Origin of the sequence: Bradyrhizobium nivariense, from assembly GCF_029846695.2 — a bacterium.
Lineage (GTDB): Bacteria > Pseudomonadota > Alphaproteobacteria > Rhizobiales > Xanthobacteraceae > Bradyrhizobium.
On record NZ_JARWCR020000034.1, the window covers coordinates 1 to 90930 of the forward strand.

Annotated in this window: 75 protein-coding genes and 2 pseudogenes; 52 read left to right on the forward strand and 25 right to left on the reverse strand. The window is 64.1% G+C overall.

All coding sequences use genetic code 11. The features are described 5' to 3' along the window. Positions 1-122: 122 nt before the first annotated feature. Complete coding sequence (locus tag QCM77_RS25270) at positions 123-2417, reverse strand: phage tail tape measure protein (RefSeq protein WP_279685337.1); 2295 nt, start codon at positions 2415-2417, stop codon at positions 123-125. A gap of 38 nt (positions 2418-2455) precedes the next feature. Beyond that, positions 2456-2791: a hypothetical protein gene (locus QCM77_RS25275; RefSeq protein WP_279685338.1), complete on the reverse strand. Its 336-nt coding sequence runs from the start codon at positions 2789-2791 to the stop codon at positions 2456-2458. Positions 2792-3099: 308 nt separating this feature from the next. On the opposite strand from QCM77_RS25275, the gene QCM77_RS25280 reads away from it, so the two are divergent. The 11 genes and pseudogenes from QCM77_RS25280 (at position 3100) to QCM77_RS25330 (ending at position 12260) form a co-directional block, all read left to right on the forward strand. After that, entirely contained in the window at positions 3100-3312 is a 213-nt protein-coding gene (locus QCM77_RS25280) for a hypothetical protein (RefSeq protein WP_279665857.1), read from the forward strand. Positions 3313-3396: 84 nt separating this feature from the next. Beyond that, positions 3397-5601 (forward strand): VapE domain-containing protein, encoded by a 2205-nt coding sequence (locus QCM77_RS25285; protein ID WP_279685339.1) that lies wholly within the window; start codon positions 3397-3399, stop codon positions 5599-5601. Positions 5602-6250: 649 nt separating this feature from the next. Next, positions 6251-7015, forward strand: coding sequence for a hypothetical protein (locus tag QCM77_RS25290; protein WP_279685340.1), 765 nt, complete (start codon positions 6251-6253; stop codon positions 7013-7015). Between the two features lie 231 nt (positions 7016-7246). Then, complete coding sequence (locus QCM77_RS25295) at positions 7247-7672, forward strand: hypothetical protein (protein ID WP_279685341.1); 426 nt, start codon at positions 7247-7249, stop codon at positions 7670-7672. Then, entirely contained in the window at positions 7672-8001 is a 330-nt protein-coding gene (locus tag QCM77_RS25300; protein ID WP_279685342.1) for a hypothetical protein, read from the forward strand. The genes QCM77_RS25295 and QCM77_RS25300 overlap by 1 nt, the downstream gene beginning before the upstream one ends. Next, complete coding sequence (locus QCM77_RS25305; RefSeq protein WP_279685343.1) at positions 7998-8459, forward strand: hypothetical protein; 462 nt, start codon at positions 7998-8000, stop codon at positions 8457-8459. The genes QCM77_RS25300 and QCM77_RS25305 overlap by 4 nt, the downstream gene beginning before the upstream one ends. 13 nt (positions 8460-8472) lie before the next feature. Further along, on the forward strand, positions 8473-8634 hold the full coding sequence (locus QCM77_RS25310; protein WP_279665850.1) for a hypothetical protein: 162 nt from the start codon (positions 8473-8475) through the stop codon (positions 8632-8634). 116 nt (positions 8635-8750) lie between these two features. Beyond that, positions 8751-9152, forward strand: coding sequence for a hypothetical protein (locus QCM77_RS25315; RefSeq protein ID WP_279665849.1), 402 nt, complete (start codon positions 8751-8753; stop codon positions 9150-9152). A gap of 85 nt (positions 9153-9237) precedes the next feature. Continuing rightward, positions 9238-9546 (forward strand): annotated as a pseudogene (locus tag QCM77_RS25320) (MFS transporter); the annotation flags it as partial. Between the two features lie 220 nt (positions 9547-9766). After that, entirely contained in the window at positions 9767-10204 is a 438-nt protein-coding gene (locus QCM77_RS25325) for a DoxX family protein (RefSeq protein WP_279665847.1), read from the forward strand. 361 nt (positions 10205-10565) lie between these two features. Next, the gene (locus tag QCM77_RS25330) at positions 10566-12260 is read left to right on the forward strand and encodes a methyl-accepting chemotaxis protein (protein ID WP_279665845.1); all 1695 of its coding nucleotides are present in this window, start codon (positions 10566-10568) and stop codon (positions 12258-12260) included. A 133-nt stretch (positions 12261-12393) separates the two neighbouring features. Here QCM77_RS25330 and QCM77_RS25335 read toward each other — a convergent pair whose 3' ends face one another. Next, entirely contained in the window at positions 12394-16194 is a 3801-nt protein-coding gene (locus QCM77_RS25335; RefSeq protein ID WP_279667879.1) for a YhdP family protein, read from the reverse strand. Between the two features lie 204 nt (positions 16195-16398). On the opposite strand from QCM77_RS25335, the gene QCM77_RS25340 reads away from it, so the two are divergent. Next, positions 16399-17091 carry a peroxiredoxin gene (locus QCM77_RS25340; protein ID WP_279667877.1) on the forward strand — a complete coding sequence of 231 codons (693 nt, stop codon included), beginning with the start codon at positions 16399-16401 and terminating at the stop codon, positions 17089-17091. A 110-nt stretch (positions 17092-17201) separates the two neighbouring features. Then, on the forward strand, positions 17202-18560 hold the full coding sequence (locus QCM77_RS25345) for a M23 family metallopeptidase (RefSeq protein ID WP_279667876.1): 1359 nt from the start codon (positions 17202-17204) through the stop codon (positions 18558-18560). Positions 18561-18593: 33 nt separating this feature from the next. Here the strand turns inward: QCM77_RS25345 and QCM77_RS25350 are convergent, their stop codons facing one another. Both QCM77_RS25350 and QCM77_RS25355 read right to left on the reverse strand, forming a co-directional pair. Then, positions 18594-19796 carry a DUF5666 domain-containing protein gene (locus QCM77_RS25350; RefSeq protein ID WP_279685344.1) on the reverse strand — a complete coding sequence of 401 codons (1203 nt, stop codon included), beginning with the start codon at positions 19794-19796 and terminating at the stop codon, positions 18594-18596. Then, complete coding sequence (locus QCM77_RS25355; protein WP_279667874.1) at positions 19793-20695, reverse strand: DUF6502 family protein; 903 nt, start codon at positions 20693-20695, stop codon at positions 19793-19795. The genes QCM77_RS25350 and QCM77_RS25355 overlap by 4 nt, the downstream gene beginning before the upstream one ends. 125 nt (positions 20696-20820) lie before the next feature. Here QCM77_RS25355 and QCM77_RS25360 point away from each other — a divergent pair, with 125 nt between their 5' ends. Genes QCM77_RS25360 through QCM77_RS25380 form a run of 5 tightly spaced genes read left to right on the forward strand, consistent with a single transcriptional unit; the run spans position 20821 to position 26348 of the window. Then, positions 20821-20985, forward strand: coding sequence for a hypothetical protein (locus QCM77_RS25360; RefSeq protein WP_279667873.1), 165 nt, complete (start codon positions 20821-20823; stop codon positions 20983-20985). A gap of 8 nt (positions 20986-20993) precedes the next feature. Next, positions 20994-22922: a glycosyltransferase gene (locus QCM77_RS25365; RefSeq protein WP_279667872.1), complete on the forward strand. Its 1929-nt coding sequence runs from the start codon at positions 20994-20996 to the stop codon at positions 22920-22922. A gap of 3 nt (positions 22923-22925) precedes the next feature. Next, entirely contained in the window at positions 22926-23666 is a 741-nt protein-coding gene (locus tag QCM77_RS25370; RefSeq protein ID WP_279667871.1) for an ABC transporter ATP-binding protein, read from the forward strand. Beyond that, positions 23663-25057, forward strand: coding sequence for a glycosyltransferase family 4 protein (locus QCM77_RS25375; protein ID WP_279667870.1), 1395 nt, complete (start codon positions 23663-23665; stop codon positions 25055-25057). Before QCM77_RS25370 ends, QCM77_RS25375 begins: the two co-directional genes overlap by 4 nt. Positions 25058-25112: 55 nt before the next feature. Next, complete coding sequence (locus QCM77_RS25380) at positions 25113-26348, forward strand: O-antigen ligase family protein (RefSeq protein ID WP_279667869.1); 1236 nt, start codon at positions 25113-25115, stop codon at positions 26346-26348. Here QCM77_RS25380 and QCM77_RS25385 read toward each other — a convergent pair. From QCM77_RS25385 to QCM77_RS25410, 6 genes and pseudogenes are all read right to left on the reverse strand, one after another. After that, positions 26349-27595: pseudogene (locus QCM77_RS25385) on the reverse strand (ABC transporter substrate-binding protein). A 109-nt stretch (positions 27596-27704) separates the two neighbouring features. After that, positions 27705-28616, reverse strand: coding sequence for a DMT family transporter (locus tag QCM77_RS25390; RefSeq protein WP_279685345.1), 912 nt, complete (start codon positions 28614-28616; stop codon positions 27705-27707). A 129-nt stretch (positions 28617-28745) separates the two neighbouring features. Beyond that, on the reverse strand, positions 28746-29627 hold the full coding sequence (locus QCM77_RS25395) for an NAD(P)-dependent oxidoreductase (protein WP_279667866.1): 882 nt from the start codon (positions 29625-29627) through the stop codon (positions 28746-28748). Beyond that, a protein-coding gene (gene prfB / locus QCM77_RS25400; protein WP_279667865.1) for a peptide chain release factor 2 occupies positions 29627-30758 on the reverse strand; the annotation gives its coding sequence in 2 pieces (ribosomal slippage) (positions 29627-30688 and positions 30690-30758; 1131 coding nt in all). Before prfB ends, QCM77_RS25395 begins: the two co-directional genes overlap by 1 nt. Positions 30759-30956: 198 nt before the next feature. Further along, positions 30957-33458 (reverse strand): penicillin-binding protein 1A, encoded by a 2502-nt coding sequence (locus QCM77_RS25405; RefSeq protein ID WP_279667864.1) that lies wholly within the window; start codon positions 33456-33458, stop codon positions 30957-30959. Positions 33459-33701: 243 nt separating this feature from the next. Continuing rightward, positions 33702-34997, reverse strand: coding sequence for an N-acetylmuramoyl-L-alanine amidase (locus tag QCM77_RS25410; RefSeq protein ID WP_279667863.1), 1296 nt, complete (start codon positions 34995-34997; stop codon positions 33702-33704). Between the two features lie 704 nt (positions 34998-35701). On the opposite strand from QCM77_RS25410, the gene QCM77_RS25415 reads away from it, so the two are divergent. After that, complete coding sequence (locus tag QCM77_RS25415; RefSeq protein WP_279685346.1) at positions 35702-38788, forward strand: Rne/Rng family ribonuclease; 3087 nt, start codon at positions 35702-35704, stop codon at positions 38786-38788. A gap of 67 nt (positions 38789-38855) precedes the next feature. Here QCM77_RS25415 and QCM77_RS25420 read toward each other — a convergent pair whose 3' ends face one another. Next, positions 38856-39539 (reverse strand): helix-turn-helix domain-containing protein, encoded by a 684-nt coding sequence (locus QCM77_RS25420; protein ID WP_279667861.1) that lies wholly within the window; start codon positions 39537-39539, stop codon positions 38856-38858. Positions 39540-39748: 209 nt separating this feature from the next. Between QCM77_RS25420 and QCM77_RS25425 the strand changes: the two genes are divergently transcribed. Genes QCM77_RS25425 through QCM77_RS25440 form a run of 4 tightly spaced genes read left to right on the forward strand, consistent with a single transcriptional unit; the run spans position 39749 to position 44106 of the window. After that, positions 39749-41245, forward strand: coding sequence for an amidase (locus QCM77_RS25425; RefSeq protein WP_279685347.1), 1497 nt, complete (start codon positions 39749-39751; stop codon positions 41243-41245). Positions 41246-41290: 45 nt separating this feature from the next. Then, positions 41291-42514, forward strand: coding sequence for an MFS transporter (locus tag QCM77_RS25430; protein WP_279685348.1), 1224 nt, complete (start codon positions 41291-41293; stop codon positions 42512-42514). Between the two features lie 17 nt (positions 42515-42531). Next, positions 42532-43764: an NAD(P)/FAD-dependent oxidoreductase gene (locus tag QCM77_RS25435; RefSeq protein ID WP_279685349.1), complete on the forward strand. Its 1233-nt coding sequence runs from the start codon at positions 42532-42534 to the stop codon at positions 43762-43764. 6 nt (positions 43765-43770) lie between these two features. Further along, a complete protein-coding gene (locus QCM77_RS25440; RefSeq protein ID WP_279685350.1) occupies positions 43771-44106 on the forward strand; it encodes a hypothetical protein in 336 nt (111 codons plus the stop codon). 282 nt (positions 44107-44388) lie between these two features. Here QCM77_RS25440 and QCM77_RS25445 read toward each other — a convergent pair whose 3' ends face one another. Further along, positions 44389-44673: a tetratricopeptide repeat protein gene (locus QCM77_RS25445; RefSeq protein WP_279685352.1), complete on the reverse strand. Its 285-nt coding sequence runs from the start codon at positions 44671-44673 to the stop codon at positions 44389-44391. A 49-nt stretch (positions 44674-44722) separates the two neighbouring features. Then, positions 44723-45559, reverse strand: a complete 837-nt coding sequence (locus QCM77_RS25450) for a helix-turn-helix transcriptional regulator (RefSeq protein WP_279667856.1) — start codon at positions 45557-45559, stop codon at positions 44723-44725. A gap of 91 nt (positions 45560-45650) precedes the next feature. Between QCM77_RS25450 and QCM77_RS25455 the strand changes: the two genes are divergently transcribed. After that, complete coding sequence (locus QCM77_RS25455; RefSeq protein WP_279685353.1) at positions 45651-46529, forward strand: SDR family oxidoreductase; 879 nt, start codon at positions 45651-45653, stop codon at positions 46527-46529. Positions 46530-46557: 28 nt separating this feature from the next. Here QCM77_RS25455 and QCM77_RS25460 read toward each other — a convergent pair whose 3' ends face one another. The 3 genes from QCM77_RS25460 to QCM77_RS25470 all read right to left on the reverse strand — a co-directional run bounded on the left by QCM77_RS25460 (position 46558) and on the right by QCM77_RS25470 (position 49809). Next, positions 46558-47892 carry a dicarboxylate/amino acid:cation symporter gene (locus QCM77_RS25460; RefSeq protein ID WP_279685355.1) on the reverse strand — a complete coding sequence of 445 codons (1335 nt, stop codon included), beginning with the start codon at positions 47890-47892 and terminating at the stop codon, positions 46558-46560. 84 nt (positions 47893-47976) lie between these two features. Further along, positions 47977-48531, reverse strand: coding sequence for a biotin transporter BioY (locus QCM77_RS25465; RefSeq protein ID WP_279685387.1), 555 nt, complete (start codon positions 48529-48531; stop codon positions 47977-47979). 90 nt (positions 48532-48621) lie between these two features. Continuing rightward, positions 48622-49809 carry a pyridoxal phosphate-dependent aminotransferase gene (locus tag QCM77_RS25470; protein ID WP_279685356.1) on the reverse strand — a complete coding sequence of 396 codons (1188 nt, stop codon included), beginning with the start codon at positions 49807-49809 and terminating at the stop codon, positions 48622-48624. 221 nt (positions 49810-50030) lie between these two features. Here QCM77_RS25470 and QCM77_RS25475 point away from each other — a divergent pair, with 221 nt between their 5' ends. The 10 genes from QCM77_RS25475 (at position 50031) to aat (ending at position 59913) form a co-directional block, all read left to right on the forward strand. Then, positions 50031-51434: a M48 family metalloprotease gene (locus tag QCM77_RS25475; RefSeq protein WP_279685358.1), complete on the forward strand. Its 1404-nt coding sequence runs from the start codon at positions 50031-50033 to the stop codon at positions 51432-51434. Positions 51435-51548: 114 nt separating this feature from the next. After that, positions 51549-52316: a DsbA family protein gene (locus tag QCM77_RS25480; RefSeq protein WP_279685359.1), complete on the forward strand. Its 768-nt coding sequence runs from the start codon at positions 51549-51551 to the stop codon at positions 52314-52316. A 211-nt stretch (positions 52317-52527) separates the two neighbouring features. Beyond that, entirely contained in the window at positions 52528-53334 is an 807-nt protein-coding gene (locus tag QCM77_RS25485; RefSeq protein WP_279685361.1) for a DUF1236 domain-containing protein, read from the forward strand. 257 nt (positions 53335-53591) lie between these two features. After that, positions 53592-54059: a type II 3-dehydroquinate dehydratase gene (aroQ, locus tag QCM77_RS25490; RefSeq protein WP_018646964.1), complete on the forward strand. Its 468-nt coding sequence runs from the start codon at positions 53592-53594 to the stop codon at positions 54057-54059. 37 nt (positions 54060-54096) lie between these two features. Further along, entirely contained in the window at positions 54097-54588 is a 492-nt protein-coding gene (gene accB, locus QCM77_RS25495; RefSeq protein ID WP_279685363.1) for an acetyl-CoA carboxylase biotin carboxyl carrier protein, read from the forward strand. 59 nt (positions 54589-54647) lie between these two features. Then, positions 54648-56006, forward strand: coding sequence for an acetyl-CoA carboxylase biotin carboxylase subunit (gene accC / locus QCM77_RS25500; RefSeq protein ID WP_279685364.1), 1359 nt, complete (start codon positions 54648-54650; stop codon positions 56004-56006). Positions 56007-56127: 121 nt separating this feature from the next. Beyond that, positions 56128-57645 carry a sensor histidine kinase gene (locus tag QCM77_RS25505; RefSeq protein ID WP_279685366.1) on the forward strand — a complete coding sequence of 506 codons (1518 nt, stop codon included), beginning with the start codon at positions 56128-56130 and terminating at the stop codon, positions 57643-57645. Continuing rightward, a complete protein-coding gene (locus QCM77_RS25510; RefSeq protein ID WP_279668511.1) occupies positions 57642-58082 on the forward strand; it encodes a response regulator in 441 nt (146 codons plus the stop codon). The genes QCM77_RS25505 and QCM77_RS25510 overlap by 4 nt, the downstream gene beginning before the upstream one ends. Then, the gene (locus QCM77_RS25515) at positions 58079-59182 is read left to right on the forward strand and encodes a sensor histidine kinase (protein ID WP_279668510.1); all 1104 of its coding nucleotides are present in this window, start codon (positions 58079-58081) and stop codon (positions 59180-59182) included. The genes QCM77_RS25510 and QCM77_RS25515 overlap by 4 nt, the downstream gene beginning before the upstream one ends. Positions 59183-59232: 50 nt before the next feature. Then, positions 59233-59913, forward strand: a complete 681-nt coding sequence (aat, locus tag QCM77_RS25520; protein ID WP_279668509.1) for a leucyl/phenylalanyl-tRNA--protein transferase — start codon at positions 59233-59235, stop codon at positions 59911-59913. Between the two features lie 137 nt (positions 59914-60050). Here aat and QCM77_RS25525 read toward each other — a convergent pair whose 3' ends face one another. Continuing rightward, positions 60051-61103: a DUF2155 domain-containing protein gene (locus QCM77_RS25525; protein ID WP_279668508.1), complete on the reverse strand. Its 1053-nt coding sequence runs from the start codon at positions 61101-61103 to the stop codon at positions 60051-60053. A gap of 237 nt (positions 61104-61340) precedes the next feature. Between QCM77_RS25525 and lipP1 the strand changes: the two genes are divergently transcribed. The 4 genes from lipP1 (at position 61341) to QCM77_RS25545 (ending at position 64072) form a co-directional block, all read left to right on the forward strand. After that, positions 61341-62288 (forward strand): LipP1 family hormone-sensitive lipase, encoded by a 948-nt coding sequence (gene lipP1 / locus QCM77_RS25530; RefSeq protein WP_279685367.1) that lies wholly within the window; start codon positions 61341-61343, stop codon positions 62286-62288. Between the two features lie 14 nt (positions 62289-62302). After that, the gene (locus tag QCM77_RS25535) at positions 62303-63322 is read left to right on the forward strand and encodes a bile acid:sodium symporter family protein (RefSeq protein ID WP_279668506.1); all 1020 of its coding nucleotides are present in this window, start codon (positions 62303-62305) and stop codon (positions 63320-63322) included. A 26-nt stretch (positions 63323-63348) separates the two neighbouring features. After that, the gene (locus tag QCM77_RS25540) at positions 63349-63480 is read left to right on the forward strand and encodes a hypothetical protein (protein WP_279685368.1); all 132 of its coding nucleotides are present in this window, start codon (positions 63349-63351) and stop codon (positions 63478-63480) included. Between the two features lie 328 nt (positions 63481-63808). After that, positions 63809-64072: a tail fiber domain-containing protein gene (locus tag QCM77_RS25545; protein ID WP_347882393.1), complete on the forward strand. Its 264-nt coding sequence runs from the start codon at positions 63809-63811 to the stop codon at positions 64070-64072. A gap of 26 nt (positions 64073-64098) precedes the next feature. Here the strand turns inward: QCM77_RS25545 and QCM77_RS25550 are convergent, their stop codons facing one another. Further along, positions 64099-65037, reverse strand: a complete 939-nt coding sequence (locus tag QCM77_RS25550) for a GlxA family transcriptional regulator (RefSeq protein WP_279668505.1) — start codon at positions 65035-65037, stop codon at positions 64099-64101. Positions 65038-65132: 95 nt separating this feature from the next. Between QCM77_RS25550 and QCM77_RS25555 the strand changes: the two genes are divergently transcribed. Then, a complete protein-coding gene (locus QCM77_RS25555) occupies positions 65133-65819 on the forward strand; it encodes a DJ-1/PfpI family protein (protein WP_279668504.1) in 687 nt (228 codons plus the stop codon). A 342-nt stretch (positions 65820-66161) separates the two neighbouring features. Here the strand turns inward: QCM77_RS25555 and QCM77_RS25560 are convergent, their stop codons facing one another. After that, positions 66162-66569, reverse strand: coding sequence for an NADH:ubiquinone oxidoreductase subunit NDUFA12 (locus tag QCM77_RS25560; protein WP_279668503.1), 408 nt, complete (start codon positions 66567-66569; stop codon positions 66162-66164). A 242-nt stretch (positions 66570-66811) separates the two neighbouring features. On the opposite strand from QCM77_RS25560, the gene QCM77_RS25565 reads away from it, so the two are divergent. Beyond that, on the forward strand, positions 66812-67441 hold the full coding sequence (locus QCM77_RS25565) for a BA14K family protein (protein ID WP_279668502.1): 630 nt from the start codon (positions 66812-66814) through the stop codon (positions 67439-67441). A gap of 39 nt (positions 67442-67480) precedes the next feature. Here QCM77_RS25565 and QCM77_RS25570 read toward each other — a convergent pair whose 3' ends face one another. Continuing rightward, positions 67481-67729 carry a hypothetical protein gene (locus QCM77_RS25570; RefSeq protein ID WP_279668501.1) on the reverse strand — a complete coding sequence of 83 codons (249 nt, stop codon included), beginning with the start codon at positions 67727-67729 and terminating at the stop codon, positions 67481-67483. Positions 67730-68257: 528 nt separating this feature from the next. Here QCM77_RS25570 and QCM77_RS25575 point away from each other — a divergent pair. Continuing rightward, a complete protein-coding gene (locus tag QCM77_RS25575; protein ID WP_279668500.1) occupies positions 68258-68674 on the forward strand; it encodes a response regulator in 417 nt (138 codons plus the stop codon). Beyond that, positions 68671-70926: a CHASE3 domain-containing protein gene (locus tag QCM77_RS25580; protein ID WP_279668499.1), complete on the forward strand. Its 2256-nt coding sequence runs from the start codon at positions 68671-68673 to the stop codon at positions 70924-70926. Before QCM77_RS25575 ends, QCM77_RS25580 begins: the two co-directional genes overlap by 4 nt. 59 nt (positions 70927-70985) lie before the next feature. Here the strand turns inward: QCM77_RS25580 and QCM77_RS25585 are convergent, their stop codons facing one another. Next, on the reverse strand, positions 70986-71882 hold the full coding sequence (locus tag QCM77_RS25585; protein ID WP_279668498.1) for a DMT family transporter: 897 nt from the start codon (positions 71880-71882) through the stop codon (positions 70986-70988). A gap of 765 nt (positions 71883-72647) precedes the next feature. Between QCM77_RS25585 and QCM77_RS25590 the strand changes: the two genes are divergently transcribed. Beyond that, a complete protein-coding gene (locus tag QCM77_RS25590; protein ID WP_279685369.1) occupies positions 72648-76412 on the forward strand; it encodes a vitamin B12-dependent ribonucleotide reductase in 3765 nt (1254 codons plus the stop codon). Between the two features lie 211 nt (positions 76413-76623). On the opposite strand, the gene QCM77_RS25595 is transcribed toward QCM77_RS25590, so the two are convergent. Then, positions 76624-77046, reverse strand: coding sequence for an antitoxin Xre/MbcA/ParS toxin-binding domain-containing protein (locus QCM77_RS25595; protein ID WP_279685370.1), 423 nt, complete (start codon positions 77044-77046; stop codon positions 76624-76626). A gap of 9 nt (positions 77047-77055) precedes the next feature. Further along, the gene (locus QCM77_RS25600) at positions 77056-77265 is read right to left on the reverse strand and encodes a hypothetical protein (protein ID WP_279685371.1); all 210 of its coding nucleotides are present in this window, start codon (positions 77263-77265) and stop codon (positions 77056-77058) included. A 122-nt stretch (positions 77266-77387) separates the two neighbouring features. Here QCM77_RS25600 and QCM77_RS25605 point away from each other — a divergent pair, with 122 nt between their 5' ends. From QCM77_RS25605 to qatD, 9 genes are all read left to right on the forward strand, one after another. Next, positions 77388-78353, forward strand: a complete 966-nt coding sequence (locus QCM77_RS25605) for a nucleotidyltransferase family protein (protein WP_279685372.1) — start codon at positions 77388-77390, stop codon at positions 78351-78353. Positions 78354-78537: 184 nt separating this feature from the next. Next, a complete protein-coding gene (locus tag QCM77_RS25610; protein WP_279685373.1) occupies positions 78538-79593 on the forward strand; it encodes a hypothetical protein in 1056 nt (351 codons plus the stop codon). 7 nt (positions 79594-79600) lie between these two features. Continuing rightward, positions 79601-81859 carry a TnsB C-terminal domain-containing protein gene (locus tag QCM77_RS25615; protein WP_279685375.1) on the forward strand — a complete coding sequence of 753 codons (2259 nt, stop codon included), beginning with the start codon at positions 79601-79603 and terminating at the stop codon, positions 81857-81859. Then, entirely contained in the window at positions 81856-82926 is a 1071-nt protein-coding gene (locus QCM77_RS25620; protein ID WP_279685376.1) for a TniB family NTP-binding protein, read from the forward strand. Before QCM77_RS25615 ends, QCM77_RS25620 begins: the two co-directional genes overlap by 4 nt. After that, the gene (locus tag QCM77_RS25625) at positions 82923-84773 is read left to right on the forward strand and encodes a TniQ family protein (RefSeq protein WP_279685378.1); all 1851 of its coding nucleotides are present in this window, start codon (positions 82923-82925) and stop codon (positions 84771-84773) included. The genes QCM77_RS25620 and QCM77_RS25625 overlap by 4 nt, the downstream gene beginning before the upstream one ends. A gap of 166 nt (positions 84774-84939) precedes the next feature. Next, positions 84940-86922, forward strand: a complete 1983-nt coding sequence (qatA, locus tag QCM77_RS25630; RefSeq protein ID WP_279685380.1) for a Qat anti-phage system ATPase QatA — start codon at positions 84940-84942, stop codon at positions 86920-86922. After that, entirely contained in the window at positions 86894-87901 is a 1008-nt protein-coding gene (qatB, locus tag QCM77_RS25635) for a Qat anti-phage system-associated protein QatB (protein WP_511337212.1), read from the forward strand. The genes qatA and qatB overlap by 29 nt, the downstream gene beginning before the upstream one ends. After that, the gene (qatC, locus tag QCM77_RS25640; RefSeq protein ID WP_279685382.1) at positions 87901-89304 is read left to right on the forward strand and encodes a Qat anti-phage system QueC-like protein QatC; all 1404 of its coding nucleotides are present in this window, start codon (positions 87901-87903) and stop codon (positions 89302-89304) included. The genes qatB and qatC overlap by 1 nt, the downstream gene beginning before the upstream one ends. Next, positions 89301-90038: a Qat anti-phage system TatD family nuclease QatD gene (gene qatD / locus QCM77_RS25645; RefSeq protein ID WP_279685383.1), complete on the forward strand. Its 738-nt coding sequence runs from the start codon at positions 89301-89303 to the stop codon at positions 90036-90038. Before qatC ends, qatD begins: the two co-directional genes overlap by 4 nt. A 66-nt stretch (positions 90039-90104) precedes the next feature. On the opposite strand, the gene QCM77_RS25650 is transcribed toward qatD, so the two are convergent. Continuing rightward, entirely contained in the window at positions 90105-90809 is a 705-nt protein-coding gene (locus QCM77_RS25650) for a protein NO VEIN domain-containing protein (protein ID WP_279685385.1), read from the reverse strand. Between the last annotated feature and the right edge of the window lie 121 nt (positions 90810-90930).

Consider the following 90930-nt stretch of genomic DNA (forward strand, 5'->3'; position numbering starts at 1 on the left):
CACCCCGCGCCGGGGTAACCCGGCGCCAAGCCGAACACGACATCCAACCTCCAGCGCTCCGCCCCGACAGCGACCGAACAAAGACAAGAAAACTCTCGACTTCATAGTTTTTCAGCAGACTGCTAGACCCTAACGTTGCGCTTGCGGAGGTTCTGGATTGTCTTACCGACGTTGGAAGCGAATTCGGCACGGTCCCGCGCCTGTGCCTTCCGTAGCTCCGCAATCGCTTGCGGATCAGCCCCCGGGGCAATATCGCCGTATGTAGGGGCGTAGGTGATTTGCATGCTGTTGTCGTTGCCCGCCTGTTGACCACCGTACATTTGGACGCCTAGCGCGCCCGATGGCCCGCGCTTCAACGGCAAAATGCCTTCCGGTCCGGCTTCGCCCATCAATCCTGCACCCGTCGCAAACCTAAACATCGTCGGTTGCGATATGATTTGGCCGGAATAGGCGCTTAGGGTAGGCGAGTTATAGACACCGCCTGCCGCGTTCTTTGTCAACGACGGCAGCCCGAACAAGCTTCCGAAGCCACCAAAGCCTCCGAATATACTCTGTAAGCCCTGCGCGATCGGAGCGAGGATCAACATTTTGATGATCATCTCTTGAATGGCCTTGAGGATCACCACACCGGCATTTTTGAAACCGGCCGAAAGCGACGTTACACCGTTCATGACATCTTGGATTGGCGAAACAAGACTGTTCAGCGCGCCACTAACGGACGTGTCGAGTAGCTTTGCGAAGTTCGATCCGTCCAATTCGATTTGCTTCAACGATTGGAATTTCGCGCCCGCAATTGCCGCAGCATCGGACGTTTGTTTCAACTGGTTCGCAAGCGCCTGTTGACCGGCTGCCATCTGCTCAACGTTGTTCTTATCGATCAGCCCTTTGTCGATCCACGATTGCAACGTGTCCGCAGCGGCTTTGCGCGCGGCGTTCGCGTCATAGACGCCAGCGGTTGCCTGTTGCTGCACGCGGCTCATTTCGGCCATAGCGCGCGTGTTTTTCAGGATCGCGGCGGCCATGTCTCTGCTAACACCGACGCCTTGCAAGCCCGCTGCGGTCAATTCAAGTTGTTTCTGCTTCACCTGCTGTTCAACTGTCGCCATATCGCCAAGGATTGAAATACGCTGCTGCGCTTGCTGATTTTCAACGAGCGCTTTTGTTGGATCGGGCGGCGTGCCAGTAGCGGCGGTCGCAACACTGGTAATCTGCTTACCTCTGTTGACCAAGCCCGCCGATAGGTCTGCAACATTGCTCGGCTGAGCGAAAGATCCAAAGCGCGCGTCAACCGCTCCTTTTCTAGCTCCACCAGCGACCGTAAATTCATTATTGATTTGCCGAAAAGTAGCAGCGACTGACAGCAGTTTATCCACCCAGTCAAGGCCCGTAAGAGTGATCGATTTCAGGTAATTGCTAACGTTGGTCGTTGCATTGTGCCATCGATCGTCGAAGTCGCGCGCTTTCTGGATCAGGTTTTTCTCAGCCGCATCGTTGAACCCGATCGTATTCGCGCTCGCGGCTTTGATGGTTTCGCTGCCTTGGCTCATGAGACGAACCCAAGCTTGCGTTATGGGAAGACTCGCCGCTTCAAGAATGTTTCGCTTTTGGACGCCGCTTGCCGCCTGCGATACAAGATCAGCGACGTTCGCTAGGTAGCCGTCGAAGTCCTTTGCGCTCTTCCCGGCAGCGATCATCATGGTATTGAGGGTGCCGGTGTTGTGCTGCGCTTCGTCAACTGATTTGCTGAACGATTGCATTCCAGCGGCGAATTCATCAGCGTCAATTCCCTTGCCGCTCGCGAGTTGCTGCAAAGTATGAAGTTTGCTCAGCGGGACATCGATTGATTTCGAGAGATCATCCAATGCAAGCGCGCTTTTGATTGCGTTGGCTGCGAGCACGCCGAAACCAACGGCAATTGCGGCAGTGCCACTGACAACGGCTCCGGTCCCGCCGACTAGCCCGCGCAATGATCCCAACGCGTCGCCAAATGCCTTGGTCAATCCACCGGGGCCGGATGCAGCGTATGAAAGATGGTTCAGTTGCGTGGTCAAAACCTGCGACGGAGGTACGCCCATTGCAAGCTGTTCAACCATCGATCGGATTGAATGCTGTGCGGCCATTGCCTGCGTCGATAGTCCAGCATGGCTTTTCGAAAGATTGTCGTTCGCTGCTGCTGCCGATTTTGTCGCGTTGGTCGTTGCTGTCGTCGCACCGGCTACGGCCTGCATCACCTTGGTCGTTCCACCGGCTGCCGTTGTCGCGCCGGTTGCGGCCTTGTTGACCTTGTTGAGCGCGGCCGAAACGCTTTCAGCGGCGCTTTCGGCAGCCTTGGAAGCCGGGACAAGCTTTTGTAGGTCCGTAGTCGCCGCAGCGAGCTCGGACGTATCAACACCGAAGCCGATTTGAGCCAAGTCCATTTGACGCTTCTCCTAGGTGCTGCGCGACGACGCTGCGATCAGCCAAGCGTGAACGATGCGATCTGCGTGTTCGACGCTGTGACAATCTGAGCGGGCCAGTCTTGCTTTAAGCTGGGCGCGAACTCGGCGTGTTGCAGAAGCCGCACAAGATCATCAACCGCGTTCTTATCGCGCAGGAAAGACAGCACGGAAACCGGCGCGCTATTGGGGAGCGGACCGGGGGCATAGGGGACCGGTATGGGAGCGTTGACATTCCGATTTTCCATCGTGCGGTCGAGCGCGGCGAGGTTTATGTAGGCAGTCTTTAGCGCATCAACTGCGCTGGCGTAGGCTGCACCGGCCCGCTGGGTGGTCAGTTGCGACAGTGTGCTCATTTGATGGCTCTCCTATGTGCTGCGCAGTGCGGCGAAGCGCTCAGAGGATCATAACACGGACGGCTTGCGGATTGGCGGATATGCTCCAACCGCAAGCCCGCACGCTCTATAATCCACGGGTATTTGTGCAATCTTTGGCTAAAACAGGATCAGCCATAACCGTCAATCGAACAGCGTTGTGGAAAATTTTCGTCCGATCCATGCACAACCATGCGTAACCATGCAGCGCTCATTTTCGCCGCCTTGTGAGATGGGCGCGAAGCAGTGAACGTTGCTGATCGAAATTCGTAACAGCAACGGAGGCACACATGGCGACCCTCGAATATCACCGGCAATGGCGTGACCGCCGACGCGCAGAGCGCCAAGCTCACAAACAGACCGCCCTGGCTGCCATAGACGCGATGCTAGAGCGGGCCAGTGTAGCGGGGCCAGACGTTTTCAAGGGCGTGCTTGAACAGGCTCATATTGCCCGCGAAGCCCTTGAAGCGGCCCTCGCCGCTCGCGCTACGGCCGCGCAGTAGCGACCGAACGAAAAAGGCGGCCCGGGTCGCAACCGGGCCGCCTGTAATCACTCAATGCGCCTTCCGACCAAGAAAGAACGCTTCATGTCCCTACACCTGATCGCCTCGACTTTCAAGCAGTGCCTGTCTCTCAGTGCGTTCGACAGCGGGCCATTTCCTCAAATCTCTTTCACCTATTTTGAACGCAACGACAATCCGCAAGGCACGCGGCATCAAAATGACTGGCCCGCTCTTTGCGCTTGGATTGAGCAGAGCGCTTGGATCACGACAACCAAAGACGAATTGCCGATGATCAAGCTCGCGACGTTCGCGAGAGACTATCGCAGCAATGCCACCATTGAAACGATTTCCGGCATTGAATGCGATTACGATGCAGAGGTGATGCAGCCGCAAGAAGCTGTATTCCGGTTGACTGCGGCAAATATCATCGCGTTCGTTTACACCAGCCCGTCACACACAGCGGAAAAACCGAGATGGCGCATAATCGCGCCAGTATCGCGACCACGCAGCGTTTCGGAGCGACATGCTATAGTCGGACGGATCAACGGCATTCTAGGCGGTGTTCTCGCCGACGAAAGCTTTACCGATAGCCAATCCTATTATGTCGGGCAGCTGATCAACGGCCATCCTATTCAATGCTTTCGCGTGAACGGAAGCCGCTATATCGATACGGTTGAAAGCGTGATCATCGCGCCAGCGAAAACGAATGCTACGTTCGGGCGCAAACCCCTTGGTACAGATCGCGCCCCCGATTTCCAAATAGCAACGATCGCCTTAAACAGCCTTGATATAAATTGTGATCGCAATGAATGGCGCGACATCAGTTTCGCTTTTCGCCACGCTGTAACCGGCCTAGTTCATGAGAATGCCGCCCGCCTCGCTTGGGACGTTTGGAATGCAGGCTTCTCCAAACCGAACGAACCCGGCGCAAATGATAAGCAATGGCGATCCGCTGATAACGGGACAAATTTCGGTTGGTCCTACCTTCGACATCAAGCAATCAAAAGCGGCAACCTTACTCACGATCAGCGCGCTCGCATGACGCTAGGTGATCCATCATCATTGCTCACCTCGCCAACCACGCCGGAAACGTCGCAACTCTCAATCTTTGATCAGGCGTACAATGGACCGCTAGCGCTATCAGCAATTTCGACCGCGCTAGCTACGTCTATCAGGGAACATCTACCTATCGCCTTCGATACTTTCAAACAACGCATGGTCAAGCGTAACGCTATGCCATGGGACAACGAACCGACGAAAACATATCCGGCGCTTTGGAGCGATGTTGACGATCCCTATTTGCAAAGCTGGTTCCATCATCTTGCGCTTAAACCAACAATGGAAGCCGTGCGGAACGCTTCGACCATTGCAGCCCATCGCAACAAATTTAATCCGGTGACAGATTATCTGAACTCGCTGCAATGGGACGGCGTGTCGCGCATCAACAATCTGTTTCTGACATACTTCAATGCAACGAACGATACCTTCGCGCGCATCGTCGGATCAAAATTTCTGATCAGCATGGTTGCCCGCGCTTACAATCCCGGTTGCAAGGTGGATACCGTTATCGTTCTAGAAGGCGAACAGGGTAAGCAGAAATCGACCGCACTAAACATTCTAGCGGGCGATGAATATTTTAGCGATGGATTGCCGGACATTCATCACAAGGACGCCGCTGATCATTTGCAAGGTTTGTGGTTAGTCGAGATCGGCGAAATGGCCGCCGTCAAACGCTCCGACATCGCTGACGTAAACAGGTTCCTCACAACGCGCATCGATAAATTCCGCCCTTCGTATGGACGGCACACCATCGCCAGTCCGCGAACTAGCGTCTTTGCCGCAACGACCAACGCAGATGTTTATCTCAAAGACCCTACAGGCGCGCGGCGGTTTTGGCCTATCGCCGTTAGCAACACCATCGACTTAGACGGCCTGCAACGTGATCGTGATCAATTGTTCGCCGAAGCGGTCACGCGATATCGACAAGGTGAACAATATTGGCTGAACGAAGCCGAATACGAAATCGCCAAGCGCGAGACTTCCGAACGTCAGGAAAGGCATCCGTGGCACAACACCGTGATCGCGTATCTTGACTATAAAAATCTTGTATATGTGGAGGATATTCTTTCCAACCTGAAAATCACAACCGACAAGCAAACGAAAAGCAGTCAAATGGAGGTCGCTGCGATCATTCGCTCTACTAAACAATTCGAGAGAGGCGAAGATCAAAACCGCAAACGATGTTGGAAGCGAATTGGGGCTGTGCCGATACCGATGCCCAATCAATAACGATAGCAAAGCCCGGTGAACAGCCGGGCTTTTGCTGCGCGGTTCGGACGGCGCTTCGGTCGCCGATTTATAATCCCGAATAGTGATTTATGGCTTTATGTAATTTCCGTTTCCACCACCTCACCACTCCACCACCTGTTTCTATAGAGGCCTAGAGCAGTAGAGGAAAATACATAATTACATATTTTACGATGCCCCTCTCCTACTCTCTTTATCATTAGGTGGTGGAGGTGGTGGAGGTGGTGGAAAGGCTGCAAGCAAAAGGGCGTTGCGATTCACCACCTATACCACCACCGTCCAAAGGCGGTGTTGAGCACAAATGCCCGTCCGATCGTCGCAGCTGTGCTCCCCTTAGCCACGCAGTGAATCATTTCAGTACGATAGCGATAATCCACGCGATCAATATGCCAACTTACGTTGCGATCATTGTTGCGATGGTCAAGCGATGATTTTGCGCAATTACATGCCGTCTATTTCGCGATTACTTTACTGATCAATAATGCGAGTTGTCTCTGTGTATATCCAAAGCATTGTGATGATTATCGCTCTATATTCCACTCCCGTAATACTCTATGGGTCTGATGGCCGGGCGCGTTTGACCTTCCAGACCGACCCGTCAAACCGGGGTCAAACCAGAGGATTTATCGAAATGACAATTCGTTTTTCCAGCACGCAGGTTCCCAATCGTGGAACCAATTTCATGTTTGGCGTTGGCGATCGCTCAACCGGCGCGTTCATTCCGGGCGTCGGCGGTGCCCTGGACGCGCCCATGACCGCGCTTGGCGGAACGCTGGCGTTGTTCGGAGCGGTTGCTGCTCGCAACGGCACTGAGTACGCGATCGATAAAATCCCCGCGTACAACCGGCTCGCGGTGGTGTCCACAGGGCTCGCCAATGCCGCCCGCGATGTTCGCGTTGCCGCGCTTCATGAAATGCAGACCATTGCATCAGCGTGGGCCAATCTGACGGCAGTCGATCCGACGTCTATCGCGACGATGAACATTCGTGCGCACGCCTTGGCACTTCTGGGCGCTGCCCCGGACGTCGGCAACAAGGTGCGCCTGTTGCAGGGCTTCGGCGAGGAACAACTTGCCGGTGTTATCGAGAGTGGCGGGCTGGACGGACTGCCGCCTGAAATTGTTGAGCAGGCCAAGGCGCGCTACAGCGTGCTCCGCGCCGTGAGAATTTCCGGGATACAGGGTGATTTTCCGAAGCGCCCTTCCGTCGATGACGTTCTGGCGAACGGTCCAGATGTCGATGCTGCCGAGAATGCGGCACGGGCCAAGATCGATGAGATCAAGGTCCGATCGAAAGTCGCGGAAGCAGTCGCGCGGGTGTTGAACGAAACTATCACCGTCGTCGAGTTGACTTGCGATTTGCAGCGTCAGGACGCCTACGTTCTCGTTATGGGATGATGCACGTGCGCGGGCCGAACATCGAAAAGCGTGTAATTTTGCGGAGTGGCGCCACCGCGATCAACTCGGCTGAAATTATGCGTTCGTTCGGTATTTCAAAAGCACGTCTGCATCATTGGAGATGTGCTTTTGAGTTTCCTCGCCCGATCACGCCACGCGGATCAGTACCGCGTTCCGCAGTTGGAGCGTGGTGCGCGCGCTGGGCAATTACGGTAACTTGGACTTAGAACTATGACCACACCGCCTAACAACGTCACGCCCATAGACGGCCACATTTCTAACGGCGCTCGCGACGGCAAAGGACGTTGGCTGCGCGGCCCCGGCAGGCCGCTAGGTAGCAAGAACCGCATTTCGTCAGAACTGGCAAAGCAAATTCGAGCGCTAGGACCGCGCGCGGTTGAAGCGCTCGCAAGTGCGATCGATGAAAAACAATCTTGGGCAATTCAGCTTGTAATCAAGCTGGTGGTACCGGGACGCCTTATCGAAATGCACGGCAGCGAACCGGCCGATATCCGCGACGCGTTCGAAACTGGCGAAATATCCGCCGACGAAATGAAACAGATTTCATCGGGGTTGGAAAGGCTTGCATCGATCGAGTCCATCGACGACTTGCGTGCACGCTTAACCGAACTCGAAACGATGCTAGCGCAACGCTGATGGGAATTACCGATCGCGACCGCAAAAGACTTGCAGCGCTGATTTTGCTGATACGTCCGGCGCGCGTGGAAGCGCTGTTACCGGCCGACCGCGAAGCATACGACCGCTATGCCGAACGCATGTCAGATTGGATCAAAGCATGCGAGGCACGGAATGACATGGACGAGATCGAACCGGCCGCACGTCCATACGCGAAGATGATCGATGGTTATGGGCCGCAGTTGCCGTCTGCAATCACAATCGCACTGTTTGGCAAATTGCCGAGAATTTTGACAACGATGAGCGACGTTGAGGCAACACAAATCTGGTTTGATGAGGTACAGCAATGATTACGATTTATGTTGAACAAGCCGATTTGACTTTCGAAGTTGAGGACGGATTTGTTCTCGGCATCGCGAAAGGTCGCCGTCCAACACCCGACATCGAATGCGAGTTTATTGACGCGACGTTGGAGCGCCTGCACGTCACGCGAGCGCCAAAGACGCTGCATCTCGATTGGCTTGCGCTGACCGATTTGGCCGCATGGCTCTACCGCAAGTATCCGAACGCGACAGAAAAGGGATACATGAACCGGCTGCTTGATCTCTTTCCCGGCTCAATGAACGTCAACGACGTGATGCGCGCATTGATGCGATGCATCAGCGATAACGAACATCTGGCACATGGCGAGGACGCACATTTTTGCGGGCATATTCGCCGCACGCACAAGCTTGAATTTGAAGAAATCCGCGCAGCGTGGTTTGCGCAGATACGGCAATCCGGACGGCCGTCCAACAACGTCCAATAAAGGACAACACCCCATGGCAGCAAAAATGACCAACGAACAGCACCGCGAAGCTGGAAAGTCGCACCTCAAGTATTTCCGTGAAGTGTTGAGGCGCGACGGTGACGACGCGAAGCTAGAGCTTCACGCGAACCATATTCGGAGCTTGCTCGCGTTCGCATCTCCCGACAAACGCTAAACTGACTGCAAGCACCGGTCGTTTGTCGCTATCCTGCCGGTGCCCGCAACCTCGGAACGTGCTGTCGGATGTACACAGCACGTTCCGGGGATTTCTATTTCTGAAAGAACATCGCAATGACCGGACGTAACGAAGGAACGCTTGCATTCTTCAACCGCGTTCAAGAGCGGTGCGCAGAAATCGCATCGCTACCACCATCACGGCAGGACGCAGCGATTTCGAAGCTTTGCAAGGAAACCGGTCTAACCCCGATAACCATCGCACCGATCGTTGAGCGCTACGCCCATCAACGCGTTCCGGACTACCCATTGTTGGCGAAGCAATTCTGTGAACGAATGGGACGCGAAAAGGTCCGCACCATGCTGGCAACCAACCACGGAATGCGCGACCTAAAGCACAACGTCCAAACCACGCTTGCCGACGAACGATTAAGCCTCACAGGACCGCGCGTTTCGCTGTTCATTCACGCAATCAAATCTGAATTTCAAACCGCGTCACCGCCCGAATTGATCGTATAGGGGGCCCCGACCGCGCGGCTTTTTTTGGCAGATAGGATAGCAGTTAGGTCTTAGAAATCGCGAATTTCTCCGTGTTTTGTAAGCTATGTGGCTGATGCAGTACACTCCCAACGTCCTCGTGCTCACCAGTTTCGTCGTCTGCTTCGGCAGCATGATGGGCTCGCGTGGACCGCTGATCACGGCGACCGCGATGAAGATCTTTGGAGGCAAGCGCGTCGGCACCATCTACGGCACCATCTCGATCGGCAGCGGCCTCGGCTCGGCGTTCGGCTCCTGGAGCGGCGGCCTGATCCATGACGCGACCCATGGCTACAACGCGCTGCTTGCCTTCGCACTTGCGAGCGTGGTGCTCGGGATGATCCCGTTCCTGGTCGTGCCCGCCTTGCGGCGGTAGGTGTCTCAGAGGTAACCTGCGGGCATTCGCGTCACCGGGAAATTACGGATGGGCACGACGCGAACACGTGCAAAAATGCGCATCGCGCGCGGCTGAAAGCCGAGCGTGCGGTGTTTTGTCCGACATGACGAAAATGTCAGCGCAGAATTTAGCCGGGGTGACTTGCGAGGCGGAACCGAATGCGGTCCAAGTCGCAGCATTGGATGGAGGGCACAAACCAATGAACTTTCCCTATCTCGTTCGCTTTCAACCGGTTCTCTTGAGCCTGTTTCGCTTCATCACTGGCCTCTTGCTGTTCCAGTACGGCGTCGCCAAGCTGTTCAAGTTTCCGGTGCTGCCCTACTTCGCCGACATCCCGCCGCTGATCTACGTGGCGGGTACGCTCGAGCTGGTGCTCGGCGCGACCCTGATGCTCGGCCTGTTTACCCGGCTCTCGGCTTTCATCCTGGCGGGTGAAATGGCGTTCGCCTACTTCATGGGCCACATGCTCAAGACCGGCACACCGGTGTTCCTGCCGCTGCTCAATGGCGGCACCGCGGCGATCCTGTTCTGTTTCGCCTGCCTCTACCTCTCGGCAGCGGGCGGCGGCTCGGTCAGCGTCGATGCGGTGATGGGCAAGGACAGCGACGCTGCCGGCGGAGCCTACGCGCGGCGCTGACGCGCTCGTCGTTACCTCGCAAGTAAGGCGGCACCGGCGGATTTGCCGGTGCCGGCTCAGCGCGCCCCCAGCACGTTCCAGATGAGAACGAGGGCCGCCACAAGCAGTACAGACATGACGATGCGATGAACGAATCGGTTCATTGCTGCTTCGGCCAGATTCGGTCGCGACCAAAGTCCGACACCATTTTTCTCTGGGTCCTGACGCGCCATGCGCCGAAGAAGCGCATTAGGGCCTGCATGTTTGCGCATGCGGCTGCGGACGCCCCGTGCGCGGCAGCTCGTCGGACGCGTCCATTCATGATTGGTAAGAACTTCATGCTACCGACGCGAGTAATAATAACCGTTCCGTCGAGGCCGTGATGAAGCTGCTGAGTCATCTGAAGATCCGCACCAAGCTCGCCAGCATGGTGTGTCTTTCTGCACTCACGGTCACGGCCATCATCGGGGTGTCGTCCGTGCTCAGCAAGAGCCGCATGATGCAGGACCGCGTCCAGCAGATGCGGACGGCGGTCGATATGCTCTACAACCTCGCCCAATCACTTGAAGAGGAGGTCGGCGCCGGTAAACTGACGCAGGCCGAAGCGAAGGTCCAGTTCCATCTGCGCGGCCGCCGTATGAGCTTCAATGGCGGACAAGGCTATCCGGTGGTCTATAACGCCGATACCTCGATCCTGGTCAACGGTGCGAACCAGCAGCTCGAAGGCAAGATCACGGGCGCGAAGGACTCCAACGGTGTCCTCATCGCAGATGCGATCATAAGTGCCGGCAACCAGACTGCTCAGGGCGGCGTAACCTCATATCTCTATCCCCGCCCCGGCCAGACCGAGCCGGTCCGCAAGACCGTTTTCGCGCGCAAATTCGCACCCTGGAACGCGACGATCAGCTACGGCCTCTATGTCGACGACATCGACGCCGACGTGCGCGCGCTGACGTTGGAACTGGGCGCGATCGGCATCGGCCTGATGCTGCTGATGGCCGCGCTGTCCTGGCTGATTGCCCGCGACGTGCTCGGCGCGCTGGACCGACAGAAGAACCGCATGCAGGAGATTTCCGAAGGCGCCATCGACACGCCGGTCGAGGAGACAGGTCGCGGCGACGAGATCGGCCGCATGGCCGAGACCCTCGAAGTGCTCAGGCAGACCGCGCTGACGGCGCGTAACCTGGAGGCCGAGCAGGTCGCCGCCAAGACACGTAGCGAGCAGGAGAAGCGGGACGCCCTGATCGCGCTCGCCGATCGCTTCGATGCCTCGGTCGGTCAGCTCGTCGGCCTGATGGCCTCGGGCTCCGGCGAGCTAGAGGTCACCGCCAAGTCGATGTCATCCACGGCTGAGGGAACCAACCGCCGCGCCGCCGTCGTCGGCTCGGCCGCCACCGAAGCCAGCCAGCGCGTCCAGACCGTCGCGGCCGCCGCCGAGGAGCTCTCCTCCTCCATCACCGAGATCAGCCGTCAGGTCGCACAATCCGCCGAGGTCACCGGCCGCGCCGTGGACAGCGCACGCCGCACCGACACCATCGTGCGCGCGCTCTCCGACGGCGCCCAGCAGATCGAGCATGTCGCCGAGCTGATCTCCAGCATTGCCGCGCAGACCAATCTGCTCGCGCTCAACGCCACTATCGAGGCCGCGCGTGCCGGCGAAGCTGGCCGCGGCTTTGCGGTCGTCGCTTCCGAGGTAAAGTCGCTGGCCAGCCAGACCGCGGAAGCCACCCGCGAGATCGGCGACAAGATTGCCCAGATCCAGGGCGCGACTAAGGAAGCGGTGGACGCGATCGGCGGCATCACCGCCACCATCGAGGAAGTCAGCCGGATCGCCACCTCGATCGGGGCTGCGATCGAGGAGCAAGGCGCCGCCACCGCCGAGATCGCCCGCAGCGTCTCGCAGACCGCGGAAGCGACCCAGGAAGTCACCACCAATATCGGCGGCGTCAGCACGGCAGCGAACGAGACCGGCAATGCCGCAGGCATGGTGCTTGCCGCGGCCTCGAACCTCTCCAAGCAGGCCGAGCAGCTCTCCGGCGAGGTCGGGACGTTCCTGGCCGGCGTGCGCGCGGCATAGGCTGCGCTAGATCATCTGAAGGGGATCGTCATGCCCGGGCTTGTCCCGGGCATCCACGTTCTTGGCGCTGTGTCGTGAGGCGTGGATGGCCGGGACAAGCCCGGCCATGACGCCGGAGACAGCCGCCGCGTCGCTACCGCCGCGCGAGGCTGCAGCCGTTCGAGAGCTGGCGTGTCGATGCGGTCGAGCCGTCGTTTGACTGCGAGGGGAATTCTTCGAACGGCGAGTTCTGCTTGCCGGTGTTGAACTCCATGATCTTCCGTGTCACGCCGGGAAATATCGCCGAGATCGGATTGACGCGCATCACCGGCGCGGCCGGCGTGCCGACGACCTCATAGGTCACGCCGATCAGTCCTTCTTTATCGCCACCACCAAGGAACAACCCGAGGACCGGAATCTGTCCGAACATGTTGTTCAACCCATACATCGGCACGAAGGTGCCGCTCATGCACACCTGATTGCCGGGAAAGTCGATCGAGCCCTCGATGGTGGCCCCGATCATCGGACCCTTGACCACGCCGTCGCGGATCGTGAGCGCGCCGTTCTGCCGCGTGAACTCCGCGCGCAACGCCGTGAAGGCCACGCCGCTCTGTGCACCGTTAGGAGCGCCCGCCGCGACGCGATCGAGTTGATCCATTCCCTTGACCGCGAAGTCGCGCACATTGATCAGGCCTTCCCTTGTCGTCGGCTCTGACGTCGGCGGCTCCATTGCCACCACCATCTGGCCGCCGAAGACCTTGTTGGTGGTGTCTGTGAAGCGAAGGAAGTTGCCGGCATCGCTGGTCTGGAGATAGATCACCTCGCGGTTGCCCTGGGCGCGGCCGCCGCGCAGGTCGGCGGCCACAGGCGTGTCTTTTCCGATCCTGCCGCTCAGCGTGAAGGCTTTGACTGCACCGCCGCGGCGCGACATCTTGGCCTCGACACTGCGCATCGCCTCGCCGTTGAAACCCATGACGGCGCCGAGCTTCACGTCGATGTCGAAATCGACGTTCTTCATCTTGCTCTTGGCATCGTCCTTGGAATTGCCGGAGATCGCCGACTTCAGGAAGCCGCGGCCGTCGAATACGTCGCCGCGCATCGTGCCCTTGACCACGCCGTCCTGGCTGCGCTCCACCTTCAGCGATGCCTTGTCGCCGTCGGACGGCGCGTAGGTCGGGAAGTTCGCGTTCATGAGGTCGCCGTTGGCATCGACCTCGAGCGTCCCCTTGATCGAGGCGCCGCCGCCTTCGATGACGATGTCCTCCAGACGCGTCGATTGCGCCGTCGGCACCACCTTGAAGGTGGCCTTGCCCGCTTTGCCCGGCAGCTTGACCCAGCCAGGCAGGATGTTGTCGAGCTTGACCGAGGTCAGGTCGGCCTCGATGCCGAGCTTCGTCGTCTGGTCGGGCCCCCCGGCGATCTTGCCCGACAGCTTGATCGGCAGCGATCCGCTGACCGCGGGGCTCAGATCGAATCCGAGGCGCGCGCGGCTCGCATCGTCCAGCGTGGTCTGCAATTTGACGTCCGCATCGCCCTCGGCCGGCTTGCGGTAGTCGAGCGAGGCCGCCTGCCCGTTGATCTTGACGTCGCCCTTGACCTGATAGCCTTGGTTGCTCGCGACGATCTTGAGGTTGTTGGCCTCCAGCTTCTGGTTCATCACCAGCTTGTCGGCTGCAAAACCGTTGAGATCGGCGGTGACGGTGTAGGTGGTGTCGGCCTTGGTCAGCTCGCCCTTGACCGGCAGGCCCAGCTGGATGTTCGCCGAGAACGTCCCTTTGCTGGTGTTGGGATCGATGACGGTCGACGACAGATCGCTCAGGCGATCATTGGAAAGCATCTCGGCGGCCGCAGGCACCGGTCCATCGGCCCGGAACCTGGTCCGCGACGGCGACGGCTTGGGCGCCATATCGGGCACCTCGAACACGAAGTCGGAAATCGTGACCTTGCGGCCCGCTGGCGTATCGGCAATGCCCTGCCCGATATTCACGGTCGCGGTGCGCCCGGTCACGCGCGCCTTCAAATCGGCATCGTGCACCACCGGCATGCCATCGACGGGTCGAACCGCGACACCGCTTGCCACGATATTGACCGACAGGCCGTCGTCGGGAATGGGTGGGCCCTTGCGCGGAAGATTTTTGGTCGGCGAATTGATGCCGATCTCGATGCGCTGGAGCGTGCCGCGCTCGATCCGCTCGATCACCCATTCGCGCAGCTCGGGAACGACAAGCGTCGGCCACATCCGCTTGAGCGCGGAGGCCGACATCGGCGTTCCCGCAAAACCCAATGTCAGCCGCGGCTCGCCCGAATAGTCGATGGCCCCGGTGCCGGCGACACCGATCTCTCCGTTGGAGATATCGGCCTGCGTCAACAGCAGCCTCTTGTGGTCGGTGTCGAAGCGGAAGCCGATCGCAATACGGTTGAAGACCAGCGGCGGCTCGTTGTCGATGCCGCCGAGCAGGATCGAGCCGCCGCTGAAACCGAGCTGCCAGTCATTGACGGTGCCGTTGGGCGGCTCGACATGAGCCAGAAGCGTCAGGCGGTTCGCGCCCGAGAGGATCTTGAACGGCGCGACCAGCACCCGCCGATTGGCGTCCCACTCGACGTTGATCTCGGCCGAGTCGATCGCCATCGGATAGTCGGGCGTATCGGTGTCGATGATGTTGCCCGCGCCAACCACAATCTTGCCGCGGAAGAAGGTCGGCACGCCGTCGCGGCCGAGTTCGCCCTTGAGCTCGCCTGTCAACGGCAGGTCGGCGGTGTAGGTGAGGTCTTTCACCCGCAGCGCCAGCAGGATGTTGGCGGTCGAGACCTTGTCGGCGCGGATGTCGATCGAGCGCACGCCGTTCTCGGCGGGGCCGATCGTGGCACGCAGCGACCACGGACGCGCCCCTTCCTCGCCGAGGCTGAGCGCGACGCCGCCACGACTCGGCCGGCGCAGGCTGAGCGTGATGTTCTCAAACGTCCATTTGCTGCCGCGCTGCTGATCGTCGACGATCAGATTGCCGTTCTTCAGACCGATCTCGTTGAGGTTCTGGCCGTCGAGGCCGGTCATGCTCAGACTGTCGAGCCAGTCGAGGCCCTGAAGAATGCCACTCGGGGCCGTGGCCTGGGGGGCGGCGGCTTGGGCTGCGTCCGGGCTCGCAGGCACTGTTGCGAATGGCGGCGGTGGACCACCGTTGCGCGGGAATGTCGGCGGCAGACCCGCATCCTTCTTGGAGGCGACGCCGGTCGCGAGCGGCTTTGCGGTGTCGCCGGCCGACACCGTGACGGTGCCGTCAGGTGCGATCCGGATCGCGAGCTCGGCATCGACGAGGTTGAGGCTTTCCGCGCGCAGATGCCCCATCAGCAGCCCCGCACCCGACAGTTTCACCTCAGCCTTCGGCGCGGTGGCGACAATGACGTGATCGTGGTCGCGCACGACGATGTCACGGATGCGCACGGCGATGCGGATCCGCCCGGCCCGCTCGATCTGGGTGCCGCCGACTTCAACCGTGTTGCCGTGGCCGATATTGTCCTCGATCGCCGCGGCCAGCCACGGCGTCGCGAGGTCGAGATTGATGGGACCGGCGCCGAGCCGCCACCACAGCGCGCCGAAACAGCCGACGAAGATGACGGCCAGGGCACCGACGACCGCGGCCACGCGCTTCAGCCAGCGACCGCCGCCCAGCCAGCGGCGCACCGGCCCAAACCCGTCACCGAAGCGATGGAAGCCTGAATTGGAACGCGACAACAGCCGGCGCGCCCGATGGCCCGCCGCCGCTTCCTGATCCGGATCCCAATCGGTGTCGTCCCATTGCTGCGGCTCTGGTTGGCCGCCGCGCCGATCCAAATCCCGATTGCCGTCCTGGGGCGACGTATTCCTTGCCATTGCCTCTCGATACAGGCGCCCGTCGTGGGATTGAGCGCCGCCGGGACCGCAGCCGTCGACAGGAAGCGAAGCTCCCTGCGCCGGCATTGCCGCCATACCTCGAATATTCCTGCTGTTCGTCATTTCGCCCCGGGAGCGCGTTCAACGAGCAGTGGGGTGGTGCGTGGAATTCCTTGTAACCCTACTCCGGCGTCGTCAGACTCGCCCAGCCAAGGGCACGATTCCGGCACACCGGACGAGGGCTGCAATACCGCTTTGGTTGACCCGCCGAAAGCGACGAAAGGAAGGCGTATGTCCCAGAAATCCCGAAAGAAATCGTCCAAAACGCCCTCCGGCAGTCCGACGGCTAAAAAGACGCCCTTGAAAACGCGGGCTGCGACTCAAACAAAGTCCGCGAAAACACAGCGGACACCGGCGAGCAAATCAACCGGAACCATAGCAAAGACAGCATCGCATAAGGCCGCATCGAAACGGTTAAATTCTTCCAAATCGGCCTCCGCGCCCGGAACGGGGGTGAAGGCGACCTTGGCCGAGGGCCAGAAGGCTCCCGCCTTCCGCCTGCCTCGCGACGGTGGCGGTGTCGTCGCGCTGTCGGACTATGCCGGCCAGAAGCTCGTCCTGTTCTTCTATCCCCGCGCCGACACGCCGGGCTGCACCAGGGAGGCCATCGACTTTACCCGGCTGACCGGGGCCTTCGCCACGGCTGGCACGGCCGTGCTCGGTATCTCCGCCGATCCGTTAAAGGCTCAGGAGAAGTTCCGCGACAAGCACAGTCTCGGCGTCCCCCTGATCTCGGACGAGACACACGAGATGCTGGAGGCCTACGGGGCCTGGGGCGAAAAATCCATGTACGGCAAGAACTTCCTGGGAGTTCTTCGCACCACGATACTGCTTGGCGCCGACGGCGAGGTCGCCAAGGTCTGGCGCAATGTCCGGGTCGACGGCCACGCCGACGAGGTGCTGGAAGCGGCAAGAAACCTTTAACCAATCCTTTAATTTCGAGCGGTTCCGTTTCCGGAAAATTAACCATGACCGGCCCAGATTGCTGCGGCAATTAGGCCGTACGGACTCATCCGACCGGCGCGGGAGTGCCGATGTCGAAAAGTTCTGCCCAATACTCGCAGTTCCCCCAACATCACCCTCACGACCACGGACGGGCCTTTCATCGCCGTGCTGCCGCGGCGGCAACCGCGATTCCCCTTCCGGACACCGACGACGCCTACACCATCGTGCATCACGGCAAGCAGGTTCGCCTGGGGCCTGTGGTGTTCTGGATCGTGGTCGGCACCGTCGTGTTGCTCGGGCTCTGGTCGGCCGCAACCGCGACCTATTTCGCCTTCCGCGACGACGTCCTCACCCGGCTGATCGCCCGGCAGGCCGAGATGCAATACGCCTATGAGGACCGCATCACCGAGCTGCGCGCCAAGGTCGACCGCACCACCAGCCGGCAGCTGCTCGATCAGGAGCAGTTCGACCAGAAGCTCGACCAGATCATGAAGCGCCAGACGGCGCTGGAGTCCCGGGCAACGGCGCTCGGGGCCATGCCAGACGTGACCGGATCGCTTCCCCGTTCCACCCCGCAGCGTGGCGACGCGAGCCAGACGACGCAGGGCACGCCAAAGCCCTCGCCGATCAGCGACACCGTGATCTTCGTGGCGCCGCCGGATCGCGAAGCGCGGCTCGAGTCGCGCGCGCCGACCCTCGCAGCTCCGCCGGTCAATCAATTCGCCAAGAACCAGGGGTTCGACAACGTCGTCGTTCGGCTCACGACCTCGCTTGATCAGGTCGAGCGTCGCCAGATGGCGGCGCTCAGCGCCGTCGAGGAAGGCATGGATTCACGCATGCGCCGGATGCGCGGCGTCGTCAGCGATCTTGGCCTGAACCTCGCAAATCTCGAAGCCGCCGTGCCGCGCACTGCGATGGGCGGGCCTTTTGTACCCGTTAAACTCACTGCCAGTTCAGGGCCGTTCGAGAAGCAGCTCTATCGCATCAACCTCACCCGCGCCGACATGGATCGGCTCAACCGCACGCTCGCACTCGTGCCCTATCGCAAGCCCGTCATCGGCGAGGTCGAGTTCACCTCCGGCTTCGGCGTGCGCAGCGATCCGTTCCTCGGCCGACCCGCGATGCATACCGGGCTCGACTTCCGCGCCGCGACCGGCGATCCCGTTCGCGTCACCGCCAACGGCAAGGTGGTCTCGGCCGGCTGGTCCGGCGGCTACGGCCGCATGATCGAGGTCGACCACGGCAATGGCCTTGCGACCCGCTACGGCCATCTCTCCGAGATCAACGTCAGGGTCGGCGAGATCGTGAAGATCGGCCAGGTCGTCGGTCTCGTCGGATCGACCGGCCGTTCCACCGGTCCGCATCTGCACTACGAAACCCGTATCGACGGCGAGGCGGTCGATCCGCAAAAGTTTCTGCGCGCCGGCGTGCGGCTCAGCGCGGGCTAAGCCTGCGCTTCGCTCTTTCGGCACATGCAGCACTTAGCGCCGGCCGCCGCCCATCCCGCCTCCGGGACCTCCGAGGCCACCACCCCCCATTCCACCACCGGGCCCCATCGGCCCGCCGGGCGAGCCAGGGCCGCCGGGCGAGCCAAGACCGCCGGGACCTGACGGGCCGCTTGGTCCTGTCGGCGCGGAGCCGGGATTTGCACCGGGGCTTGATCCAGGCGCGCCGGCCGGGCCCGGCTGGCTGCCGCTCGGAGTAGTGCTACCGCGGTTCGGGTGCAGGATCGAACCGCCGGGCGAACGGTTGGGATTGCCGCCGCCGGGCGGAGGTGCTCCCGCCCCTTGGCCCATCGCCTGAGCCGAATCCACCTGGAAGCCGCGCGAGCGATCGAACACGCCGTTGACCACCATGCGGGCTTCGCCGGCTGCCGGTCCAAAGCGCGAGCCGTCACGGGCCACGAAGCCGGAGCCAAGCCGGAGGTTCGCACCTGCTCGCTGCACATAGGCCTCGATCGAAAGGCGGCTTGCGCCGACGAGATCCGAGAAATCGTCGATCCGCGTGCGCGCGGCCCGCATCACGCCCTGGCTCGCGCTGCCCTCGATCTGGACGCGCTGGCCGATCAGCAGCGGATCGACGCCGTTCAGCTTCAGCCCGCCAATTCGCAGACCGTCGCGCCCGCGCTCGACCAGACCGGTGACCCGCTCGCGCGCCTCGCGCCGCGGCTCGACCAGGCTTGCAACGATCACGCCGTCGGTCCTGCGCAGGCCGTAGACGGCCACCTGCGTGCCCGCACGAAGCTTGCTCTCCTTGTCGGTCGCGACGATCTTCTGGCCGAGCACCGTCAATTCGTTGCCCTTTACGGCTTCGATCGGACCGGAGACCTCGCTCGCAATCGTGATGTTGCGCGTGACGAGTGTACCGTCGGCCTGACGGATGGCGACCACGCGCGCGAGCTGGCCGATGCGCAGGCCCTTGGTGCTGGCCGCCTCGCCGTCGATCCGGACCGGGACGTCGCTGGCATAGGCGATACGCTCGCCGTTGACGTAGATGCTGCCAAAACGCTGGATCACGCCGACGATGCCGGTGCCACCGATGCCGTGGTCATCACCACGAGTGATGCCGGTACCGCCAATGCCCTGATCGGTGCCACGCTTGACCTGCGCGCGTGCCATCGCCGTCCCGGCAAGCCAAAATCCCACCAGCAGCAGACGGCGGGAGACGAGCGGCGGCCGGCTCATGAAGAACCACCCTGCTCGCCGCCATCCTTACCGGTTTCCTTGCCGGTTTCCTTGCCGTCGCCCTCCTCATCGACATCCTCGGAATAGATGTAGATGCCGAAATTCCAGCGGGCGTCGCCGCCCTTGTCCTTGGCGAGCGCGCGGTTGGCCTCGCGGTTGGCGGTCTTCAGCGCGTCCATCGCGAGCTCGCGCGATCGCGCCTCGAGGCGCCGCGCCAGCTTCGGCGAGATGTTGTTGTAGTGCACCGCGCGTTCGAGGAAGCGCGGCGCTGTGCCTGAGACGTTTTGCGCGGCCGCTGCGATATGGTCGTGCAGATTGCGGCCGAGATAGTGCCATTTGCTGTCGTCCTCGCCGCTCGGGACAAAGGCCGCCTCGACCAGCTCGATCTCGTCAGATTCGTTGATGGTGACGAGCTTGCGGTCGATCCATTCGTCGAGCACCGCGCGCGGGCGCACGTCCTTGGTGACGGAGGCGACGAGCTGCTCGAACGACGGCGCATCGCCCTCCGCCGTGCGCGGCAGCGCCAGCGGCTCGCCCTTCGCATCGGTGAACTCCGGCGCGGCAACCCAGCGCGCGATCACCGCGCTGGTCAGCGACACCGCGGCCGGCGTCTCGTGCACCGGCGCGCCGGCGCCCCGCAGCCGCGCCACCTCCTTGCGGTGGATGCCGGTAAGCAGGCTGACGCGACTGTCGGTCTGCTCTTTCCCCTCCAGCGCGAAATCGTGCTCTGCGACGTTGACGAAGAGCTCGCGAAGCAATTGCGCCAATGCCGGAAAGGTCATGCCGCTGCGGATGCAGAGCCGCACGAGCGGGCGCAGCAGCCGCGCCAGCGGCGCGTGCAGCTTCGCGGCGGCGTTCGGCTGGGGCGACGCTGCTTTGGACCCGGACTTGGCATTCATGTCTGAACTGTAACGGCGCCTCGCGTGGGACACAATCCCACTTTTGCCGTTTGACAATTGACGTGGTAAATTTTCCCACATATACGGAACCCCACTGAGGGCGCGACGGAAAGGGACTCACACCCATGGCTGACTGCTTGGTCCGCAATTCCAGTTCACTGCGTGCTGCGCCGATTCTCGCGCACGGTCACGGCATCACGATCGAGCCGATACTGCCGGCGCTTCTGCGCGGCGTGATCTTCATCTCGGTGCTGGCTGCGCCGTTCGTCGCAGCACTTCTCGCAGGGTGAGCGCCGTCATGCATCACACCAGCCACTCCCCGCGCCGCCCGTCGGTGCTGCACATCTTCAAGATCTACTATCCCGACCTGTTCGGCGGCACGCTCACGGTGATCCGCGACATCTGCGCCAGCCTCAAGGACGCCTTTGCCTCCGCCGTGCTGGTCTGCTCCCAATCAGCCGAACCGCGCGACATCGTCGTCAACGACGTGCAGGTGGAGCGCGTCCGCTCGTTCGGCAATTTGCTGTCGCTTCCCGCCGCGCCCACCTATCCGTGGCGGCTGTGGCGCAAGATCGCCCAGCACGATCTGCTCGCGCTCCACGCTCCCTTCCCGCTCGCCGACCTCGTCTTCGCCTTCGGATTTGGTCGCACCCGGCCGCTGGTGGTGCACTGGCACGCCGACATCGTCAGCCATGCCGGCCTGCGCTGGTTCATCGAGCCCTTGATGCGGCGAACGCTGCGCCGCGCCAAGGCGATCATCGTCTCGGACCACGTGCTGGTCGACAACACGCCGTTGCTGCGCGAATTCGAGGACAAGTGCCACGTCGTGCCGTTCGGCATCGACACCACGGGCTATGACTGGCCGAAGATCGAGCCGCACCACATCAATGATCGCGGCCGGCTGGTGCTCGCCTGCGGCCGGCTCGTGCCCTACAAGGGTTTCGACGTGCTGATCCGGGCTGCGCCTGCGCACAATTTCGAGGTCTGGATCATCGGCGAAGGCACTGAGCGGCCGCGGCTCGAGCAACTGATCCAGGAGCTCGGCCTCGGCGAGCGCGTCCGCCTGCTCGGCTCGGTCAACGATTGCGAGCGCATCAAGCTGATGTGCCTCTCCGACGTCTTCGTGATGCCGTCGGTCACCAATGCCGAGACCTTCGGCCTGGTCCAGCTCGAGGCCATGGCCGCCGGCCGCCCGGTCGTCAACACGGCGCTCGACACCGCGGTGCCGCGCGTCGCCCGCCACGGCATGGAGGCGATCACCGTGCCGCCCGGCGACGCCGAGAAGCTGGGCGAGGCCATCGACACCCTGATCCGCGATCCCGAGCGCCGCCGCCGCATGGGACTCTCGGCGCGGACCCGCGCCCTCAGTCGCTATTCGACCACTTCCTTCAGGGAAGGCATGGAGACCGTCTATCGCGCCGCCGTCACCGCGTCCTGCAAGGAACAGGCACGTGCCGCCGAGCCGCAGCAGGCGGCCGGCTGGCTGGACACTGTCCGGATCGCGGCGACGCTGGCCTGGTCCGATATGCGCCACCGTTACGTGCGCTCGCTGCTCGGACCGTTCTGGATGTCGCTCCAGATGGCGATCGTGGTCGCGGTACTGGGCTCGGTGATCGGGCAGATGACGAACGCCGACGTGCTGTCACGCCTGCCCATGCTGGCGCTGTCGATGACGGCCTGGACCTTCCTCAACAGCGTGGTGCTCGATGCCACGACGGCGCTCCAGAACTCCGCGAGCCTGATCCGCGACCGGGCGCTGCCGCCGGTGATCTTTCTCCTGCAATGCACGTTCCGGCAGGGGCTGTTCGCGCTGCATAACGCCTGCGTGCCGCTGCTGTTGTGGCTCATCCTGTCGCCCCGCGACCTCTCTCACGCGCTGGCGGCGCTGCCCGGCCTTCTGCTGTTCGTGACCTGCACCTTCGCCCTGAGCCTTGTCCTCGGCGCGCTGGCGACGCGCTATCGCGACCTCAAGCCGATCATCGAATCCACGCTGATGCTGGCGTTTCTCGCCTCGCCGGTGATCTGGTCGTCGGAGATGATCAACCACCGCTCGACGGTGATGCGGCTCAATCCACTGACGCATCTGTTCGCGGTGTGGCGCGAGCCGCTTGCGGGGGGCCATATCGATCCCGCCAGCATCGTCTACGTCCTCATCACGTTGGCGCTGCTGATCTTTGCGAGCGTGCTGACGCTGGTCCACCTGCGCAAAGCCGCCTTCTGGATCTGACGCATGGTCTCGATCAGCTTACGCAATGTCTGTCTCGACTACCCGCTCTACGGCGCATACGACTATTCGCTGAAGCGGCGGCTGATCGGTCATCTGATCCGCGAGCCGGGTGAGATGCGGATCATCCGCGCCGTCGACAACTTCACGATCGAGGCCGAGGCCGGCGCCCGCATCGGCCTTGCCGGGCCCAACGGCTCCGGCAAATCGACGCTTCTGCGCCTCATCGCCGGCGTCTATCCGCCGAGCAGCGGCAGCGTCGCGATCCAAGGTAACGTCGTGCCCCTGCTCGGCCTCAACGCCGGCGTCAACCTGGACTTCGTGGCGGAGGACAACATCGCGCTGCTGCTGCGCATCAGCGGCCGCAAGCCGAGCCGCAGCGTTATCGACGATATCTGGGCCTTCACCGAGCTCGAGACGCGCATGCAGCGGCTGCCGCTGCGGATGTTCTCGTCAGGCATGCTGATGCGGGTGCTGTTTGCGACCGCCACCGCTTTTCCGGCGGACATCCTTCTGCTGGACGAATGGCTCAGCGTCGTCGACGAGCACTTTGCGGAGAAGGCCGAGGTGCGGCTGCTGAACCTCGTGTCGCAGGCAGCGATCGTGATCATCGCCTCGCACGACCAGCCGCTGCTGCGCCGCACCTGCACCAGCATCATCAACCTCGATCACGGCCGCATCGCCTCGACTGTCACCGTCGATCCGCCGGCCACACATTCATTCGAGCTCCGCGGGAAACGCGCATGAAGCAGAATATCCTCGTCGTATCCGAAGCGCTGGGCGAGCCCAACCACAAGCGCGGCATCTTCCACTTCACGCGCGAATTGATGCGCTCGCTCGCGGCCGAAGGCCACGATCTGACGCTGCTGGTGGAGACCAATCGGCGCTTCCGCAAGCTGCGCCGGCGCGAGCGGCGCACAAAACTGTTTCCGTCAGAGGCGCGCAACATCGAATTGCTCGCTTTGTACCGCTTCCTCGACGAGATCAACATGGGCGAGCCGCTGGCGCGCAATGGCTTGCGGCGCACGCTCGACTGGCTCCACCACAAGGCCACCATGTCGGTCTCGTGGGACTATGTCCTCTGCTTCCTGCGCGCAATCGGGCTGCGTGGGCTGAATGCGCGGCTGATCGAGAACAAGACCGCGGCGCTGGAATACGTCCCGCCGGACCTGCGCCATCTGGAGCTGTTCCGCGACTTCCAGCTCGAGCCCGGCTTCTACAGCTACCAGGATTCCTCGGCCTTCTTCCTGCTGCCGCCGCCGCAGGTTGACGCGCGCGACTACGACGTCATCGTCGTGGATACCCCGACCCGGGTGGCGATCAGGCGCAAGCCGGATGCCAAGGTGATCTGCGTGGTCCACGATTTATTGCCGCTCACCGACCTCAAGCTCAGCGACGTCGCGACGCGGCTGTTCCTGTCGCGGCTGCTCACCAGCCTGCGTCAGGCCGACGAGCTCGCCTTCGTTTCAAACTATAGCATGACGCGGTTCAGGGAACTGCTGCCGCAATTTGCGCACCTGCCGGCGCGGGTCGTGTATCCCCGCACCCGGTTCGACGCCCCGGATGTCCTGCACCTCCCAGTCCCGTCGGGGCGTCCGGGGCGGCCGAGCTTCGTCGTCATCGTCTCGAACGAACCGCGCAAGAACGTCGCCACCGTCGTCCGCGCTTTCCGCAATGTGCCCCAGGCCGATCTCGTGGTGATCGGCCATGCCGGCGAGATCAGCCGGATGCGCAATCTGCCGCAAAACGTCCGCTTCGCCGGCTATGTCGACGAGCACGAAAAGACGGCCCTGATCGCGGAGGCGCACGGGCTGATCATGCCGAGCTTCGCCGAAGGCTTTGGCGTGCCAATCATCGAGGCGCTGGCCGCGAACACGCCGGTGTTGTGCTCCGACATCGCCGTGTTCCGCGAGGTCGCGCGCGACCTCGCCGACTATTTCGACCCGTTCTCGACCGAGGCGATCGCGGCCTCCGTCACCCGCGTGCTGACGCGCCAGGAGGAGTGCCGCGGCAGGATCCGCGCCCGGCGGCACGAGCTCGCCGAGCGCTTCGGCTACGAGACCCAGGCCCGCGATTTCCTCGGGCATCATGTGCTCGCGGAAAGCCTCGCCGCCGAGCAACTCGCGTCATACGGATGACCGCCGAATCCGCGATGTGGTCCGGTCCTGCCGATCAGCAAGGCGGGAGCGGCCGATGGCAGACTTGGCGCAACTGACTTGGCGCAACTCGGCCACGCTGATGCTGGCGGCCGATCTGCTCGCAGCCCTCATCGCGGTGGCGCTGCCCTGGTCGACCACTGCGCCTTCGATCTTCGTCGGGCTCTGGCTGCTGATGGTGACGCCGACCATCGACTGGCGCGACTATGCGCGCAGTCTCACGCGGCAGGCGCTTGCCCTGCCCTTCGCAATCCTGCTGCTCGCGCTTCTGGGCATGCTGTGGTCGGACGGCGCGTGGGCGGACCGGTTGCATGCGATCAAGCCGGTCGCAAAGCTCGTGCTCATTCCGCCGCTGCTCTACCATTTCAGCCGATCGGAGCGCGGCCTCTGGGTGTGCCTCGCCTTTGTCGCCTCCTGCGCACTGCTTGCAGCGTTCTCCTGGATCGTGCTGCTCGATCCCGCCTGGAAAATCACCGCGACGGCATCGGCCGGCGTTCCCGTCAAGAATTACGTCGACCAGAGCCAGGAATTCACACTCTGCGCCTTTGCGCTTGCGCTGCCCGCGCTGGCTTTCTGGCGCGGCGGGAGCGTGCTGGCGACGGCCGCCTGCCTTGCGCTGATCCTGCTGTTCGTCACCAACATGGTGTTCGTCGCCTCGGCCCGCACCGCGCTGCTCTGCATCGCGGTGCTGCTCGGCCTGTTTGCCTGGAAACATCTGGGCCGGCGCGCGGCGCTGCTCCTGCTTGCGGGCGCGGTCGCCGCAAGCGCGCTGGCCTGGACGACCTCGTCCTATCTGCGCCAGCGCATTACCGACATCGCCGTCGAATACCGCCACGGCCACGAGGACATCAGCCGCGCCTCGACCGCGCAACGGCTGACCTATTGGCGCAAGGCGATCCATGGCATTGCCGAGGCGCCTTTGATCGGTCACGGTACCGGCTCGATCAAGCGGCAGTTCGAACGCGCTGCCACGAACGAAAGCAGCCTTGATGCGGAGGTCGTCAGCAACCCGCATAACCAGCCCCTCAATGTCGCCATGCAGTGGGGCCTCTTGGGCATCGCCCTGCTCTACGCCATGTGGATCGCGCATCTTCGCCTGTTCCTGAGCGAAGGCCTTGCTGCCTGGATCGGCCTCGCGGTCGTCGTGCAAAACATCGCGAGCTCGCTATTGAACTCGCATCTGTTCGACTTCCACGAGGGCTGGATGTATGTGCTCGGCGTCGGCGTCGCCGGCGGCATGGTCCTGAAGGCGAAACCCGTCAGCCAGCCCTGACTACTGGCTGCGTTCGTGGCCGACCTCACCGGTGATGACGTCGCCGAACAGCTCCCAGGCTTGCCCGTTGAAGCGCATCAGTTGCATCTGCTCGATCGGGAAATAATCGTCGGCCGAGGTGTTCACCAGGATGCCGGGCAGCATCAGGTCGGTGTGAAAATCCTTCAGGCTGGTAGCCTGCCTCATGACGTTGTCACGGGTGAGATTGTCGCCGCACTGCTTCAGCACCTGCGCCATCGCCTCAGCCTGGACGTAGCCGTAGATGTTGTTGGAATTAGCCTTGTCGCCATCAGGATAATATTTGTCCATGAATTCACGCCACTTCACCACCGCCGAGTCCTTGTCCCAGGTCGGATCGGTCGGGTCCTTCAGATAGACGGTCGAGATGATGTCCTTGGAATAGTCGAGCCCGGCGGGCTTGAGCACCGAGGCGACCGAGGTCGCGGTGTTGGCCAGGAAGAATTTCGGTTTCCAGCCGAGTTCGCCGACCTTCCGGATCGCCTGCGCCGAACCTTTCGGCGCGGCCCATGAGAAGAAGATGTCGGCGCCGGAATCATGCAGGGCGACAATCTGCGAGTCGATCGAGGGATCGCTGACCTCGTAGGACTTGTCGGCGATGATCATGCCGGCCTTGTCGCCAAGCCGTCCTTCAGGCCCTTGAACTGGTCCTTGCCCGCATCGTCGTTCTGCCAGAACACCGCAATCTTGCTGCTGGGGAAGTGGTCGCGGATGTATTTTGCGTAGATCCGCCCCTCGCTCTGATAGTTCGGCTGGAAACCCATCGTCCACGGAAAGTTCTTCGGGTCGCCGAATTTGGTGCCGCCGGAGGCGACGAAGAGCTGCGGCACCTTCTTGGCGTTCATGTACTTCATGATCGCCGAATTCGAGGGCGTACCGAGCGGCTGGAAGATCAGCAAGACCTCGTCGCTCTCGACCAGCTTGCGCGCCTGCTCGATCGCCTTCGGCGGAGAATAGGCGTCGTCATAGCTGATGAAGTCGATCTTGCGGCCGTTGATGCCGCCCTGGTCGTTGATCATCTTGAAGAAGGCGGCCTCGGTCTTGCCGATCACGCCATAGGACGATGCCGGCCCGCTATAGGGCATGATGTTGCCGATCTTGATGTCGGTGTCGGTAGCTCCGGGATCGTATTTCTTCTGCGCCAAGGTCTGCGCCATGCCCGGTGTTGTGGCCAACACTGCGGCAGCAAGCATGGCGAGGGCAGCAAGGTTGTTGCGACGACCCGGCATCGTTCTCTCCCCTGTGTTTTATAGTCTTGTTTTGCGAGGAGTGTCGCAAGGCGGCGTGCCGCTGGCAAGCGCCGCGATTTTCCGCGACGTGAAACGGCGGATGCGGAACCTACACGGCGCGCCGCAACTGATTCAGAATGCGCCCGTCGATCACCAGCAACGCGCTGCCGATGACGATCGCGCCCGCGATCTCGCGCACGGAGATCGGCTCACCCAGCACCAGCCATCCCAGAAAAATAGCGGTGACGGGAATGAGCAGCGTCACCAGCATGACATTGGTTGCGCCCGAGCGCCGCAGGATCTGGAAGAAGACGATATAGGCCAGCGCTGTCGAGAGTCCGGCAAGGCCAAGCGCCGCGAGCCAAATCGTCAGGCCCGGCATCGGGAGACGCCACGGCTGCTCCACCGCGCCGGCGACGAGCGCCATCATCACCGTCGAAGCCATAAGTTGAAAAGTGGCGGTGCCAAGCGGCGGCGAGTCCTTCAACAGCCGCCGCGCCGCCAGCGCCGCAAAGCCATAGCTGAAGGCGCCGCCGAGGCAGAGCAGGATGCCGAGTCCCTGCCCCGTCCGCGTCTCGACGCCCCATCCCCTCAGGATCACTACGCCGAGAAGCCCCAGCGCGACCCCGACCACGCGGCGCATCTGCAGGGCCTCTTCGCCTGCCGCCGCCATCACGATCACCGTAAAGAGGGGCGTGGTGGCATTCAGGATCGACGCCAGGCTGCTCGAAATGAAAGTCTGGCCGACCACAATCAGCGAGAACGGGATGACATTGTTGAGGAGCCCAATCGCGACGAACGGCTTCCAGCCCGTCATACCCTTGGGAAAACCAATGCCCTGCATCCGGAGCAGCGGCAGCAGAATGACCGAGCCAAGTGCAACGCGCAAAAACACCAGCGTCAGCGGCGGCAATTCCCGCAACGCCGCACCGTTGAAGAAAAACGAGCCGCCCCAGAGGACCGAGAGCACAGCGAGCAGCGACCAGTCTCGCGCGTCGATCCGGTTGTCGTTCGGGGGCATGGCGTCTCATGTCGGTAGGCGAGACAGCCGCCTAGGACAACACGGCGAACAGCGCCACCCGATTTCCGATGAAGCACCGGTTTACAAAACCGATGCTCGAACGAGGCTGCCCCATGTCGATGTGATCCGCTAGGACGGCTTCTTCGGCCGCGACACCAACTCGATCATCTTGCCTTCATCGTCGTCAGGCATCGCGGCCTTGGCCTGCGCGTAGGATTCGACCGCGGCGCGCGAGACCAGCGGCTTGTCGGCCAGCAGGCTCTCTGCGAGCTTCACGGCGTAGGCGGCATCCTTGTGCCGCAGCGCCGCCGTGAACGTCGCGCCGGAAAAATCGCGGGCGACCATGCGCTTGGAGTGGCGCTGCACTTGCGGGCTCGCTGCCACGCCTGACAGAATCGATTCCAGCACCAGATTCATGTCGAGGCCGGCCTGCTCGGCGATCGCGAGGCCCTCGGCGAGACCGGCGATCTGGATCGCGCCCATCAGATTGTTGATGAGCTTGTAGACGGTGCCGGAGCCCACAGCGCCGAAATGGCGGATGGTCGAGCCGATCGGTTCGAGATAGGGCCGCGCGCGTTCGAGATCGGCCGCATCGGCGCCAACCAAAAGCGTCAGCTTTCCGCTCGCTGCTGCATCCGGCAATCCCGTCACGGGACAGTCGATATAGATCAGCCCGCGCGTGTTGAGCTCGCGGCCCATCTCGCGGGCGTGGTCATAGGAGACGGTGGAGCATTCGATCGCGATGGTGCCGGCCTTGGCCGTCTTGGCCGCACCCTCGGGTCCGAGCCAGACCGCGCGCGAGGCTTCGTCGTCGGCGACCATGGTCACGACGGCGTCGGCGTCGATCGCAGCATCCTCCGGCGAGGTCGCCCAGAGCGCGCCGCGCGCGATCAGATCTTTCGCTTTTGTTTTGCTGCGATTCCACAGCATCACCGTAAAACCGGCATCGAGATAACGGCCGGCCATGCCATGGCCCATCCGCCCGAGCCCGATGAAGGCGATACGGGGCATCAGTCGACGTCCTCGATGTCAGCGCCGGTGGTGCCAAACGCACGCTGCGCCAAGGTCGCGGCCATGAAGTCGTCGAGATCGCCGCCGAGCACGCCGGAGGTGTCGGAGGTCTGCACACCCGTGCGCAGATCCTTCACCATCTGGTAGGGCTGCAGCACATAGGAGCGGATCTGGTGGCCCCAGCCGATATCGGTCTTGGCGGCCTGGTCGGCGGCGGCTTTCTCTTCCCGCCTCTTCAGCTCGATCTGGTAGAGCCGTGCGCGCAGCATGTCCCAGGCCTGCGCCTTGTTCTTGTGCTGGGAGCGGCCGGCCTGGCAGACCACTGCAACGCCGGTCGGGATATGCGTCAGCCGTACCGCGGATTCGGTCTTGTTGACGTGCTGGCCGCCAGCACCACCGGAGCGCATAGTGTCGACGCGGACGTCGGATTCCTTGATGTCGATCTTGATACTGTCGTCAATGACGGGGAACACGGCAACCGACGAGAACGAGGTGTGCCGCCGCGCGTTGGAATCGAATGGCGAGATCCGCACCAGGCGATGCACGCCCGCCTCGGTCTTCAGCCAGCCATAGGCATTGTGGCCGGAGACCTGAATGGTCGCGGACTTGATGCCGGCCTCTTCGCCCTCGGACTCTTCCAGCATCTCGACCTTGAAGCCGCGGGTTTCGGCCCAGCGCGAGTACATGCGCAACAGCATCTGCGCCCAGTCCTGGCTCTCGGTGCCGCCGGCGCCGGCATGCACTTCGAGATAGGAATCGAAACCATCGGCCTCGCCCGACAGCAGCGCCTCGAGCTCGCGCCGCGCGACTTCCTTCTTGAGATTCTTCAGTGCAGCTTCGGCTTCCTTGACGACGCCCTCATCGCCCTCGGCTTCGCCGAGCTCGATCATGCCGATATCGTCTTCGAGCTCCTGCTCGACCTTGCCGATGCCGGAGAGCGAATCCTCAAGCGAGGTTCGCTCCTGCATCAGTTTCTGGGCTTTCTGGGGATCGTTCCAGAGGTTGGGATCTTCAGCGAGCTTGTTCAGCTCAGCGAGGCGCGCCGTCGATTTCTCGACGTCAAAGATGCCTCCTCAGCAGCCCGACTGACTGCTTGATCTCTTCTACCAACCGTTCGATTTCGGCGCGCATGTGGTTCTCTGGTCTCGCGGAATTGGTCCCGCGTGCATGACGCATGGTCCGGGAAAGTGTGGAGCGTTTCCCGATCAGATCATGCGCAAAACAAAAATCTAAAGCGCGAAGATTCATCATCGCGCTTGATGGGGATGTAGCGGCGGCGGCTGCAAAGCGCAACCGCCGCCGCGAAGAACGTCTGTCTTGTCCTAGGCCTTAGTACAGCCCGCCGGTGCCCGGCCGCATGAAGAAGCCGGAATCCGGTTGCTGCTGCTGTGACGCCGGCATGCGGCCGTCGGCATCGGCCACGCCGATGACCGAGTAGTTATCCGGCGGCGCCGTGCCCGGCTTGAAGGCTTCGAGGATGGTTCCGCCGGTCTCGCCCGGGCCGGCGCGCATGCCGGTCTTGGAGACGACGCGCACCAGCTTGATGCCGGCCGGCACCTTGAACGGAACCGCGGGCTTGTCGGCGAGCGCGAGCTTGAGGAAATCGCGCGCGATGGGAGCTGCCAGATGACCGCCGGTCGCGGCGTTGCCTTTGCCGAGCGCGCGCGGCTTGTCGTAGCCCATATAGATGGCGACGGCGACGTCGGGCGAGAAGCCGACGAACCAGGCGTCCTTGGCCTCGTTGGTGGTGCCGGTCTTGCCGGCGATCGGCTTGCCGACCTCCTTGACCACGGTCGCGGTACCGGCCTGGACCACGCCTTCCATCAGCTCGGTGATCTGATAGGCGGTCATGGAATCCAGCACCTGCTCGCGGCGGTCGATCAGCTGCGGCTCGTTCTGGTTCTTCCAACCGCCCGGCGCGTCGCAGCCACGGCATTCGCGCTGGTCGTGCTTGAAGATGGCGTGGCCGTAGCGATCCTGGATACGGTCGATCAGGGTCGGCTTCACCCGGCGGCCGCCATTGGCGAGCATCGAATAGGCCGTGACCATGCGCATCGCCGTGGTCTCGCCGGCGCCGAGCGCGTAGGACAGATAGTTCGGCAGCTCGTCATAGACGCCGAAGCGGCGGGCATATTCGCCGATCAGGGGCATGCCGATGTCCTGCGCGAGGCGCACCGTCACCGTGTTGAGCGACTGCCGCAGCGCGTTGCGCAGCGTCACTGGCCCCTGGAACTTGCCCGAGGAGAAGTTTTCAGGCCGCCACACGCCCGCGCCCTGGCCCTGGTCGATTTCAATCGGCGCGTCGAGCACGACAGTCGAGGGCGTATAGCCGTTGTCGAGCGCGGCCGAATAGACGATCGGCTTGAACGACGAACCGGGCTGCCGATAGGCCTGCGTGGCGCGGTTGAACTGGCTCTGGTCGAACGAGAAGCCGCCGACCATCGCCAGCACGCGGCCGGTCCAGGGATCCATCACCACCATCGCGCCGGACACTTCGGGGATCTGGCGCAGCCGGTACTGGCCCTCGACGACGGTGCCGTCCTTGTAGAGCGGATCGGCATAGATCACATCGCCGGGCTGCAGCACCTGCGACACACCCGTAGCAGCCCTACCCTTCGCAGGCCCCGAGGCCGCCCTTGCCCATTTGATGCCGTCGAGCGTGATGAGGCCGGTCTCGCGCTGCTTGCTCACGGCGCCGCCGAGCTCGCGGCTCGGCTGGAAGCCGATGCGCGCGGACTGGTCGCTGGTCTCCAGCACCACCGCCATGCGCCATGGCGAGATGTCGGAGAGCGACTTGATCTCGGCGAGCTTCACGCCCCAGTCGCCCGAAATATCGAGCTTGCTCATGGCGCCGCGATAGCCCTGCTGCTCGTCATAGTTCACGAGGCCGGAGACCATGGTCTTGCGCGCCATGACCTGGATCTTGGGATCGAGTGTGGTGCGGACAGAGAGGCCGCCCTCGTAAAGCTTCTTCTCGCCGTAGCGCTCGAAGATGTCGCGGCGCACCTCCTCGGCGAAATATTCGCCGGCGAAGGTGTGGGCGCCGTTGGAACGGTTGGTGACGGCCAGCGGCTCCTTGCGCGCCTTGTCGGCGTCGGCCTGCTTGATCCAGCCGTTCTCCAGCAGACGGTCGATCACGTAGTTGCGGCGCTCGACGGCGCGGTCGCGGTTGCGGACCGGATGCAGCGTCGCAGGCATCTTCGGCAGCGCCGCGAGATAGGACGCTTCCGCCACCGTCAGCTCGTTCACCGACTTGTCGAAATAAACCAGCGACGCGGCCGCGATGCCGTAGGCGCCGAGGCCCAGATAGATTTCATTCAGATACAGCTCGAGGATCTTGTCCTTCGAGTAGGTCTTCTCGATGCGCATCGCCAGCAAGGCTTCCTTGATCTTGCGGGCGAAGGAGACCTCGTTGGTCAGAAGAAAGTTCTTGGCGACCTGCTGGGTGATCGTGGAAGCGCCCTGCGGACGGCGGTTGGAGCCGTAGTTCTGGATGTAGACCACGCCGGCGCGCGCCATGCCGGTGTAGTCGATGCCGCCGTGCTCGTAGAAATTCTTGTCCTCGGCCGCGAGGAAGGCGTTGATCACGAGTTTCGGCACCGCCTGGATCGGCAGGTAAAGCCGCCGCTCCTTGGCGTATTCGCCGAGCAGCGAGCCGTCGACCGCGTGCACGCGGGTCATCACCGGCGGCTCGTAATCCTGAAGCTGAGAGTAGTCCGGCAAGTCCTTGGAGAAATGCCAGATCAGGCCTGCGACGGCACCGACACCAACCAGGAACAACACCGTTCCCGCGGCGAACAGGAAGCCCATGAACCGCACCAGCAAGCGCATTATCTGTTTATCCGTTCAAACTCTGGATCAGCCCAAGATCAGATTAAGATCAGCCCTTGGCACCCAAAACAGGCGCCACTCTCACGTCGCGAATTCACCGGCCTACTCAAATACTATCCGTGCCGGACTCAAGACGCTTGCCGAACGGGATTCTCGCCGATTCCGGAACCCCCTTGCGGCGTTTTTATAAAGCGCCCGCTGTGGCCAAACTAGGGCTTTTGCGGCGGGACGGAAAATCCCCTCTCAGTTCGACGACCCGGCCGTGGCTATCCGCTTGGCCAAAAAGCCCTCGATCGCCTGCGCCATCGAACCCACGGCACGCGACCGCCAGCCCTCGGAGACCAGATGATCGAGATCGCCCTTATTGGAGACATAGCCGATCTCGACCAGCACCGACGGCACGTCGGGCGCCTTCAGGACCCGGAAGCCGGCCGACTTCAGGGGATGCTTGTGCATCCGCACCGTCGACTTCATTTCGCCCATCAACAGTCGGGCAAAACGGCTTGAAAATGTGCGGGTTTCCCGCTGGGTGAGATCGATCAGGATGTCGGCGACATCGGTCGGCTCCTCCGCGAGGTTGAAGCCGGCGATGGCGTCCGCCCGGTTTTCCGCATCCGCCAGCCGCTGCGCCTCGGCGTCGGAGGCCTTGTCGGACAGCGTGTAGATCGTCGCGCCCTGCGCATCGCCCTCGGCGCGCGGTAGCGCGTCGGCGTGGATCGAGACGAACAACGCCGCCTTGAGGCTGCGGGCGACTTTGACCCGGTCGTTGAGCGGGATGAAGGTGTCGTCGTCCCGCGTCATCACCACGCGATATTTGCCGGTCTTTTCCAGCCGTTCGCGCAGCGCCAGGCCAAAGGCCAGCACCAGGTTCTTCTCGCTCTCGCCGCTCGACTGCGTGCCATTGTCGATGCCGCCATGGCCGGGATCGATCACGACCACCGCACGGCCATCGGCCTTCTGCTGCCCGGCTTCAGCGGGTGTAGATGCGGGAACCGTCGCGAGCGGTGGATCGGCGATTGCGGGCCGCAGCTCAGGACGGTTTTCCGGAGCGAGCGACGGCACGAAGGCGGCGCGGTCGACCTCCTCCAGTTCGAGCACGAGCCGGGCCGGCTGACCGTTGGCGGCCTCCAGCACATAGGAATTGGCGATCTTGGCCGGACCCGTCAGGTCGAACACGATTCGGGATCCGCCGGGCATCACCAGCCCATAGCGGAAGGCCTTGACCAGTCCCCGCCCCCCGGCCCCGGTGCCCGCGGGGAGTTGAAAATTGACCTGGGGGACGTCGACCACCACCCGATACGGGTCAGCCAAGGTGACGGCGCGGAAGGTAACGGTCTGGTCGATGTCGAGGATAAAGCGCGTCTGCTTGCCGTCACCGGCCAGCCGGGCGGCTGAGGCGGTTGGGAAATTCGCTGCTGCAACAGAGGGTTGGGCCTGACTTTCCGCTGCCTTCAGGCGCGAGGAATCAGCACATGGCAATGCCGCGGCGCACAGCAGCACGCATCCCAGCAAGACCCTTTGATTTGCGCGGCTCGCCACCGATTCCGTGCCTCCGAGCAGCCTTTTTAAGGCAATAGAACCACAGGGTTAAACGATCCTTAATGACAGATGCGCGAAATTCGCTGACTGTGACCGCCGTGCGACGCTCCTTGCACGGATGGCCCAATCCACGTATGTACGGAATGCTGACGGCCGATATTTCCGGCTGTGTCGCATTCAGCCTCCCGGTGCAGCGCCGGAACTCTCAAGGTTTGGGAATTCCAGCGTTTTTCCGTTCCCCTCTAAGTCCAGCGCGGTGCGCGGCAGCGAGGTGGAGCGGGGCAAAGCCCCGGCGGCGGACGGTCCCCGGTTACCACCACGTTTCCGGGACGTTCTGACAGCGGCGCAACCCGTTACCCGGTCCCTTAATCCCAAGGGAGCGGTTCGTAATACCCAAGGCGAGCGCGCTCGCGCCATGCCTGGCCAGCAGCAACTGATTGAGGGGCGGCCCCGCCGCCCAATGTTTCATACGGGCCGACGCTTGATGCGCCAGACTGTGCCGACCAATTCTGAAGGACCATTCGCGACGCTGCGGAGTAACAATCCCGCGCGCCACTTTGGTCTTCCGGCTTCCGGTTCGGCAACGCGCGAGAGACGGCGTTTCGGCCTTCCCCTCACCCCCGAATCAGGTGGACCGTCGCGTCACCCGGCAGCGCTGATGGCGCCCACGGTGAATAGCGCCCGCCGCCGCCAAGAGTTAAGACATGCCCAACAAGATGTTGATCGATGCAACCCACCCGGAAGAGACCCGGGTCGTCGTGGTCCGCGGCAATCGCGTCGAAGAGTTTGATTTCGAGACCGCGCAACGCAAGCAACTACGCGGGAACATCTACCTCGCCAAGGTCACCCGGGTCGAACCCTCGCTCCAGGCCGCCTTCATCGAATATGGCGGCAACCGCCACGGCTTCCTCGCCTTCAGCGAAATCCATCCCGATTACTACCAGATCCCGGTTGCCGACCGGCAGGCACTGATCGAAGCCGAGGAGCAGGCCCATCGCGAGGCCGAGGAAGAGAGCGAGAATCGCTCCCACGGCCGCCGCCGTTCGCGCCACCGCAACTCCCGCCGCCGTAGTCATGGCGAACGCGTCCGCAGCGACATCGTCGAAGGCGCCGATCCCGCGGCCCAGCCGGTCCAGGGCGAAGCGCTGCCCGAGGGCGCTTCGCACGAGGGCGAGCACCTGCACGCCGGCGCGGAGCATCACGGCGAGCACGAAGGCCATGATCATCACGACCACGAAGGACATGATCACGAAGGACATGATCATGAGGGACATGGTCATGAAGGACATGGGCACGACGACCATCATCATGCCCATGGTGACGATCATCACGCCCACGATCATGACGACCATGGTCGTCACGGCGAGCACGATCATCACGACCATGCCGACGAGACGCCAGCGCCTGTCGCAGCAATCGGCGCCGAGCCCGCGGTCGCCACCGAGGCCGTTGCCGGGCCGCAGGAGGTTGCCTCCGAAGCATACGCCGAGGATCTCGCCGAAGCCGTGACATCGGCGGCCGAACCAGCCGACGCCGTGTACGCCGCCGGCGAGCGCGCCGAGGCTCCGCATCACCAATCCGAAGCGATGGCCGAGGACGACGACGAAGACGAAGACGACGAGGAAGCCGAAGAGGACGTCGTTGAATCCGTCGGCGGCGACGATGTGCTGGAGGAAGTGCCGGAGCGCAGCTTCCGTCCACGCCGCCAGTACAAGATCCAGGAAGTCATCAAGCGCCGCCAGGTGATGCTGGTGCAGGTCGTCAAGGAAGAGCGCGGCAACAAGGGCGCGGCGCTGACGACCTACCTCTCGCTCGCCGGCCGCTACGCCGTATTGATGCCGAACACCGCGCGCGGCGGCGGCATCAGCCGCAAGATCACGAGCGCGCAGGACCGTTCGCGCCTGAAGGAAGTGGTGCAGGATCTCGACGTGCCCGAGGGCATGGGGATCATTCTGCGCACGGCGGGTGCCGCCCGCACCAAGCCCGAGATCAAGCGCGACTTCGAGTACCTGATCCGGATGTGGGAGACGGTGCGCGACATGACGCTGAAGTCGCAGGCCCCGACCCTCGTCTACGAGGAAGGCTCGCTGATCAAGCGCTCGCTGCGCGACCTCTACAACAAGGAGATCGACGAGATCTCAGTTGCCGGTGAATCCGGCTACCGCGAAGCGCGCGACTTCATGAAGATGCTGATGCCCGCCAACGTGAGCGCGGTGAGGCAGTATCGCGACGGTCAGCCGCTGTTCTCGCGCATGGGCGTCGAAAGCCAGCTGGACGCGATGTTCTCGCCGACCGTGCAGTTGCGCTCCGGCGGCTACATCGTGATCAACCAGACCGAAGCGCTGGTCTCGATCGACGTCAACTCCGGACGCTCGACGCGCGAGCATCATATCGAGGACACCGCGCTCAAGACCAATCTCGAGGCCTCCGAAGAGGTCGCGCGTCAGCTTCGGCTGCGCGACCTCGCCGGCCTGATCGTCATCGACTTCATCGACATGGACGAGAAGCGCAACAATCGCGCGGTCGAACGCAAGCTGTCCGATTGCCTCCGGCAGGACCGCGCGCGGATCCAGGTCGGACGCATCTCGCATTTCGGCCTGCTCGAGATGTCGCGCCAGCGCATCCGCGCCAGCGTGCTGGAGTCCTCGACCGATCCCTGCGCGCATTGCGGCGGCACCGGCCATGTGCGCTCGGTGTCCTCGGTTGCGCTCCAGTTGCTGCGCGGCCTCGAAGAGATCCTGATGAAGGGCGCGACCCACAATCTCGTGGTCCGCACCCGCACCGATGTCGCGCTCTATGTGCTGAACCACAAGCGCGGCCATCTGCGCGATCTCGAGAACGGCTTCAAGGTCACGTTGGCGGTCATCGCCGACGCGAGCGTCAGCGGACCGCAGGCCTATGTCATCGACCGCGGCGAGCAGGTGCATACGCTCGAAGCCGCCAAGGCTCTGCTGGCGGCGCAGGCGGCAGCAAGCCCGCCGCCCTTGGCCGAAGAAGCTTATGACGACGAGGAGTTCGATCCGGAGACCGAATCCGAGGTCGAGACCGAGGAGACCGAAGGTCTCGCCGAGGAGCAGGCTGCAGGCGACGCCGCTTCCGAGCAGGACGGCCAGCGCCGCAAGCGTCGCCGTCGCCGCCGTGGCCGTGGTGGCCAGCGTGACGAGGAGCCGCGCGAGGATGGCGCTCCCGCTATAGCCGAGACGGCCGTGACGGCCGGCGAAGGCGAAGAGGATGCAGAGGCCGAGCCGGACGGCGAGGAAGGCGAGGAACAGGCAGCCCGCGGCGAGCAGCAGGGCAGCGCCGACCGTCGCCGCCGGCGTGGTCGCCGTGGCGGACGCCGCCGGCGCGGTCCTGGCGAGGAAGGTCTCGCCGGCTCCATCGGCGACGAGCTCGCCGCCAGCGCGCCGTCGGAAGCGACCGACGCAGTCGCCGATTTCGACAGTTTTGGCGGCGAGGCTGCGCCCTCGATCGCGCAGGCCGAGCACACCTCAGAACCTCAGGTCACCCAGCCGGAGCCACGCGCCGAGGCACGGATTGAGGCAGCGGCCCAGCCTGCTCCTGCTGCCGCGGACGAAGAGCCCGCCGACGACAAGGCCGCACGACGCCGTTCTACGGTTCGGGAAAAGGTGAGCTTCCTGTCGAGCAGCCAGAGCGAGCCAGCGGCGCAGACCATCGAACCGGTTGCCCCGCCCGCGCCGGCTCCGGAGCCCGCGCCGGAAGCGGCAAGCGAAACGTCAGCCGCACCGCGCCGCGCCGGCTGGTGGTCGCGCCGCTTCGGCGGCGGCGAATAGACGAGCCCCAATCAAAAGCGCCCGGCCTTGGCCGGGCGTTTTCCGTTTCGCGCTCTCTTTATCGACTTCAGTGCGACGGCGGATCGTCCTCGATCGGCGCCATGTCGCGCGATGCGATCCGGCGGAGCTGATCGTAGAGATCAGGCGCCTCGCTGGTGCAGAGGCAGACTCCTTTCGCAGAAGGCGCATCGCCGGCGTTGAGGTAGGCGTGGCCCATGGTGCTGTCGAGATAGATGCCGTCGCCCTCGCCCAGGATCTCCGGCGCGTAGAACTCGGTGTGGACGGCGACGCGTCCGCTCGTCACCACAAAATATTCCTCGCCGGCGTGACGCAGCAGCGGGCCGAACTCCTCCAGCGAGCGCGCCCGGACTTCGGCCAGGATCGGCACCATGCGTTTGCCGATCAGATCGGTGCATTGATACGTGTAGGTGTAGAAGCCGGTCGTGATCACCTGCCCCTGCCCGGCCCGGCTGATGCTCCGTCGGGCCGTGACCGGCCGGCTCTGCTCCGGACGCGGGGGCGCCGGATTGAACAGCTCGGCGATCTCCATCTTCAAGCCCGAGGTGAGCTGGAGCAGCCTGTCATAGGTCAGCGACATCAGACCGTTCTCGACCTTGGACAGGGTCGACAGCGCCATGCCGGTCCGCTCCGCCACCTGCTTGAGCGTCAGGCCGCGGGCCTGACGGGCAGCCTTGAGGCATTGGCCGAGCTGGGAATTGGCGCCCTCCGGCGTCGTCATGATTTCGCTCATGCAGCAAGGCTACCACGGCGGCGGAAAAATTGTTGACCGATCCATCTAATCTTTTCGGCGGTAGTCGATCCTGGGTTGGGTCATTTGGTCGCCGCTTGGGCAAGAACACCAGCATTTGCGCATGAATCAGCCATATCTGACGAATATTGATGCGCGGTCTCCACTTTCCGATATGCTAAATCGTTTTCAAAATTTGAAAGGGGTTGGCATTGTCCGAACTTTGCGATTCCAGTGCCGTTGAGCTGCGCCGCCGCCTGGCCGCCCGGGAAATCTCGCCCGTCGAGCTGCTGGATTCCTGCCTGTCGCGGATCGCCACCGTCAATCCCGCCGTCAACGCCGTCGTGACGCTGGACGAGCCCGGCGCTCGCGCCGCCGCCAGGGAAGCCGAGGCCGCCATCCTCCGCGGCGAGGATCGGGGCGCGCTCCACGGGCTCCCCGTTCTCATCAAGGACACCCAGGATACCGCTCGCCTGCGCACCACCTATGGCAGCCCGTTGCTGAGGGACAACGTCCCGGTCGCGGACCAAGCCTCGGTCGCGCGGCTGCGCGCGGCTGGCGCCATCATCTTCGGCAAGACCAACACACCGGAATGGGCGGCCGGCGGCAACACCCGCAACCCCGTGTTCGGCGCGACCGGCAATCCCTTTGATCCCCTGCGCTCGGCGGCCGGCTCCTCCGGCGGCTCGGCGGTGGCGCTCGCCTGCAGCATGGTCCCGCTCGCCTCCGGCTCGGACACCGGTGGCTCCTTGCGCAATCCGGCGGGCTTCGCCGGCATTGTCGGCATGCGCCCGTCCTACGGCCTCGTGGCCAGCGAGAAGCGCATCTTCGGCTGGTCCAATTTGTCGACCGACGGGCCGATGGCTCGCAATGTCGCCGACACCGCGCTGATGCTGTCGGTGATGGCGAGCGACGATGCCCGCGATCCGCTCGCCTATACGCTGCCCGGCGAGCCCTTGCGCGCTCGCGCCGAGCGCTGGGCCACCCCGCGCCCCGCCGAACTCGGCAAGCTGCGCCTCGCCTTCACCGAGGACTTTGGTTTCGCCCCGACCGAGCAGGCGATCCGGCGCGTGTTCCGTCGCCGCGTGGGCAAGCTTGCACCGCTCTTCGCCGCATGCTGCGAGGCGACGCCGGATTGCTCCGGCGCCGACGACGCCTTCGCCGTGCTGCGCGCAGGCATGTTCCTGGCGACACACGGCAAGAACTACAAAGAGCGGCCCGAGATGCTCGGCCCCAATGTCCGCGCCAATGTCGAGGAGGGCCTCGGCTACACGCTGGAAGATCACGCGCGCGCCGCAACGACGCAGACACGGATCTATCGCGCCTGGCAAAGCTTCTTCGAAAGCTGCGACGTGCTGATCAGCCCGACCATCACGCTCAGTCCGCGGCCGTGGTCGGAGCCCCATCCCGCGGAGATCGACGGGGTACCTACGAAATCCTACTTCCATTGGCTCGCGCTCGCTTATGCCGTCACGCTTCCCGGCCATCCTGCGATCAGCATTCCTCTCGGCCTCGACGAAGCCGGGCTGCCTTTCGGCCTCCAGATCGTCGGTCCGCGTGGCGGCGACGCCGCCGTGCTCTCGGTGGCCGCGAGCCTCGAAGCGGCGTTCGCCGGCGACGCGCAATTGTGCCGGCCGGCGCCCGATCTGGCGCGGCTTGCCGCGGCGCCGCCGCTGTCGGCCGCACCCGGATTCCTGACTTGGGAATGACCCGAAGCCAGCCCTAGCAGCACCGCCGGCGCAACGGAGACGAGGATGACGGAATTGCCGAGGAGGACCAGCGTCGTCGCATTCGTCCTGCTTTATCTCGCCTACTGCATCTCCTATGTCGACCGCGCGGCGATCTCGCTGGCGCTGGCGCAGATCGGCAAGGACTTCAACCTCCAGGCCGCAGATCTCGGCATCATCATCAGTTCGTTCTTCCTCGGTTACGCCGCGATGCAGGTGCCGGGCGGATGGCTCTCCGACCGCTTCGGCTCGAAATACGTGGTGATCATCACCATCGTGATGTGGTCGCTGTTCACGGCCTTCACGAGCCTTGCCTGGTCGCTGACCTCGCTGATCGCGATCCGCTTCATTTTCGGCATCGCCGAGGGCGGCTTCCCGCCGGCGAGCATCCGCGCCGTCGCGGAAGTGTTCAAGAAGGACAGCCGGCCGAAGATGTCGGCCCTGCTGCTGTCTTCCAACTATGCCGGCAGCATGGTCGCGCCGCTGATCATGGCGCCGTTGATCCTCTGGCTCGGCTGGCGCCATGCCTTCAACACGATCGGCATTGCCGGCATCGTCTTCGCGGTGGCCTATTTCGTCTTCGTTCCGTATCTGCGACGTCCGGGCGAGGCCGTGGCAGGCGCGGCTGCGAAGGCCGAGAAGCGTGCGCCGATGCGCGAGCTCATGAAGAATCCGCTGCTGTGGCAGCTGATGGTGGTGTGGTTCGGCCTCAGCTGCGTCAACAAGGGCCTGGATTCCTGGATGCCGCTCTATCTGCTTCAGCAGCGTGGGCTCGACCTCAAGACCGTCGGCGTGGTGGCGCCGATCCCGTTCGTGATGGCGACCATTGCGACCGCAATGGGCGGCTGGGTGATGACGACGTTCTTCGCCGAGCGCGAAAAGTATCTGCTGATCGGCGCCTCCGCATTGACCGGCATCTTCCTCTACGCCATGTACAAGGCGGAGACGATCGCGATGCTGATCACCTACCAGTCGGTGGTCTATTTCTTCAAATCCTTCGTGCTGGCCTCGGTGATTGCGCTTCCGACCAAGCTGCTCCGCGACGACCAGATCGGATCCGGGATCGGCATGGTCAATCTCGGCGGCCAGAGCGCGGGCTTCGTCGCACCCGTCGCCATCGGCTTTATCGTGACCGGAACCGGATCGTTCGATGCCGCCTTCGGCTTCCTCGTGGCGATGACGGCGTTGTCCGTCGTGGTTGCCGCAACCATCAACACGGCCGAGCCGAAGCTCGCCCCGCAGGCGGCCTGACAGGAGAACTTCCCCCGATGCAAAGCGCGATCGTACTCGGCGGCGGCATGATCGGCGTCAGCGCTGCGCTGCACCTCCAGCAGCGCGGCTGGTCCGTCACGCTCATCGACCGCAGGGAGCCGGGCCGCGAGACCAGCTACGGCAATGCCGGGATGATCCAGGCGGAAGCGGTCCGCCCCTATCCGATGCCGCGCGACATCGCCACGCTCCTGAAGATCGCGACCGGCCGCACCAACGACGTGCGTTACAGCCTGTCGTCGCTGCATCTCCATATCGAGCCCCTGCTCCGCTATTGGTGGCATTCGGCGCCGAAGCGGCATCGCGAGGCGATCGACGCCTGGGCGCGACTGATCGCCTACGCGACGGCGGAGCACGACATCCTCATTCGCGAAGCCCATGCCGACAATCTGATCCGCCGCGCGGGATACCGGCATCTGCATCGCGACGCAGCTTCGTTCGATCTCGCCGTCAAGGCGGCGGAAGAAGATCAGCGCGAATTCGGCGTGAGGTTTCGGGCGCTCTCGGGCGCCGAGCTCGCCAAGGCCGAACCGATCCTGCGCGACGATCTGCCCGGCGCGGTCCATTGGCTCGACACCTGGACCGTGTCCGATCCCGGCGCGCTGGTCACGGCCTATGCCGATCTGTTCGAGCGCCTCGGCGGCACCATTGTGCTTGGCGATGCCCAGACCTTGCAGCAGACCGCGACCGGCTGGTCGGTCGAGACCGACCTTGGACGCATCGACGCCGCCCACGCCGTCGTGACGCTCGGGCCGTGGTCGCCCGATCTCCTGCACAAATTCGGTTATCGCATTCCGCTGGTGCGCAAGCGCGGCTATCACATGCATTACAGCGGCGGCGCGTCGCTCGATCTGCCGCTGGTCGACAAGGCCGGCGGCTACGCCATGGGTCCGATGGCGAAGGGCATCCGCATCACCACCGGCGCGGAGTTGACCGGCCTGGACGCGCTTGCAACGCCCGTGCAGCTCGCCAGCGCCGAAGCCTCCGCGCGCGAGCTGATCGACCTCGGCAGGCGCGTCGAGCCCGACCCATGGTTCGGCACCCGCCCCTGCACGCCCGACATGCTGCCGGTGCTCGGCCCTGCCCCGCGCCATCCCGGCCTCTGGATGAATTTTGGCCACGGCCACCAGGGCTTTACGCTCGGCCCCGCGACGGGACGCCTGCTCGCCGAGATGATGAGCGGCGAGACGCCCACGATCGATCCGACGCCGTACCGGCCGGAGCGGTTCTAGCCCATAGTGGTGGGCATTCTGAACTTCGATGGCGGTCGACACTCGATGGCCAAGCCGGGCGATGCCTGCGGCCCCGATCGTCTCGTCGGTACGGTGGAAGCGCTTGGCCGCACCACCCGCGTGCCCGCGCTCTGGCTGTACGCCGAAAATGATCAATCATATGGCCCCGAGCTGGCGCATCAGATGCTCGCCGCATACACGGCCGGCGGCGCGCCAGCGCGATTGCACATCCTGCCGCCTTTTGGAACAGACGGCCATGACCTCATCATAAGGGACGTGGCGGACACCTGGCTTCCTACCGTCGAGCCATTCCTTGCCGAGCTTAAACTGCGACCGCGGTAACGATCAGTCTGCCGGAGCCTGCCGCGCTTCCACCACCGGCGGATCTTTCGTCCGACTGCCAGAGGGCGCTTTCCGTCTACCTGGCCATTCGCAGCGACACCAAGGCATTTGCCATCGATGACAAGGGAGGTTGCGGCCTCGCTTCCGCCAGCCGGACTGTCACGGAAGCGCGCGACAAGTCCATCGCGGAATGCCAAAGCAACAGCGCCGGCACAGCGTGCCATGTGTATGCGGTCGGCCAGCGCGCTACCGAAAATTGAGCACCGCAATATGCAGTGCAAATCACTGCTCGCCCTTCACAGCCAACGCATCGCCGAACGTGACGAGCGCCGGCGCGTGATCGGGATCGACGCTGAAGATGCGGCCGAGCAGCGTGGCGCCGTCAGCCGCGCGGCCGGCGACGAATGCAGCGACAGCGGCCAGATGTAGCGCCGGGACGTGATCCGGATCGGCTTTCAGAACCGCCGCGCAGAGTGCATCCGCCTGGTCCGGACGCCCCGCCGCAAAGTGCTCCGCCGCTTGCGACACAATCGGATTCACAGCCGCATTGCCCACGATACCACCCATCCCTTCGAGGTCCGAGATGCGGGTTAAACGCGCGAGCTCGAGAAATCCGTCAGTCGGCGTGCCCGGCGAGCAGCCTTTTGATCCGCTCGGCATCTTCAGGCGTCGCCGGATTGTAGACGATCATGCTGAGATCGGAGCGGCCCTCGACATTGAAGCTCGAATATTCGAACGACATCGTGCCGTGAACGGGGTGCCGCAGCCGCTTGGTGCCGTCGCCATGATGGCGCACGTCGTTGTCGCGCCAGAGCGCCGCGAATTCCGGACTGGTGCGGCAGAGCTCATCGACGAAATCGGCGACATGCGAGACTGCGCCTGCGCGCGCGGCGTCGGCCCTGAAGGCGGCCACGACGAACCGCGCCACGCTGTCCCAGTCCTGATTGGCGGCGCGCACCCTGGGATCGCAGAAGATGAAGCGCAGGATGTTGCGCTGTCCCGGCGGGATCGCGCCGTAGTCGGTCAGCACCACGCTTGCGGCACGATTCCAGGCGACGACGTCCCAGGTCGCGGTCCGCACCAGGGCCGGGCTGACTTCGAGTGCATCGAGCACGCGCTGCAGCCGCGGCGAGACGCCTTCGTTCGCCCGATAGCGCACCTCAGGCGGGCGGCCGAGACCGATCAGGAACAGGTGCTCGCGCTCGACATCAGTCAGCATCAGCGCACGCGCGATGCGGTCGAGCACGTCGGCCGACGGCGCGCCGCCGCGGCCCTGCTCCAGCCATGTGTACCAGGTCGGGCTGATATTGGCGCGCTGCGCCACCTCCTCGCGGCGCAGCCCGGGCGTACGCCTGCGGCTGCCGGCGAAACCGAACGCCGCGGCATCGAGCCGGGTGCGGCGGTCTTTGAGGTAGGTCCCCAGGAGGTTCTCAGCTGTCGCGCTCTCGCTCATCCTGTTAGCTATTATACCCCGATAATATCACTACTTTACCCGGATAACCCTAGCGCAGATGGTTGTCTCCACCAACCCCTGGAGATGACTCATGCGTGTTTTCGTCACCGGCGCCACCGGCTTCGTCGGCTCCGCCGTCGTTTTGGACCTCATTGCCGCCGGCCACCGCGTTACCGGCCTTGCCCGCAGCGATGCCGGCGCAGCCGCCCTCGCCGCGATGGGCGCCGAGGTCCATCGCGGCTCCCTGGAGGATCATGCGTCCTTGCGCGGCGGCGCGGCCGCAGCGGACGGCGTCCTGCACCTCGGCTTCAACCACGACTTCTCCAAATTCCTGGACAATTGCGAACTCGACCGCCGTGCGATCCTCGCGATCGGCGAAGAACTCAAGGGATCCGACCGCCCTCTCATCGTCACGTCAGGCGTGGCGCTGCTCGCGCCCGGGCGCCTTGCAACCGAGGAGGATGAATCGGCGCACCGCTTTCCGCGCGTGTCTGAATCGGCCGCGCTGTCGCTGGCCGGCGTCCGCGCAGCCGTGGTTCGTCTCCCGCCGTCCACGCATGGCGAGGGCGATCATGGCTTCGTTCCGATCCTGATCAACCTCGCGCGCGAAAAAGGCGTGGCTGCCTATGTCGGCGACGGCAGCAACCGCTGGCCGGCCGCGCATCGTTTTGATGCCGCGCGTGTCTACCGGCTGGCGCTGGAGCAAGGCGCAACCACAAAGCGCTATCACGCGATCGCCGAGGAAGGCGTGCCGTTCAAGGCGATTGCGGAGGTGATCGGCCGAAGGCTCGGCGTGCCCGTGGTTTCGAAGTCGCCGGAGGAAGCGCCCGCGCATTTCGGCTGGTTCGCGCAATTCGCGGGCGTCGATGTCCCGACTTCGAGCGCCAAGACCCGCGCCCTGCTGGGCTGGGTGCCGCAAGAAAAAGGGCTGATCGAGGATCTCGACCAGCCCTGTTATTTCAAGACCTGACGGCGCGCCGTCGGTGACAGCTTGCAGATCAGTCCGTCGTGACCGCCGTCTCCATGTCGGTCGGATCGATCTGCCTGGCGAGGTTGGCGTTGAGCTTGTCGCGATCGAGTTCGCCCTCCCACCAGGCAACGATCACGCAGGCCACGCCGTTGCCGCACAGATTGGTCAGCGCGCGGCACTCGCTCATGAACTTGTCGATGCCGAGCACGATCGCCATGCCCGGCACGAGGCGCGGATCGACCACGGCGAGCGTCGCCGCCAGCGTGATGAAGCCAGCACCTGTGATGCCGGAAGCGCCCTTCGAGGTCAGCATCGCCACCACCAGGATGGTGAGTTGCTGGCCGAAGGTGAGATCGAAGCCGAGCGCCTGCGCGATGAACAGCGTTGCCAGCGTCATGTAGATGTTGGTGCCGTCGAGATTGAACGAATAGCCCGTGGGCACCACGAGGCCGACCACCGACTTGGAGCAGCCGAGGCGCTCGAGCTTTTCCATCAGGGACGGCAACGCGCTTTCCGAGGACGAGGTGCCGAGCACAATCAGCAGCTCGTCCTTGATGTAGGCGAGGAACTTGAAGATGGAGAAGCCGGCGACGCGCGCGATGATTCCGAGCACGACGAACACGAACAGCGCCGCGGTAACGTAGAACGTCGCGATCAGGCCGACCAGGTTGAGGATCGCGCCGGTGCCGAACTTGCCGATGGTGTAGGCCATCGCGCCGAAGGCGCCGATCGGCGCCGCGCGCATCACGATGGAGATGACTCCGAACACGGCATGCGCGGCGTCGTCGATGAAGCTGCGGATGGTGTGGCCGCGCTCGCCGAGCCCCATGACGGCGAAGCCGAACAGCACCGAGAACAGCAGCACCTGCAGGATCTCGCCTTGCGCGAAGGCGCCGACGACGGTGTCCGGAATGATGTGCAGCACGAAGTCGACCGACTTCTGGCCTTCGGCCTGCTTGGCGTAGTTGGCGACGGCCTGCGCGTTGGCGGCGGCGCTGCCGAAGCCCGCACCCGGCTTCACCAGATTGCCGATGATAAGGCCAATCACCAGCGCGAAGGTCGAGACGATCTCGAAATAGACCAGCGCCTTGACGCCGATGCGACCGACCTTCTTGGCGTCCTGGATATGGGCGATGCCCGAGACCACGGTGCAGAAGATGATCGGCGCGATCACCATCTTGATCAGCTTGATGAAGCCGTCGCCGAGCGCCTTGATCCATTCGTTGGTGGCGATTGACGGCCAGAGCCAGCCGACGATGGCGCCGAGCACGATCGCGATCAGCACCTGGACGTAGAGTACTTTATACCACGGCTTGGCAGCGGTCGGCGCGACCGGCGCCCCCGCCATCGTTGTCGTTGTCATTGTTTCACTCCCCCTCAAAACGCCGGGTCAGCCAAGATCAACTTGGCCGGCCCTGTCAATTGGAACTGCTCGTTATTGCGCGTTTTATCCGCGATCGACGATCCGGCGCGCAGCCGGCATCAACGTCGCGCCAAGCGCGTTCTTGACCAGCGAGGCCGCGATGAACGGCATCAGGCCGACCTGCCATGCCTTGGACATGCCAAGACCGATGCCGAAGGCCAGCCAGCCGAACCCGGCGGCCAGAATGACGATGTGGCCGACGGCCATTGCCGCAAACAGCAGCACCACGCTGCGATCCCAGCCGCGCTCGGCGAGCCAGCCGGTGACGAAGGCGGCGCCAATGAAGCCGAACAGATAGCCCGCGGTCGGGCCAACCAGCGGTGCAATTCCACCGACCGGGCCGGCGAACACCGGCAGGCCCATCGCGCCCTCGGCGAGGTAGGCGATCATGGTTGCGCTGCCAAGGCGCCAGCCATAGGCGGCGCCGATCATCAGCACGACCAGCGTCTGCAATGTCATGGGGACGTAAGGCAGCGGCAGGTTCACCTTGGCTGACAGCGCCATCAAGGCGGTGCCGAGCACAATCAGCACCAAGGCGCGCAAGGCGCCGACGGTTTCACCCGGCCGGATCGGCCACATCAATGCGGCGAGAAGAGAATGCGGCGCGGCGGCGGACGGGAGGGAAGGGTCAGACAAAGTTGAACTCCGGAGGCTATCGAAAACTGGCGGCTATTTAAGCCAGTGGGCGATCCGGTCAACTGCCTCCTGCATCTCCCCTGCCGAACGCGCATAAGAGAGCCGTATGAATGAACGACCATGAATGGGATCGAAGTCGAGGCCCGGGGTCGCCGCGACGTGGGCCTGCTCCAGCATCTGTTTGGCGAACTCGAAACTGTCGGGGGTGAAGTCCGACACGTCGGCATAGAGATAGAAGGCGCCATCGGCCGGCAGAAACCTGGTCAGGCCGGCCTTGGGCAATCCCTCGATCAGGATGCGCCGGTTTTCCTGATAGCCGTGCTTGATCTCCTCCATCTCGGCCGCCCCGTCAAAGGCGGCCTCTGCCGCGATCTGCGACAGCGACGGCACCGAGATCGACAGGTTCTGCTGGAGCCGCTCGATCGGCCGCACCAGAAGCTCGGGCACGACCATCCAGCCGACGCGCCAGCCCGTCATGCAGAAATACTTCGAGAACGAGTTGATCACGAGGGCGTGGTCCGACAGCGCCGCCGCCGTCACCGCGGGAAACGCGTAGTCGAGCCCGTGATAGATCTCGTCCGAGATGAAGCGGATGCCAGCGTCTTCCGCTGCCGCAATGAGGCCAGCGAGCGCCTCGCGGGACATCATCGTCCCGGTCGGATTGGCGGGGCTGCCGACCAGCACACCCTTCAGCGGCGCCTTGCGATGGGCGGCCAGCAGCGCCTCGCCGGTCAGCGCATGGCGCGTCTCGTTCGTGGTCTCGATCAGCACCGGCTCGCAGCCGAGCGCGGTGAGGATATGACGGTACGGCGGATAACCGGGCACCGTCACGGCGACGCGGTCGCCCGGCTCGAACATCGCCAGGAAAGCCAGAATGAACCCGCCGGAGGAGCCGGTGGTCACCACGACCCGCTCGGGGCTGACGTCACAGCCATAGGCATCGCGATAATGCCGCGCGATGCGCTCGCGCAGGCTGGGGATGCCGAGTGCGGAGGTATAATCGATCCGCCCTGCCCCGAGCGCCGCATGGGCGGCCGCAATCGCGGTCGTCGGCGCGCCGGCAGCGGGCTGGCCGACCTCCATGTGGATGACATGGCCCCCGGCCGCCTCGATTCGGGCCGCCGCGGCCATCACGTCCATCACCATGAACGGGGGAACATCGCTGCGGCGGGAGGGCTCGAGCCACTGCCCCAACCGGTTCCTCAATATCGCATCGTGCATCGATTTCTGCTATTTCGCTGGCGGACCGGTCCGTCCGGTCCGGGAAACGGGGCGCTTGCGCCCCAGACTGGCCGCATTGTACGGCTCATAAGGGGTACGGCTCATAAGGGCATATCGCGTATCCGGTCCGCCGCCAATCGCCAAAACCAATCACGAAACTGCTTGACCAAAACTGCTTGACCAAAACTGCTTGACCAAGACCGTTTGACCCAGACCGCTTGATGTTGCTCCAGATCGCATTGCGCAAGAAGGCCACCGCCCTCACCGCCCTCGTCGCGGCGGCTGCGATCGCGCTGACGCCGTTCTCGGCCGCGCATGCGCAGGCCAAGGGGCCGCCGGTGCTGCGCGACACCGAGACCGAGCAACTGCTGCGCGAATACACGCGCCCGATCCTGCGCGCCGCCGGTCTCGAAAAGCAGAACATCCAGATGGTGATCGTCAACGAGGGCTCGTTCAACGCGTTCGTCGCCGACGGCCGCCGCATCTTCGTCAATTACGGCGCGATCCTCCAGTCGGAGACGCCGAACCAGATCATCGGCGTGCTCGCGCACGAGACCGGGCATCTGGCCGGCGGCCATCTGTCCAAGCTGCGCGAGCAGCTCGCCAACGCCCAGACCCAGATGATCATCGCGATGCTGCTCGGCGCCGGTGCGATCGCGGTGGGCAGCACCCGCGGCAGCAGCAGCGCCGGCAACAACGGCCTTGCCAATGCTGGAGCTGCCGCCATCGCCGGCCCGCAGGAGATGATCCGCCGCACGCTCCTGTCCTATCAGCGTCAGCAGGAGGAGAACGCCGACCGCGCCGGCGTGAAATTCCTGACTGCGACCCAGCAGTCGCCGAAGGGCATGTACGAGACGTTCAAGCGCTTCACCAGCGAGAGCCTGTTCGCCGCGCGCGGCGCCGATCCCTATCTCCAGTCGCACCCGATGCCCGCCGAGCGCGTCGCTGCACTCCAGGAGTTCGCCAGCGCCAGCCCCTATTGGGACAAGAAGGACGATCCGGCGCTCCAGCTCCGCCATGATATGGTGCGCGCCAAGATATCCGCCTTCATGGAGCGGCCGGAGACGGTGTACCGCCGCTATCCCCTGACCAACGACAGCATGCCGGCGCGCTATGCCCGCGCCATCAGCACCTATCTGCACGGGGATTTGCGCAGTGCGCTCGCCCAGATCGACGCGCTGATTCAGGTCCAGCCCAACAATGCGTATTTTTACGAGGTGCGCGGCCAGGCCCTGCTGGAGGGCGGCAAGCCGGCCGAGGCGATCCCTGCCCTGCGCAAGGCTGTCGCACTTTCGAACAACGCCCCCCTCATCGAGATGTTACTTGGGCAGGCGCTGGTTGGGTCCGATAATAAGGCCTACACCGACGACGCCGTTCGGATTCTCCGCGCCGCGGTGGCACGGGAACCGGAGGCCGCTCTCGGCTACATGCAGCTCGCGATGGCCTATGGCCGGAAGGGAGACTATGCCGAGGCAGATCTGGCGTCGGCACAGGCCGCTTATCTGCGCGGTGACAACAAGACCGCCCGCGAGCTTGCGACGCGCGCGAAAACCCGTTTCGCCGTCGGCACGCCCGGATGGGTCAAGGCCGACGACATCGTGGCGTCAAAACCGTCGCGCAACTAATTGGACCAGGACGACGCCTTACACCAGGACGACGCCTTACGCCACGACGTCACGACACCTAGCTTAAGTCCGCCGGACGTTTCCGAAACCTGCTTTGGATAAGAGGATTTGCCTATGCCTTCGCTGCGCCTGCTTGCTCCCGCGCTGTTTGCGCTCGCCATGTTCGGCGCAGCCGCGCCTGCGTCGGCCGACAGCTTCTCCGATGCCCAGCGCACCGACATCGAGGCGATCATCAAGAACTATCTCGTCACCCATCCCGAGGTGCTCGAGGAAGCGATGACCGAGCTCACCAAGCGCCAGGCCGCGGCCGAGACGCAGAAGCACGAGGCCAGCATCGCGCAGAATTCCGATGCGATCTTCAACTCGCCGCGCCAGGTCGTGCTCGGCAACAAGGACGGCGACGTCACCTTCGTCGAGTTCTTCGACTACAATTGCGGCTACTGCAAACGCGCAATGGGCGACATGCTCGACCTCATGAAGGCGGATCCGAAGCTGAAGGTCGTGCTGAAGGAGTTTCCGGTGCTGAGCCAGGGCTCGGTCGAAGCCGCGCAGGTCGCGGTCGCCGTGCGCATGCAGGATCCCTCCGGCAAGAAGTACCTCGACTTCCACCAGAAGCTGCTCGGCGGTCGTGGCGCGGCCGACAAGGCGCGCGCGCTTCAGGCGGCCAAGGAAGCCGGCCTCGACACCGCGAAGATCGAGAAGGACCTCGCCAGCCCCGAGGTGCGCGCCACCATCGAGGAGAACTTCAAGCTCGCCGAAGCGATGGGCATGAACGGCACGCCGAGCTACGTGATCGGCAAGCAGGTCGTGATCGGCGCCGTCGGCGTCGAAGGCCTCAAGGAAAAGATCGGCGTTGCCCGCTGCGGCAAGGCGACTTGCTGATCAAGGCGACTTGCTGATCACGTCTACAACTCACGCCTGCAACGAGGCCGGCTGAAAAGCCGGCCTTTTTATTGCGCCGAAATCTGGCGCGCGCATTCATCTGGCATTCAACAAACAAAAGCCTCGGAACCACCGGAGTTCCGGAACAACTCAAATCTCCTTTCGTTGTCGGCGCGGGCAATGACGCAAGTGAACACGTGAGGAGAATCCCATGTCTAACCGCTTTATGATCTCGGTCGCCGCACTCGCGCTCGTCGCGGGCACCGGTCTGGCGAACGCACAGGGCACCATGAACCGCGACAGCGGAGGCGGCGCCGGTGGTGCGCAGATGCAGCAATCGCAACCTTCCGGCGGCGCTGCCGAGCGCGGCTCGATGGGCCGCGAATCCACCCATGAGAAGGGCACCGTTGGTCAGGCCGGCGGCGCCATGAAGCCCGGCGGAGCCGCCGAGGAGAAGTCGTCTGGCGCAATGGAGAAATCCGGTGCGACGGAAAAGTCCGGCGCGATGCACAAGAACGCGGCTGACGAGAAGGCTGGCGCTGCGAAGGGTGAGCATGCCCAGGGCGCGCAAGACAAATCCGCGCAAGACAAATCCGCGCAAGACAAGTCGAAAAGCACGATGGACAAGTCCCAGATGGACAAGTCCAAGAGCACGGAGACTGACACCAAGAGCGGCAACATGAACGCCCAGACCAAGGGCGCAGACAGCAAGGCTGCCGACACCAAGTCTCAGACCACGACCGGCGCTGCCTCCGCGACCGCTTCTGCGCCGCCTCCCGAGAAGCGAAGCCAGATCTCAACCGCGATCAAGTCGACCAAGATCGAAGAGACCACGAACGTCAACTTCAACATCTCGGTCGGCGCGGCGGTCCCGCCGAACGTCCGATTCCATCCGCTGCCGCCCCAGATCGTGGAAATCTATCCGGAATGGCGTGGCTATGATGTGATCTTCGTACACGGCCAGTACATCATCGTCCGTCCTCAGACGCGCGAGATCGTGTACATCATCGAAGGCTAAGCTGCTTCGCTGCAGCCCGAAATGAGCCCCTGCCGAGAGATCGGCAGGGGCTTTCGGTCTATTGGGTCGCTTCCCCGCGCCCTCCGTCCGGTAGCCATGCTTCGGACTGGTTAACAAGCAATTTCCGTAGCTTCCGCACAGGTTTTTGCACCCCGGATGAGGTATCTGAAGCCACCTGGGAAGTCCTTCAAGGCTTCCCCTCACGCGCTTTGTTACCTATAACCCCGCCACGCCGAAGCACCTCTTGCGGGATTGGAATGGCCGAACCAGCAACCGACACGATCCTCGTTCTCAACGGGCCGAACCTCAACATGTTGGGGACGCGCGAACCCGAGAAGTACGGCCATGCGACGCTGGCCGACGTCGAGGCGCTGTGCCGGGAGACGGCGGCGACGTTCGGTCTCAAGGCCGACTGCCGGCAGTCCAACCGCGAAGGCGAGCTGATCGACTTCATCCACGAGGCACACGCCCGCAAGATGAAGGGCATCATCATCAATGCCGGCGGCTATTCGCACACCTCGATCGCGCTGCACGACGCGCTGCTCGCGGTGCAGATCCCGACGGTCGAAGTGCACGTGACCAACATCCACGCCCGCGAGAGTTTCCGTCACCACTCCTACACCGCGCGCGCGGCCTTCGCCTCGCTCTGCGGTTTCGGCATCGAGGGCTACCGCCTCGCCATCCAGGGCCTTGCCGCCAAGCTCGGCATCAAGCCCAAGGCCTGACGCTCCCTCTTCACACAGAACATTCGGATCAGACAACATGGCGCGCCAGCCAGACGACAAAGCAGCCGCAAAGTTTTCCAGCGAGGATTCCGCGCTCGTCCGCGAGCTCGCTTTGCTGCTCGATGAAACCAGCCTCACCGAGATCGAGATCGAACGTTCCGGTCTGCGCCTGCGCGTCGCCCGCAACATCAGCGTCGCCGCGACCATGCCGATGCAGATGGCAGCCGCCCCCGCCGCCCTGCAGGCGGCCGCAGCAGCTGCCGCCGCGCCAGCCGCTGCCGACCTGTCGAAGCATCCCGGCGCACTGACCTCGCCGATGGTCGGCACCGCCTATTGGGCGCCGGAGCCCGGCGCCAAGCCGTTCATCGAGGTCGGCAGCAAGGTCTCGGTCGGTCAGACGCTGCTGATCATCGAAGCCATGAAAACCATGAACCAGATCCCCTCGCCGCGCGCCGGCACGGTGACGCAGATCCTGGTCGAGGACGGCCAGCCGGTCGAGTACGGCGAGCCGCTCGTTATCATTGAGTGACGGACGAGGGCGGCCTCATCGCCCTCGCCGCTTCCCGCGCGCCAGTCCTTAAGGACACCATGTTCGACAAGATCCTCATAGCCAATCGCGGCGAGATCGCCCTTCGCATCCTGCGCGCCTGCAAGGAGCTCGGGATCGCGACCGTCGCCGTGCACTCCACCGCCGACGCCGATGCCATGCATGTGCGCCTGTCGGACGAGAGCGTGTGCATCGGGCCACCGGCGTCCAAGGACAGCTATCTCAACGTGCCGGCGCTGCTCGCGGCCTGTGAGATCACCGGCGCCGACGCCGTGCATCCCGGCTACGGCTTCCTGTCGGAGAACGCGCGCTTCGCGGAAATCCTCTCCGAGCACAATCTGCATTTCATCGGCCCGAAGGCCGAGCACATCCGCCTGATGGGCGACAAGATCGAGGCCAAGAAGACCGCCAGGAAACTCGGCATTCCCGTGGTGCCCGGCTCCGAGGGAGGGGTCGGCCCCAACGACGACGCGATGGCGATCGCCAAGAAGATCGGCTTCCCCGTGCTGGTCAAAGCCGCTGCCGGCGGCGGCGGCCGCGGCATGAAGGTGGCCGAGAGCGAGGCCGACCTTCAGATGGCGCTGTCGACGGCCGCCAACGAGGCCAAGTCCGCTTTCGGCGATGCCTCCGTCTACCTCGAAAAATATCTCCAGAAGCCGCGCCACATCGAGATCCAGATCCTCGGCGACGGCCGCGGCGGCGCGATCCATCTTGGCGAACGCGACTGCTCGCTGCAGCGACGCCACCAGAAGGTCTGGGAGGAAGGCCCCTCGCCCGTGCTGGCCGCGGCCGCGCGCGCCAAGATCGGCGAGACCTGCGCCAAGGCGATGCGCGAGATGAAATATCTCGGCGTCGGCACCATCGAATTCCTGTTCGAGGACGCAGAGTTCTACTTCATCGAGATGAACACCCGCATCCAGGTCGAACATCCCGTCACCGAGAGCATCACCGACATCGACCTCGTGCTGGAGCAAATCCGCATCGCCGCCGGCGGCGACCTGCCAGCGAGGCAGGAAGAGGTCCAGGTCATCGGCCACGCGATCGAGTGCCGCATCAACGCCGAAAATCCGCAGACCTTCCGTCCTTCACCCGGCCGCATCACGCAATATCACCCGCCCGGGGGGCTCGGTGTGCGGATCGATTCCGCAGTCTATCAGGGCTACACGATCCCGCCCTATTACGACTCGCTCGTCGGCAAGCTGATCGTGCACGGCAAGACCCGCGGCGAGTGCCTGATGCGACTGCGCCGGGCGCTGGACGAGATGGTGGTTGAGGGCATCGAGACCACGCTGCCGCTGTTCCGCGCGCTGGTGCGGGAAGACGACATCATCAACGGCGACTACCACATTCACTGGCTGGAACAGTATCTCGCCGGCAAGACGGAACCCGCCCCGAGATAATCTTCTCTCCACGGAACCCTTTGGCCCCAATCGCGTTCTGGACGGTGGGGACAGTTCCGAGGGGGTGTTTTGAATTCCGCCAAGCCTGATATTCCGCGAAGCCTGATCAGGCGAGACCGTCGTGACCGCTGACGCGCAGCGACGGCGCGCATTTTGGCAGATCCTGCTGTTCTCGGCGGGCCTTCTGGTGTTGACCGTGATCAGCGCCGGCTCCGTCTACCTCGTCAACAAGGCGAGAGATGACAGCAAATGGGTGCTTCACACCATCGAGGCGGAGAACCAGATCAACGCCCTGCTGCTGGAAATCCGGCGTGCCGAGAGCGCCGCCCGCGGCTACCTTCTGACACAAGGGGCGGATTTCCAGACCGACCATGACAAGGCCGTGGCGGCAATCATCCCCGCTCTCGACAGGCTTACGCGCCTGATCGGCGACAATCCGGCGCAACGCGAAAGCATCGAGAAGCTGAGCACGGCGATCGAGACCCGGCTCGGCCAGTTCGTGCAGGAGATGGATTTCGTCCGCCAGGGTGAGCCGGAGAAGGCCACAGCGCGGGTCCGCGAGATCGCCTCCACGGACGCCACAGCCGTCATCGCCAAAGTCGCGACGGAGATGATTCAGGAAGAAGAACGGCTGTTCCTGCTTCGAACGGCAAATTCGGACCGCAGCCAGACCCTCGCCGCGTCGATGACCGGCATTGGCTCCGGCCTCGTCGTGCTGCTGGCCCTGATCTCGACCTGGCTGGTGCGGCGCTCGACAACGGCCCGCGATGACGCCGAGGCGCGCCTGCGCGATGCCTATGTCAATCTGGAGGCCGTGGTCGACGAACGCACGGCCGATCTGCGCGAAGCCAACAACGAGATCCAGCGCTTTGCCTATATCGTCAGCCACGATCTGCGCTCGCCACTCGTCAACATCATGGGCTTCACCAGCGAACTCGAGGAGCTCGGCGCCGACATTTTCCGCCGTATCGGCGGCCTCACCCATGTCCCGGCCGACGGGCCGCCGCCGGCGGCCGGCGAGATCGCGCTCGAAGGTGCCGACAAGCAGCTTTCAGGGGATTTTTCCGAAGCGCTGGACTTCATCAAGTCGTCGATCGCCAAGATGGACCGCCTGATCTCGGCGATCCTCAATCTCACCCGCGAGGGCCGCCGCGAGTTCCAGCCGGAAAAGATCGACACGCGCGGGCTGATCGAGGCGATCGCATCGACGCTGGCGCATCAGGCCGCCGAAGCGCAGGCCGAGATCCACATCGCGCCGCTGCCGGATCTCGTCAGCGACCGCCTGGCGCTGGAGCAGATCTTCTCCAATCTGATCGACAACGCCATCAAATATCTCAAGCCCGGCGCTCCCGGCGAGATCAGAATCCGCGGGCGCACCAAGCTCGGCTACGCTATCTTCGAGATCAGCGATAACGGCCGCGGGATCGATCCGAAGGATCACCAGCGGATATTCGACCTGTTTCGCCGCGCGGGAACCCAGGACACGCCCGGTCAGGGCATCGGTCTTGCGCATGTGCGTGCACTTGTGCGTCGCCTCGGCGGCACCATGTCGGTATCATCGGAACTGAATACGGGAAGTACCTTCACCATTACGCTGCCCATCACCTGGAACGCCAGCAACCGGAACGCCGATCAATGACTCAACCCGTCAGCATCATCATGATCGAGGACGACGAGGGACATGCGCGACTGATCGAGCGGAACATCCGCCGATCCGGCGTCAACAACGAGATCATCTCCTTCGCCAACGGCACGGACGCGATGAGGCACCTGTTCGGGGCCGACGGCAGCGGGCTCGTCCAGAAGGGCAACGCGCTCCTGATCCTGCTCGATCTCAACCTCCCCGACATGACCGGGATCGACATCCTGAAGCAGATCAAGGAGAGCAAATATCTGAAGGCCTCGCCCGTGGTGGTGCTGACCACCACCGACGATTCCCAGGAAATCAAACGCTGCTACGAGTTCGGCTGCAACGTCTACATCACCAAACCCGTGAACTACGAGAATTTCGCCAATGCCATCCGGCAGCTCGGCTTGTTCTTCTCGGTCATCCAGGTCCCGCCCGCCGCCTCATGAACCAGCGCACACCTACACTGCTCTACATCGACGACGACGGCGCGCTGGCGCGCCTGGTCGATCGCGGCCTGACACGGCGCGGCTACAAGGTCGTTCATGCCGCAAGCGGTGAGGAAGGCCTCGAGCTCATCCGTCGCGCGGGGACGACCGGCGGCATCGACGTCGTGGCGCTCGACCAGTACATGCCCGGCCTCGACGGGCTGGAGACGCTGGAGCAGATCATGGCGATCTCAGACGCGCCGCCGGTGGTTTTCGTCACCGCCTCGCAGGATTCCAGCATTGCAGTGACGGCGCTGAAGGCGGGCGCTGCCGATTATCTCGTCAAGGACGTCAGGGGCGACTTCATCCCCCTGCTTCACGTCGCGGCCGAGGGCGCGCTGCGCCAGGCCGAATTGCAAAAGGCGCGCGACGAAGCCGAAGCCGAGATCCATGCGTCGCGCGACCGCTACGCTGCCCTTGCCGCCGAACGCGAGCTGCTGCTGCGCGAGGTCAACCACCGCGTCGGCAACTCGCTCCAGATCATCGCCTCGCTGCTGCATCTCCAGGCAAGCTCCGCCGCGCAGGACGAGGTCAAGGCGGCGTTGACCAATGCGATGGGCCGCGTCGCCGCGGTCGCGCAGGTGCACCGCCGCCTCTACACCTCGCAGGACCTGAAGAGCGTGGTCTTGAACCAGTATCTGGACTCGCTGCTCGAGGATTTGCGCCGCTCGGCCGAGGGCAACCGGATGTCGCGCCTGACGCTGAAGGCCGAACCGATCGAGATCGATCCGGACCGTGCGGTCGCCGTCGGCATCATCGTCAACGAGCTGGTGATGAACGCGGTGAAATACGCCTATCCTGACGGCGCCGGCCCGATTCATGTCGAGCTGACCTCGCAGGGCGACGATCTCCTGCTGGCGATTAGCGATGACGGCGTCGGCGACAACGTCAAGGCCGATCCGCGCTCCACCGGCATGGGCCAGCGCATCGTCGCAGCCATGGCCACCAAGCTCGACGCCTCGGTCGAGCGCGACCCCGCGCATTCCGGAACCCGCATCATGTTGAGGTTCCGCCGCGTGCCCGTTGCCCCCGTCAAGCCCAATACTGCCGCAGCGAGCTGACCTGCACCGCCCATCGCAACCGCATTGCGATCCTGCTATTGTCGCGAGCCATGACCTCGCGCGACTCCGCCCCGTCTGAAATCACGCCCGCCGTGCTGCTGCGCGCCTATGCCTGCGGCATCTTTCCGATGGCCGAAAGCGCCGACGATCCGACCCTGTTCTGGGTCGAGCCGGAGTTGCGCGGGGTCATCCCGCTCGACGGATTTCGCGTGGCCTCGCGGCTCGCGCGCACCGTGCGTTCGGATTCATTCCGCGTGACCGTCAATACCGCGTTCAAGGCCACGATCGCCGGCTGCGCTGCGCCGCAGGCGGGGCGCGAGGACACCTGGATCAACAAGCGCATCCGCGACCTCTATGGCGGCCTGTACGAGCTCGGCCATTGCCACAGCGTCGAGGCCTGGCAGGGCGAGGACCTCGTCGGCGGGCTTTACGGCGTCAGCCTGGGGCGGGCCTTTTTCGGCGAGAGCATGTTTCACACCGCGCGCGATGCGTCCAAGGTCGCGCTGGTGCATCTGGTCGCGCGGCTCATCCATGGCGGCTTCGGGCTGCTCGACACCCAATACGTCACCGAGCATCTGAAGAGTTTTGGCGCGGCCGAAATTTCGCGGCGGCGCTACACCGCGCTGCTCGACAAGGCGCTCGCGGGTGAGCCCGGCGATTTCCTGAAGCTCTCCGCCGGTGAAGCGATCCCGGGCGCACGCGCGCTCGAGATCATCGCCTCACGGCAATAATCGGGGATCTTACCGGCCGAACCCGGGGGATTTGGCCTAAAGCATGATCCGGAAAAGTGCGAAGCGGTTTTCCGAAAAGATCATGCTCAAACAACAACCTAAAGCGCGATGATGATTCATCCTCATCTCATCGCGCTTTAGCGGCCAAACCCCGGGATACCGAACAGACCCGGCCGCTGCTCCGGCGGGGGAGGTGGCGGCGGCGCCGGTTGCTGCTGCTGGATCGGCGGCAACGGCTGCGGCGGGCGCTGCTGCACGGCCTGCTTGGGCGCGGCCTTCTTCTGCGCGGGCGGCGGTGGCGCGGCCGGCTTGGTGCCGGGATCCGGCGCCGCGGTCGCGATGGTCTGCTGCGGCTCTTTGCAGTCGGTGAGCCAGATATCGTAGATCGGGTGCTCGACGCCGTGCAGGCCCGGACTTGCCGCGTACATCCAGCCCGAGAAGATGCGCTTCACCTCACCCTGCAAGGTGATCTCGTCGACCTCGACGAAGGCGTCGGTGTTGGCGGCCTCGGTCGCCGGCCGCGTGTAGCAGGCGTTGGTTTTGACGCGCAGCGCGCCGAACTGCACAGTCTCGCCGATATCCTCGTCGAAATTGATGATGCGCCCGGTGATCTTGTCGAGGCCGGAGAAGGTCGCCTTCTTGTTCACGATCTTCTGGGCCGGCGGCTCGGTGACGACCTCGTCGCCCGGCTGGAGGCTCGCCGGCGTCTGGGGGACGGTGCCGCCCGGCCCGCCCTTCTGCTGCGGCTGGCGCTGACCGGGCACACCCGGCTGCGGAGCGCCTTGCGGATTGGACGGAGCAACCGCCACGGACGGCGGCTGGTTTGGCGGAGCGACGCTAGAACCGGGCGGCGGCGCCAGAGGTTGGGTCTCGACCGGCCCCGGCATCACATTGCCCTGCCGTCCCGGCGGCGGCGCCATCGGGCGCGACGGCAGCACACGGCCCTGCGGCGGCAGCTCCGGCACCTCTTCGTCGTCGTCGGGGATCTGCTGCTGCGGCTGGGGCTGGCCACGCGGAATGTTGCCGGGCGGCCGCAGCGGCGGCGGATCGGAAAAGATCGTGCCGATCTGCGCCTGCGCCGGTGTCGCAACCGTCAGTGCGGTGGCGGCCAGAAGCGCCGCAAGACCTGTCAGGGTAAAGGTTCGAAACATCTCGCGCGGCTTCAACAGCGAATCGGGTTTGCTGGACATTCTACAGGGGTACCGCCGCTCGCAGGCCATCCGGTTAACACGGCGAATACGGCGGGGGAAGGGCGGCATCCCTGCCCTTCCCGGCCCGGTCTGGCCAGATCTGCCCCCGGATGGGATAGTCGCACACCCTTCCCAAGGACCTCCCCAAGGGTCTCCAAAGGGTCTCCGAAGGGTCGAGGCGGGCATCGCCCCCGAAAACGACGTCCAACCATAACTGAAACTCGGAGGTGGCTCCCCATGCCCGTTGTGCTCGATCCCGATGCCGCCGCCGTCTACAAGGCCTTCCAGGAGGCCGGTCGTCCCGCCCACGAGACCCTGGCCGCACCGGAAGCGCGCGCCTATTACGCGCAGGCGCGCTTTGCGACCGATCCCGAGCCACCGGAACTCGCGCGCGTCACGCCGCTGTCGATCCCGGCACCGCACGGCGCCATTCCCGCGCGCCTTTATGTTCCGAAAGAACCGCGCCGGCACGACGGCTTATCGCCAGCGCTGGTGTTCTTCCATGGCGGCGGCTGGGTGATCGGCGATCTCGACTCCCACGACGTCGTCTGCCGCCAGCTCGCGGTCGAAGCCGCGCTGATCGTGATCTCGGTCGACTACCGTCTCGCGCCCGAGCACAAATTTCCCGCCGCCACCGACGACGCGATTGCCGCGACCAGATGGGTTGCCGCCAACGCGCGCGAGCTCGGCATCGACGCCGCGCGGCTTTCGATCGGCGGCGACAGCGCCGGCGGCAATCTCGCCGCAGTCGTCGCGCTTGCCGCGCGCGACGGCAACGGTCCTGCGATCGCGGGGCAGTTGCTGATCTACCCCGCGACTGATTTCGCGATGACGCACGGCTCTCACCGCGAGCCCGAGACCAGCGTGCTGCTGACGCATTCGGTGATCCGCTGGTTCCGCGACCATTATCTCAAGGGCGCCGCCGACATCCACGACTGGCGCGCCTCGCCGGCGCGCGCGAAAAACCTTGCCGGCTTGCCGCCGGCCTATGTGCTGACCGCCGGCGCCGATCCCCTGCGCGACGAAGGCGACGAATATGCCGAGCGCCTCAAGCAGGCCGGCGTGCCCGTCACCACCAAGCACTATCCCGGCCAGTTCCACGGCTTCTTCACCATGGGAAAATTGTTGCGACAGGCCAACATCGCCGCGAGCGAGATCGGCGTCTGGTTGAAGGGATTGGGCTGACGCCGACGTCCCGCATGCCATCCGTCTTTCAAAAAATTGTCGCCCTCCCGCTGCGCGGGCTGACATGGCTCGGCAGCCAGGGCACCCGCGCGGTGGCCGCCGTCGTGTTCATCGCGCTCGCGGTGCCGCCGCTCGGTGCGGTGCTACGCCCTTACGTCACCGAGGCGATCCTCGTTCTGCTCTGCATCTCCTTCATGCGGGTCGATCTCGCCGCGCTCTACGGCCATTTGCGCCGGCCGGCGCTGGTCGCGACCGCGACCGCCTGGACCATGATCGGCGTGCCTGTGATCGTCGGGCTGATCGTCCATGCAACCGGACTCACGGCGCACTCGCCCGGCCTTGCCCTGGCATTGATGCTCCAGAGCATGGCCTCGCCGATGATGGCCGCGCCGGCGCTGGCCGCGCTGATGGGCCTCGATGCCACGCTCGTGCTGGTCACGCTGGTGACCTCGACCGCCCTGGTGCCGTTCACGGCGTCGCTGTTCGCAAGCCTCTTCCTCGATGGCATGCTCAGCATCTCGCCGCTTGCGCTGGGGCTGAAGCTGCTCGGTATCCTCGCGGCATCGCTGCTTGCCGCGACCGTGATCCGATGGGTTTTTGGCGCGGCCGCGATCCAGCGCCACAGGCGGCCGATCGACGGCTTCAACATCATCATCCTGCTGGTCTTCGCGACCGCGATCATGGGCGATGTCGCGAGCGATCTCGTCGCCCGGCCGATATTCACGGTCGGCTTCGCAGCTCTCGCCTTCGCGATCTATTTCACGCTGCTCGCAGTGACCACGCTGCTGTTCCGCCGCATCGGCTATGAGCGCGCGCTGGCGCTCGGGCTGATGGTGTCACAGCGCAATCTGGGCCTGATGCTGGCCGCCACCGCCGGCGCGCTGCCGCCCACCACCTGGCTCTATTTCGCGATGACGCAGTTTCCGATTCATCTTGCGCCGTACATGCTGATGCCGATCGCGCGGCGTCTGGCGGCGCGTACGGATACGTCCACGGCGACCGCCGCAAACAGCACCAGCCAGGCTGTGGACTGACGGCATTCCTATCGGCCGACAAGCCATTGATCGACAAGACCTTGATCGACAAGACCTTGATCGACAAGACCTTGATCGAGAAGGCGTTGGCTCCAACTCATGGAGGCGGCGGAGCTCCCATCAGTTCGCTACGCTGCAATGCGGTGGTGGTTCTGTGAACCGAGGTGCGGCAGGTATTGCTCGAAGACAATTGCTCGCTGAACGAAAATCTGATCGTATTCTCTATCTCGGCGAGACAATTTCCCTGCCAACGATTGAATGAAGGAGACAATGATGCGCTCGATCCTCCTGGCCGCGCTCGGCGTTACGGTCTTCTCCGCAACTATGGCTATCGAGACACCTGAGGCAAATGCTGTTGTCTATTGCGCCGCCGGTGTCTACCGCGCCGGCTGCGTCGCCCGACCTGTCGGGCCCGTTGTGGCACCAGTCGTCGGTGTGCGAGGTGTTGCACGGCGGACAACCCGGCGTGTCGTTCGGCGATCCGACATGATGCTCAAGCATGACATCTTCCTCCTCGGCCACCTCGAAAATGGCCTCGGCTTCTATCGCTTCGCCTACAACGGCGGCAACAAGACCTATGTCGGCGTGATGGCGCAGGAAGTGCAGACGATCATGCCCACCGCGGTGATGCGTGGCGGCGACGGTTACTTGCGGGTCTCTTACGACATGCTCGGCGTCAAGTTTCAGACCTACGACCAGTGGACCGCGTCGGGCGCTCATGTCCCGGCCGGCACACCAGTCGAGCAGTAGCGCTCGGATCAAAGCGAGTTAACGTCCTAACCTGCCCGCGCCGCGCGGCGCAGTGCCTGCGGTGGCTGGCCGAAGGCACGGATGAAGGCGCGACGCATGCGCTCGGGATCGCGGAAGCCGGTCGCCTCCGCGACGAGCTCGATCGCCTCGCGCGAGGACTGCACGCGCTCGCGCGCGACCTCGATGCGCAAGCGCTCGATGGCCTTCGACGGCGTCGTGCCGGTCTCGGCGGCAAAGGCGCGGGCAAAATGCCGCGCGCTCATGCCGGCGCGATCGGCGAGGTCTTCCACCGTCAACCGGGCGTCGAGGTTCTCGCGCGCCCAGGACAGCAGCGCGCCGAAGCGGCCGTTCGGCGTCTTCAACTCCAGCAGCGAAGAGAATTGCGACTGGCCGCCGCTGCGGCGATGATAGAGCACGAGCTGCCGTGCGGTCTGTTGCGCGATCTCCTCGCCATGGTCCTCGGTCACCATCGCGAGCGCCAGATCGATACCCGCTGAGATGCCTGCAGACGTCCACACATCGCCGTCACGCGTGAAAATCTGGTCAGGCTCGAACTTCACCTTGGGATAGCGCGCGACGAAATCCCGCGTCCGCCCCCAATGCGTGGTGGCGCGGCGGCCATCGAGCAGGCCCGCTTCGGCGAGCACATACGCGCCCGAGCAGACGCTCGCGACCCGCACGCCGCGCCGCGCCAGCCGCTGCACGAATGCGCGCGTGACCTCGCAGCGCGCGGCCTCTGTCACGCCTGCACCGCCTGCGATGACCAGCGTCGTGATCGCATTCGCCGACTTGAAATCGCGCGCCATCATCTCCACGCCGGACGAGCTGCGCACGGGCCCCGCGTTCAGCGCAAGCACACGGATCGCCGGTGGCTTGCCGGTGGCGCGCGCCGCGATCTCGAACACCGAGATCGGGCCGGCCGCATCGAGCAGCTGGAAATCCGGGAAGATCAGGATGCCGATCATGGGTCATGTCCGAAAGCGAGGGAATTACGCCATTTTGGACAGAAGGGCATCATGAGAGGCTGCGTCCGTCAAGCTTATCTTTGGAGGACCTGCCCATGTCGTCACCGCTCCAGATCGGTCTCTTGGTATTTCCGCGCGTCACCCAGCTCGACTTCACCGGCCCCTTGCAGGTGTTCTCCTCCGTGCCCGGTGCAAAACTGCACCTGATCTGGAAACGGATCGAGCCGGTGCCGAGCGATTCCGTGCTGACGCTGACGCCGACCACCACCTTCGGCGACTGCCCGCAGCTCGACATGATCTGCGTGCCCGGCGGCCGTGGCACCGACGATCTGCTCAACGACAAGGAGGTGCTCGATTTCCTGCGCCGGCAGGCCGACGGCGCCAAGTACGTCACCTCGGTCTGCACGGGGTCGCTGGCGCTCGGCGCCGCCGGCCTGCTGAAAGGCTACCGCGCCGCCACCCATTGGAGCGCGATGGAGATGCTCGGCCAGTTCGGCGCGACGCCGACCAGGACGCGCGTCTGCGTCGATCGCAACCGCATCACCGGCGGCGGCGTCACCGCGGGGATCGATTTCGCGCTGACGCTGGTCTCGATCCTGGTCGACCGCACCACGGCGGAAGCGATCCAGCTTCAGCTCGAATACAATCCCGCGCCGCCGTTCAATTCAGGCTCGCCTGAGACGGCGCCCGCCGAGGTGCTCGCCCTTCTCAGGGAGCGCGGCGCAGCGAACCAGGCTCGCCGCCTCGAAGCGGTCAAGCGCGCGGCCGAACGGGTGATGTAGAGCCGAAAACAGAAAAAGGCCGCCCGGTTTCCCAAGCGGCCTTTCCTGTCTCACGGCGGCTGCACATTTCATCGGGCGATTTCGGAACTGCCAGACCGGGGGCCTATCTCCCGATCGAGTCCTGGTCGGCGGCCGCTGCATTTCGGGACAGTCGCGAACTGTTGCCCGAACCGAACGCGATGGTCTCCCATCTCCGTAAGATGGGACCATTGAGCCGCATCGCTCGCGCGGCTGCAACGCCCGCGCAGGAATCATCCCCGCTGTTCGCGTTGTCCACAACAGGGTGAGGCGAATGCGTGTGCATCCACTTGCACAACAAGGATTGGGGCGGAGCCTGGAACGCTAGCCAGGCGTCCAGGGCTGATAGTCGCCGGTCGCCTTCGGACGCTTGCCGCTGGCGAGCGTCGAGCCCGAGGGGCGGTAGGCGTTGGGCGTGCCGGTGAGATTCGGCTGGTGCGGCTTTTCCCACTCGCGCGGCTGGTAATTGGTCTCGGTCGGCGGCACGTCGACGGTGTGATGCATCCAGCCGTGCCAGGACGGCGGGATACGGCTCGCCTCGGCATAGCCGTTGTAGATCACCCAGCGCCGCTCGAAGCCGAGCGTCGGGTCGATCGCCCCGCCGCGGGTGCGATAATAGAGATTGCCCTGCTCGTCCTGGCCGACCAGTTCCCCGTACCGCTTGGTCCAGAGTTGGGTGCCAAAAGTCTGGCCACTCCACCAGGTGAAGAACTTGAGGAAGAATTGTTTCATGCGGCAAGGGCCCTGCTTCGTCGGGTCCTGATGCCATCCTGACGGCGAAATGTCCAGTTCGGCGGGGGCGGCGGTGCCCCACGCAAAACGATGTGGCAAGGCCCGGATGCCGCAAATCGGACGCGATCCGTTCATGCTGGATACAGCGTCCGTATGCGAGCTTTTCTTCGCACGCAAACCGCCGTGATCCCGGGAACTACAGCCCTTTCATGGGGTTTGCCTCCGGGAAAAGGAGTTTGATCATGAAAAGCCTGAAAGTTTTGAGTGCCGCTGCAGCAGTGGCGCTAATTCTCCCGTTGGCGACGCCGAGCTTCGCCCAAGGCCGCGGCGGACATGGCGGTGGCGGCGGTGGCCACTTCGGCGGAGGTGGCGGTGCTCACTTCGGCGGCGGCGGTGGCGCCCACTTCGGTGGTGGCGGCGGTGGTGGCGGCGCCCGCATGGGTGGCGGCAACTTCGGCGGCGCACGGATCGGCGGCGGCGGCGCGAACTTCGCGGCAGGTGCAGCTGTTCGTCCCAGCGGCGGAGCAGCCTTCAGCGGCGGCGGTCGCAGCTTCGCAGCCACAGGCAGCAACTGGAATGGCGGCGGCGGCCATTGGCGCGGCGGCGGCTGGCGGCGCGGCGGCGGCTTCTGGCCCGGCGTGGCGGCAGGCGCAGCGATCGGCGGGCTCGGCTCTTACGCCTATTACGGCGGAGGATATTACAACGATCCCTACTATTACGGCGACGACAGCTACTATGACGAGCCGTCAGTGGCGGTGGTCCCCGATGGCGGCGGCGATTCCGCAGGCTACTGCGCGCAGCGCTACAGGTCCTACGACCCGGGCTCAGGCACCTATCTCGGCTATGACGGCCTGCGTCATCCCTGCCCGTAAGGCGGCCTGACCATCTAGACCTGTGGGCGGCGCCGATGATTATTGGCGCCGCCCATTTGGGCTTCCGGCTTCCTCGTGGTTTTCCAGCTTGAGATACAGCTCCAGCCAGCGCCGCTCGCGCGCCGTCAACGGCTCGCCCTGGAACGACCATGCCGGTCGCCCCTCCTCGTCCAGCGGAGCCGTGGCATCCAGCTGCTCGAACTCCGCACGCTCATTCGCCGACGGGCGTACGGCGGAAACAGCCGCCACGCATCGGAGACTACCGGTTTCTCGCGACGTCTTCGGCATCACGCGATCCCCGACCGTCTGCACTACGACTTCGGCACGGTGGAACCAACCAGCAGCGTGACGTCAACGGTCCCCGGCGCATTCCAGTCCACCGATCGCGGCGGACATCAGACGATTGAGACCGTTCGGGCCGGCCTCTCCTACAAGCTTGCGCCGTGAGCCGTCGCCAACGCTCATGAACCTGACCAGTGCCGACACCCTCTCGCAGGTCGAGCTGGCGCGGCTGTTTGATCTTTCCGCCAGACCATCGTGTCGACGGCTGAATCGCCCAGCACGAGGACCTCGAAGGCCAGCAGTTGCGGCGCCGGGCGAGGTTCCATGATGCGAGAGCGGCTTGCGCTGGTCAGCTCGATTTGTCTCGACTTCATGGAATGTCGAACCAGACGACGCTTCCCAAACTGTCGGGAACCCACGCCCCTCTATGCACCGCGCAGTGCATATCTACGAGGATCCAATCCCAAATTGACCCGACGCGCGATTCACCTGTATCACCAATGACTGTGGGGACTTCGATTACTGGGAAGTGTCATGCCGCGTATTCTCGTGGTTGATGACGATCCGATGGTCGGCGCGACCATCGAGGTCCTCCTCCAACGTCAGGGCTTCGACGTCACGTTGACCGACGGCGGAGAGACGGGTTTGGCTGCGCTCGAAACGCAAAATTTCGACGTGATGCTGGTTGACATCTTCATGCCGCATATGCGCGGCTTCGAGTCCATCCGCATCTTTCATGAGCGCGCGCCGGCGGTGCCGCTGATCGCGATGTCCGGCTACGCCTTCGCGTCATCCGCCTCGCCCTCTCCCGATTTCCTCCGCATGGCGCTGGAGCTCGGCGCAGCACGCTGCCTGCGCAAGCCGTTCACGCCGGACGCGCTGCTGACCACGATCCGGGAATGCCTCGCGGGCGAGAGTGGACAGCCGAAGGACAAGAAAGAAGTCCCTTGATCCCAACGCAGCGCGTCATTCTCGGTGCTGGACTTGCCATCCTCCTGATCATCACCGCAGCCTCGATCGGCCTCGACGTCAAGTCACGGTCCGATGCGGCCTGGGTCAATCACACCGTCGAGGTGCTGAAGAAGATCTCCGATCTGCGCTTGCTGCTGCGCCGCGCCGAGAGCGCCGCACGCGGCTACGAGATCTACCGCAGCCCGGGCTTCAGCGAGGAGTTTCATGCGGTGCAGGCCCAGATCGCGCCGGCACTCGCCGACCTCAAGCGCGGCGTCCGCGACAATCCCGATCAAGTCGGGCTGCTGGAGGGTACCGAACCGCTGGCGCTGCGCCGGCTCGAGATCGCCGCCGAGGCCATGCGCCTGCGCGCCGGGGACGACCAGTCCGGCATTGCCGCGCTCCAGGGCAAGGGCGAAGGCCGTGGCCTCATGGACACGGTGACGGGCAATCTCGATCGTTTGAGCGCAGAGGAAGAACGATTGCTCGCGGCGCGCTCCCAGGATTCGCGCCGCACCGGCATCGTGCTGCTCGGCATCGACGTCGCCGGCGCGCTGGTGATCCTGCTGCTGGTCGTGATGGTGATGCGCGAGAGCCAGCGCACCGAGGTCGCGCTCAAGAGCACGCTATCGGAGACCACGGCGGCCAACCAGCAGCTCGAGGCTGCGGTGGCCGAGCGCACCGAGCATCTGGTCACCGCGCATGACGAGCTGCGCCTGTCGGTCAACGTGCTCCAGAGCACCTTTCACAGCATGGCGGAGGCGGTGCTGGTCATCGATACCGAGGGCAATGTCCTTCTGTCCAATCCGGCCGCGGAGCGCATGCTGCTGCACCGGACCGGCATGAACCTGCGCAATCTGCGCGCGCTGTCCGAGGTGCTTCACGGCGACGGCGTCACCCCGCTCAAGCCAGACGAGCTGCCGTCGGCACGCGTGCTGCGCGGCGAGCAGTTCGAGGATATGGAGATGATCGTCCGCCCGCACAGCGGCAATGCTCCCCGTCACCTCATGATCAGCGGCCGGCCGATGCTGGACGGCCAAGGCGACATTTCCGGCGCGGTGCTGGTCTATCACGACGCGACCATGTCGCGCGAGACCGAGCGGCAGCTGTACCAGTCGCAGAAGCTGGATGCCATCGGCAAGCTGACCGGCGGCGTCGCGCACGACTTCAACAACATGCTGACCGTCATCTCCGGCAACACCGAGACGCTGGTGGCGAGCCTGAAGACCCAGCCCGAACTCCAGCGCACGGCGCGGCTGATCGACGAGGCCGCCGAGCGCTGCGCCGAGCTGATCCAGCATCTGCTCGCCTTTGCGCGCAGGCAGCCGCTCCAGCCGCGCGACGTCGAGATCAACGCTGCGGTTGCGGACATCGCAAAACTCCTGCGCCCCACCCTCGGCGAGCAGATCCAGATCGAGACCGTGCTGGAACAGGGGTCGATGACCTCGCACATCGATCCGTCCCGGCTCACCAATGCCGTGCTTAACATGGCGATCAACGCCCGCGACGCCATGCCGAACGGCGGCAAGCTGCTGTTCGAGGCCCACCGGGTCGTGCTCGACGAGGCCTATGCGCAGAATAACCCCGACGTGCGCCCCGGTCCTTACGTTATGCTCGCCGTCAGCGACACCGGCAGCGGCATGCCGGCCGAAGTGCAGCAGCAGGCATTCGAGCCGTTCTTCACCACCAAGGAGGTCGGCAAGGGAAGTGGCCTCGGCCTCTCCATGGTCTACGGCTTCGTCAAGCAGTCCGGCGGCCACATCAAGATCTACAGCGAGGAAGGCCACGGCACCACGATCAAGCTCTATCTGCCGCCGGGCGAAGGCATAACGGACGTGGCCGCCACCACGACGCCGCAAGCCGAAGGCGGCGCCGAGATCATTTTCGTGGTCGAGGATGACAGTCTCGTGCGCAACTTCGTCACCGCACAGCTCCGGAGTCTCGGCTACCAGACCGTCGCCGCGCCCGACAGCAAAGCGGCGCTGGAGTTGATCGAGACCGGCCAGCCGTTCGATCTCCTGTTCACCGACGTCGTCATCCCCGGCGGCATGAGCGGGCGCGAGCTCGCCGAGGAGGTCGCAAAGCGCCGCCCGGGCCTGAAGGTGCTCTACACCTCCGGCTACACCGACAACGCCATCGTCCACCACGGCAAGCTCGACGACGGCGTGATGCTGCTGACAAAACCCTATCGCCGCAACCAGCTCGCCGACATGATCAGGAAGGCGCTGAACGGCGGGGGGATGGCGGGCTAAAGCGTTTTCGAGCGAAGTCGATCCCGGCTCGCGTCAAGAAAACGCGTCAAATATGAATCCTATCGCGTCGCCAGCACCACGGCCGCGAGCGTGAAGATCAGCGATGCGATCTGCCCCGCGCCCAGCGGCTCGCCCAGCGCGATCGCCGAGGCCACCACGCCGATCACAGGCACCGCCATGGTGCCGATCGCGGCGACCGAGGCCGGCAGGCGCGCAAGTGCTGCGAACCAGCTGACATAGGCGATGCAGAACTGCACCACGGTCGAATAGACCACGAGCCACCAGCCGACCGGCGTCACCTGCTCCAGATGCGTGGTCTCGATGATGAGGCCGATGATCGAGATCGGCAGGCAGCCGATCCCGATCTGCCAGGCCGCTGCCGTGATCGGCGGCAGACGGATGGGGTACTTTTTCGAAAACACCGTGCCGAGCGCGAAGCCGATCGCGCCGCACAGCGCCATGATGATGCCCGGCAGCTTGTCCGCGGTGGCGGCAAAGCCGTTGCCGCCCATGATCGAGGCCAGGCCGGCAAAGGCCATCACCAGCGCGATGGTGCGCAACAATGTCGGCCGCTCGCCGAGCACGGGCCAGGCAATCAGCGAGGCCCAGACCGGCATGGTGTAGGCGATCAGCGCCGCTTCGCTCGCCGGCAGCCAGAGCAGCGCCAGGCCCATCAGCACCATCCAGCCGGTGACGTTAAGGATCGCGGCGGTCACGAGGCGCGGCCAGATCGCGGGCTCGACCTTGAGGCTCTGCCGGCGGATCACCGCCAGCGCCGCCAGCAGCACCGCGCCCAGCACGCCCGTCACCCCGCGCAAGGTCAGCGGCGGCAGCTCGGAGAGCAGGAATTTCGTCACCGGCCAGTTGAAGCCCCAGCCCACCGAGGTGATGGCGAGGAACATCAGGCCGGCCGGGGCGATGCGCGGTCGCAGCACCGGCCTTGTCGAATCAAGCATGTGGGTAGTCCGGCAAAATCGGGCTCAGCTTGGCGCGGATTCGCAGGCGCCACCACCACCCCGGCGGGCATGCCTGCCCTCACCTTCCGTAGCCCTACGTGAGTCCAGAGGTGGCAACCCCGATCCTGAAAAATATACCTGCCCTGTGAACAGCGGGGTGAAGCCTCCGCAGCACCACGGGATGCAAATTTTTTCGGTTGGGAATCCCTGAGGACTCACTGATACTTGGCTCAACAACAGGTGCGGGCCTGCCCCCTGTTATCCCCCACAATCCACCATATTTAGTATTTGATTCAGGAACTCGCACTAGTTCTTGACGGGCGCGACGGAGAGTCCTAGTTTTTGATCCGTTCGGCGCGAGTGTGTTTGCGTCCCGCCGGCACTCCCCCAAAGGGTCTGCAAAACAGCACTCCGCCAAGCCAGACAAAGGCAGCGGGATAAGGGCTTGTCCGCCCGCGGAAGCGGACTTTTCGGGCGCCAGAACGGGCCGGCAACAGGCTCGGATGGCATCGGTAGACGTTGTGATGTTGGTTGTGGGGCGTTTGAACGCATGTCGCGCACATCCCCTTGGGGGCGGATGGGTGTGGACATGCCGGCGGTGCGAGGTGCTCGCACCTGACATCGCCGGGAGAAACTGGGCCGGAATCCACCGGCTGAACTGCGAAGCCTTTGGGCCGATGAGGTCCTTGGAGGAATCGCGAACCGAAATAGCGACCCGGGCGCCTTGCGGAGGCAGTCCGGTACATAAAAGGACGGGGCAAGACCATGCGGATTGAGCGGCGCCACACCACTTCGGGACAGTCACCTTACGCCGGGATCGATTTCCGGCTGACCACGTCGGAGATCAGGAATCCCGACGGCTCGGTCGTGTTCAAGCTCGAGAACGTCGAGGTGCCGACCGAGTGGTCGCAGGTCGCCTCCGACGTCCTCGCCCAGAAGTACTTCCGCAAGGCGGGCGTCGCCGCGCGCCTGAAGAAGGTCGAGGAAGAGTCCGTCCCCTCGTTCCTGTGGCGCTCCGTGCCCGACACCGAGGCACTTAGCCTTCTGCCCGAGAAAGAGCGCTTCGTCAGCGAGCTCTCGGCCAAGCAGGTGTTCGACCGCCTCGCCGGCTGCTGGACCTATTGGGGCTGGAAGGGCAACTACTTCTCCTCCGACGAGGACGCCCAGACCTTCTACGACGAGCTTCGTTACATGCTGACCATGCAGATGGTCGCGCCGAACTCGCCGCAATGGTTCAACACCGGTCTGCACTGGGCCTATGGCATCGACGGCCCCGGCCAGGGCCATTATTACGTCGACCCCTTCACCGGCAAGCTGACCCGGTCGAAATCTTCCTACGAGCATCCGCAGCCGCACGCCTGCTTCATCCAGGGCGTCGGTGACGACCTCGTCAACGAGGGCGGCATCATGGACCTCTGGGTCCGCGAAGCCCGCCTGTTCAAATACGGCTCCGGCACCGGCTCCAACTTCTCGCGGCTGCGCGGCGAAGGCGAACGCCTCTCCGGCGGCGGCCGCTCGTCCGGCCTGATGAGCTTCCTCAAGATCGGCGACCGCGCCGCGGGCGCGATCAAGTCGGGCGGCACCACGCGCCGCGCCGCCAAGATGGTCGTGGTCGACGTCGATCACCCCGACATCGAAACCTATATCGACTGGAAGGTGAAGGAGGAGCAGAAGGTCGCGGCTCTCGTCACCGGATCCAAGATCAACCAGAAGCACCTCAAGGCGGTGCTGAAGGCCTGCGTCAACTGCGAGGGCTCAGGCGACGATTGCTTCGACCCCGAGAAGAACCCGGCGCTCCGCCGCGAGATCAAGCTCGCGCGCCGCTCGCTGGTGCCCGACAATTACATCAAGCGCGTCATCCAGTTCGCCAAGCAAGGCTACAAGGACATCCAGTTCGACGTCTACGACACCGACTGGGATTCGGAAGCCTATCTCACCGTCTCCGGCCAGAACTCCAACAACTCGGTTTCGCTCAAGGATGATTTTCTGCGCTCGGTCGAGACCGACGGCGACTGGAATCTGGTGGGCCGCACCACCAAGAAGATCACCAAGACCCTGAAGGCGCGCGACCTCTGGGAAAAGATCGGCTACGCCGCCTGGGCGTCGGCCGACCCGGGCCTGCACTTCAACACCACCATGAACGACTGGCACACCTGCAAGGCGTCCGGCGACATCCGCGCCTCCAATCCGTGCTCGGAATACATGTTCCTGGACGACACGGCGTGCAACCTCGCCTCCGCCAACCTGCTGACGTTCTACGACATCCCCTCCAAGCGCTTCGACGTCGAAGGCTACGAGCACCTCTGCCGGCTCTGGACCATCGTGCTTGAAATCTCGGTGATGATGGCGCAGTTCCCGTCGAAGTCGATCGCCGAGCTCTCCTACGAGTTCCGCACGCTCGGCCTCGGCTACGCCAATATCGGCGGCCTGCTGATGACCATGGGTCTGTCCTACGACTCCAAGGAAGGCCGTGCGCTCTGCGGCGCGCTGACCGCGGTGATGACCGGCATCACCTACAAGACCTCGGCCGAGATGGCTGCCGAGCTCGGCACCTTCCCCGGCTACAAGAAGAACGCCGCGCACATGCTGCGCGTGATCCGCAACCACCGCCGCGCCGCCCATGGCCAGTCCAACGGCTACGAGGCGCTCGGCGTCAATCCAGTGCCGATGGACCTGGTCTCCTGCCCGCAGGCCGATCTGGTGTCGCATGCGCAGGCGGCCTGGGACGGGGCGCTCGAGCTCGGCGAGAAGCACGGCTATCGCAACGCCCAGACCACGGTGATCGCGCCGACCGGCACGATCGGCCTCGTGATGGATTGCGATACGACGGGCATCGAACCGGATTTCGCGCTGGTGAAATTCAAGAAGCTCGCCGGCGGCGGCTACTTCAAGATCATCAACCGCGCGGTCCCCGCCGCACTTCGCGCGCTCGGCTATCGCGAAGCTGACATCGCGGAGATCGAGGCCTATGCCGTCGGCCACGGCTCGCTCTCCAACGCGCCCGGCATCAACGCCTCGACGCTGAAGGCCAAGGGCTTTACCGACGAGGCCATCGCCAAGGTCGAGAAGGCGCTGCCGACCGCCTTCGACATCAAGTTCGCCTTCAACAAATGGACCTTTGGCGAAGATTTTATTCGCGACCAGCTCGGCATCGGCGCCGAGGCGATCGCCGCCCCCGGCTTCGACCTGCTCCAGGCCGTGGGCTTCACCAAGCGCGAGATCGAGGCGGCCAACGTCCACATCTGCGGCGCCATGACGGTGGAAGGTGCTCCGCACCTCAAGGCCGAGCACTATCCGGTGTTCGACTGCGCCAATCCCTGCGGCAAGGTCGGCAAGCGCTATCTGTCGGTCGAGAGCCACATCCGCATGATGGCGGCAGCGCAGCCCTTCATCTCGGGTGCGATCTCCAAGACCATCAACATGCCGAACGACGCCACTGTGGAGGACTGCAAGTCCGCCTACATGCTGTCGTGGAAGCTGGCGCTGAAGGCCAACGCGCTCTATCGCGACGGCTCGAAGCTCAGCCAGCCGCTCAACTCGCAGCTCATCAGCGATGATGAGGACGAGGACGATGCGGTCGACCATCTCTACGACAAGCCGATGGCGGCACGCACCGCCCAGGTCTCGGAAAAGATCGTCGAGAAGCTGGTCGAGCGCATCATCGTGATGCGCGAGCGCGAGAAGATGCCGGATCGCCGCAAGGGCTACACCCAGAAGGCGGTCGTCGGCGGCCACAAGGTCTATCTGCGTACCGGCGAGTACGACGACGGCCGCATCGGCGAGATCTTCATCGACATGCACAAGGAAGGCGCGGCCCTTCGCTCCTTCATCAACAACTTCGCCATCGCGGTGTCGCTCGGCCTCCAGTACGGCGTGCCGCTCGACGAATATGTCGACGCCTTTACCTTCACCCGCTTCGAGCCGGCGGGCCCGGTGCAGGGCAACGACAGCATCAAGTACGCGACCTCGATCCTCGACTACGTCTTCCGCGAACTGGCGGTGAGCTATCTCAGCCGCTTCGACCTCGCCCATGTCGATCCCAGCGAGACCGGGTTCGACGTGCTCGGCAAGGGCGTCGAGGAAGGCAAGGAGCCTGATGACGCCAACCACCGCGCCACCAAGCTGGTGTCGCGCGGCCTCACCCGCTCCCGCACCGACAACCTCGTGGTGATGCGCGGCGGCTCGACCGCGGTCGCGCAAGGCAACGACAGCGCGCCGGCCGGCGGCTCCAAGGTCACCTCGCTCGCCTCGCACGGCGCAGGCCGTGCCGGCGACGTCCTGGAAGGCGCGGTCGCGCTGAAGCAGGAAGTGGCCCACGACCTCTCGCCCACCGAGAAGCTCGAAGCCCTGCAGTGGAGCAAGGCCGGCAGCGCACAGACCATGGTGCCTTCCAAGGCCGAGCGCCGCGCGGAAGCCAAAGCCAAGGGCTACGAAGGCGAGATGTGCTCGGAGTGCGGCAACTTCACGCTGGTGCGGAATGGCACGTGTATGAAGTGCGATACTTGCGGGTCCACGACGGGGTGTTCGTGAGGCGATAGCGACTGACGAGAGTTGTAGTTTTCATCAAAGAAAGCCCGCGATTTCCACTCTGACGCCCACGGTGCGGCGACGAGCATAAGAGGCCCCCTAATAAAAGGCCCCCTATTTCGTCGGCGCAAAACACCCCGACGGCGAATGCCGACCATAAGGCGCCCTCCATTCTCGTAGGGCACAAAAAACCCCGCCGGCGACGGCGGGGTTTTCATTTGGACGTTGGCGGCATTGCGTCGGTCTGCCGGCGCTTGACCGCTTGCGCGGCGAGTTCGCTCTTCACGGCCGCAAGGCCGTCGTCGCTTGCGGCCGCCACCGCCAAGGGGCGCCTATTTTCAAATAGCTCGTTGGGCGTTGCGAGCCAAAGCCGTGCGGTGGTGAAATCGCCGAAGGCCGACACCGCCGCTGCAAGGCCAGCTTCGCGACGGGTTGTCTTCTCCTCCACCGTCAAGGGATCTACGGGGTCGGCCTCTCTGCGTTCTCGGTGGTCTTCGATCAGGACGCCAACCATCTGCGAAGCGAGGTGGTCAGAGGTCGTTCCACTGAGTCGGCGACCGTTGTCGGCATCAGTGACAACGACGCGACTGGTGCCATCTTCGGCGACGTCGACCTCTACCTGGTATCTCTCAGGCATCGTTGGCAGCTACTGCCTCAGCTTATAGGTGCCGGCCAGCCAGCCTTGCAGCAGCTCCTGGGTCACCCGGGACAGATTCGTCCCCTGCCGGATCGCCTCGATCTTCGCCTCCTTGATCACCTCTTCGTCGATGATGGCCGTCAGCGGCTTCTTCCCTGCCGGCGCGCGGGGGCCGCTTTTGTTGGTCTGTGTCTTTCCCGGCTCCGCCTTCTTGGCCATCTCGTCTCCGATTCGCTGCGCTTAACCATGATGCACGGGCCGATCGCGGCCGCAACGCCTCGATAAATCTACGCACCGGTGCGGGCTTGACTTTACGCACCTGTTACCTTATTTTAGAATTTATGGAAGCCTCAGATGACGATACCGAACTCGTTCCGCTCACCGACGGCCAGATCGAGCAATTCGATCGGATCGAGCGGCTTTGGCCCGAGTTCGGCGATTCCCTGCAGGTCCTGGCCGCCTCCGACGGCGGCGGGATGGGCTGGAGGACCGTCGACGGCGTCGAGTATCTGACGCGCTACACGCAGGAGGGCGGCAAGAAGAAGGGCCGGTCCCTCGGACGCCGCGGACCGGAGACCGAGAAGATTTTCGAACAGTTCGACAGCACGGTGCTGAAGGCCCGACGGATCCGCCGGGAGCTCCGCGAGGACGTCCTGTTGTCCTGCAAGTTGGCCAAGGCGTACGGGGTGGCTCGGCTGCATGGCCGCTTCGCCGAGACCCTGGACTGGCTCTGGTACACCGGCGCCAACTCGCGCGTCGCCTTGTTCGGCGGCAATGCCCTGCTGGCCTACGAAAGCAACTCAAAGACCCTGACGCCGGCAGACCTGATCAAGGACACCCACCTGCAGTTCATCGCCCACTCCGAGGACCCCGCCAAGATGGGCCTGGTCGAGATCGGCGAGGCCTGCGGGGCCGACCCGACCGGCGGCTCCGTCTCCATGGAGCGGGGCCGGATCGTCATCCGGTCCGACGGCGAGCTCATCGCGGAGATCTTCCCGCCGTCCTACTTCCTCGGCCGGGCCGACCGCAGCGCGCGGAAGACCTTGAGCGAAGGTTTCGAAATGCCGTGGCTGCGGGCCCTCACCTTCAGCCGGGACACCCGGCCGATCGAGCTTAGCGTCCCGGACCCCCGGGTCTATGCCATGGCCGCCTACTGCCTGAGGGACGACAACGAGATCTGGGACCGGCGCGCGCAGTTCGCCGTGCGGATGGTCCAGGAATGCTGGCCGGACAAGTTCGACCAGGACCAGGAAGCAGTGCTGGACGGCCTGCCGGAAGGCGGCCGGATGAGGCTCAGAGGACCATGAGAGGGCAAAAAAGCCCGGCTTATCCACAGAATACACAAGGGGCAAACCGGTCATAACTCGTTGAAAATCCAAGATTTCAAGGACTCGTCTGCCTAGTCGTTCCGGCTAAATCTCGAGAATCTCGAGAGAACCCGGATTCCGGGCTTCGGAAACCACGCGCCACGGCGGCGGGGGTCGCCCTCCATTGCCTTCGAACAGCGCGATCGTCATCGTCGCACCCACGCAAACCGAACTGAAAGGAGCACGCCGACCGGATGCACCACAGACGAAAAAAGCGGCCACGGATTGCACCCCGCGACCGCCTTTCGTCAGTGACATCGATCTGAGAAGGAAAACCGACCCGGAGCAAACCTCACCAACAGACAACGCCACCCCAACAGATCTGTCGGGGTCGCGCAAGGTCTGCTCCGGGCCGGTTCCCCCTCAAATCCCCGTAATCCACCGCCCGCGTCCGGAATTCCCCGATTCCGGCGAACGGCGGAGGCTTGTCCGGACGGCCTACAGCCGCATGCGCCAGACCACCCTGATGATCACCCGCGAAGAATACTTCGCACCGGACCCCAACATCCGGAACGACCGCCCCTTCTTGGTGGAACCGAAGCCGAGCGTGTCCAGCCGCGAGATGACGCCGCACTCCGCGATCTCGGTCCACGGCTACACGTTCATCGACGGCCGCATCACCTGGTACGAGAGCATCCTCGAGCGCTGCGCCGCCCTGCTCGGCCGCCTGCGCCCCGACATCGTCGAGGTAGCCGAACAGCCGCCCCCCGTCTGGTTCGTCGACGACGAAGGCGTGCGCCGCCACCATACGTTCGATTTCAAGTTCACGACCACCGGCAAGGGCCGCGTGCTCACGGCCGTCAAGCCCAGCGCCCTGGTCGCCAAGACCGGCATCGACCGCATCGTGGATCTCGTCACCGAGCAGGTCTCGCCCGCGATCGCGGATGAGGTCTCGCTGTTCACCGAGAAGCTGCTGACCGAGACCGATCTCCTCAATGCCGAAGTGGTCAACCTCGCCACCCGCGACGAATGGCCCGAGGACGACGCCGCCGTCGAGAAGGTCCTCGCCAAACTCAAGAAGGAGACCACGATCGGCGATCTCGTCGACCGCTCCCGCCTCGGCGGCTACGGCTTCGACGCGGTCGTGCGCGCCATCGACGCCGGCAAGCTCGGCCTGGTCGAGTACGGGCCGCTCGACTTCGACGCCATCGTCGCCAAGCCGGCCAAGCGGAAGGACTGAGCCTCCCTTGACCCGCCGCCGCGCCCATAGCTTCCTGCCGAAACGGCCGCGCCGCCCCCAGGGGCGGCACGCGATCCGCTGGCACGCGGCCGAGGCCGACAAGGCCATGATCTGCGGGCTCGCCTGCAAGCTCGTCCATGACGGCGACGACGGCAAGATCTTCCAGGATTGCGCCAACGCGGACAACAATTTCGCGTTCACCAATGACGAATACGAGGACCTGCTCGAGTCGCAGGATTTCGATCTCGAACCCGAGGCGCTCAGTCTCAAGTCCGCTCAGGCCAAGCTTCGGGCCGGCGTGTCCTCCGTCTCCGAACTCGCGCAGGCCCAACAGGCGGTCGTCCATCTCCGCCAGGTCGCCATCTGGAAATTCAAGGAGATGTGCAAAGACGGTGACGCATCGCGGTACCTCTCGGCCACCCAGACCGCGCTCGACGAGGAGATTCAGGGTTTCGTCGACACTGAAGCGCGAAAGCACGGCATCGTCAGCATTTCGCTGCCTAAGGCCCACGAATTTCTGAAGTGGGTGCGCCGGCACGACGCGATGGGTCTGCTCGGGATCGTTCCCAGGACCGATAAGCGCGGACGCCGTCAGGATCGCTACAGCACGCAAGTGAAGTTGCTCGTCCGCAAGCACGCCAAGGTCTTCTTGCGAGGGGAACGTCCCACCAGGGAGTTGGCCTACGGCGACCTGAAGGTCGAGATCTCGAACATCAACAACAACGTGCGTCGCCCGGCGGGACAGCCGGATCTGCAGACGCCGCACTACGATTTCATGCGCAAGGCAATCAAGCGCCTGGCGCCGTTCGACGTCGACGCCGGGCGTCATCTCGAAGAACACGCCAAGCGCAAATTCCACCCGTCCCGCGGCGGCGTCCCCAACATCATCCGGCCGATGCAGCGCATCGAAATGGACGATTGGGAGTGCCACCTCCACAACCTCGCCATCGAGGCGGAGCTCTGGGAATTCCTGTCGCCCGAGATCCAGGAGGCGGCGGAAAAGACCCGTTCCAACCTGACCGCGGCCCTCGACTGCTTCACGCGGGTGCTGCCCGCTGTCGTCCTCTCGCTCGGCCCGCACTCGGTCAACACCAAGACCTTGCTGCGGATGTGCATGACCGACAAGACGCCGCTCGCCCAGTCGGTCGGCTGCGAGACGCCGTGGGAGTACCGCGGCAATCCGTGGAATGTCGTCGGCGACGAAGGCAGCCCCTACCTCAATTCGATCACCAAAGCCCTCTGCGAGACCGCCCACATCGAGTACATCTCCCCGCAAAGCGGGACGCCCCAGCAGCGCCCCAAGGTCGAGCGGGTCTTCCAGACCCTGGATATCCGCTCTCTGCTGCGCTTCTCCGGCAGGGCCTTCAATAACCCTCAGGTCCGCGGCAAGTACGAGGCCGAGGCCCGTGCCGTCACGACCGTCGAGGAGCTCGCGCACCTGATCGTGCGTTTCATCGTCGACGTCTATCACAACACTCCGCATGACGGCCTGGACGGCGACACTCCGCGCAACTTCTGGCTCCAGTCGACGAAAAAGCTCGGCCCCCGCGCTGCCGGCAAGCCCTTCCTGCGCCGGGTGTTCGGCGAGCGCTACAAGGTCACGCTGCACCCCAACGGCATCGAGATCTTCGGCAACTGGTACACCAACCGCGCGCTCGAAAAGCGCGCCCGGGACCTGCCGCAGCGCGACTACGTCGTCATCGTCGACGAGGAAGATCTCGGCGGAATCTCCGTCGAGATCGAAGGTGGCGAACCGCTTGAGGTCGTCGGGCCGCCCTGCATGAACGGCATCAACGTCGACGTCTGGAACATGGCGCTCGCCTCGATGCGCCGCGAAAACAAGCACCTCCAGGACATCACCGAAGAGACCGTCCTGCGCGCCCTCGAATACGCCCAGCAGGCCGACGCCAAGACCCGCGCGCGGCTCGCGATCCGCTGGCGGCTCAAGACGCCCGAAGAGCTCGAGGCGCTGCGCAACTCGATCGGTCCCGCCATCCAGCATGCCGCCAAGCGCGCCATCCCGGGACGGCCCGAGAAGCAGGTCGACATGTTCGCCGGCAGCATCCCGGTCGGCACCAAGGCGCTGCCGCGCGGCGACGTGCGCGCCCTGCCCAAGCCCGTGGACGCCAGCGACGGACCGGTCGCCCGACGCGGCCTGGCCAAGGCCAAGCCGGTGAAGCCCGCGAAGCCGGCCAAGCCGCCGACTGCCGGCGCCGTCACGACCCGCAAACCCATCCAGCCCTGGAAACCCAAGGAACGCAAATGATGGCCTTCACCGACAACTCCGACCCCACCGCGTACCTGCGCGCGTTGCTTACCACCGAGGACCGCCAGCGCGTCGAAATCATCGAGAAGGTCAAGACTACCTACTTCACGTCCGGCCGCGACGGCGATCTCGCGAGGCTGCTCCGGCGGCTGACCGAGAACGCACAGATACGGCGCGATCCCGACCGGCCGCACAGCGGGTCGAACCGCGTCGAAGGCAAGGGGCTGTGCATCATCGGTCCGAGCGGCTCCGGCAAATCCACCCTGCTCGAAGAGACGTTCCGGACGCATCCCGCCTTCCCGAACTTCCGCGTGCCGGAGAAGTGGTCCCCGCTGATCGGTATCACCGCGCCCGGATCCGGCAACCTCGGTGCGGTCAGTCTCCGCGGTCTGCAGACCCTCGGATTCTCCGTCGAGCGCGACCTCAGGGAACACCAGGCCTGGAGCAAGCTCGTGCCCGAACTGATGCTCAACAACATCCTGTTCTTCTGGATCGACGACCTCAACAACATGCTGACGCTGACCAGCGAAGAGGAGCTCCAGAAGGTCCGAAACAGCCTGAAGGACTTGATGAACAATCCCGAATGGCCGCTGCAGATGATCGTCTCCGGCATCCCGGAGATGCTCCCCTTCTTCCGCCAGGACAGGCAGTTCCGCCGCCGCTTCCGCTACCTGTACCTCTCCAAGCTGGAGCCGACCGACCACGCAGGCTTCCTGCAGAGCGCCATCGAACACCTCTGCGAGACCGGCAAGGTCAAGCTCGACGTCAAACCCGACGAGGACCTGGCCGGCCGCCTGCTGCACGCCGGCGCCTATGAAATGGGCCTCTGCATCGAAATCGTCGTCGAGGCGATCATGGAGGCCCTCGACGGCAATTCCCGCAAGCTCCGCCGCGTGAATTTCGCGAACAGCTTCGCCGATCGCTTCACCCTCTCCGACGACCAGAATCCGTTCGTCGCCACGGGCTGGCACGCGATCGACATCACCCGCCTCTACAGCAAGGACGACGAAAAGATCGACGATACGGTCACGCCCGTCGGCCGCAAGCGCAGGGGCCGCAAGTCGTGAGGCCGCTCCGCCACACCGTCCCCCTCGCCGCCGGTGAAACACCGGCCTCCTTCGTCTCGAGGCTGGCCGCTCTTCACCGAACGTTCGCGCGGGAGTTCTGCCTCGACATGGGCACCACCTTCCAGAAGGTCGTTGACGGCGATCCGAAAGCCCTCGGCATCATCGCCTTCAAGGCCGGCGTCGAGGTGTCGGCTCTGGCGGAAAACGCCTTCATCAGGGGCGACAAGCACCAGCACAGCTTCCGCAGCGAAGCGTTGACCCGGGACGACCTGCTTCGCGCGACCGTCGTCGTCTGCCCGAAATGCCTCGCCGAAGACCTGGCCGCCGCGCCCCGGGCCCGTCCGGAGACCGTCGTCGTCCAGCGAGCACGCTGGCAGATCGCGGCCCTGAAGACCTGCGTAGTCCACTTCACGCCTCTCGTCGTCATCGACAAGGACATGACCCCGAGCACCCTGCACGACTGGGCGTATCACGTCCGCAAGGTCCTGCCCGATCTTCCCGGGCTGGTGCGCGAAGCCGAGAGGCGCATGCCGACCGGGTTCGAGACCTACGTCCTGGTCCGTGCCGAAGGCGGACCCATCCGCGGCGGGCTGATCGACAGCCTTCCCCTCTTCGTTGCGATCGCGGCCTGCGAGCTGTTCGGCGCCGTCGCCACGCTCGGCCGTATGCCGAATCTGAAGACCCTCTCCGACGAGGAATGGCGCCAGGCCGGCGCCGCCGGCTTCGACATCGTCGGCGCGGGAAAGCCCGGCATCGAGGTCTTCCTCGAAGATCTGCAGGCATCCTACGCCTACTCGCGGGCCGCGACCGAAGGCCCGCAGGCCATCTTCGGCCGCATCTACCAGGTCCTCGAGTTCGGCCGCGAGGACAACGCCTACGACCCGCTGCGCGCGCTGGTCGGGGACTTCATCCTGGGAAATTTCCCAGTGGGGCCTGGCGACGTCGTGTTCGGCAAGCCCGTCGAGACCCGGCGGCTGCATTCGATCCGAACCCTCTCTATGGAGACCGGCCTCCACCCCAAGCGCCTCCGGAAGCTGCTCTCGTCGGCAGGGATGCTGCCCCCGAACGCCGACGAGCTCGCGGACGGAAACTGCCTCTTCGATGCCGACAAGGCCGTTTCCCTGGCCGGGGTGGCCGCGGCCGCCACCCTCTCCGTTCGCGACGCCGGCACCTACCTCAACGCCCCGCGCGTGCAGCGGGACATGCTGTACCGCTCGGGCCTCCTCGTCCCCCGGATCAAGGCCACCGACCACGGCGCCGCCGACCTGTTCGCGCCCGAGGACCTGGACACCTTCCTGGCCCGCCTGCTCGACGGAGCCGTCCCGGTCGTGGCCGCCGCCGGCCAGGTCGACATCCCGACCGCGGCCAAGGCCGCCTGCTGCGGCTCCGTCGAGATCGTCCAGGCCGTCCTCGACGGCCGCCTGACCCGGAAGGCCCAGCTCGCCGGCGAGCGCGGCTACATGGCCGTCCTGGTCGACGTGGAAGAGGTCCGCGCCTTGGTCCGGGGCGCCGATCCCGGCGGCCTCACCGCCGAAGCCTTCGCCGAGCGGCTGCAGACCCGGCCCCATGTGGTCCGCAAGCTGATCGTCGCGGGGCACCTCAAGACCGCCACCGTGATCAATCCCGTCAACCGATGCCCCATGACCGTGGTGCCGGATGACGAGGCGGCACGGTTCGAGGCCGAATTCGTCACCCTGTTCGCGCTCGCCCGCCAGCAGGGCCGCCATCACATGGCGGTCAAGAAAGAGATCGAGGCCGCCGGCGCAAAACCGGCGCTGGATCCGGAGCCGATCGGGGCGACACTCTATCGGCGCTCGCAAGTCGAGAATCTCGCAAGGTCATCTTGAATCCAGCAATGGAACTAGCGCGCCCCCTCTCGCGTTCGGTTCGGCAATTCACGGGTTGCAACCATCACTTGCGGATTGCCCCACGGAACCCTAGTTGAAGTCTTTAGGGCAGGTACAACCAGCGGTATTCCGCGAAAAGCCCACCGAATTGAAATGGGAGGGCTTCGTGACTGCCGAAAGTCTAACTCCGCTCGGCTATCTAAGTGACCATGAGACCAAGGTCGACCTTCTTAACAACGAGGCGATCGCGAAAACCATCGTCCGCCTGATCAACGAAACGGTGGATTCCGCAGTCACGATCGGCGTCCACGGCGACTGGGGCGCTGGAAAATCCAGCGTGCTGGAGATGGTTAAACATGCCTTCCCGGACGAAGGTGACGTGCTCTGCCTCAAGTTCAGCGGCTGGCAATTCCAGGGTTTCGAAGATGCCAAAATTGCGCTGATCGAAGGCGTCGTGCACGGACTCATCGAGAAGCGGTCCCTCATGACGAAGGCCGCCGACGAAGTAAGCCGTATCCTGAAGAGCGTCGACTTGTTGAAGGTCGCAAAGAAGGGCGGCGGCCTGGCACTGACCGCCGTCACGGGTATCCCGCTCGTCGGGCTGGACGACATCATCGGCTCCGTCGTCGACCACGTGAAGAATCTGGCGATGGACAAGGATGCCCGCGAGGCGGCCATCAAGTCTATGGAGGACTTCAAGAAGAAAAAGAGCGACGTGGCCGTCGGCAAAAGCGTGCCGACGGAAATCAAGGGATTTCGTGCGGCTTACAAGAAACTTATTAAGAAGGCCGGCATCAAGCGGCTCGTCGTTCTCGTTGACGACCTCGACCGCTGCCTACCTCAGACCGCGATCGAGACGCTGGAGGCGATCCGGCTGTTCGTGTTGTGGGATAAGACCGCCTTCATCGTCGGCGCCGACGAAGGAATGATCGAGGTCGCAGTCCGCGATCACTTCAAGAACCTTCCCGAGACCGATGTCGCATCGAACTCTGGTCAGAACTATCCGCGGTCGTACCTCGAAAAGCTGCTGCAGGTTCCGTTCCGCATTCCAGCGCTCGGCGAGACCGAGACAGGCATTTACGTTACGCTTCTGCTACTCGGTCGCGTTCTCGGCGAAGAATCTCCAGAGTTCGAGAAATTGCTGGCTCTTGGTCGCGCCGCCCTTGGCAAGCCATGGGAGAGCGCGGGGATAGACCCCGACGCGATTAAGGCCGCGGTCGGACACCGGTTCGACGAGATCGTCCATGCTCTCAATCTGGCCGATTGCGTCAGCCCCGTGCTCGCGGCTGGCACAAAGGGCAATCCCCGGCAGATCAAGCGCTTCCTCAACGCGCTCGCGCTAAGGCTCGCGGTCGCGCAGGCACGTGGCTTCGGCAACGCCATCGAACAACCCCACTTGGCGAAAGTCATGTTGGCTGAGATGTTTCTTCACCAGACCGTATTCGATCACATCGCCACGACGGCAGCGAACTCCGAGGACGGCACCTGTCCCGAGATCGCGCTGATCGAGAAAGCAGCCGCAGCCGGTACCGAGGCCGCAACGGCGGGCGACGAGGAAGATGCATCGCCCGGTGCGGCCAACCCCGTGATCGACGAGTGGAAGACGCGCCCGGAAGTCATGCGTTGGGCTGCGGTCAAGCCGGCCCTCGGCTTGGTGTCGCTGAAGCCGTACCTTTTCGTGATCAAGGACAGGAAGAATTATCTCGGATCCGCGGCTCCCCTGCCGCGTAAGCTGGCGGCGCTTCTTGAAAAGCTGCTCGGCGGCGACATGGCGGCTAAGTCCGTTCTCGCCGACGTCAAGGATATCACGCTCCCGGAAGCCGTCATGCTGTTCGACGCCACGCGTCGGAAGATGCGGGAGGCGTCGAATTTCGACGTGCGGCCGGTAGCGATGGCCGGCATCGCCGTCCTCGTGGAGGCCCACCCGCCCCTGCAAGGCAGGTACGTCGACATCCTCGAAGCCTTGCCGCCCGACCGCGTCGGTCTGTGGGTCGCATCTGGACATGCCTTCGTGACGGAGGCGGCCCCGAAGTCCCGCATCGATGCCCTTCGCGAGAAGTGGAGGAAAGCCACCAAGAACTCAAGGCTGAGGATGGAGCTGGAGCCGAAGAAGCCGTCGCGTGGGGGGCGCGGCCATGGGAACGTCTAATCCCTTCAAAGGAGGCAACAATCGCAATCCGCTCGTCCCGGACTGGGTCGGCGGGGGCGGACCAGGCCCCGCCGACCCAGGAGCTCCAGCACCCGGTGTCCCAGCTCCGGGAGCTCCCGGCAGTCCCAACCCTGGCGCCCCAAATCCCGGCGGCGCTAACCCAGACGGCGTAAATCCAGGCGATGCTCCTGCAGGCGGAGGAAATCCCGCCGGTCCGGGAGATGGCGATGCTCCTGCTCCAAACCGCTTCCAGAGCGCCCGCACCAACTTCTTCAAGTTCGCCAAGTCCGGCGGTGCCGGCGGCGGAGACGGAGGGCGCGGCGGCGGGGCCAATCGCAACTTGCGCCGTGCGGTCCGGTCGTTCGTCGGCAAATCGAGCGGCGGCGCTCGCCGAGCGACGCAGCGCATGGCGTCAGAGCGCAGCGCCACGGCGATCTTGGGACGGATACTTTCAACCGCTGGCACCGACGGCATCCAGGAGACCGTCCGCCGCCTCGGCTTCGCGCAGTTGGCGACGCTGCCGGTCCATGACATCTACGCCGCGCTGGTCGACGTCATCTGCGAGCCCGGCGGCGAACTCGACGAGTCGTTCGCGAGAGAGGCCTACCTCAAGGCGCTTGCCGAAATCAGCGAAGCCCAAGTGGATCTCGAACGGCCCTCTCCCGAGACGACCGTGTCGTTCTTGGCATCTTTCATCGCGAACGCGATCCAAAACCGCCTGTTGAACGCGATCGGAAACAAGGTAGTCGAGGTTCCGCGCGACGTCGCTTCCGTCCAGAACATCGAACAGCAGATCAACGACTACATCCGTGGCAATGTAAACGACGCGATGGCGGAGGCCGGCGAAGATTTTCCCGTCGAGCTCATCGTGTCGACTATCGACGACATCTATGAACGCTCAGTCGTCCTGTTGGAGGGCCCAGACCAGGACGGTCCCGACGACGATCTCGATGCGGAAAACCATGAGGAGATCGAGTAATGACCGCATACGCTTTGACCGGTCACATGGGACCAGCAGACCGGCCTGTGCAGCTCGCGGGCCGTTGGCAAAAACAGTTTCCCATCGATCTCCTCAGCGGCAAGCGTACACTGGGATACGGGATGGGCGGCATCGTCCGAAAGCTGGGTGGGCTTGGCGTCTATCCGAGCGAAGTCGGCATCGACGTCCTCGTCCTCGCGGCGATGGTGCATGCCGCCGATACCCGGATCAATCGCGTGCAGACATCGCAGGACGCGTGGACTCGCGAGCTCGGCATCTGCGTGCCAGTGTCCGACCCCGACCGTTGGACCGGGCAGCGCGCCCTGCTTGAAAAGATGCTCAGGTTCCTGACGGGTGACCACTGGACGGTATCGTTCAGGGCGCGACCGGAAGGAATGACCGACTTCGTCCGACGCCCGGTCGCGGGACTGCAGGACCACAGATTCGACGGGGTCGCACTTTTTTCTGGCGGTTTGGACAGTTTGATCGGCGCGATCGATCGTTTGCAGCAGGGCTCCTTTCCCCTGTTCGTAAGCCATGGAGGCGACGGAGCGATCAGCAAGCCTCAGAAGGATCTGTTCGTAGATGTCGCCTCGGCGTATCGCAACGGCAATCGGGAACCGAAGCGCGTCCGCCTCGGGATGAGCTTCACCGACAAGGTCACCCCGGGGGTCGGACGCGAAGAAAGCACGCGTGGTCGGTCGTTTCTGTTTATCGCCCTCGCTGCTATGGCCGGATCGGGACTAGCGCGGCACTTTTCGCTCGAAGTTCCGGAGAACGGTCTCATCGCACTGAACGTTCCGCTCGACACCGTGAGACTTGGCTCGTTGAGCACTCGGACGACCCACCCTTTCTACCTTCACTGTTGGAATGAATTGCTGTCGGGGATCGGAATCGACGGCGTCATTGTCAACCGGTACTGGAACAAGACGAAGGGCGAGATGATGGATGGTTGCCTCGACAAGGACCTGTTGCGGGAACTCGCCGGCGACTCCCTCTCCTGCGCACATCCTGCCGCTGGCCGATGGGTCAAATCGGCGGCGGGCCGGCATATCCATTGCGGCCACTGCGTCCCCTGCCTCATCCGTCAAGCCGCTTTCGACCGCGCATGGGGCCGCGGGAACGATCCCACCGGATACCGGGTCGACATCCACCAAAACCAGTTGAGTACGACCAGGGCCGAGGGCAAACAGGTGCGGGCCTTCCAATATGCTATCGCACGCCTCAACGGTCGCCCCGATCTCGCCCGCGTCCTGGTTCATAACCCGGGACCACTGCTGGAGGACATCGCCAACCTGGACGCACTGGCCGGAGTCTATTCGCGCGGTCTCACGGAGGTCGGCGAACTGCTTAGCGACGTCGAAACGTTTTCACCGGCGGCAGAGGCCGAAATGACAGCATGAGACTCGTCGATTTCCACTGCCACCTCGACCTGTATCCAGACTTCGAAACCCTCGTCGCAGAATGCGAGCGTCTCGGGATCTTCACGCTCGCCGTCACCACGACCCCGAAGGCTTGGACGCGCAACAACAAGCTGGCCTCCTCGACGAAGTATGTCCGGGCCGCGCTCGGCCTCCATCCGCAGTTGGTGGCGGAGCGCTGGCGGGAGATCGAACTCTGGGAGAGGCTTCTGGACGAGACGCGATATGTCGGCGAGGTAGGACTCGATGCCGGTCCCCGTTACCATTCTTCGATGGACCGTCAAATCGAGGTCTTCCGCCGTATCCTGCGTAGCTGTGCCAAAGCGGGTGGAAAGATCCTGTCGATTCATAGCGTCAGAACGGCTTCCAGGGTGCTCGATCTCATCGAAGAAGAGGTTCCGCATGGACGCGCTAAATTCGTCTTTCATTGGTTCACGGGGTCGGTTGCGGACGCAAAGAGGGCCGCCGAATTGGGATGCTACTTTTCGATCAATAGCCAGATGCTGACGACCGGCCGCGGGCGAGCACTGGTCTCTTCCTTGCCAATAGATCGCCTTCTCACCGAAACCGATGGTCCCTTCACGTCTCAAGGCGCAGCCCCCGCCAGGCCGCGCGATGTCGGGGAGACCGTGATGCACTTGTCAACGGCGAGAGGTCTGTCGACCGAAGACACCGCCACAGTCGTGCTCCGAAATCTCAAGGTACTGACAAGCTGACGGGTAGTCGCTGTCGGTGGATGATCGCCTGCAAGGCCGTTGACAACGGCGGCTGAGATTGGTCGGCTACCTCGGCGTCGCCATAAACGTTGCGGGCGTCAATAGCAACCCGGCCTCCAGCGGCGGTGCGATGTCGAACATCTTCACCTGGTTGCGGAAGTGGAAGACCCGCCGGACCCTGTAGATGCCGCCCTGCTCGGCGGCGACATCGCACTCGCGCCTGGTCATCCAGAAAGGGGTCCGCTCGTTGCCGCAGGTGGTCTTGATCTCGAGCAGCCGAGGCTCCTCGCTCTCGGCGTCGAACGACCGAACGTCGTAGCCGTAGCCGTCCCCGTCGAGGTCGGAGACCCACCGGACGTCCTTGGCCAGCGTGGCTTTGCCCGCCATCTCCAGCCGGCGGCGCTCGAAGCCGACCACGAACTCCTCGCCGGCGCGCCCCAGATCCCGGTTGCGGGCGTCCCGGGCGGCAGGGTCGAACTTGCCGACTAGGCGACGGATGGCCGCCGGCCGCTGCTCCGGATCGCTGTTGAGGAACGCCGGCGGGGCCACCAGGATGTCTCGTTCATCCGGGATCCTGATGGCGCCGGGCTTCGCCAGGTTCAGGAGGTCCGGGTGCTCGATCAGGTATTGCCCCACGGCATCCGAAAGCGAGTCTTGATAGTGGTCCCGCGGCTTGTAGCCCTGGATCCAGGGCAGTCCGATCTCGTCGAGAACCGCCGACACGTTCTGGTGCTTGAATTCGACCGACCCCTTCGTTCGACCGATTGTCAATCGGCGTTCGACTGGGACCCCCTATCGGCATCCAAAAGGGACCCCTTTGATCGGCGTGCTCTGCTGGTAGCGCTCGGGTCGTCGGAGCTGGTCGGGGTTGCGGAGACGGCGCGAGCGCGGG

What these genes read in the sequence shown, in the direction of transcription:
- QCM77_RS25525 (WP_279668508.1), bottom strand. Translation starts at nt 61,103, where the DNA reads ATGTCCAGCAAACCCGATTCGCTGTTGAAGCCGCGCGAGATGTTTCGA.
- QCM77_RS25555 (WP_279668504.1), top strand. Translation starts at nt 65,133, where the DNA reads ATGTCGTCACCGCTCCAGATCGGTCTCTTGGTATTTCCGCGCGTCACC.
- QCM77_RS25450 (WP_279667856.1), bottom strand. Translation starts at nt 45,559, where the DNA reads ATGAGCGAGAGCGCGACAGCTGAGAACCTCCTGGGGACCTACCTCAAA.
- QCM77_RS25590 (WP_279685369.1), top strand. Translation starts at nt 72,648, where the DNA reads ATGCGGATTGAGCGGCGCCACACCACTTCGGGACAGTCACCTTACGCC.
- QCM77_RS25310 (WP_279665850.1), top strand. Translation starts at nt 8,473, where the DNA reads ATGGCAGCAAAAATGACCAACGAACAGCACCGCGAAGCTGGAAAGTCG.
- QCM77_RS25270 (WP_279685337.1), bottom strand. Translation starts at nt 2,417, where the DNA reads ATGGACTTGGCTCAAATCGGCTTCGGTGTTGATACGTCCGAGCTCGCT.
- QCM77_RS25360 (WP_279667873.1), top strand. Translation starts at nt 20,821, where the DNA reads ATGGCTGACTGCTTGGTCCGCAATTCCAGTTCACTGCGTGCTGCGCCG.
- QCM77_RS25315 (WP_279665849.1), top strand. Translation starts at nt 8,751, where the DNA reads ATGACCGGACGTAACGAAGGAACGCTTGCATTCTTCAACCGCGTTCAA.
- QCM77_RS25330 (WP_279665845.1), top strand. Translation starts at nt 10,566, where the DNA reads ATGAAGCTGCTGAGTCATCTGAAGATCCGCACCAAGCTCGCCAGCATG.
- QCM77_RS25585 (WP_279668498.1), bottom strand. Translation starts at nt 71,882, where the DNA reads ATGCTTGATTCGACAAGGCCGGTGCTGCGACCGCGCATCGCCCCGGCC.
- QCM77_RS25375 (WP_279667870.1), top strand. Translation starts at nt 23,663, where the DNA reads ATGAAGCAGAATATCCTCGTCGTATCCGAAGCGCTGGGCGAGCCCAAC.
- QCM77_RS25550 (WP_279668505.1), bottom strand. Translation starts at nt 65,037, where the DNA reads ATGATCGGCATCCTGATCTTCCCGGATTTCCAGCTGCTCGATGCGGCC.
- QCM77_RS25295 (WP_279685341.1), top strand. Translation starts at nt 7,247, where the DNA reads ATGACCACACCGCCTAACAACGTCACGCCCATAGACGGCCACATTTCT.
- QCM77_RS25325 (WP_279665847.1), top strand. Translation starts at nt 9,767, where the DNA reads ATGAACTTTCCCTATCTCGTTCGCTTTCAACCGGTTCTCTTGAGCCTG.
- QCM77_RS25570 (WP_279668501.1), bottom strand. Translation starts at nt 67,729, where the DNA reads ATGCCGAAGACGTCGCGAGAAACCGGTAGTCTCCGATGCGTGGCGGCT.
- QCM77_RS25415 (WP_279685346.1), top strand. Translation starts at nt 35,702, where the DNA reads ATGCCCAACAAGATGTTGATCGATGCAACCCACCCGGAAGAGACCCGG.
- QCM77_RS25285 (WP_279685339.1), top strand. Translation starts at nt 3,397, where the DNA reads ATGTCCCTACACCTGATCGCCTCGACTTTCAAGCAGTGCCTGTCTCTC.
- QCM77_RS25380 (WP_279667869.1), top strand. Translation starts at nt 25,113, where the DNA reads ATGGCAGACTTGGCGCAACTGACTTGGCGCAACTCGGCCACGCTGATG.
- QCM77_RS25370 (WP_279667871.1), top strand. Translation starts at nt 22,926, where the DNA reads ATGGTCTCGATCAGCTTACGCAATGTCTGTCTCGACTACCCGCTCTAC.
- aroQ (WP_018646964.1), top strand. Translation starts at nt 53,592, where the DNA reads ATGGCCGAACCAGCAACCGACACGATCCTCGTTCTCAACGGGCCGAAC.
- QCM77_RS25275 (WP_279685338.1), bottom strand. Translation starts at nt 2,791, where the DNA reads ATGAGCACACTGTCGCAACTGACCACCCAGCGGGCCGGTGCAGCCTAC.
- QCM77_RS25545 (WP_347882393.1), top strand. Translation starts at nt 63,809, where the DNA reads ATGATGCTCAAGCATGACATCTTCCTCCTCGGCCACCTCGAAAATGGC.
- QCM77_RS25420 (WP_279667861.1), bottom strand. Translation starts at nt 39,539, where the DNA reads ATGAGCGAAATCATGACGACGCCGGAGGGCGCCAATTCCCAGCTCGGC.
- QCM77_RS25510 (WP_279668511.1), top strand. Translation starts at nt 57,642, where the DNA reads ATGACTCAACCCGTCAGCATCATCATGATCGAGGACGACGAGGGACAT.
- QCM77_RS25300 (WP_279685342.1), top strand. Translation starts at nt 7,672, where the DNA reads ATGGGAATTACCGATCGCGACCGCAAAAGACTTGCAGCGCTGATTTTG.
- QCM77_RS25435 (WP_279685349.1), top strand. Translation starts at nt 42,532, where the DNA reads ATGCAAAGCGCGATCGTACTCGGCGGCGGCATGATCGGCGTCAGCGCT.
- QCM77_RS25475 (WP_279685358.1), top strand. Translation starts at nt 50,031, where the DNA reads ATGTTGCTCCAGATCGCATTGCGCAAGAAGGCCACCGCCCTCACCGCC.
- QCM77_RS25515 (WP_279668510.1), top strand. Translation starts at nt 58,079, where the DNA reads ATGAACCAGCGCACACCTACACTGCTCTACATCGACGACGACGGCGCG.
- QCM77_RS25335 (WP_279667879.1), bottom strand. Translation starts at nt 16,194, where the DNA reads ATGCCGGCGCAGGGAGCTTCGCTTCCTGTCGACGGCTGCGGTCCCGGC.
- QCM77_RS25405 (WP_279667864.1), bottom strand. Translation starts at nt 33,458, where the DNA reads ATGCGCTTGCTGGTGCGGTTCATGGGCTTCCTGTTCGCCGCGGGAACG.
- accC (WP_279685364.1), top strand. Translation starts at nt 54,648, where the DNA reads ATGTTCGACAAGATCCTCATAGCCAATCGCGGCGAGATCGCCCTTCGC.
- QCM77_RS25600 (WP_279685371.1), bottom strand. Translation starts at nt 77,265, where the DNA reads ATGGCCAAGAAGGCGGAGCCGGGAAAGACACAGACCAACAAAAGCGGC.
- qatD (WP_279685383.1), top strand. Translation starts at nt 89,301, where the DNA reads ATGAGACTCGTCGATTTCCACTGCCACCTCGACCTGTATCCAGACTTC.
- QCM77_RS25445 (WP_279685352.1), bottom strand. Translation starts at nt 44,673, where the DNA reads ATGGGTGGTATCGTGGGCAATGCGGCTGTGAATCCGATTGTGTCGCAA.
- qatC (WP_279685382.1), top strand. Translation starts at nt 87,901, where the DNA reads ATGACCGCATACGCTTTGACCGGTCACATGGGACCAGCAGACCGGCCT.
- QCM77_RS25340 (WP_279667877.1), top strand. Translation starts at nt 16,399, where the DNA reads ATGTCCCAGAAATCCCGAAAGAAATCGTCCAAAACGCCCTCCGGCAGT.
- QCM77_RS25455 (WP_279685353.1), top strand. Translation starts at nt 45,651, where the DNA reads ATGCGTGTTTTCGTCACCGGCGCCACCGGCTTCGTCGGCTCCGCCGTC.
- QCM77_RS25355 (WP_279667874.1), bottom strand. Translation starts at nt 20,695, where the DNA reads ATGAATGCCAAGTCCGGGTCCAAAGCAGCGTCGCCCCAGCCGAACGCC.
- QCM77_RS25565 (WP_279668502.1), top strand. Translation starts at nt 66,812, where the DNA reads ATGAAAAGCCTGAAAGTTTTGAGTGCCGCTGCAGCAGTGGCGCTAATT.
- QCM77_RS25575 (WP_279668500.1), top strand. Translation starts at nt 68,258, where the DNA reads ATGCCGCGTATTCTCGTGGTTGATGACGATCCGATGGTCGGCGCGACC.
- QCM77_RS25430 (WP_279685348.1), top strand. Translation starts at nt 41,291, where the DNA reads ATGACGGAATTGCCGAGGAGGACCAGCGTCGTCGCATTCGTCCTGCTT.
- QCM77_RS25280 (WP_279665857.1), top strand. Translation starts at nt 3,100, where the DNA reads ATGGCGACCCTCGAATATCACCGGCAATGGCGTGACCGCCGACGCGCA.
- aat (WP_279668509.1), top strand. Translation starts at nt 59,233, where the DNA reads ATGACCTCGCGCGACTCCGCCCCGTCTGAAATCACGCCCGCCGTGCTG.
- QCM77_RS25390 (WP_279685345.1), bottom strand. Translation starts at nt 28,616, where the DNA reads ATGCCCCCGAACGACAACCGGATCGACGCGCGAGACTGGTCGCTGCTC.
- QCM77_RS25470 (WP_279685356.1), bottom strand. Translation starts at nt 49,809, where the DNA reads ATGCACGATGCGATATTGAGGAACCGGTTGGGGCAGTGGCTCGAGCCC.
- QCM77_RS25305 (WP_279685343.1), top strand. Translation starts at nt 7,998, where the DNA reads ATGATTACGATTTATGTTGAACAAGCCGATTTGACTTTCGAAGTTGAG.
- QCM77_RS25345 (WP_279667876.1), top strand. Translation starts at nt 17,202, where the DNA reads ATGTCGAAAAGTTCTGCCCAATACTCGCAGTTCCCCCAACATCACCCT.
- QCM77_RS25350 (WP_279685344.1), bottom strand. Translation starts at nt 19,796, where the DNA reads ATGAGCCGGCCGCCGCTCGTCTCCCGCCGTCTGCTGCTGGTGGGATTT.
- QCM77_RS25395 (WP_279667866.1), bottom strand. Translation starts at nt 29,627, where the DNA reads ATGCCCCGTATCGCCTTCATCGGGCTCGGGCGGATGGGCCATGGCATG.
- QCM77_RS25535 (WP_279668506.1), top strand. Translation starts at nt 62,303, where the DNA reads ATGCCATCCGTCTTTCAAAAAATTGTCGCCCTCCCGCTGCGCGGGCTG.
- QCM77_RS25290 (WP_279685340.1), top strand. Translation starts at nt 6,251, where the DNA reads ATGACAATTCGTTTTTCCAGCACGCAGGTTCCCAATCGTGGAACCAAT.
- accB (WP_279685363.1), top strand. Translation starts at nt 54,097, where the DNA reads ATGGCGCGCCAGCCAGACGACAAAGCAGCCGCAAAGTTTTCCAGCGAG.
- lipP1 (WP_279685367.1), top strand. Translation starts at nt 61,341, where the DNA reads ATGCCCGTTGTGCTCGATCCCGATGCCGCCGCCGTCTACAAGGCCTTC.
- QCM77_RS25620 (WP_279685376.1), top strand. Translation starts at nt 81,856, where the DNA reads ATGATGGCCTTCACCGACAACTCCGACCCCACCGCGTACCTGCGCGCG.
- QCM77_RS25460 (WP_279685355.1), bottom strand. Translation starts at nt 47,892, where the DNA reads ATGACAACGACAACGATGGCGGGGGCGCCGGTCGCGCCGACCGCTGCC.
- QCM77_RS25485 (WP_279685361.1), top strand. Translation starts at nt 52,528, where the DNA reads ATGTCTAACCGCTTTATGATCTCGGTCGCCGCACTCGCGCTCGTCGCG.
- QCM77_RS25560 (WP_279668503.1), bottom strand. Translation starts at nt 66,569, where the DNA reads ATGAAACAATTCTTCCTCAAGTTCTTCACCTGGTGGAGTGGCCAGACT.
- QCM77_RS25465 (WP_279685387.1), bottom strand. Translation starts at nt 48,531, where the DNA reads ATGTGGCCGATCCGGCCGGGTGAAACCGTCGGCGCCTTGCGCGCCTTG.
- QCM77_RS25605 (WP_279685372.1), top strand. Translation starts at nt 77,388, where the DNA reads ATGGAAGCCTCAGATGACGATACCGAACTCGTTCCGCTCACCGACGGC.
- QCM77_RS25480 (WP_279685359.1), top strand. Translation starts at nt 51,549, where the DNA reads ATGCCTTCGCTGCGCCTGCTTGCTCCCGCGCTGTTTGCGCTCGCCATG.
- QCM77_RS25365 (WP_279667872.1), top strand. Translation starts at nt 20,994, where the DNA reads ATGCATCACACCAGCCACTCCCCGCGCCGCCCGTCGGTGCTGCACATC.
- QCM77_RS25595 (WP_279685370.1), bottom strand. Translation starts at nt 77,046, where the DNA reads ATGCCTGAGAGATACCAGGTAGAGGTCGACGTCGCCGAAGATGGCACC.